General features: G+C 65.7%; 67 protein-coding genes, 3 tRNA genes, 3 rRNA genes, 1 pseudogene and 1 riboswitch (1 of these 75 cut by a window edge). Of the genes and pseudogenes, 40 read left to right on the top strand and 34 right to left on the bottom strand.

What is annotated here, in order from left to right; genetic code table 11:
• Both PO78_RS21805 and PO78_RS21800 read right to left on the bottom strand, forming a co-directional pair.
• Nucleotides 1-687 (bottom strand): RtcB family protein (locus PO78_RS21805; RefSeq protein ID WP_043746825.1); only part of this gene is annotated, 687 nt, incomplete at its 3' end.
• Nucleotides 688-735: 48 nt separating this feature from the next.
• Nucleotides 736-3216 (bottom strand): VIT and vWA domain-containing protein, encoded by a 2481-nt coding sequence (locus PO78_RS21800; protein ID WP_043743601.1) that lies wholly within the window; start codon nucleotides 3214-3216, stop codon nucleotides 736-738.
• Nucleotides 3217-3789: 573 nt separating this feature from the next.
• Between PO78_RS21800 and PO78_RS21795 the strand changes: the two genes are divergently transcribed.
• Nucleotides 3790-6201, top strand: a complete 2412-nt coding sequence (locus tag PO78_RS21795) for a VIT and VWA domain-containing protein (RefSeq protein ID WP_331454301.1) — start codon at nucleotides 3790-3792, stop codon at nucleotides 6199-6201.
• Between the two features lie 48 nt (nucleotides 6202-6249).
• Nucleotides 6250-7446: an RtcB family protein gene (locus PO78_RS21790; protein WP_043743597.1), complete on the top strand. Its 1197-nt coding sequence runs from the start codon at nucleotides 6250-6252 to the stop codon at nucleotides 7444-7446.
• A 243-nt stretch (nucleotides 7447-7689) separates the two neighbouring features.
• Here PO78_RS21790 and PO78_RS22620 read toward each other — a convergent pair whose 3' ends face one another.
• From PO78_RS22620 to PO78_RS21770, 7 genes and pseudogenes are all read right to left on the bottom strand, one after another.
• On the bottom strand, nucleotides 7690-8988 hold the full coding sequence (locus PO78_RS22620; protein WP_157748567.1) for a TniQ family protein: 1299 nt from the start codon (nucleotides 8986-8988) through the stop codon (nucleotides 7690-7692).
• On the bottom strand, nucleotides 8985-9122 hold the full coding sequence (locus PO78_RS23285) for a hypothetical protein (RefSeq protein ID WP_197068819.1): 138 nt from the start codon (nucleotides 9120-9122) through the stop codon (nucleotides 8985-8987). The genes PO78_RS22620 and PO78_RS23285 overlap by 4 nt, the downstream gene beginning before the upstream one ends.
• Nucleotides 9123-9176: 54 nt before the next feature.
• Nucleotides 9177-9278, bottom strand: a pseudogene (locus tag PO78_RS23670) (helix-turn-helix domain-containing protein); the annotation flags it as partial.
• 455 nt (nucleotides 9279-9733) lie between these two features.
• Nucleotides 9734-11485: a TnsD family Tn7-like transposition protein gene (locus PO78_RS22615; protein WP_197068818.1), complete on the bottom strand. Its 1752-nt coding sequence runs from the start codon at nucleotides 11483-11485 to the stop codon at nucleotides 9734-9736.
• On the bottom strand, nucleotides 11460-12980 hold the full coding sequence (locus PO78_RS21780) for an AAA family ATPase (RefSeq protein WP_156147871.1): 1521 nt from the start codon (nucleotides 12978-12980) through the stop codon (nucleotides 11460-11462). The genes PO78_RS22615 and PO78_RS21780 overlap by 26 nt, the downstream gene beginning before the upstream one ends.
• Nucleotides 12973-15408 (bottom strand): hypothetical protein, encoded by a 2436-nt coding sequence (locus tag PO78_RS21775; RefSeq protein ID WP_156147870.1) that lies wholly within the window; start codon nucleotides 15406-15408, stop codon nucleotides 12973-12975. The genes PO78_RS21780 and PO78_RS21775 overlap by 8 nt, the downstream gene beginning before the upstream one ends.
• The gene (locus PO78_RS21770) at nucleotides 15408-16271 is read right to left on the bottom strand and encodes a hypothetical protein (RefSeq protein WP_043746815.1); all 864 of its coding nucleotides are present in this window, start codon (nucleotides 16269-16271) and stop codon (nucleotides 15408-15410) included. The genes PO78_RS21775 and PO78_RS21770 overlap by 1 nt, the downstream gene beginning before the upstream one ends.
• Nucleotides 16272-16679: 408 nt before the next feature.
• On the opposite strand from PO78_RS21770, the gene PO78_RS22000 reads away from it, so the two are divergent.
• Nucleotides 16680-17117, top strand: a complete 438-nt coding sequence (locus PO78_RS22000; RefSeq protein ID WP_052484483.1) for a hypothetical protein — start codon at nucleotides 16680-16682, stop codon at nucleotides 17115-17117.
• Complete coding sequence (locus PO78_RS21760) at nucleotides 17114-17713, top strand: hypothetical protein (protein ID WP_043746812.1); 600 nt, start codon at nucleotides 17114-17116, stop codon at nucleotides 17711-17713. Before PO78_RS22000 ends, PO78_RS21760 begins: the two co-directional genes overlap by 4 nt.
• A gap of 465 nt (nucleotides 17714-18178) precedes the next feature.
• On the opposite strand, the gene PO78_RS21750 is transcribed toward PO78_RS21760, so the two are convergent.
• A complete protein-coding gene (locus PO78_RS21750) occupies nucleotides 18179-18763 on the bottom strand; it encodes a superoxide dismutase (RefSeq protein ID WP_004326425.1) in 585 nt (194 codons plus the stop codon).
• A gap of 136 nt (nucleotides 18764-18899) precedes the next feature.
• Nucleotides 18900-20273, bottom strand: a complete 1374-nt coding sequence (xseA, locus tag PO78_RS21745) for an exodeoxyribonuclease VII large subunit (protein WP_052484482.1) — start codon at nucleotides 20271-20273, stop codon at nucleotides 18900-18902.
• 362 nt (nucleotides 20274-20635) lie between these two features.
• Between xseA and PO78_RS21740 the strand changes: the two genes are divergently transcribed.
• The 8 genes from PO78_RS21740 (at nucleotide 20636) to PO78_RS21705 (ending at nucleotide 27218) form a co-directional block, all read left to right on the top strand.
• The gene (locus PO78_RS21740; RefSeq protein WP_004312611.1) at nucleotides 20636-21244 is read left to right on the top strand and encodes a MotA/TolQ/ExbB proton channel family protein; all 609 of its coding nucleotides are present in this window, start codon (nucleotides 20636-20638) and stop codon (nucleotides 21242-21244) included.
• A gap of 10 nt (nucleotides 21245-21254) precedes the next feature.
• Nucleotides 21255-21680, top strand: coding sequence for an ExbD/TolR family protein (locus PO78_RS21735; RefSeq protein WP_004312609.1), 426 nt, complete (start codon nucleotides 21255-21257; stop codon nucleotides 21678-21680).
• 34 nt (nucleotides 21681-21714) lie between these two features.
• Nucleotides 21715-22722, top strand: coding sequence for a tetraacyldisaccharide 4'-kinase (gene lpxK / locus PO78_RS21730; RefSeq protein ID WP_043746806.1), 1008 nt, complete (start codon nucleotides 21715-21717; stop codon nucleotides 22720-22722).
• Nucleotides 22703-22894, top strand: a complete 192-nt coding sequence (locus tag PO78_RS21725) for a Trm112 family protein (RefSeq protein WP_004312605.1) — start codon at nucleotides 22703-22705, stop codon at nucleotides 22892-22894. The genes lpxK and PO78_RS21725 overlap by 20 nt, the downstream gene beginning before the upstream one ends.
• Nucleotides 22891-23676, top strand: coding sequence for a 3-deoxy-manno-octulosonate cytidylyltransferase (gene kdsB, locus PO78_RS21720; protein ID WP_004312603.1), 786 nt, complete (start codon nucleotides 22891-22893; stop codon nucleotides 23674-23676). Before PO78_RS21725 ends, kdsB begins: the two co-directional genes overlap by 4 nt.
• Nucleotides 23677-23763: 87 nt before the next feature.
• Nucleotides 23764-24417: an adenylate kinase gene (gene adk / locus PO78_RS21715; protein WP_004312600.1), complete on the top strand. Its 654-nt coding sequence runs from the start codon at nucleotides 23764-23766 to the stop codon at nucleotides 24415-24417.
• A 138-nt stretch (nucleotides 24418-24555) separates the two neighbouring features.
• Nucleotides 24556-25809, top strand: a complete 1254-nt coding sequence (locus PO78_RS21710; RefSeq protein WP_004312599.1) for a 6-phosphofructokinase — start codon at nucleotides 24556-24558, stop codon at nucleotides 25807-25809.
• Between the two features lie 80 nt (nucleotides 25810-25889).
• The gene (locus PO78_RS21705) at nucleotides 25890-27218 is read left to right on the top strand and encodes an SLC13 family permease (protein WP_004312596.1); all 1329 of its coding nucleotides are present in this window, start codon (nucleotides 25890-25892) and stop codon (nucleotides 27216-27218) included.
• Nucleotides 27219-27333: 115 nt separating this feature from the next.
• On the opposite strand, the gene PO78_RS21700 is transcribed toward PO78_RS21705, so the two are convergent.
• Nucleotides 27334-29940, bottom strand: a complete 2607-nt coding sequence (locus PO78_RS21700) for a glycosyltransferase family 2 protein (RefSeq protein WP_004312594.1) — start codon at nucleotides 29938-29940, stop codon at nucleotides 27334-27336.
• Nucleotides 29941-30244: 304 nt separating this feature from the next.
• On the opposite strand from PO78_RS21700, the gene PO78_RS22610 reads away from it, so the two are divergent.
• Nucleotides 30245-30679 carry a hypothetical protein gene (locus PO78_RS22610; protein ID WP_138861269.1) on the top strand — a complete coding sequence of 145 codons (435 nt, stop codon included), beginning with the start codon at nucleotides 30245-30247 and terminating at the stop codon, nucleotides 30677-30679.
• On the opposite strand, the gene PO78_RS21695 is transcribed toward PO78_RS22610, so the two are convergent.
• From PO78_RS21695 to gcvT, 4 genes are all read right to left on the bottom strand, one after another.
• Nucleotides 30572-32194, bottom strand: coding sequence for a glycoside hydrolase family 17 protein (locus tag PO78_RS21695; RefSeq protein WP_004312591.1), 1623 nt, complete (start codon nucleotides 32192-32194; stop codon nucleotides 30572-30574). The genes PO78_RS22610 and PO78_RS21695 overlap by 108 nt on opposite strands.
• Nucleotides 32195-32342: 148 nt before the next feature.
• Nucleotides 32343-35237: an aminomethyl-transferring glycine dehydrogenase gene (gene gcvP, locus PO78_RS21690; protein ID WP_004312589.1), complete on the bottom strand. Its 2895-nt coding sequence runs from the start codon at nucleotides 35235-35237 to the stop codon at nucleotides 32343-32345.
• A 2-nt stretch (nucleotides 35238-35239) separates the two neighbouring features.
• Nucleotides 35240-35626, bottom strand: a complete 387-nt coding sequence (gcvH, locus tag PO78_RS21685) for a glycine cleavage system protein GcvH (protein WP_004312587.1) — start codon at nucleotides 35624-35626, stop codon at nucleotides 35240-35242.
• A gap of 121 nt (nucleotides 35627-35747) precedes the next feature.
• Nucleotides 35748-36839, bottom strand: a complete 1092-nt coding sequence (gene gcvT, locus PO78_RS21680) for a glycine cleavage system aminomethyltransferase GcvT (protein WP_004312585.1) — start codon at nucleotides 36837-36839, stop codon at nucleotides 35748-35750.
• Nucleotides 36840-37045: 206 nt separating this feature from the next.
• Nucleotides 37046-37132: riboswitch (glycine riboswitch) on the bottom strand.
• 720 nt (nucleotides 37133-37852) lie between these two features.
• Here gcvT and PO78_RS21675 point away from each other — a divergent pair.
• The 5 genes from PO78_RS21675 to rrf all read left to right on the top strand — a co-directional run bounded on the left by PO78_RS21675 (nucleotide 37853) and on the right by rrf (nucleotide 43044).
• A 16S ribosomal RNA gene (locus PO78_RS21675) occupies nucleotides 37853-39391 on the top strand.
• 71 nt (nucleotides 39392-39462) lie between these two features.
• Nucleotides 39463-39539: transfer RNA gene (locus PO78_RS21670), tRNA-Ile, on the top strand.
• 22 nt (nucleotides 39540-39561) lie between these two features.
• Nucleotides 39562-39637 (top strand) — tRNA-Ala (locus PO78_RS21665).
• Between the two features lie 289 nt (nucleotides 39638-39926).
• A 23S ribosomal RNA gene (locus PO78_RS21660) occupies nucleotides 39927-42813 on the top strand.
• A gap of 117 nt (nucleotides 42814-42930) precedes the next feature.
• A 5S ribosomal RNA gene (gene rrf, locus PO78_RS21655) occupies nucleotides 42931-43044 on the top strand.
• Together the 16S, 23S and 5S rRNA genes with 2 tRNA genes alongside form the textbook arrangement of a ribosomal RNA operon.
• 263 nt (nucleotides 43045-43307) lie before the next feature.
• Here rrf and tnpC read toward each other — a convergent pair.
• From tnpC to PO78_RS21635, 4 genes are all read right to left on the bottom strand, one after another.
• On the bottom strand, nucleotides 43308-45053 hold the full coding sequence (gene tnpC / locus PO78_RS21650; protein WP_012584783.1) for an IS66 family transposase: 1746 nt from the start codon (nucleotides 45051-45053) through the stop codon (nucleotides 43308-43310).
• A 22-nt stretch (nucleotides 45054-45075) separates the two neighbouring features.
• On the bottom strand, nucleotides 45076-45435 hold the full coding sequence (gene tnpB / locus PO78_RS21645) for an IS66 family insertion sequence element accessory protein TnpB (RefSeq protein WP_012584784.1): 360 nt from the start codon (nucleotides 45433-45435) through the stop codon (nucleotides 45076-45078).
• Nucleotides 45435-45752 (bottom strand): IS66 family insertion sequence element accessory protein TnpA, encoded by a 318-nt coding sequence (gene tnpA, locus PO78_RS21640; protein ID WP_012584785.1) that lies wholly within the window; start codon nucleotides 45750-45752, stop codon nucleotides 45435-45437. Before tnpA (PO78_RS21640) ends, tnpB (PO78_RS21645) begins: the two co-directional genes overlap by 1 nt.
• Nucleotides 45753-45836: 84 nt before the next feature.
• Nucleotides 45837-46544, bottom strand: coding sequence for a fumarylacetoacetate hydrolase family protein (locus tag PO78_RS21635; protein WP_004317838.1), 708 nt, complete (start codon nucleotides 46542-46544; stop codon nucleotides 45837-45839).
• A gap of 163 nt (nucleotides 46545-46707) precedes the next feature.
• Between PO78_RS21635 and purL the strand changes: the two genes are divergently transcribed.
• The 6 genes from purL to PO78_RS21605 all read left to right on the top strand — a co-directional run bounded on the left by purL (nucleotide 46708) and on the right by PO78_RS21605 (nucleotide 57032).
• Nucleotides 46708-50643 (top strand): phosphoribosylformylglycinamidine synthase, encoded by a 3936-nt coding sequence (gene purL, locus PO78_RS21630; RefSeq protein WP_043746801.1) that lies wholly within the window; start codon nucleotides 46708-46710, stop codon nucleotides 50641-50643.
• A 118-nt stretch (nucleotides 50644-50761) separates the two neighbouring features.
• Entirely contained in the window at nucleotides 50762-52087 is a 1326-nt protein-coding gene (locus PO78_RS21625; protein ID WP_012585864.1) for an HD-GYP domain-containing protein, read from the top strand.
• Nucleotides 52088-52089: 2 nt separating this feature from the next.
• Nucleotides 52090-53394 carry a GGDEF domain-containing phosphodiesterase gene (locus tag PO78_RS21620; protein ID WP_043746799.1) on the top strand — a complete coding sequence of 435 codons (1305 nt, stop codon included), beginning with the start codon at nucleotides 52090-52092 and terminating at the stop codon, nucleotides 53392-53394.
• Nucleotides 53395-53470: 76 nt separating this feature from the next.
• The gene (locus tag PO78_RS21615; RefSeq protein WP_043746796.1) at nucleotides 53471-53887 is read left to right on the top strand and encodes a DUF2946 domain-containing protein; all 417 of its coding nucleotides are present in this window, start codon (nucleotides 53471-53473) and stop codon (nucleotides 53885-53887) included.
• 192 nt (nucleotides 53888-54079) lie between these two features.
• Nucleotides 54080-54550, top strand: a complete 471-nt coding sequence (locus tag PO78_RS21610; RefSeq protein ID WP_012585862.1) for a copper chaperone PCu(A)C — start codon at nucleotides 54080-54082, stop codon at nucleotides 54548-54550.
• Between the two features lie 181 nt (nucleotides 54551-54731).
• On the top strand, nucleotides 54732-57032 hold the full coding sequence (locus PO78_RS21605; RefSeq protein WP_043746794.1) for a TonB-dependent receptor: 2301 nt from the start codon (nucleotides 54732-54734) through the stop codon (nucleotides 57030-57032).
• A 74-nt stretch (nucleotides 57033-57106) separates the two neighbouring features.
• Here the strand turns inward: PO78_RS21605 and lpdA are convergent, their stop codons facing one another.
• The 4 genes from lpdA to PO78_RS21585 form a co-directional block, all read right to left on the bottom strand.
• Complete coding sequence (lpdA, locus tag PO78_RS21600) at nucleotides 57107-58924, bottom strand: dihydrolipoyl dehydrogenase (RefSeq protein WP_043747010.1); 1818 nt, start codon at nucleotides 58922-58924, stop codon at nucleotides 57107-57109.
• A 93-nt stretch (nucleotides 58925-59017) separates the two neighbouring features.
• Entirely contained in the window at nucleotides 59018-60718 is a 1701-nt protein-coding gene (aceF, locus tag PO78_RS21595) for a dihydrolipoyllysine-residue acetyltransferase (protein WP_012585859.1), read from the bottom strand.
• 21 nt (nucleotides 60719-60739) lie between these two features.
• The gene (aceE, locus tag PO78_RS21590) at nucleotides 60740-63421 is read right to left on the bottom strand and encodes a pyruvate dehydrogenase (acetyl-transferring), homodimeric type (RefSeq protein ID WP_004298194.1); all 2682 of its coding nucleotides are present in this window, start codon (nucleotides 63419-63421) and stop codon (nucleotides 60740-60742) included.
• Nucleotides 63422-63604: 183 nt separating this feature from the next.
• The gene (locus PO78_RS21585) at nucleotides 63605-64852 is read right to left on the bottom strand and encodes an ABC transporter substrate-binding protein (protein WP_004298192.1); all 1248 of its coding nucleotides are present in this window, start codon (nucleotides 64850-64852) and stop codon (nucleotides 63605-63607) included.
• A 189-nt stretch (nucleotides 64853-65041) separates the two neighbouring features.
• Between PO78_RS21585 and PO78_RS21580 the strand changes: the two genes are divergently transcribed.
• From PO78_RS21580 to PO78_RS21545, 8 genes are all read left to right on the top strand, one after another.
• Nucleotides 65042-67750, top strand: coding sequence for a PAS domain S-box protein (locus tag PO78_RS21580; RefSeq protein ID WP_012585858.1), 2709 nt, complete (start codon nucleotides 65042-65044; stop codon nucleotides 67748-67750).
• Entirely contained in the window at nucleotides 67725-68363 is a 639-nt protein-coding gene (locus tag PO78_RS21575) for a response regulator transcription factor (RefSeq protein ID WP_043746789.1), read from the top strand. The genes PO78_RS21580 and PO78_RS21575 overlap by 26 nt, the downstream gene beginning before the upstream one ends.
• 146 nt (nucleotides 68364-68509) lie before the next feature.
• Entirely contained in the window at nucleotides 68510-70252 is a 1743-nt protein-coding gene (locus PO78_RS21570) for a potassium/proton antiporter (RefSeq protein ID WP_043746787.1), read from the top strand.
• Nucleotides 70253-70316: 64 nt separating this feature from the next.
• Nucleotides 70317-71183 carry a bifunctional methylenetetrahydrofolate dehydrogenase/methenyltetrahydrofolate cyclohydrolase FolD gene (folD, locus tag PO78_RS21565; RefSeq protein ID WP_043746784.1) on the top strand — a complete coding sequence of 289 codons (867 nt, stop codon included), beginning with the start codon at nucleotides 70317-70319 and terminating at the stop codon, nucleotides 71181-71183.
• 66 nt (nucleotides 71184-71249) lie between these two features.
• Entirely contained in the window at nucleotides 71250-71741 is a 492-nt protein-coding gene (gene purE / locus PO78_RS21560) for a 5-(carboxyamino)imidazole ribonucleotide mutase (RefSeq protein ID WP_043746782.1), read from the top strand.
• 10 nt (nucleotides 71742-71751) lie between these two features.
• Nucleotides 71752-72918, top strand: coding sequence for a 5-(carboxyamino)imidazole ribonucleotide synthase (locus PO78_RS21555; protein WP_043746779.1), 1167 nt, complete (start codon nucleotides 71752-71754; stop codon nucleotides 72916-72918).
• A 10-nt stretch (nucleotides 72919-72928) separates the two neighbouring features.
• Nucleotides 72929-74041 carry an L-threonylcarbamoyladenylate synthase gene (locus PO78_RS21550; RefSeq protein WP_043746776.1) on the top strand — a complete coding sequence of 371 codons (1113 nt, stop codon included), beginning with the start codon at nucleotides 72929-72931 and terminating at the stop codon, nucleotides 74039-74041.
• Between the two features lie 315 nt (nucleotides 74042-74356).
• A tRNA-Ala gene (locus PO78_RS21545) sits at nucleotides 74357-74432 on the top strand.
• Nucleotides 74433-74665: 233 nt separating this feature from the next.
• Here PO78_RS21545 and PO78_RS21540 read toward each other — a convergent pair.
• The 10 genes from PO78_RS21540 to PO78_RS21495 all read right to left on the bottom strand — a co-directional run bounded on the left by PO78_RS21540 (nucleotide 74666) and on the right by PO78_RS21495 (nucleotide 83598).
• Nucleotides 74666-75118 carry a hypothetical protein gene (locus tag PO78_RS21540; RefSeq protein ID WP_052484481.1) on the bottom strand — a complete coding sequence of 151 codons (453 nt, stop codon included), beginning with the start codon at nucleotides 75116-75118 and terminating at the stop codon, nucleotides 74666-74668.
• Complete coding sequence (locus PO78_RS21535; protein WP_197068817.1) at nucleotides 75115-76416, bottom strand: recombinase family protein; 1302 nt, start codon at nucleotides 76414-76416, stop codon at nucleotides 75115-75117. Before PO78_RS21535 ends, PO78_RS21540 begins: the two co-directional genes overlap by 4 nt.
• Before the next feature lie 35 nt (nucleotides 76417-76451).
• Entirely contained in the window at nucleotides 76452-76910 is a 459-nt protein-coding gene (locus tag PO78_RS21530) for a DUF2924 domain-containing protein (protein ID WP_043746769.1), read from the bottom strand.
• 4 nt (nucleotides 76911-76914) lie between these two features.
• Nucleotides 76915-77163, bottom strand: coding sequence for a hypothetical protein (locus PO78_RS21525; protein WP_043746766.1), 249 nt, complete (start codon nucleotides 77161-77163; stop codon nucleotides 76915-76917).
• A gap of 98 nt (nucleotides 77164-77261) precedes the next feature.
• Nucleotides 77262-78209, bottom strand: coding sequence for a hypothetical protein (locus PO78_RS21520; protein ID WP_082047940.1), 948 nt, complete (start codon nucleotides 78207-78209; stop codon nucleotides 77262-77264).
• 270 nt (nucleotides 78210-78479) lie between these two features.
• Nucleotides 78480-81482, bottom strand: a complete 3003-nt coding sequence (locus PO78_RS21515) for a hypothetical protein (RefSeq protein ID WP_052484480.1) — start codon at nucleotides 81480-81482, stop codon at nucleotides 78480-78482.
• Nucleotides 81479-81733, bottom strand: coding sequence for a hypothetical protein (locus PO78_RS23075; RefSeq protein ID WP_043746762.1), 255 nt, complete (start codon nucleotides 81731-81733; stop codon nucleotides 81479-81481). Before PO78_RS23075 ends, PO78_RS21515 begins: the two co-directional genes overlap by 4 nt.
• Entirely contained in the window at nucleotides 81730-81921 is a 192-nt protein-coding gene (locus PO78_RS21505; protein ID WP_043746759.1) for a helix-turn-helix transcriptional regulator, read from the bottom strand. Before PO78_RS21505 ends, PO78_RS23075 begins: the two co-directional genes overlap by 4 nt.
• Before the next feature lie 486 nt (nucleotides 81922-82407).
• Nucleotides 82408-83025 carry a DUF3489 domain-containing protein gene (locus PO78_RS21500; protein ID WP_082047938.1) on the bottom strand — a complete coding sequence of 206 codons (618 nt, stop codon included), beginning with the start codon at nucleotides 83023-83025 and terminating at the stop codon, nucleotides 82408-82410.
• Between the two features lie 219 nt (nucleotides 83026-83244).
• On the bottom strand, nucleotides 83245-83598 hold the full coding sequence (locus PO78_RS21495; RefSeq protein WP_043746756.1) for a hypothetical protein: 354 nt from the start codon (nucleotides 83596-83598) through the stop codon (nucleotides 83245-83247).
• 180 nt (nucleotides 83599-83778) lie between these two features.
• Between PO78_RS21495 and PO78_RS21490 the strand changes: the two genes are divergently transcribed.
• From PO78_RS21490 to tnpB (PO78_RS21455), 8 genes are all read left to right on the top strand, one after another.
• Nucleotides 83779-83991, top strand: coding sequence for an excisionase family DNA-binding protein (locus PO78_RS21490; protein ID WP_043746753.1), 213 nt, complete (start codon nucleotides 83779-83781; stop codon nucleotides 83989-83991).
• Nucleotides 83992-86169, top strand: coding sequence for a type I restriction-modification system subunit M (locus tag PO78_RS21485; RefSeq protein WP_043746751.1), 2178 nt, complete (start codon nucleotides 83992-83994; stop codon nucleotides 86167-86169). It abuts the gene before it with no gap.
• The gene (locus tag PO78_RS21995) at nucleotides 86166-87389 is read left to right on the top strand and encodes a restriction endonuclease subunit S (RefSeq protein WP_052484479.1); all 1224 of its coding nucleotides are present in this window, start codon (nucleotides 86166-86168) and stop codon (nucleotides 87387-87389) included. The genes PO78_RS21485 and PO78_RS21995 overlap by 4 nt, the downstream gene beginning before the upstream one ends.
• Nucleotides 87386-88162 carry a DUF3800 domain-containing protein gene (locus PO78_RS21475; protein ID WP_052484478.1) on the top strand — a complete coding sequence of 259 codons (777 nt, stop codon included), beginning with the start codon at nucleotides 87386-87388 and terminating at the stop codon, nucleotides 88160-88162. The genes PO78_RS21995 and PO78_RS21475 overlap by 4 nt, the downstream gene beginning before the upstream one ends.
• A gap of 171 nt (nucleotides 88163-88333) precedes the next feature.
• On the top strand, nucleotides 88334-91630 hold the full coding sequence (locus PO78_RS21470; RefSeq protein ID WP_043746748.1) for a type I restriction endonuclease subunit R: 3297 nt from the start codon (nucleotides 88334-88336) through the stop codon (nucleotides 91628-91630).
• 12 nt (nucleotides 91631-91642) lie between these two features.
• The gene (gene dsr1, locus PO78_RS21465; RefSeq protein WP_052484477.1) at nucleotides 91643-95257 is read left to right on the top strand and encodes an anti-phage defense-associated sirtuin Dsr1; all 3615 of its coding nucleotides are present in this window, start codon (nucleotides 91643-91645) and stop codon (nucleotides 95255-95257) included.
• A gap of 50 nt (nucleotides 95258-95307) precedes the next feature.
• Nucleotides 95308-95625, top strand: a complete 318-nt coding sequence (gene tnpA, locus PO78_RS21460; RefSeq protein WP_043741458.1) for an IS66 family insertion sequence element accessory protein TnpA — start codon at nucleotides 95308-95310, stop codon at nucleotides 95623-95625.
• Nucleotides 95625-95638 carry the 5' portion of an IS66 family insertion sequence element accessory protein TnpB gene (gene tnpB, locus PO78_RS21455; RefSeq protein ID WP_052484476.1) on the top strand. The gene runs 289 nt beyond the window's last position, so only the first 14 of its 303 coding nucleotides appear in the window; it begins with the start codon at nucleotides 95625-95627; its stop codon lies beyond the right edge, outside the window. Before tnpA (PO78_RS21460) ends, tnpB (PO78_RS21455) begins: the two co-directional genes overlap by 1 nt.

The following is a 95638-nucleotide window of genomic DNA, read 5'->3' as shown; positions in this document are numbered from 1 at the left end:
CTCGACGTAATCGGCGAAGTGTGCGCTGCCCTCGGCGAAGTAGGCCAGGTCACGGTCGGGCAGGTGGATCATGTGGCGCGCCATGTCCTTTCTCGCAAGCTCGATGAAGTACGTCGCGATCGCGTTGCCGATGCCCCGGCTGCCCGAGTGCAGCATCACCCAGACGCGCTCGTGCTCGTCCAGGCAGACCTCGATGAAGTGGTTGCCGCCCCCGAGCGTGCCCATCTGGTTCGCCCACTTGGAGAACTTGCCGAAGGCCTTGAGTAGTTGCGGGTGGCGCTCGGTCAGGGCCTTGAGGCCTGGCTCGAAGGGGCGCACTGCGTCGACCAGTACCCGGCCGTCCGCATGCTGGTCGCGGCCGACCGGCACATCGCGGCTGATCTGATCGAACACCTTTTTCAGCCGCCTCTCGTCGATGTCGTTGGCGGTGAGCGACAGCCGCGCGGCGACCATGCCACAGCCGATATCGACACCCACCGCCGCCGGGATGATGGCCTGGTGGGTTGCGATGACCGAGCCGATGGTCGCGCCGATGCCCAGATGCACGTCGGGCATCGCGGCGACATGGTGGTGGATGAACGGCAGGCTCGCGATGTTGGCGAGTTGCGCCTTCGAGCCTTCGTCGATGTCGTCGGTCCAGATCCTGACCGGTACGGCGCTGCCGTCGAGGACGGTCTTCACAGGCATGGGGGCGTTCCTCGCAATTCCTTTTCTACGCGTGACACCTGCAATCGGCTAACCAAGCGCCGTCACCTCGTCCCGAAGGTCAAACACGCAGTTGGGCCAGCGCTCTGCCCGGAGCGTGCATACAAACACCTGCAGGCGAGCGACGATCGGCTCGGCTGCAGGATCGTCCTGCATGACCTTCAGCGTCGCGCCCGGTGCCACGCGTTTCGCCAAGGCCTTGAGCTGACCCAGCGTACCGGTGTCCGACAGCAGCGCTTCGTGCAGATCGCGCTGCGCCATCGCCTGGATGAAGCTCGCGACCACCAAGGCCTCGCCCTCCCCTTCAGCGAGCACGAACTTGAGCCAGTCGAGCACCGCCGGACCGACACCGATTCGGCTCAGCTCAGCATAACTTTGCGGCCATTCGGCCTGCGGGTGACTGTGCAGCCACTGTGTCAGGCCCAGCGGGGTAAGACCTGTGTAATGCGGTTCGGCACGCCAGTAACGCGGATCGTCCCGGGGTGGCTGCCTAGCGTCCTGGTTCGAGCCTCGGCGCAGGAACGCCGGGATGTCATAGTTCCCTGCTTTCTTGAGCGTATCGCGGCGATCCGACCGTCGTCCCGAGCGCAGCACCACGGGCGCATCGAAGGCATCTTCGAAGTCGAAATACGCACCGCTTACCGCAGCCGGTGAGCCATAGTGCTCCGGCGCCTCATTCACGGTGAGCGGCGCCATGCAGGGGTCGACGCAGAAATCGAGGCTGCCGAGCCCGCCAAAGCCGGCAGGCAGCATCGAGGGCACCTTTACGAGATCGGGCATGTCCGCCGGCTTGTCGGCTTCGGCACGCGTCTCGACGAGCAGGAAATGCGTCAGCGGGCTGACCAGCTGATAGGCGACGGCCAGTTCCAGCGCCTGACGCGAGTGGGCGACCTCGGCGGCGAGTAGGGTTTCGATCTGCGCGGCCACGGCCATACGGCTGAGCGCCGAATCATGCTCGGCAGCAGTCAGGCTGGCCTCGCCCAGCGACTCGGGCGCCTCGGCATGCGCGCGCGTGCCGACCAAACGCACCGTCCCATCCGGCACCTGCGCAAAGCGTGCCCATACGGTCACCGCGTCGCCGTCGAACACCGAGCCCGGTAGCGCGCTCATCCAAACGGGCTTCGCACCTGCGGGCCACACCAAGTCCAGGGACGCCATGCGCTGCGAGCGCAGGCGCGCAAACATGCGCAGGACGGCCGGTTCCACGGCCTCTCCCGGTGCGACGAAGTCACAGGCCCCGCCGGTCTCGTCGGCCAGGCGGCGCAGCACACCCTCGGCAGGGGCGCTGCCAATACCGACGACGAAGACCCGGTGACCCAGCGCGCGCGCTTTCGCTACCGTGCGCTCGATCGCGTGGATCTGTCCGTCCGTGATCAGCAGCAAATCGACCGGCGCGGCACCTTCCCCAGCGCCGGGGCTTACCGATGCGTCTCCGGCCAGGGCCAGGGTGGAGTCCAGCGCCTTCTCCATCTCGGTCCCACCCAGATCCGCCTGCAACTGCGCCGCCCAGCGCTGCCCCGCCAGCCGGGTCGCGGGGCTCGTGCGCCACAGCGCGCGCGAGCGATGCTCGACGGTGCTGCCGAAGCGTGACAGCGAGAACCGCTCACCCTCGCGCAGGCCGGCGACGATGGCCTGCAGCGCACGTCGCGCGGCGGCGATGCTGTCGCCCTGCATCGAGCCCGAGCAGTCCACCAGGATCTTTACCGCGAGCGGATGAGCCGACGCCGGCACACGCGGGCAGAAGCTCGCCAGCACGCTGACCGCGCCCGGCTGCACCGTGTCCTGCGCGCACAGGGCGAGCGAATCCTGCACGACCTCATCGAGCACGAGGATGAAGTCGCGATCGAGGCGGCCACCGCGCGCAAGCGACACGACCATCGCCGTCGTCTCGCCCTCGCCTTCGAGCCGCATCGACAGCGGATGGCTCGGCGAGCCGATCCGGGCGCGTGCGAGGGCGCCTTCGACGCGCAGGCTAAGCTCGAACGGATACGACACCATCAGGTCATGCTCGACCACCTGGTGCGGCTTTAAGCCGGCATCGGCCACCGGATCGCCATAACGCGGGGCGATCACGGTGGGCACCACCAGGCGCAGGCCATGCTGCTCGAACTGGACCACCTGGGCGTAGCGTAGCCGCACCACACAGGTCTCCCCAGGTGCGAGGTTGCCCAGGTTCAGGGTGTAGCTGTCATCGAAATTCTGCTCGAGCAGGATGGCGGTGTTGCCTTCGGCAATTGCGTCCTCATAGCCCTGCTCAGCCTGCTTCTTCTCGACCACCGCACCGGACAGGCGGCGATCGCCAATCTGGACCTCGACCCCGAGCAGCACGGCCGCCCAGGGCAGCGGGAAGGTGTAGACGAGCTCGACATGGCGATCGAAGGGGTTCGCAAAGCGCTGCTCGAGGTTCGCCTCGAACAGCGTGCCGCGCAAGCTGCCTTCAAAGCGCACGCCCTTGAGCGTCAGTGCCTCACCCGCGCGCGACTCGAGTCGTGCCGATTGCTGCTGCATCATGGTTCTCTCGCCTGTCGTTCGTTCTTGTTCGTGTTCGCCGGATCCGTCGGCGAAGCACCGTCTTCTTCGCCCTGCGCCGCCTTGAAGGCGGCCATCACGCCCTGGATGAACTGCCGTACCGCCTCGGGACTCAGCCCCGCCCGCTGCGGATCGATCCACCACCTCCGACGCCCTGCGGCCACCGCCAGATGCTGCGACCATCCGAGCAGCGGCTGTCCTTATCGGCGCGTATCGCGAGCTGGCGACACGCGCGGCGGGCCACGGTGCAGCACTCGCGATCGCGCTCGAGGACAGCGTGTCGCCGTGTGCAGCTCATCTGGCGGTGGCCGAGGGCGTCGAGGTGCGTGATCGATCCGCAAGCGGGCGGGGCTGAGTCCCGAGGCGGTACGGCAGTTCATCCAGGGCGTGATGGCCGCCTTCAAGGCGGCGCAGGGCGAAGAAGACGGTGCTTCGCCGACGGATCCGGCGAACACGAACAAGAACGAACGACAGGCGAGAGAACCATGATGCAGCAGCAATCGGCACGACTCGAGTCGCGCGCGGGTGAGGCACTGACGCTCAAGGGCGTGCGCTTTGAAGGCAGCTTGCGCGGCACGCTGTTCGAGGCGAACCTCGAGCAGCGCTTTGCGAACCCCTTCGATCGCCCATGTCGAGCTCGTCTACACCTTCCCGCTGCCCTGGGCGGCCGTGCTGCTCGGGGTCGAGGTCCAGATTGGCGATCGCCGCCTGTCCGGTGCGGTGGTCGAGAAGAAGCAGGCTGAGCAGGGCTATGAGGACGCAATTGCCGAAGGCAACACCGCCATCCTGCTCGAGCAGAATTTCGATGACAGCTACACCCTGAACCTGGGCAACCTCGCACCTGGGGAGACCTGTGTGGTGCGGCTACGCTACGCCCAGGTGGTCCAGTTCGAGCAGCATGGCCTGCGCCTGGTGGTGCCCACCGTGATCGCCCCGCGTTATGGCGATCCGGTGGCCGATGCCGGCTTAAAGCCGCACCAGGTGGTCGAGCATGACCTGATGGTGTCGTATCCGTTCGAGCTTAGCCTGCGCGTCGAAGGCGCCCTCGCACGCGCCCGGATCGGCTCGCCGAGCCATCCGCTGTCGATGCGGCTCGAAGGCGAGGGCGAGACGACGGCGATGGTCGTGTCGCTTGCGCGCGGTGGCCGCCTCGATCGCGACTTCATCCTCGTGCTCGATGAGGTCGTGCAGGATTCGCTCGCCCTGTGCGCGCAGGACACGGTGCAGCCGGGCGCGGTCAGCGTGCTGGCGAGCTTCTGCCCGCGTGTGCCGGCGTCGGCTCATCCGCTCGCGGTAAAGATCCTGGTGGACTGCTCGGGCTCGATGCAGGGCGACAGCATCGCCGCCGCGCGACGTGCGCTGCAGGCCATCGTCGCCGGCCTGCGCGAGGGTGAGCGGTTCTCGCTGTCACGCTTCGGCAGCACCGTCGAGCATCGCTCGCGCGCGCTGTGGCGCACGAGCCCCGCGACCCGGCTGGCGGGGCAGCGCTGGGCGGCGCAGTTGCAGGCGGATCTGGGTGGGACCGAGATGGAGAAGGCGCTGGACTCCACCCTGGCCCTGGCCGGAGACGCATCGGTAAGCCCCGGCGCTGGGGAAGGTGCCGCGCCGGTCGATTTGCTGCTGATCACGGACGGACAGATCCACGCGATCGAGCGCACGGTAGCGAAAGCGCGCGCGCTGGGTCACCGGGTCTTCGTCGTCGGTATTGGCAGCGCCCCTGCCGAGGGTGTGCTGCGCCGCCTGGCCGACGAGACCGGCGGGGCCTGTGACTTCGTCGCACCGGGAGAGGCCGTGGAACCGGCCGTCCTGCGCATGTTTGCGCGCCTGCGCTCGCAGCGCATGGCGTCCCTGGACTTGGTGTGGCCCGCAGGTGCGAAGCCCGTTTGGATGAGCGCGCTACCGGGCTCGGTGTTCGACGGCGACGCGGTGACCGTATGGGCACGCTTTGCGCAGGTGCCGGATGGGACGGTGCGTTTGGTCGGCACGCGCGCGCATGCCGAGGCGCCCGAGTCGCTGGGCGAGGCCAGCCTGACTGCTGCCGAGCATGATTCGGCGCTCAGCCGTATGGCCGTGGCCGCGCAGATCGAAACCCTACTCGCCGCCGAGGTCGCCCACTCGCGTCAGGCGCTGGAACTGGCCGTCGCCTATCAGCTGGTCAGCCCGCTGACGCATTTCCTGCTCGTCGAGACGCGTGCCGAAGCCGACAAGCCGGCGGACATGCCCGATCTCGTAAAGGTGCCCTCGATGCTGCCTGCCGGCTTTGGCGGGCTCGGCAGCCTCGATTTCTGCGTCGACCCCTGCATGGCGCCGCTCACCGTGAATGAGGCGCCGGAGCACTATGGCTCACCGGCTGCGGTAAGCGGTGCGTATTTCGACTTCGAAGATGCCTTCGATGCGCCCGTGGTGCTGCGCTCGGGACGACGGTCGGATCGCCGCGATACGCTCAAGAAAGCAGGGAACTATGACATCCCGGCGTTCCTGCGCCGAGGCTCGAACCAGGACGCTAGGCAGCCACCCCGGGACGATCCGCGTTACTGGCGTGCCGAACCGCATTACACAGGTCTTACCCCGCTGGGCCTGACACAGTGGCTGCACAGTCACCCGCAGGCCGAATGGCCGCAAAGTTATGCTGAGCTGAGCCGAATCGGTGTCGGTCCGGCGGTGCTCGACTGGCTCAAGTTCGTGCTCGCTGAAGGGGAGGGCGAGGCCTTGGTGGTCGCGAGCTTCATCCAGGCGATGGCGCAGCGCGATCTGCACGAAGCGCTGCTGTCGGACACCGGTACGCTGGGTCAGCTCAAGGCCTTGGCGAAACGCGTGGCACCGGGCGCGACGCTGAAGGTCATGCAGGACGATCCTGCAGCCGAGCCGATCGTCGCTCGCCTGCAGGTGTTTGTATGCACGCTCCGGGCAGAGCGCTGGCCCAACTGCGTGTTTGACCTTCGGGACGAGGTGACGGCGCTTGGTTAGCCGATTGCAGGTGTCACGCGTAGAAAAGGAATTGCGAGGAACGCCCCCATGCCTGTGAAGACCGTCCTCGACGGCAGCGCCGTACCGGTCAGGATCTGGACCGACGACATCGACGAAGGCTCGAAGGCGCAACTCGCCAACATCGCGAGCCTGCCGTTCATCCACCACCATGTCGCCGCGATGCCCGACGTGCATCTGGGCATCGGCGCGACCATCGGCTCGGTCATCGCAACCCACCAGGCCATCATCCCGGCGGCGGTGGGTGTCGATATCGGCTGTGGCATGGTCGCCGCGCGGCTGTCGCTCACCGCCAACGACATCGACGAGAGGCGGCTGAAAAAGGTGTTCGATCAGATCAGCCGCGATGTGCCGGTCGGCCGCGACCAGCATGCGGACGGCCGGGTACTGGTCGACGCAGTGCGCCCCTTCGAGCCAGGCCTCAAGGCCCTGACCGAGCGCCACCCGCAACTACTCAAGGCCTTCGGCAAGTTCTCCAAGTGGGCGAACCAGATGGGCACGCTCGGGGGCGGCAACCACTTCATCGAGGTCTGCCTGGACGAGCACGAGCGCGTCTGGGTGATGCTGCACTCGGGCAGCCGGGGCATCGGCAACGCGATCGCGACGTACTTCATCGAGCTTGCGAGAAAGGACATGGCGCGCCACATGATCCACCTGCCCGACCGTGACCTGGCCTACTTCGCCGAGGGCAGCGCACACTTCGCCGATTACGTCGAGGCGGTGCATTGGGCGCAGGAATACGCGATGGCCAACCGCCAGGCGATGCTCGATCTCGTGCTCTTGGGGCTGGCGCGCCACCTGCCGCCGTTTACGGTCACTACCGAGGCGGTGAACTGCCACCACAACTACGTCGCCCGCGAGCACCACTACGGCGCCGACGTGTGGGTGACGCGCAAGGGCGCGATCCGTGCGGGGCAGGGCGAGTTCGGCATCGTCCCTGGCAGCATGGGCGCGCGCAGCTACATCGTGCGCGGGAAGGGCAACCCGGAGAGTTTCTGTTCCAGCGCGCACGGTGCCGGCCGGCGCATGAGCCGCACGGCCGCGACCAAGCGCTTCACCGAAGCCGATCTCGCACGCCAGACCAAAGGGGTGATCTGCCGCAAGGACAAGGGCGTGGTCGACGAGATTCCCGGGGCGTACAAGGACATCGATGAAGTGATGGCCAACCAGCGCGACCTGACCGAGATCCTGCATACCTTGAAGCAGGTGGTGTGCGTGAAGGGGTAGACGTGGTGACCAAGGACGGGTGGGCTCGGCGCTTTGCGAGGTGCGCAACCCTGATTGAGCAGGCAGACGGCGTGCTGAATGCTCATCAAATGCAGCGTCTGGATGGCTGCATGGGCGATGTGTGACCTGCAGGTTCGTGGGCGCCAGGGGTCGATGAGCGCCGCCTGCATGCTGTTGAACGACCTGCGGTCCGGTGTAGAACTCCACAGAAGTTCGAGTGGCAGCGATATGCGAACGGTTAGCTTAGCCCCGGCGAATCAAGGGCACGAGGAGGTCAAGGTCAAACCGGAGCAGATCTACGAGGTCTGTGACCGACGCGCCAGCCGAAGTGCAAGCCGAGTCGATGTTCGCGCCAGCTTTGAAAGACATTAAAGCCGCTCGGTTGCGTGCCTTTCCAATGAGGCTCGCCGGTGGAAGATTCAGCCGCACCAAGAGTGATCTTATCCAGGTGCACGAGCCCCCCAGTAGCTTTGCCATCGCCGCGTTACTGAAATTCGAACGGAAATAGGCCTCGGCGACTTCAGTGGCCGTGTGAGCCCCGGCCGGTTTGCTCCCACTGGGACGCGAGCGCTTTGCGCGAACTTTCAGCGACTCTGGTGCCTCCTGCGCGTTGGTCAAGTCCGAGAGCGCCTCGTCCGCGTCACTGTAAAGAGCCGCCAGTGCGACGGCGTAGGCCTCGGGTCGGCAGATGGTCGCAGGCTTCATCACGCCGTCCAGGGACGCGGCAAAGACTCCTGGCCTTGTTTTCTGGCTGAGAAAGGACGGGAGAAGGCGAGCGATCCAGTCCCTCGGCGCTGTCTCGAGTACCAAGTCAGAAAGAATCTTCCGTTTTCCTGTTAACGCCCTCCGCAGCCCTTGCTGTTTCGCACGGGCCGCAATTATGCCGCTGGCTTGTCTCACGGGCATACTCTCGCATCTCGCCATCAGGGCCGTTGAGATGGCAGCGTACCGTTCTACGACCTCGTTCTGCGGGCCAGGCCATTCCGTTGAATCTGATGGAGCAGCCGTCCAAGAGAATCTCTGGATTCGGGAGATGTGGCGTGTGTCGAAACCCGTGGAGATCAGTGGTTGCGCATGCTTCTCGCACCATTCGACCCCAGGGATGTGGTGACTTACCCGTATGATCGGAAATCCCCAATATGCCAGGTCTTCTTGCTTGCAAGCATCGCAGATCCTGAAGGATGGCACTTTGACCCGGAGTGCTTCATAACGTAGGTGGCTCTCCCGATTTTCGCCATGGGAATGGGGTGTCGCGCCGCACGTGAAGGCCTGCTGAAAGGGGGCGAGTGTGTGAAACCGTAAAAACTCCGAAACGTCCACATCGGCGACCCATGCGAGAAACTGCGCCTTGGGGACTTTGGGATCAACTACACCATCGGCGGATACGGCAGCGATCAACGACTCGAGAGAGTCGGCTTCATTCAGCACCAGGACGCGCAGTGCGTAGCTGTGTGCCAGTTCGTCGGGCAGGATGGTTGGACGCTGCAGCCATCGCGGATGTAAGGTCCTCCCGACGAGGCGGACGGCATCCTCGACAATCATTTCGGATCGCCAGTCTTGTAGAGCGTAAGCAACGGCGCCAATGATCGGATGACGGCCCCAAGCGCCCGCGCCTGTTCTTCCGAACCATCCCAGATAGATGCGATCGCGCTGACCAGCTCCTGGTTCTGTGCCACTCGGAGTGTCGAGATGGGGCTCTTCCGGCTGACCACATATGCGCATATACGCCGATAAGCTTTTGCGGTCGGAGAAACCCCTCCCGACAACACGCGGCTGACATGAGGTTGTGTCACGCCCGTCGCCAAGGCGATCTCGTCCTGATGTATGCCCATTGACCTGACGAGTCGAGAGAGTTCCTCGATGGGCAAGGTAGATTCAGTCCCGTGCATGACCACAAAATACATAAAAGTATATGCGGATGCAAGGGGAATCTATCTCTCCGTGAGCCTGCTATCGATCACCAAGGATCGATCCATTCCAAGAACCGCGTATAGAGCATGGACATGGTTATGCTTTGGTCGGGCGATCGGAGAGCGATACGGATCAACTGAGCCGTGGCGCTCTGGGCGAATTTCGGATTCGGGCATCCTTCGCAAGGAATCGGTTAGCCAACATTGCCTGGACCACTCAAGGAGTGGGGTTCCGGTTGGGCCCGCGATTGTATTTTGGCTGCCGACCTTCAGAGCCTGACGTTTGGCGAAGCGGGGGAGGGCCTTCCCGGTACCGGTGGTTTCCACAGACGCTGACTTGGGCTACGAGAACGATAATGCACGCCGACGCGCGCTATTCAGTTAGCGGCTCTGAGGTCGCGTAGGTCGTCTAGAAGGCTTTCGATGTATTTCCGGGATTCGGGGAGGCGCTCAAGGCGTGGCTTAAATGGCAGCTTGGGCAGTCGCCGGAGGATTGCAGGCGCCTTTAGAATCTCATTGGCGGACAATTCCAGGCTCTCGGCGACGATCTGCAAGGCCGCCAGGCATTGTGCGTCGCGTCCGGACCAATCGACCCGAGGGACACGCTTGTGTTCAGCCATGCCAGTGCGTACGGATTTTCGAACTCGACTGCGCAGCCATAGTCGGTCATGGCGAAGGAGCCAACTGTATCCGATTCCAGTGGTCGCCCGGACGACTGGCATCGTTGCCTCGGGGTTCAGCGCGAGAAAGTCATCGAGGCGATCTCGCTCGATCTTTCGACGACGTTCCAAAGCGCTTGCCTTCCAGGTTGCACGCAGAGTGCTGTTGTCGTTGAGAATTCGGTCGACGGTCGACTTCGACAGGGAGGTCTGGGCGCAAACGTCACGCAGTGGGTGTCCTGCCTCCAGTAAGGAGACCACCAATCTCCTAACCGCATTGGTTACCACTCGCGGCCGGCGTGAGATATCGGCCAGACCCAGGCGCCCGATCCAGCGCATCGCGGTGTTGATGTCGACACCCTCAGCGGTGCACAACGCCCGAAGGGAACCTTGTTTCGTTCGGTAGCCGTCGGCTATACGATTCAGTGCTGAAGCGAGGTCAGTTGGGGGCAATTCATCGTCGCGCGACGTAAGAAGATCGGTGCAGTTGAAGGAGAGAGACAACTGACTCTCCCACCGATAAGCTGAGACAAATCTTTCCCAGTCCCCAAATAGGAATTCAATTAGCAGCAAGTGGGTCAACGTCGGTATGCCGTTTCGTGGCTTCCTGATGAGCCTTAGCAAACTGCTTGAACAAGACGTGGAGACGACCCGATGAAAGGGTGAGAGCGACGAGATTGGCCGGAAGTGTGCAGTGACTGCGCTAACGAAGTCGTTGGCACGGATGAAACCTGCTGGAGTCAGCAATCCCAATTGCGAGAGGCCAAATCGATAGCATGCCTGCAGTGACGCCTCGTTATATCCGCCCGGCAGCGACTTGGTGAGTGTCGCGGCGCTGAGAGCAGAGAAGCGGCGAAGGATGGGTAAGGCATCAGGTGTCAGCTCCAATGCCGTTGCCCGCACATTCAGATCCTGATCACCGGGCAAGAAAAGCTGGCTCCGGCCGAGGCCATTGAGCCTCACTTCTGAGGTGAGGAGGAGTTCGTGATGAATCGGACACAGATAAGATGCAGGAAGTTGATGAATGCGATGCCAATGGGCGCGACCATCGCGATTGATATCTACGTCAGTGCAGGTCTTGCAGAAACTAAGTGGGTAATTGGCGCCAGCCGGACTTGCGGGTAAACCGAGTATGAATTTAAGGCGATTTACCGTGTTTCCTGCCATTGCAATGATCGCGCGATCAACAACGTCCTGATTGCGGAATGCCGTGAAGTAGGGAAGCACGGAGTGCTGCATCGCGAGCACCTCAGGTGTCCCGAAAACGCCGCGAGTTCGTCGCGAAAACTCGTCCAGATGGCTCGGGAAGTCATGCCGCAGTCCGGCGACTGGACTTCCAAACAAGGTGGCGCAGGTTACTTCGGCCCTGGAATCGGCGCGCAAGCGCTGCGTGGCGGTGAGCAGCGAATATAGTGTCTCTCCCTCGTACAGTGCTGGAAGCATGTCACGACGTTTTTTCAGAGCTCTCACGAAGCTCTGCGAGGCCTTCAAGCGCGTGCTGGACGAGTCCATTCTTGCGCATGTCTTCTTCCTTGAGCGTCTTTTCGAGGCGTTCGCGCTCCTTGGCAGCGTTGGCTTCGCGGGTCTCTTCAGCAGCTAACTTCGACTTGCCAGGTTTCTTGCCAGACCTCATTTTCCTCGGGGGGGGCGTCGGTTGCCGCGCCGAAGCGGTAGCGGAAGCGCTCTCGTCGGGCGGCAAGCCCCAGATCTTTCCGTAAAACGCTGATGCGACATCGGGATAAGGCGCAAACAACTCGGGTTTGCGATAATTGAAGCCGTCGGCTAACGGCCGCAGATCGTCGAAGTCCGTCGATTCGTAAACCGATTGAATATCCTCGGGGACCACATATTCGCGACCGTGCAGGAGAAGTGCCTGCAACTGGGCGCTTGTCCAGAGCGTAAGGCCGAGGCGCGCGATGCTGCCGCTGCGCTGAAGCAAGATTTGCGCGCAGTCCTCAGGCCGCTTAGGTGGCTCACATAGCAGGTAGTAAGAAATGATCCCGTCGGCAAGCGTCGACGCGTCTGCATCGGCAAGCAGCTTGGCTTGTTGGGCGATGGGCACGTCAGGATCACCGGGAATTAGCGAGCCTGGAGGCGAAAATCGTGCACTCGCAACCAACTTCAGTCGCGAAAGATCCTGGCTGTATTCGACCCAGTCGAATGCTCGTTCATTACCGATGAAGACGGTTGGGATTCCACTGTTCATCAGTTGCAGCAGGAATAGCTGTATCAGGTCGGCGTGCCCGCACTGCACGAGGTTCCTCAGTTGCCCCTCGTCTATGAAGAGGATTCCTGTGTGGTGCGCGATGAGTCGCGCGATCAAGGCAACCGTCAGCTGTTCAACGGTGCGAAACTGCTTCCTTAGCGAAACTGCATAGCCTGTCCCTAAGGCGCGATCCATCTGCAGCAGCGCTCCGGTAACGAAGCCGCCGCGGGACCCGTCCGCGCTCATGTCGACCTGCAGGTAGATCAACTGCGACAACTGCTTAAAGCCAGTAGCGTCGCACCCGCAGCGCTCGATAACCTGCGGGTAGATACCGCAGAACCGGTCTGCCGTGACAGATTTTCCGGTCCCGGTGGGGCCTTTAGCGACGTGGATGGCCATGCCCTTGCTGGGCAGTTTGGGTGGCTGGCCAACCGAACTTCCCGGCTCCATTAACGTCTGCCAATAATCGAGGCGCGCGGCGCTATTGAGCGGATTCCGCCGATCGAGCCCGGTGAGCAGCATGCCTTGCCAGGCGAGCCCGCATTGGACACTGACAGATGTCGGTTGGAGAGGAGATTTTTCCGAATTGAGAAGACCAATTCGAGTTGCTATATCAAGTGACTTGACGTCGATTCCGGCAAGTGGATCGAAGGCGAGCGCCGCCGCAATGCTGTCGAGGTCGGGGAAACGCGGGAGACCGTCGGTAAGGGGATTTCTTTGCTGAATCCAAGTGCTGCTAGCTTGGTTATTGTCAGGCATTGCGGCTCCTTTCAGCGATACGTCTCAAGATGCTCTGGACCAGAGGCGATGCGCTGGTCGTCGGGCTCGGCGGCAGCGCCTGAGTCGCGACGCTCGGAGGTTCGGCCTCAGGAGCGCGGCCTTCGGTGTCATCAGGCGAAGGAGGTTGGGCGGGCTCATCGGTTGGCTGGGAGTCAGCCTGGATAGGGTCAGTAGCTGGCAGTACGGGCATTCCAAAGACTAATGCCGCCTTCTCAGTTTCCCGGGTGGCTCTCTTGTCACGCTTCATCCCCGCCTTGGAGGGCTTCTTCGGCGCTTCGTCGAGGTCCCGCTGGTAGGCTGCCTTGGATTCTTGATTGGTATGGTCCTGGGCGTCCTCCAGGGCGCTCATGGCATCATCGCGGCCGACGCGAGCGTTGAAGCGGTCGAGGCTGCAGGTGTCTATCAGGTCCAACATGTCGGGCAGGGAACACTCAACGAGGCGCTCCGAGTCGTCGCTGTTTACTTTGGCGTCCAACTCCATCAGTTGGCCGCTGACTGGGTCCCGGTAGTAAATGTGAGAGGGGTGGTACGGGTCGTGCAGGAAATCGTCGTCCCAACTCTCGGGGGTGACGCGGCCGCGCATGACCCTCGCGCGGATGGTGCGCTGCACGAAATCCTTATCGCGGGCAATGTAACGTACGGGTTCGACGAATTCGCGCCTGTCGCCGCGGTCCGGGCGTAGCAACTTGACGCCATTCTTGGTGAATGTTCCGCGAATGGGCATAAGCAACTTCATGCGCGCCTCTTGGATGCCGATCAAGCTGGTTGCCACTTTGCCACGAGAAATATCCCATCGCGTTAGATTCAGGCGGGTGAGTGGGATACCCTGGGCGACCAGCTCGCGATGTGCAGCCAGCGTCGGAATTAAGTCCAGCGGCATCGTGTTGTGGGCGTGGATCACGCGCGCTGTTTCACGAATGGCTTCAATGATCGTATGGCAGGCGTCCTCGTCGGCTGATGCTTCTCCGCGCTCTTTTTTCTTGCCGTGCGTCGTTCCATGCATGTTGTGGTCGGACGCGCGATGAACGATGTGGTGAGCGCTCTCGACAGTGGAGTTCATGTCTGAGCGAGCAACAGGGACGAATTGGACACCACAGCTGATTGCCTGGAGGCATTTCTCTACAGCCGTGCAGCGCAGGTCCGTGTTGTCTGCAACCAGGCGGGCAAACTGTATCTTCAACCAGTCATCAGGGTTCTGTTCCTCCAGCCCAAGCCACGCGAGCCACTCAGTCTTGTCGGAGATTGCATGTAGCATTGCCAGTCGCACTGTTGTGGCGCTGGGTGCATCGAGGCCCAGATAAAAGCCCGGGATGTAGCCATATTTGGAGTCGATGATCAGGATGCGATGTGCGCCACCGATTCGCTTGATGCGATTGAGGACGCTCACAAAGTTGATGTCGACGCCCGTGGAGTCCATGGCGCCGAGCTGGCCGACCGCGGTCACGTTGTCGTTCGCGGAACCCAATAGCGCGTGATCGATCCGCGCCATGGTGAATTTTGTGAGTTGGGTTTTCCAGGCCTCGTGGCCAGGCGAGCGCTGGCGTCCCCAGGTTTCGAATTGCCTGCGTGTTGGCCGCTGGTTCGCGGGGTAGAGCGTGTGCACAGCCTGGCCGCGCTTGTTGGTCGTGATATCGGAATAGAATTCGCGCCAAGTGCGGCGCAGCGCCTTCGCGACGGTCTTCCCGCGAATGTAATAGTTGCGCCAGCCGAATCCGCATATGTCTTTGTCGTGATCGGAGAGCACGAAGCCTTCCTGCCCGCTATTTCCGGCTTTCGTCGGCGCGTTGCAGCGCCCGAGTTTTTTTCGTTGCGTACGCTCTTCTCCGCGTGCCCCGCGGGCATCATCGAACGGCGTTAGCGCACCCCTAGTGCTCCCTCCGGCCCAGTACTGATTCAGTAGGTCGTTGATCTGACGGGTCAGCCTCTTAACAGCAAGATCGTTTTTCTTTGACAACTCGGCGGCACGGGCTGCGATTGTCGCCACGCGAAACTGTCGGTCGAGTAGCCGAGTGCGGCTGTCAAAGTCACGGACCAGCGGCTCGATCAGGGCCCAGCGCTGCTCGCGCTTTTGGCGGGTTCCTGATTTTTCCTGCCCAGCCCTGCAGTACTTTCGATCAAGCTCTTCATCACTTGCAGTCGAGTCTGGACGGGGTGCCACTCCACCTTCGACGATTCGGCAACGCTTTAGAGCGAGGTCCTTTTCAACATCTGAAAGCCGCAAAGTGATCGGGCCTTGAAAATACTTCCTGCCCCGCGAGGTGATCGGTTCCACTGCAATTAGAACGACTCGGTCGCGTTCCCCTTGTTCTACCAGCAATACCCGCATGGTCTTTGCGATGAGCACCTTGGGCTGGGTGGGCGTGAGGATCTCGCCGGGAATGGGAACTCGTTGCGATGCTGCCGTCATTATGACCTCCCAAGAGCGTGTCGGGTGAGGACGTCCCGGACAGCTTTGCGCAGGCGTCGGCCGCCCCGAGGTGGTGGCTTCGCGGGATGGATATCGCGCGACAAGTCGCAGTCGATGGCCTGAGTCCAAAGGCAGTGATGGAGTAGGGTGGTCGCGTCTGCATGGCTTATGCCGCATGCCTCTGCGGCGAGCCTGATGCTGTCGGCAATGGGCTGTGCTTGTAGGTCTTGGGCATGCCCCACCAGAAGGTTGTCTCGCGCAGACGCGAGTCGACTGTTAGGGGCCAGCGTTGCCGCGCGCCGGTATAGATCGAGATTGGCGAAGAGCGGCCCGGCGTACTGAGTTCTATCGGCAACGATGTAGCCGACGCCGAGCTGTCGCGCGTAACGGCGCTCCCCTTCAAGTTTTTCCGGGCCACGGTCCAGCGGGTCAACGTGCTGGTATCTATCGGAATCTAGTGGCTTGATGCTGGCCAGCACCGTACGTTGGGCCGGCACCTCGATCCAAGGTAGGGTGAGGCAGAGGTCAATTGACCATATGTAGGGGATGTCAGTACCAACAAAAGTCCCATGGCCGATGCCCGCGTCGCGGCAAATCTTGATCATTCCAGGTGACCGTGCAAGCAACGCGTCATCCTCGAAGTTACGCCCGTGTTCAGGGTGAAAATGCGGCCAGGGCCAGGCTGGGAACTGCTCACGAATCAAGGCACCGGCCCAGCTAAACAGCAGGGCCATGTGGTATTCGGAGTAAGAAAAGAAGTGGCAGCGGCGTCGGAACGGGGGGAGCGTTTCTACCACCTGCACCGACACCGGTGAGGTGTTCCAGCGCTTGATCTGCAGGATTGGCTGGTAGAACTCGTCCAAACCGCTTCCGTGGCCGGCGGCGATCAGGGTTGCGACACGATCCCAAGTTACCTTCGGCGCGCGAGCCATTTAAGTGGCCCAGTGACGGTCATGTTGGCGCTGACGCATGTCGCAGCGCATCGGCACGCAGACTTGATTCCTCGTTGAGCAGGTCATCGATCATCTCCTCTACGCGATGGCGTTCCGGCCCGACTAGCAGGCGGTCGAAGCGGGGCGCGTGCGGCCTGCAAAGAGTCGTTAAGCACATCGCCGTGCGGCTTCTTCTTTGGCTGCCATCCTTCCCGCGGCTGCATGAGTCACACAAGAAGTATTAACAAGTTAATACTATTCTGACGCATGTAGCAGAAAGTTCAAGTTCTTTCTCAATAGTCCAGTAGAATTTTTTCGAGATGGACGGATGAGGCTCAAATGAACGAACCAATCGAACAAGCCGGCAACCTGAGCGATGGCCGCCCGACGTTTCAAGAGCGGCTTCGCCTCGAGCGTGAGCGGCTCGGTATGTCACAAGAGGCCTTTGGCATGCTAGGTGGCGTCGCAAAATCGTCCCAATGGATGTATGAACAAGGACGTCACTGGCCAACCGCTGAGTACCTGGAGTCACTGCGGCAGCACCGGGTCGACGTTGGATACTTGGCTACAGGCGTCAGGCAAGACTCGGAAACACTACGCCACGCGCTCGGCTTCGTGCTCAAGCTCGCTCGGCAGGAAGGCAGGAGTTTCTCTGATGCGCAGCTTTTCAGCGTCTTCCAGGCTGTGATCGATGCAGCGAGCGGCGTGACGCGTCCCGACCTAGCGGATCGGGATTTCACTGCAAGGACTGAGGTCACTCAAGGAGGAGAGCGATGAGCACCGAGGACGAGGATCTGCGGTGGATCCAGTCGGAACTCGCAAGGCTTTCTCGCGCTGCTAAAGGGCCGGAGGACTTGGGGGCCGCGATCATCGACCTTCTGGCCGCGGGCTACGAAGATCGGATTGCCGCTGAGCGGGTCGTCGAAACTTTCGCGCGTCGAAACTGGAAGCAGCGACTTTGGGGTGTGCTTCGCCGTGGACCAGTCCCAGACGTCCGTGTTGCGCTTTGGTCCATCTTCGTCGATGCCTTGTTCGCTCGTGGCGAGATCACCAAGCAGGAGCAGCGGGTGATCAATGTCTTCCGTGTCGTACGTTTTGCTCACGACGGAAGAACCGAGGTCGCTCTGCCCTCATGGGCAGCGTATCGTCGAGCAAAGGTAATGATGGCGGTATTGTCCGCAACGTCGTTGGTTGCCCTCTGGCTCGCGTGGGACGTTTTTTCGACGAGCGTCGTTGGGATCGCGATTAGCTCGACCCTGGGAGCCCTGCTGGGGTGGATTGCGCGCGACATCTATGACTCGGCCTGGGGTCGGGCACGGGTTGCACATGTTCTGGCGTCACGCTATCCCTGGCTGGTCCTAAGGGCTGAGTGATTGGCCACAGGGCAGCTTCTTGGGAGGAAAGTCGACGGATAAGCGCCGTGCTTGCTCTGCTCAAAGTCGTTGATTGGCGAGAGCGCACTTGCCGATTTCTGGCTGAAGGAAAAGACTCGCTCCCAGCCACGAAATGCAGACTGGTCTTGCTCCCGCCCGCCACGGACGGCAGTACTTTCAGCGTCAATCGAGATTGGTGATCACCGCAGAGCACCACCCTCTCAACGAGGACTTGTTCGCGAGTGCTGCCACCACAGCCTTGTCTGAAGCCGCTATGTCCGGGTCGAGTACGGAGCCTATCCCTATCAGCTAAGCCACATACAGCGGCGTCGAATGCAGTAGTAAAAGAAACGGGCGTCTATGACGCCCGCTTGTTTTACGAATATATTGCCAACGCTTCTGGAAAAGTTACGAATATATTGTCCGTGTTACGAATATATTGTCCAGAAACACCGGCTCCGGGAATCAGGCGAAGTTCTTCGCCGCGAAGTCCCAGTTGGCCAGCTTGTCGAGGAAGGTGGCGACGAAGTCCGGACGACGGTTGCGGTAATCGATGTAGTAGGCGTGTTCCCACACGTCGATACAGAGCAGGGCCTTGTCGCCGGTGGTCAGGGGGGTGCCGGCGGCGCCCATGTTGACGATGTCGACCGAGCCGTCGGCCTTCTTGACCAGCCAGGTCCAGGCGGAACCGAAGTTGCCGACTGCGGAGGCCTGGAAGGCCTTCTTGAAGTCGTCGAAGGAGCCCCACTTGGCCTTGATCGCGTCGGCCAGCGCGCCGCTGGGCTCGCCGCCGCCGTTGGGCTTCATGCTGTTCCAGAAGAAGGTGTGGTTCCACACCTGCGCGGAGTTGTTATACACGCCGCCGGCGGGGGCCTTCTTGACGATGGCTTCGAGGTCGAGGTTCTCGTACTCGGTGCCCTTGATCAGGTTGTTCAGGTTGGTGACGTAGGCCTGGTGGTGCTTGCCGTAGTGGAACTCCAGGGTCTCGGCCGAGATGTGCGGGGCGAGGGCGTCCTTGGCATAGGGCAGGGCGGGCAGGGTGTGTTCCATGCGTGATCTCCGTTGTTGGTCTGTCTGTGTTCGGGTCGGGGGTAGAAGACGGACTATTTTAGTCTGGATTTAGACCCCGAACAAGCTTGCTTCCCGCATGGTAAGCCCATGCGGGGGATTTGCGGAACCCGTGCGCTCAGGCCTTCCCGTGGCCGATGACCCGGGTGTCGAGGCGGCCGTCCGCGAGCTGCACGCTCACCGCGGCGCCCTCGGGGATGCCGGCGGCGCTGCGCAGGACGCGGCCTTGCTTGTCACGGGCGATGGCATAGCCGCGCGCCAGTACCGCCTGTGGCGCGAGATGCTGAAGGTGGGCGGCGAGGGCGTCGAGGCGCTGGCTGCGGGCTTCCAGCAGGCGGGTGGCTGCGCGCGCGAGGCGCCCACCGAGCATGTCGACGCGCGCGGCGAGCGCTTGCGGACGCGGCGCTGCGGCACGCAGGCGAAGCCCGGCGCGGGTGGCGCGCAGGTCGGCGGCCTCGAGCCGACGCGCGGCGGCGTGGTGCAGGCGCTCGCCCAGGCGCGCCAGCGTGTCGCGCTCGCGACGCAGGCGTTCGCGCGGATGCACCAGGCGCAGCGCGGCGCGGTCCAGGCGCTGCGCGAGCTCGCCGAAGCGGCGCTCGACGGCGCGGCGCAGGCGCGGTTCGAGCACTGCGAGTTCGGCGCGCGCAGCGTACCAGCCGGCGCTGGCGAGCTCGGCGGCGCCGCTCGGCGTGGGTGCGCGCAGGTCGGCGGCGAAGTCGGCGATGGTGAAGTCGGTCTCGTGGCCCACGCCGCACACCACCGGCAGCGGGCAGGCGCGCAGGGTACGCGCCAGGGCTTCGTCGTTGAATGCCCACAGGTCCTCGATGCTGCCGCCGCCACGCACCAGCAGCAGCACATCGACGCCATCTTCGGCGGCGCGCCGGCCGGCGCAGCGGACCGCCTCGAGCAGGCGCGCGGGAGCGTCGGCGCCCTGCACCGGCGCGGGGTAGAGCACCACCGGCAGATGCGGCGCGCGCCGGCGCAGCGTCACCAGCACGTCGCGCAGCGCGGCGGCCTGCGGCGAGGTGACGATACCGAGCGCGCGCGGGTAGCGCGGCAGCGCGCGCCGGCCGGCCTCGTCGAAGAGGCCTTCGGCGGCGAGCTTGGCCTTGAGCCGGTTGAAGGCCTCGAACAGGCTGCCGATACCGGCCGGGCGCAGCGCCTCGACGCTCAGTTGGTAGTCGCCGCGCGCCTCGTACAGGGTGACGAGCGCGCGCGCCTCGACGCGCATGCCATTCTCGGGGCGGAAGGCGAGCAGCTGCGCGCGGTTGCGCCACATCGCACAGCGCACCTGGGCGGAGGCGTCCTTGAGGGTGAAGTAGACATGGCCGGAGGCGGCGCGGACGAGGTTGGAGATCTCGCCGCCCACCCACATCAGGGGCAGCGCGGATTCGAGCAGCTCGCGCGCCATACGGTTGAGTTCGGAGACGCTGAGGACCTGCGCGGCGGGCGTCGCGGCGCCGTTTGCAGGCAAGAGGGGGTTCGCGGGCATGGCCGGATTGTAGCGGAATCCACAGGCTTTCGACCTTGTCAAGGGTGTGTTTGCAAGTCCTTGATCGATAAGGGGTGATTCTGCAAGTTATTGATTCGTAAAGGTTCGATGGCTTGCACAATTTTGCATCGGAGTGAGGGAAAGCCTGCCGTTGCGGGCTTTGCGGGCAGGATTCCGAAATCGTCCACAAACTTATCCACAGCTTCTGTGGATTGCCGCGTGCGCTCCCGATCTCCTCGTGCGCAGGCCATGCCCGTGCCCGCGGATGCCCGGTGCCCGCGTGCGCAGCGTGATGCATGCGGCTTGCCGGGCGGGGGGCGCGGCGCTAGAGTCTCGCCTTTCCAATCGAGAGGTGAGCCCGCGTGTTCGCGATCATCCAGGCCGTTGGCTGGCCGATCTGGCCCCTGATTCTGGCGTCGGTCATCGCGGTGGCGCTCATCATCGAGCGCTCGATCACCCTGCGCCGTTCGCGCATCGTGCCACCGGGGCTGCTCGACAAGGTCCTCGACGATCTGCGCCAGATCGGGCCCTCGGCCGAGATGGCCGAGCGCGTCGCGGCGCACTCGCCGCTCGGCCGCGTGCTCGCCGCCGGCCTGCGCAACGTGCACAGCCCGCGCGAGGTGATGAAGGAGTCGATCGAGGAGACCGGGCGCGCGGTGGTGCACGACCTCGAGCGCTTCCTCACCACGCTCGGCACCATCGCCTCCATCAGCCCGCTGATGGGCCTGCTCGGCACCATCATCGGCATGATCGACATCTTCGCCTCGCAGGGCGTGAGCGGCGCCAACCCGGCCCAGCTCGCCCAGGGCATCTCGATCGCGCTGTATACGACCGGGCTGGGCCTCATCATCGCCATTCCGGCGATGATTTTCTGGCGCCACTTCCGCGCGCTGATCGACAGCTTCGTGATCGACATGGAGCAGCAGGCGATCAAGCTCGTCGAGGTCTCCCACGGCGAGCGCCGGGCGTAAGGGAGGGGCGATGAACTTCCGTCGCGGCAGCCGCAACGGCGAGCCCGAGATCAACCTGATCCCGCTCATCGACGTGGTGTTGGTGATCATCATCTTCCTGATGCTGACCACCACGTTCTCCAAGGTCTCCGGGCTGGAGATCAAGCTGCCCACCGCCGAGGCCGAGGGCAGCGAGACCGAGGCGCGCGAGATCGTGGTCGCGGTAACCGCCGCCGGCGAGGTCCTGGTGAATCGCCAGGCAGTGGGTGAGCGCAGCGTCGAGGCGATCGCCGCCGCGCTCGGCAAGTCGGCCCCGGCCGACGGCGACACGCCGCCGGTGGTGGTGATCAACGCCGACGCGCGCACCCCGCACCAGAGCGTGGTGGACGTGATGCAGGCCGCGCAGCGCGCGGGGCTGCCGCACATCACCTTCGCCACCCAGTCGTCGGCGCAGTGAGGTCCTCCGGCCCGCGCCGCCCCGGAGACTGAACGTGGCTGCGCAGGCCCCAGCGTTCTGGCAGCGTCGCGGCCTGCTCGCGCAGGCCTTGCGTCCGCTCTCCCTGCTGTTCGGTTTCCTCGCCCGCCGCCGCCGCGCGCTCACGCAGCCGCAGCGCCTGCCGGTGCCGGTGATCGTGGTCGGCAACGTCGCGGTCGGCGGCAGTGGCAAGACGCCGGTGGTCGACTGGCTGGCCGGGGTGCTGCGTGTCGCTGGCCACCACCCCGGCATCGTCAGCCGCGGCCATGGCGGTACGGCGAGTGCGCAGGGCGGGCTCGCCCTTGTGCCCGCAGACGGCGACCCCGGCCGCTATGGCGACGAGCCGGTGCTGCTCGCCCGTCTTACCGCTTGCCCGCTGGTGGTGGGGCAGGACCGTCCCGCCGCTGCGCGCGCGCTGCTGCGCCTGCATCCCGAGTGCGACGTGCTCATCGCCGACGACGGCATGCAGCACTACCATCTCGCAAGAGACCTGGAGATCGCCGTGGTGGACGCGGCCACGCTGGGCAACCGCCTGCTGCTGCCCGCCGGGCCGCTGCGCGAGCCGCTCGCGCGCCTCGCCGAAGTCGATCTGGTGCTGGCCCACGGCGAGCTGGATGCCGAGCTGCGCGCGGCGATCGGCGGCGTGCCGGTGTTTCCGATGCGGCTCTTCGGCGAAGAGGTGGTCGCGCTCGCCGACCCTGCGTGTCGCCTCCCGCTCGCGGCGCTGCGTGGTCGCCGGGTGCACGCGGTGGCCGGGATCGGCAGGCCGCAGCGCTTCTTCGACCAGCTCGCCGCCGCCGGCCTGGAGGTGGTCGCCCATGCCTTCCCCGATCATCATCGCTTCGTCGCCGCCGATCTCGTCTTCGGCGACGCGTCGCCGATCCTGATGACCGCGAAGGATGCGGTAAAATGCCGGGCTTTCGCGCCTGCCGACTGCTGGGAATACCCGGTGCGGGCGCAGATCGGTTCCGGCGCCGCCGAACGCATCCTGGAGAAACTCGAAGATGGACGCACGTCTGCTTGAAATCCTCGTCTGCCCGCTGTGCAAGGGGCCGCTCGACTATCTGAAGGACAAGCAGGAACTGGTGTGCAAGGCCGACCGCCTTGCCTATCCGATCCGCGACGGCATCCCGGTGATGCTGGACGAGGAGGCGCGCGCCATGAGCGCCGAGGAAGTCGACGCCCTGCGCAAATGAGCGGCGGCATGTCCACCGACTTCCGCATCGTCGTCCCTGCGCGCTACGCCTCGACCCGGCTGCCCGCCAAGCCGCTCGCCGACATCGGCGGCAAGCCGATGATCGTGCGTGTGCTCGAGCGCGTGCGGCATGCCGGCGCCAGCGAGACTTGGGTCGCCACCGACCACGAGGGCGTGCGCGAGGTCGTGCAGGCTGCGGGCGGTGCCGTGGTGATGACGCGCCCGGACCATCCGAGCGGCACCGACCGCCTCGCCGAGGTCGCGCTCGCGCGCGGCTGGGCCGACGAGGATATCGTGGTGAATGTGCAGGGCGACGAGCCGCTGATCGACCCGGAGATCGTCGCTGCGGTGGCGCGCGCGCTCGCCGCCGACGGCGAGGCTGCCATCGCCACCGCCGCGCACGCCATCCACGATCCCGTCGAGGTCTTCAACCCCAACGTGGTCAAGGTGGTGTGCGATGCCGCCGGGCGCGCGCTGTACTTCTCGCGCGCGCCCATCCCCTGGGCCCGCGACGCCTGGGGTGACGGTGCGCGCGACCTGCCCGCAGGGCTGCCGGTGCTGCGCCATGTCGGCCTGTACGCCTACCGCGTCGGCTTCCTGCGCCGCTATGCGGCGCTCGCGCCCTCGCCGCTGGAGCACTGGGAGGCGCTCGAGCAGTTGCGCGCGCTCTGGCACGGCTATCGCATCCGCGTGCTCGAACTCGCCCAGGCACCGGCGGCCGGGGTCGACACGCAGGAGGACCTGGAGCGGGTGCGCGCGATCTTCGCCGCCGGAGGGGTTTGACCACCCGGCGCGCGTCGGTTAAGTTTCGGCTGCTTATTCGATAAGGAAACGGCCATTTTCGATGGCCGGCCATTCACGGGAGGGAGTATGCGTCTGATTCTGTTGGGACCGCCGGGAGCCGGCAAGGGTACGCAAGCCAACTTCATCAAGGAGAAGTTCGGCATTCCGCAAATCTCCACCGGCGACATGCTGCGCGCCGCGGTGAAGGCGGGCACCCCGCTGGGCCTGGAGGCGAAGAAGGTCATGGATGCCGGCGGCCTCGTGTCCGACGACATCATCATCGGCCTGGTGAAGGACCGCCTGCAGCAGGAAGACTGCAAGTCCGGCTACATGTTCGACGGCTTCCCGCGCACCATCCCGCAGGCCGACGCGATGAAGGACGCCGGCGTGCCGATCGACTTCGTGCTCGAGATCGACGTGCCGGACGCCGAAATCGTCGAACGCATGAGCGGGCGCCGCGCCCATCTGGCTTCGGGCCGCACCTACCACGTCAAGTACAACCCGCCCAAGGTCGCGGGCAAGGACGACGTCACCGGCGAAGACCTGGTGCAGCGCGACGACGACAAGGAAGAAACCGTCAAGAAGCGCCTCGACGTCTACCACTCGCAGACCAAGCCGCTGGTCGAGTACTACAGCAAGTGGGCGGCCTCGGGCGACGCCAAGGCGCCCAAGGTGCGCAAGATCTCCGGCCTCGGCGCGGTGGATGCGATCACCGCGAACGCCTTTGCAGCGCTGAAGTAGGCAGCACCCCGGCCGGGCATGCCCGGCCTCATCCGGCGCGGCCGCGCCCCCCACGGGGCGACGGCCGCGCGTGCTTTTGAACTCGCCGCAATCTCCGCCCGGCGCGGCGCGCGGCAACGCTCGAACGAGGCCCGGCCGATGCGCCAGCAGAACCTCCTGTATGCCCATTCCGGTGGCGTAACCGCCGTCATCAACGCCAGCGCCGCGGCGGTCGTCGCGGCCGCGCGCGCCTCGGGTCGGGTCGGCAAGGTGTTCGCCGCGTGGCGCGGCATCGTCGGCGTGCTCGAGGAGGCCCTGATCGATACCGCCGGCCTGGACGAGGCGGCGCTCGTCCGCCTGGCGCGCACCCCGGGCGGGGCCTTCGGCTCCTGCCGCTTCGATCTGCCGCACGACGACGGCGGCGCGGCGATGGATCGGCTGTTCGCGGTTTTCGACGCGCACGACATCGGCTGGCTGCTCTACAACGGCGGCAACGGCTCGATGGACGCGGTCGCGCGCATCCAGGCCGAGGCCGCGCGGCGCGGCCATGCGCTGGTGTGCGTGGGCGTGCCCAAGACGGTGGACAACGACATCGTCGGTACCGACTGCTGTCCCGGCTTCGGCTCGGCCGCGCGCTACCTCGCCACTTCGATGCTGGAGGCGGGGCTGGACACCGCGTCGATGGTGGGCAGCAAGGGCAGCGTCTTCGTCATGGAGGTGATGGGGCGCAACACCGGCTGGCTGGCCGCGGCCACCGCGCTCGCCGCGCAGGGCGACCCGGACCGCGCCCCGCATATCGTGCTGGTACCGGAGGCGCGCTTCGACGAAGCGGCCTTCCTCGCCCGCGTGCGCGAGATCGTCGAACGGCTGGGCTATTGTGCGGTGACGGTGGCGGAGGGCATCCGCCGACCGGATGGCAGCCTGCTGATGGAGAAGTCGCGCGATGCGCGCGGCTACGTCCAGCTCGGCGGCGCGGGTCTGGCAGTGGCGCGGCGGATCAACGAGCGCCTCGGCTACAAGTTCCACTGGGCGATCCCCGACTACCTGCAGCGCTCGGCCGGACACTGGCTGTCGGCGACCGACCGCGCGCAGGCCGAAGCGGTCGGAAGGGTGGCGGTGGAGTACGCGCTCGCCGGCCAGGGCGGGACCATGCCCGCGATCCGCCGCCTGCAGGATGCGCCCTACCGCTGGGATGTGGTCGCGGTGGACACCGCCGCGGTGGCCAACCTCGAGCGCAGCCTGCCGGACGGTTTCGTGCGCGCCGACGGGCTGCACGTGACCACGGCGGCCTGCGACTACATGCGTCCGCTGATCGAGGGCGAGATTCCGCCGCCGGTGGCGGGCGGCCTGCCCGACTACGGGCGCTGGGACTGGGCCCCGGTGGCGCGCCGGCTGGCGGCGTGGCAGGCCTGACGCGGATCGGCGTGCAACGCCGCGTACGTACGGGTGTGTGCTCGAGCCGATAGCGCCACTGCGCAGGGGTGGATCAATTGATGCGGAACCTCAATCTAGTCGTCGCGGGCGTACTCTTCCTCGGCCTGCTCTGGGGCTTGGAGGGTCTGCCGGACCGCGCCGGAGCCGGGCTTGCTCTGCTCGCCACGATCGCCTGGCTGTGGCTGACCGAAGCCCTGCACGTGAGCGTGACCGCGCTGCTGGTGCCCCTGCTCGCCGCCGCGAGCGGAGTGCTGGATTTTCCCGAGGCCTTGCTGCAGTTCGCCGACCCGGTAGTCTTCCTCTTCCTCGGCGGCTTCGCGCTCGCCGCCGGCCTGCAGCGCCAGGGGCTGGACCGCTGGATGGCGGGCCAGGTCCTGCGCCGCGCGGGGGCCAGCTTCGGGCGCGCGGTGCGCTGGCTGTTCTGGTTGACCGCCTTCCTGTCGATGTGGATCAGCAACACCGCGACCGCGGCGATGATGCTGCCGCTGGCGCTTGGCCTGCTCGCCCCGCTGCCGCTCGACGAACATCGCCGCACCTGGATGTACGTGCTGCTCGGCGTGGCCTTCTCCGCCAACATCGGCGGCATCGGCACCCTGGTCGGCAGCCCGCCCAACGCGATCGCCGCGGCAGCGGTGGGCATGGATTTCGCCGAATGGATGAGCTGGGGTCTGCCGCTGGTGCTGGTGATGATGCCGCTGATGGAGATCGGTCTGCGCCTGGTGCTGCGACCGCGGCTCGACGTGGCGGTGACGCCGCCACCGCCTCCCGGAGGATGGACTCCGGCGCAGCGCAAAATGCTCGCACTCTTCGGCTTCACCGTGCTGCTGTGGGTGTTCGGCGCGCCCCTCGGCGCCGCGCTCGGCTTTGCCCAGGGCTACGACGCCGCGGTGGCGCTGTTCGCGCTCGTGCTGCTGCACGGCTTGCGGCTGGCGGGCTGGCAGGACGTGGAGCGCAGCACCGAGTGGGGCGTGCTGTTGCTCTTCGGCGGCGGGCTCACGCTGAGCAAGGCGCTCGCGGCCAGCGGCGCGGCGGCCTGGCTCGCCACCCAGCTCGGTGGACCGCTCGCCGCACTGCCGGCCTGGGGCTGCATCGCGCTGATGGTGCTGTTCGCGTTGCTGCTCACCGAGGTCACCAGCAACACCGCGAGTGCAGCCCTGCTGATCCCGCTCTTCCTCGGTCTCGCCCCGCATGTCGAGCGCGCGCCGCTCGCCGTGCTGGTCGCGGTCGGCACCTCGTGTGCCTTCATGCTCCCCGTTGCCACTCCGCCCAACGCGATCGTCTTCGGCACCGGCCACGTGCCGCAGCGGGTGATGATCCTGGGCGGAACCGGGGTGACGGTGCTGGTCTATCCGGCGCTGGTGCTGGCGGCGTTGATTGCGGTGGCGTGAGGAGTGAGGCGTCTGGAGCGGAGAAGGCCGGACGGCGTCCGACCTTCCCGCCGCCCGGCGAGGATCGAGCGGCGGGAGGTTTCGACTTTGCACCCGACACCGGGCGCCCGACTCCTCACGCTGCCGCGGCCGTTTCCCCGGCCGCGGCCCCACGCTCCGGCATGTAGGCCGCCACCTGGCACAGGATCGCGGCCACGTAGGGGATGCACTGCAGGCACAGGATGCCGACCCACAGCTGGGTCTCGAGGTTGTTGGCGCCGCGCTGCGCGACCAGGGTGACGGCGCCCATCAGCAGCGCGACCAGCATGCCGATCTCCTCGCGGATGGGGTTGAAGAAGGCCAGCGCGCCACCGCCGCGCCAGCCCTTGGGCGTCACCACGAACACGCCTTTCTTTTTCACCAGGCCGGCGAACACGCCGCGCGCGATCGCGTGGGCGAGGCCCACCGACAGGATTGAGGCGCCGAGGATGTCCTTCCACGGGCAGTCCATCGTGCGCCGATAGAGGATGGGGCCGAGCGCTGCCTTGAAGATCATGAAGCCGAAGATCGGCAGCGCGAGCGACACCACCGGCAGGCCGAAGGCCTTGGGGAAGAGCAGGATGCCCAGGGTCCACAGCAGGCTGCCGAAGGCGAACACCAGCTGCAGCGCGTCGCCCAGCCAGGCGAACCAGCCGGTGAGGAAGTGGTAGCGCTGGGCGAGGTTGAGGGTGCTGCGCCCGATCATGTGGGGCAGGTGGGCCTTGAGGATCTGCATCGCGCCGAAGGCCCAGCGGAAGCGCTGGCTCTTGATCGCGGCGAAGCCCGAGGGGGTGAGGCCGCGGCCGAGGATATGGTCGATGTAACGCGTGTCGTAGCCCTTCTCGATCAGGCGCAGGCCGAGCTCGGTGTCCTCGCAGATGCACCACTCGGACCAGCCGCCGACCTCCTCGAGTGCGCGCCGGCGCACCATGGTCATGGTGCCGTGCTGGATCAGCGCGTTGCGCTCGTTGCGGTGGTGCATGCCGATGCGGAAGAAGCCGTCGAACTCCCAGTTGCACATGCGCTTGAAGGGCTGGCCCTCCCAGTCGCGGTGGGCCTGCGGGGCCTGCACGACGGCGACCTCGGGCTGGTCGAAGTGCGGCACCAGGCAGGCCAGCCAGTCGGGATCGACCACGTAGTCGGCGTCGACGACACCCACCACCTCGGCGCGCGGGTCGGTGACCTTGAGGCCGTAGTTGAGCGCGCCGGCCTTGAAGCCGGGCCAGTTGGCGAGGTGGAAGAAGCGGAAGCGCGGACCGAGCTCGGCGCAGCGGCGCTCGAGCGGCTTCCACAGGGCCTCGTCGCGGGTGTTGTTGTCGAGGATCAGGACCTCGAAGTTCTGGTAATTCATCTGCGCCAGGCTGTCGATGGTGGCGATCACCATCTCGGGCGGCTCGTTGTAGCAGGCCAGGTGGATGGACACGAAGGGCTGCTGCTCGGGCGGGTGCGGCGGCAGCGGGGTGAAGCGGCGCGCCCATTTCTTCTTGAAGAGCACCTCGCCGAACTCGAAGCCGTGCGACAGCAGCACCGCCGCGGTCATGCAGGTGGCACCGATCAGCAGCACCAGACCGATGAGGTCGCGCTGGGTGAGGTAGTACTCGACCGGCACGTTGATGCCGATGATCAGCGTCGAGATGCAGGCCTGGATCAGCGCGGCGAGGAAGAGGCGGCCGCCGATGCTCCAGCCGGGCAGGAAGAAGGCCGCCAGCATCATCGGGATGAAGGCGAGTGCGGCGGCGTTGCTGGCCTTGTGCGACCAGTGCGGGTCGCGTTCGACCACGCCCTCGAGCTGGTACTTGGGCTCGCGGTCGGCGTTGAACATGCCCCAGTAGGGCCCGGCCCAGCCTTCGACGTCCACCTTCCACGGCTGGTCGATCGCTTCCATCAGGAAGTAGTCGATGCGTGCGGTGCGCGGATGGGCGAGGAACTCGCGCACGAAGCGCGCCTGGTTGTCGAGCGAGGGGATGGCGGCGTCGATGGTCGGGCCGCGGCTCGGCCAGCCCACTTCGCCGACCACGATCTTCTTGCGCGGGTGTGCGCGCGCGACCTCGTCGTAGCGCTGGAAGGCGTACTCCACCGCCTTGTCCACCGGCAGGCCCTCGTGGTACGGCAGGAGGTGCACGGTGATGTAGTCGACGTGCTTGGCGAGTTCCGGATAGCGCAGCCAGACGTGCCAGGGCTCGGCGGTCGAGACCGGCTTGCGGATCGCCTTGCGCACCTCGTCGAGATAGACGATGAGCTCGTCGACCGTGACGTCGCCGCGCAGGATGGCCTCGTTGCCGACCATGACGCGCTCGATGTGGCGCATCTTGCGTGCCGCCTCGATCAGGGCTGCGACTTCGCGCGCGTTGGACTCGGGGCGGGCGTCGATCCAGGCGCCGGCCGTGACCAGCATGTCGCGCTCGCCGGCGAGATCGAGCAGCTCGGGCATGTCGTTGACGCCGTAGGTGCGCAGGCCGTCGGAGTAGCGTCCGAGCAGGTCGAGGTCGGAGGCGAGTTCGGCGCGCGTGGGGTAGGTCCCCTTGAGCGGGCTCTGGTCGCGCTGGAAGCCGTTGTAGGCGAAGCCCTTGATGCTCTGGTTGGTGCCGATGAACTCGGTGCTGCGGTTGAGCTGCTGCCAGATCCAGTATTGCGCGAAGGCGACCACCGCGGCGATGGCGATTGCGGTGAGGATGCGGATTGCGAAGGAGGCGGCGTTCTTCATCGTGGTTCCTGGGCGCCGTCCTGCAGGTACGGCGCGGATGTATTGCGAGGGCCTCGTGGGCCGCGTGTCGGGGTGACACCGGGCGGCTGCGGCGGGCAGGCCATGAAGGCGCTGCGCCGCCACGATCGCCGACCCGGCCGCACTGTGACAAAATGCGCGCGCCCGGCAGGGCGTCCGCCCTTCACACCGACGGCGCGCATTTTATTCGCCATTTCAGCCCCTTACGAGCCGCTCGGGGTGGCAATTTGCAACACTTTGCACGTCTTGTCGGCGTGTGCTGATTTTGAAGGGAAAGCGTATCCCAATGCCAACTAATTTGCTCAAATATGGCGTCGCCCGTCCGCTCCTTGCCGGACTCGCGCTCGCCGCACTCGCGCTCTGGTTGCGCCACGGCGTGCTCGAGGCCGGGGTGCTGCCGCGCGACTGCACGGCCGCCGATGCGCCCGCGCTGGCCTGCCTGTTCAAGCAGGCCTTCGTGCACAGCTTCCTCGACCAGCGCATCGGCTGGGTGAGCCTCGTCGCGGGCGTACTCGCCTTTGTGCGTGCCAGTCGCGGCCTAGCCTGGGCGGGCTGGCTGTGTGGAGTGGCCGGCCTGGTGCTGTACAGCTACGACCCGGCCGCGGTCGGCGCCCTACTCGCGCTGCTCGTGCTGGTGCGAGCGCACCAGCAGCACGGGCAGGGCCAGCGCGAGCCCGGTGAGCAGCCAGGCGACCGCCTGGGGGTTGGCCGGCTCGCTTGACCAGCGCGCGACCACGCCGATGAGGATGACCAGCGCGAGGGTGATCTCGCTGCGCGTGGTGTCGGCGCGCCACCAGCCGACGACACCGAGCACCACCGCCGGCACCAGGTAGAGCAGGGTGGGGAAGTCGCGGTAGCGCGGATCGACCCACAGCAGCAGCGCGGCCACCGCGGCTGCGAAGAGCAGCAGGCCGCGCAGCAGGCCGAGCGCGCCGGCCTTGGCGCGCAGGGGTTCGCCATGCCGCAGGATGCGCGCGGCGCGGCCGGTGGCGGGCACGGGCTCGCCATGCCAGCGCGCGAGCGTGAGCGGCAGCAGGGCGCCGAGCGCGGCGACACCGCCGAGCAGGCTCCACTCCAGCGCATCGCGGTAGGCCAGGTGGGCGTGTTCCCAGTGCAGCACCGTGATCATTCCGCCGAGTGTGCCTGCGGCGGCGATCGCGCTTGCGCGCAGGCAGCGCGTGCGTCGGCCGGTGGTCGCGAGCAGGAAGGCGAGCACGCCGCCGACCGCAGCGCCGCCGACCGGACCGGCCACGCCTTCGCGCTCGGCCACCGCACCGGCGAGCGGGAACTTGGGCTCCAGGCTGTCGGCGTCGAGCATGCCCCAGAAGCCGCCCACCGTGCCTTCGAGGCGGCGCTTCCAGGGCTGGTCGATGGCCTCGATGAGGTTGTAGTCCCAGCCTTCGGCATGCGCGCGATGGACGAACTCGCGGATGTAGCGCGCCTGGTTGACCCGGGAGGGCTTCGATTCCTCGCGCTGGCGGCCCGCGCTCGGCCAGCCGGTCTCGCCGATGAGGATCTTCTTGCCGGCGAAGTGCTCACCGACGTGGCGCCGCGTTTCGGCCACGTGCTGGAGCGCGAGCTCGATGTCGACCGGTTCGTCCTCCCAGAAGGGCAGGATGTGCACGGTGACGAAGTCGACCTCGTTGGCGAGACTGTCGTGGCGGGTCCAGAACTCCCACACGTCGGCGTAGGTGACCGGCACCTTCGCATGCGCCTTGGCGTGACGGATGAGTTCGCGCATCTCGTCCTCGGTGCGCTCGCGGCGCAGCAGGACCTCGTTGCCGACGATGAGCGCACGCACGACGTCGGCGTTGGCGTTGGCGAGCGCGATCGCGCGCTCGAGTTCGCGGGCGTTCTTCGTCTTCTCGTAGCCGATCCAGGCGCCGAGCAGCACTTTCAGACCGAGCGGACGGGCGAGCTCGGGGACGTGCTCGAGGCCCTGGTCGATCGAGTACAGGCGCACGCAGTCGGTGATCTTCGCCAGCGCGGCGAGGTCGGCCGCGATCTGCTCGCGCTCGATGCGGGTGTCTTCGAGGAGCGGGGTCTGCCCCGGGCGATGATAGGGGGCGTAGGACACGCAGCGCAGCTTCTCGCCCTCGGCGAGGTGCAGGTCGTGCATGCGCACCGGGCGCGTCTGCAGCCACAGCATGGCGGCGAGCAGCAGGAGCATGGTGGTGCTGGCGATGAGCAGGGCGAGCCAGAGCTGGCTGCGGTTGGTGCGCGGAGCGAAGATCACCGTGTCCGGTTCCTTCCAGGTTCGGGGGGGTAGGTGGTGGGGAGGGCTGGCGGCAAAAAAAGAGCCACACCCGCGGGCGTGGCTCTTGCTGCCGAGGCTGGCGGATTCTACCAGCGCTCGGGGCGTGGTTCGCCGCTGCGGGCGGCGCTCACTCGGCGTAGTCGCTCATCGGCACGCAGGCGCAGAACAGGTTGCGGTCGCCATAGACGTCGTCGATGCGATTGACGCTGGGCCAGAACTTGTTCTCGGCCACCCAGGGCAACGGGAACACCGCCTGCTCGCGCGAGTAGGGCCGCTTCCAGTCGCCGAGGAAGTCGGCCTGGGTGTGCGGCGCGTGCTTGAGCGGGTTGTCCTCGGCCGGCCAGTTGCCGGCTTCGATCTGGCGGATCTCGTCGCGGATCGCGATCATCGCGGCGACGAAGCGCTCGAGCTCGCCGAGGTCTTCCGACTCGGTCGGCTCGACCATGATCGTGCCTGCCACCGGGAACGACATGGTCGGCGCGTGGAAGCCGTAGTCCATCAGGCGCTTGGCGATGTCGACCTCGGAGATGCCGGTGGTCGCCTTGATCGGACGGATGTCGAGGATGCACTCGTGCGCGACCCGGCCCTTGCTGCCGGTGTAGAGCACCGGGTAGTGATCCTTCAGGCGTGCGGCCAGGTAGTTGGCGTTGAGGATCGCCACCTCGGTCGCCTGCTTGAGGCCTTCGCCGCCCATCATCGTGATGTACATCCACGAGATCGGCAGGATGCTCGCTGAGCCGAAGGGCGCGGCCGAGACTGCGCCCTGGCCCAGGTTGGGCCGGCCGGCGCCGCCGGTGGGCTGGATCACGTGGTCGGCCATGAAGGGCGCGAGGTGCGCCGCCAGGCCGATCGGCCCCATGCCCGGACCGCCGCCGCCGTGCGGGATGCAGAAGGTCTTGTGCAGGTTCATGTGCGACACGTCGGCGCCGATCGTCGCCGGCGAGGTCAGGCCAACCTGCGCGTTGAGGTTGGCGCCGTCCATGTACACCTGACCTCCGTACTGGTGGACGATGGTGCAGATCTCGCGGATCGACTCCTCGAACACGCCGTGGGTGGACGGGTAGGTGATCATCAGTGCGGCCAGGTCGGCGGCGTGCTTCTCCGCCTTGGCCTTGAGGTCGGCGACGTCGACGTTGCCGTTGTCGTCGCACTCGACCACCACCACCTGCATGCCGCACATCTGAGCGGTCGCCGGGTTGGTGCCGTGGGCGGACTTCGGGATCAGGCAGATCTTGCGGTTGGCCTCGCCGCGGCTGGCGTGGTAGCGCGCGATCGCCACCAGGCCGGCGTACTCGCCCTGCGCACCCGAGTTCGGCTGCATGCTGATCGCCGGGAAGCCGGTGACCGCGCGCAGGTAGTCGGCCAGGCCCTCGATCATCTCGAGGTAGCCGGCGGCCTGCTCGCGCGGCGCGAACGGGTGCAGGTTGGCGAACTCCGGCCAGGTGATCGGGATCATCTCGCTGGTGGCGTTCAGCTTCATCGTGCACGAGCCGAGCGAGATCATCGAGTGGTCGAGCGCGAGGTCGCGGTTCTGCAGCTTCTTGAGGTAGCGCAGCATCTCGTGCTCGGTGTGGTGCGTGTTGAACACCGGGTGCGCGAGCACGGCGTCGCTGCGCAGCAGTTCCGCCGGCAGGGCGCCGCCTGCGGCCGCGACGCGGGCGTCGATCGCGCTGACGTCGGTGGAGGCGCCGAAGCAGCCGAGGATCGTGGCGATGTCCTCGCGGGTGGTGGTCTCATCCACCGACAGACCGAGCGTGGTGCCGGAGACGCTGCGCAGGTTGAAGCCGGCTTCCTCGGCCGCGCGCAGGATGGTGGGCGCGCGCGCGCCGACCTCGACCTCGACGGTGTCGAAGAAGGCACGGTCGTGCAGGCCGAAGCCCGCCTCGCGCAGGCCGGCGGCGAGCACCGCGGCGAGGCGGTGGATGCGCGCGGCGATGGTGCGCAGGCCCTGCGGGCCGTGATAGACGGCGTAGAAGCCGGAGAGGTTGGCCAGCAGCACCTGCGAGGTGCAGATGTTGGAGTTCGCCTTTTCGCGGCGGATGTGCTGCTCACGGGTCTGCAGCGTCATGCGCAGCGCGGTCTTGCCACGCGCGTCCTTGGAGACGCCGATGATACGGCCGGGCATTGAGCGCACGTAGCTTTCGCGGGTCGCGAAGAAGGCGGCATGCGGGCCGCCGAAGCCCATCGGCACGCCGAAGCGCTGCGCCGAACCGAGCGCGATGTCGGCGCCCATGGCGCCGGGGCTCTTGAGCAGCACCAGGGCCATCAGATCGCTGGCGACCGCGACCACGGCGCCCTTGGCCTTGAGTTCTGCGATCGGGGCCGTGAGGTCGACGACCTCGCCGCGTGCGTTCGGGTACTGCAGCAGCGCGCCGAAGCAGTCGTGGCTGCCAGCCTCGGCAGCCTTGCCGTAGACCAGCTCGTAGCCGAAGTAGTGCGCACGGGTGCGCACCACGTCGATGGTCTGCGCGAAGCAGGCCTCGTCGATGAAGAACACGTTCGACTTCGACTTCGATACGCGCCGGGCCATCGTCATCGCCTCGGCGGCGGCGGTGGCCTCGTCGAGCAGCGAGGCGTTGGCGAGCTCCAGGCCGGTGAGGTCGATCACCATCTGCTGGTAGTTCAGCAGGGCTTCGAGGCGGCCTTGGGAGATCTCGGCCTGGTAGGGCGTGTAGGCGGTGTACCAGCCCGGGTTCTCGAGCACGTTGCGCAGCACGACCGCGGGGACGTGGGTGCCGTAGTAGCCCTGACCGATCAGGGACTTCTTCACCACGTTGCGGCCGGCGATGGCCTTCAGGCGGGCAAGCGCCTCGTGCTCGGGCATCGCGCCGGCGAGCGGCAGCGGCGACGCGAGGCGGATGCCGGCAGGCACGGTCTGCGCGATCAGGGCGTCGACGTCGGCGACGCCGATGCTCGCGCACATGCGCCCGATCTCGCCCGCATCGGGGCCGAGGTGGCGGTGGACGAAGGCGTCGCGCTGCTCGAGGCGGGCGAGCGGGGCGGAGAGCAGGGTGTCGGTCATGGTCAGGCCTGGGCGATTTCCGCTTCGTAGGCTGCGGCGTCCATCAGCGCGGCGACGTCGGCGGCGTTGGCCGGCGCGAGCTTGAACAGCCAGGCGGAGTACGCGTCGGCGTTGACGCTCTCGGGGGCGTCGATCGCGTCCTGATTGTTGGCGATCACTTCACCTGCCACGGGGGCGTAGATGTCGGAGGCAGCCTTGACCGATTCGATCACCGCGCAGGCTTCGCCGGCGGACAGCGCGCGGCCGGCTTCCGGCAGTTCGAGGAAGACGATGTCGCCGAGGGCCTCCTGGGCGTGGTCGGTGACGCCGATGGTCAGGGTGCCGTCGTCCTCGACGCGGATCCATTCGTGGGACTTGGTGTACTTGAGGGTGCTGGGGACGTTGCTCATGGTGCTCTCCGGTCGGGAAGATGGGGTGTGCGGGTGAAGAAATGCAGTGTCACGTCCGGCTCGTCGGTGATGTGCGGCTGCGACATGAAGGGCGGCTCGATGGCCGCCCTCGGACATCGGGTCAGACGAGGGCCTTGCCGTTACGTACGAAGGGCAGCTTGACGGTGCGTGCCTTCAGGCGCTTGCCGCGAATGTCCACCTCGACGGCCTCGCCCGGCTGCGTCGCGAGCGGGACGCGTGCGAAGGCGATCGACTTTTCCAGCGTGGGCGAGAAGCTTCCGCTGGTGGTCTCGCCTTCGCCGCCGGAGGTGAAGACCTTCATGTGCGAGCGCAGCACGCCCTTGTCCTCGAGGATGAGGCCAAGCAGGCGCTGGCTGGCAGGGTTGGCCTGCAGCGCGGCGCGACCGAGGAAGTCGCGCGCCTCGTCCTTCATGTCCACCGTCCACGACAGGCCGGCGTTCAGGGGGGAAACGTGGTCGTCCATGTCCTGGCCGTAGAGGTTCATGCCGGCTTCCAGGCGTAGGGTGTCGCGCGCGCCCAGGCCGCAGGGACGCACACCGGCGGCGGCGAGCGCATTCCACATCGCCTCGGCGCGGCTCGCGGGGACGGCGATCTCCAGTCCGTCCTCGCCGGTGTAGCCGGTACGTGCGATCAGCAGGTCGCCCACGCGAGCGCCAAAGAAGGGGGCGGGCACGCCGTTGGCGGTGGAGAGCTCCGGCAGGGCCAAGGTGGCGCGCTCGATCGCGCGCGGACCCTGGACGGCGATCATCGCTAGGTCGCGGCGCGCCTGCAGGGTCACGTTGGCCCCGGTCGCGGCGATGCGCTGGCGCATCCAGGCGACGTCCTTGTCGGCGGTGCCGGCGTTTACGACGATGCGGTAGTCGGCATCGCTGAAGCGGTAGACGATCAGGTCGTCGATCACGCCGCCGCGCTCGTTGAGCATGCAGGAGTAGAGCGCCTTGCCGTTATCCTTGAGCTTGGCGACGTCGTTGGCGAGCAGACCGCGCAGCCAGGTGGTTGCGTCGGGGCCGGCGAGGTCGAGGGCGAGCATGTGCGAGACGTCGAACATGCCGGCGTCGCGGCGCACGGCGTGATGCTCCTCGATCTGCGAACCGTAGTTCACCGGCATGTCCCAGCCGGCGAAGTCGACCATGCGTGCGCCGGCGGCGACGTGGGCGGCGTGGAGGGGGGTCTGTTTGGCAGCGATAGTCATCGCGAAGGCGCTCTGTCAGGGTGAACGAGAAAGGGGCGGGTACGGTTTGTCACCGAGCACGCCCCATCTGTCCTTTTACCTGAGAGATTTTCCCGTGATCGCGTGGCATCTGCAGACATATATGTATGCGATGTTACGGCTGACGACGGTGTGCCCCTTCGGTGGATACGCCGGCGCCTTGCGCCCGTACCGCTCTCCAGACTTTTGCTGCGCACGCGGTCCTTTTGCCTGAGCGGTTCCGGGGGTTGCGCCTTCGGCGACTCCATCGAGGAGTTCTCTCCCGCGTGTCGCGCGGACGATATCACTTGCCCCACGGTGCCGCAACCGCGACAGATGCGTCCGCGCGCGCCATCGTCGCGAAGCTTAGAGCGCCTGGCATCGACCTCCGGGGGCTGCAAAGCAACTCTCGCGATGCAGGTACGACGCAAGTGGCGCATCGGAGCGCAATTGCCATTGGAGCGCGGTGCCGATCCGATCGGCCGTTCGCGGTTGTCGGATGCAAGGGGGGGGCGGGGATTTCTTTGGTTGGCGTCGTGCGAGGGCGACGCAGGTCGAGTGTGCTTGGCGTGGATGGCCTGTGGTTTTGCGCGGCGTGGTGCTTGCGGCTGGTGTGCTGGTGCGGGTGTTCCTGGATTGGTCGGAGAGGTTTTTTGTTGTTTTTTTCTTGACGTCAGGATTTGGTTGTCTATAATGCGCACCTCTTCCAGCGCAGCGGTGCTTGAGTTCAGGCGCAGCGGGGCGGGAAGGGAGAGGCAGTCGGGTGTTGCGGGTCTTGTTGTTCCGTGTTTTTGGCGGGGCGGCGCAAAAAAGATTCGCGAGATGCTTGACAGGGTGATGTAGGTTCTACATAATCTCGCTTCTTCGCTGCGGCAGCGCAGCGATTCTTTAAAAACTTGGACAACCGATAAGTGTGGGTGCTTGGTTGTTGTGGTCGGCGACTTTGGTCGCACAGGTATCACAATGATTGGTGCTCATGCTGATGTAAGTCAGTATTTTGAGTGCTTTGCTGGATTGAACTTAAGAGTTTGATCCTGGCTCAGATTGAACGCTGGCGGCATGCTTTACACATGCAAGTCGAACGGCAGCGGGGGCTTCGGCCTGCCGGCGAGTGGCGAACGGGTGAGTAATGCATCGGAACGTGCCCATGTCGTGGGGGATAACGTAGCGAAAGCTACGCTAATACCGCATACGCCCTGAGGGGGAAAGCGGGGGATTCTTCGGAACCTCGCGCGATTGGAGCGGCCGATGTCGGATTAGCTAGTAGGTGAGGTAAAGGCTCACCTAGGCGACGATCCGTAGCGGGTCTGAGAGGATGATCCGCCACACTGGGACTGAGACACGGCCCAGACTCCTACGGGAGGCAGCAGTGGGGAATTTTGGACAATGGGCGCAAGCCTGATCCAGCCATGCCGCGTGAGTGAAGAAGGCCTTCGGGTTGTAAAGCTCTTTCGGCCGGGAAGAAATCGTGGTCTCTAACATAGGCCATGGATGACGGTACCGGACTAAGAAGCACCGGCTAACTACGTGCCAGCAGCCGCGGTAATACGTAGGGTGCGAGCGTTAATCGGAATTACTGGGCGTAAAGCGTGCGCAGGCGGTTTTGTAAGACAGATGTGAAATCCCCGGGCTTAACCTGGGAACTGCGTTTGTGACTGCAAGGCTAGAGTACGGCAGAGGGGGGTGGAATTCCTGGTGTAGCAGTGAAATGCGTAGAGATCAGGAGGAACACCGATGGCGAAGGCAGCCCCCTGGGCCTGTACTGACGCTCATGCACGAAAGCGTGGGGAGCAAACAGGATTAGATACCCTGGTAGTCCACGCCCTAAACGATGTCGACTAGTCGTTCGGAGCAGCAATGCACTGAGTGACGCAGCTAACGCGTGAAGTCGACCGCCTGGGGAGTACGGCCGCAAGGTTAAAACTCAAAGGAATTGACGGGGACCCGCACAAGCGGTGGATGATGTGGATTAATTCGATGCAACGCGAAAAACCTTACCTACCCTTGACATGTCTGGAACCTTGCTGAGAGGCGAGGGTGCCTTCGGGAGCCAGAACACAGGTGCTGCATGGCTGTCGTCAGCTCGTGTCGTGAGATGTTGGGTTAAGTCCCGCAACGAGCGCAACCCTTGTCACTAGTTGCCATCATTTGGTTGGGCACTCTAGTGAGACTGCCGGTGACAAACCGGAGGAAGGTGGGGATGACGTCAAGTCCTCATGGCCCTTATGGGTAGGGCTTCACACGTCATACAATGGTCGGTACAGAGGGTTGCCAAGCCGCGAGGTGGAGCCAATCCCTTAAAGCCGATCGTAGTCCGGATCGTAGTCTGCAACTCGACTACGTGAAGTCGGAATCGCTAGTAATCGCAGATCAGCATGCTGCGGTGAATACGTTCCCGGGTCTTGTACACACCGCCCGTCACACCATGGGAGTGGGTTTCACCAGAAGTAGGTAGCTTAACCTTCGGGAGGGCGCTTACCACGGTGAGATTCATGACTGGGGTGAAGTCGTAACAAGGTAGCCGTATCGGAAGGTGCGGCTGGATCACCTCCTTTCAAGAGATCAGGCCATGATGGCCAAGTATCCACAACTTATCGGTTGTTCAGGCGAGAAGAGCCTCGGATGAGGGTCTGTAGCTCAGCTGGTTAGAGCACCGTCTTGATAAGGCGGGGGTCGTTGGTTCGAACCCAACCAGACCCACCAATCAAGGGTTGCTCGAGACAGGGGGGCTGTAGCTCAGCTGGGAGAGCGGCGGCTTTGCAAGCCGTAGGTCGTCGGTTCGATCCCGACCAGCTCCACCAGGACTGTCCAAGCAACAGGTTCGAGAAGTAAGAGATGTCGATGGCGCTCGAAGATCGTGGCGTCGTCATCTCTTACTTCTTGGTCGGCAGCTTCGGCTGTCGCGCGTAGAGGTTTGCTCTTTAACAAAGTGGAAGAAGTGTAGTACGTACCGAGCCGGTGCGTACTGCAAGTTGTGTGATTGCATCGATCCAGGCTGAGCTTGTCAGCGCAGGCTGGATCGCACAAACGAGTTCGTTCCTGTACGCGGGCCTTCGGGATGGCAACATCGAAGAGGGTCCAAGGTTATAGGATCAAGCGACTAAGTGCATGTGGTGGATGCCTTGGCGATCACAGGCGATGAAGGACGTGTAAGCCTGCGAAAAGCGTGGGGGAGCTGGCAATAGAGCATTGATCCCACGATGTCCGAATGGGGAAACCCGGCCCGCAAGGGTCATCTCACACTGAATACATAGGTGTGTAGAGGCGAACCGAGCGAACTGAAACATCTAAGTAGCTCGAGGAAAAGAAATCAACCGAGATTCCGTAAGTAGTGGCGAGCGAACACGGAAGAGCCTGCACGACTAAACCATCAGCTTAGCAAAACGGTCTGGAAAGTCCGACGATACAGGGTGATAGTCCCGTATGCGAAAAGCCGGTGGCGGGTCTGAGCGTGCGACAAGTAGGGCGGGACACGAGAAATCCTGTCTGAAGATGGGGGGACCATCCTCCAAGGCTAAATACTCGTGATCGACCGATAGTGAACCAGTACCGTGAGGGAAAGGCGAAAAGAACCCCGGGAGGGGAGTGAAATAGATCCTGAAACCGCATGCATACAAACAGTGGGAGCCTCGAAAGGGGTGACTGCGTACCTTTTGTATAATGGGTCAGCGACTTACGTTCAGTTGCGAGCTTAACCGAATAGGGGAGGCGTAGCGAAAGCGAGTCTGATAAGGGCGTCAGAGTAGCTGGGCGTAGACCCGAAACCGGATGATCTATCCATGGCCAGGATGAAGGTGCCGTAACAGGTACTGGAGGTCCGAACCCACTAACGTTGAAAAGTTAGGGGATGAGCTGTGGATAGGGGTGAAAGGCTAAACAAATCCGGAAATAGCTGGTTCTCCCCGAAAACTATTTAGGTAGTGCGTCGTACGGACACTTGCGGGGGTAGAGCACTGTAATCGTTGGGGGGGTCATTGCGATCTACCCCGCGATAGCAAACTCCGAATACCGCAAAGTGATATACGGCAGACAGACATCGGGTGCTAACGTCCGGTGTCAAGAGGGAAACAACCCAGACCGCCAGCTAAGGTCCCAAATGCATGGCTAAGTGGCAAACGAGGTGGGAAGGCATAGACAGCTAGGAGGTTGGCTTAGAAGCAGCCATCCTTTAAAGAAAGCGTAATAGCTCACTAGTCGAGTCGTCCTGCGCGGAAGATGTAACGGGGCTCAAGCCATGAACCGAAGCTGCGGATGTGTCTTTGACACGTGGTAGGGGAGCGTTCCGTAAGCCTGCGAAGGTGTCTCGTAAGGGATGCTGGAGGTATCGGAAGTGCGAATGCTGACATGAGTAGCGATAAAGGGTGTGAAAAGCACCCTCGCCGTAAGCCCAAGGTTTCCTGCGCAACGTTCATCGGCGCAGGGTGAGTCGGCCCCTAAGGCGAGGCAGAAATGCGTAGTCGATGGGAAACAGGTCAATATTCCTGTACCGCTCTTAGATGCGATGGGGGGACGGAGAAGGTTAGCTCGGCCATCTGTTGGAATAGGTGGTTTAAGCGTGTAGTCGTGCCGCGTAGGCAAATCCGCGTGGCTTAGATGAGGCGTGATGACGAGGATCCTCGGATCCGAAGCGAGTGATACCCAGCTTCCAGGAAAAGCCTCTAAGCTTCAGTCTAAGAGTGACCGTACCGCAAACCGACACAGGTGGGCTGGTAGAGAATACCAAGGCGCTTGAGAGAACTCAGGAGAAGGAACTCGGCAAATTGATACCGTAACTTCGGGAGAAGGTATGCCCCTGGTACGTGAAGGCCCTCGCGGCCGGAGCGGAACGGGGTCGCAGAGAATCGGTGGCTGCGACTGTTTATTAAAAACACAGCACTCTGCAAACACGAAAGTGGACGTATAGGGTGTGACGCCTGCCCGGTGCCGGAAGGTTAAGTGATGGGGTGCAAGCTCTTGATCGAAGCCCCGGTAAACGGCGGCCGTAACTATAACGGTCCTAAGGTAGCGAAATTCCTTGTCGGGTAAGTTCCGACCTGCACGAATGGCGTAACGATGGCCACACTGTCTCCTCCTGAGACTCAGCGAAGTTGAAATGTTTGTGAAGATGCAATCTCCCCGCGGCTAGACGGAAAGACCCCATGAACCTTTACTGTAGCTTTGCATTGGACTTTGACGGGACTTGTGTAGGATAGGTGGGAGGCTTTGAAACCGGGACGCCAGTTCCGGTGGAGCCAACCTTGAAATACCACCCTGGTGTCGTCGAGGTTCTAACCCAGGCCTGTGAATCCAGGTCGGGGACCGTGCATGGTGGGCAGTTTGACTGGGGCGGTCTCCTCCCAAAAGGTAACGGAGGAGTACGAAGGTCACCTAGGTACGGTCGGACATCGTACTGATAGTGCAATGGCAAAAGGTGGCTTGACTGCGAGACCCACAAGTCGAGCAGGTGCGAAAGCAGGTCATAGTGATCCGGTGGTTCTGTATGGAAGGGCCATCGCTCAACGGATAAAAGGTACTCTGGGGATAACAGGCTGATTCCGCCCAAGAGTTCACATCGACGGCGGAGTTTGGCACCTCGATGTCGGCTCATCACATCCTGGGGCTGTAGCCGGTCCCAAGGGTATGGCTGTTCGCCATTTAAAGTGGTACGTGAGCTGGGTTTAAAACGTCGTGAGACAGTTTGGTCCCTATCTGCCGTGGGCGCTGGAAGTTTGAGAGGGCCTGCTCCTAGTACGAGAGGACCGGAGTGGACGCACCCCTGGTGTACCGGTTGTGACGCCAGTCGCATCGCCGGGTAGCTATGTGCGGAAGAGATAACCGCTGAAAGCATCTAAGCGGGAAACTCGCCTCAAGATGAGACTTCCCCGGGGCCTCGAGCCCCCTGAAGGGTCGTTGAAGACCACAACGTTGATAGGCCGGGTGTGTAAGCGTGGCAACACGTTCAGCTAACCGGTACTAATTGCCCGTGTGGCTTGATCCTATAACCTTCAAAACAAAACGAACTCAACCCCCTGGTTGCCAAAACAACGCAACCAGACAATCACACAACACTTCTTCCTAACTTTGGCCTGCAAACCACGCAGGCAACAAGTCAAAGTCTGACGACCATAGCTGTGTGGAACCACCCCTTCCCTTCCCGAACAGGACCGTGAAACGCACATGCGCCGATGATAGTGAGGTCCGCCCTCGTGAAAGTAGGTCATCGTCAGACTAACCACACCAACACAACGCCCCACGCACACATCCGTGCCTGGGGCGTCGTGCCGTCTACGCAGAACGCAACGGCAGCCCGCGACGCCAGCGCCGGGCGCCGACCCGGGCTGCGAACGAAGCCGGCCTGCAAACGTTACGGTGCAGGACCGCCGCAAGGCAAGAATGTGGCCGTGATGGCATGACGACTGCGCCGAGGTGACGGCGGACTTCCTCCGTGGCTTATTCGTAAGCGCTCCACGAACCCCATCCTTCCCGGGCTCTTTACGCCGTGATCAACTGCTCAGCCTTGAGATTCCAGGGCAGGAGGGCCTCGAAATGTTCGACGTTGGTCGCGGTGGGCAAGGCGCGCAGCACGTGGCGCAGCCACAGATACGGCTCGAAGCCGTTGGCCTTGGCGGTTTCGACCAGCGAGTAGAGGAGTGCGCTGGCACGCGCACCGGCCTGAGTGTCCGAGAAGAGCCATGCCTTTCTCCCGACCACGAAGGGACGGATGGCGTTTTCGGCGGGGTTGTTGTCGATCGGCAGATCGCCGCGCTCGAGGTAGCGCGTCAGACGCGGCCACTGCCGATGCAGGTAGCCCAGGGCACCCCCGAGCACCGAGGTGGGCGGCACGGTGGGGAGCACTTGGTCGAGCCAACGGCGCAGTTCGTCGATGACGGCGCGGCTTCTGCTCTGGCGTAGCGCCAGGCGCTGGGCGTCGTTCAGTTCGCGCGCGTCCTTCTCGATGGCGTAGAGCTTGCCGATCAGGGCCAGCGCTTCGTGGGCGCGGCCGCGCTTGCCGGCAGGCAGCACCTTGCTGGCATCGACGAAACGACGTCGCGCGTGCACCCAGCAACCGAGCCGGGTCACCCCTTCGGTGAAGGCAATTGCGCCGTAGCTCTCGAGCCCGTCGGCCATCAGATGCCCCTTCCAGCCTTCGAGCAGGCGTAAGGGCACCGCCTGCGCGCGGCTCGGATCGTACTCGAAGAGGACCACCGGCTTGCCCGGCGGTCCGCCGCGCTGCACCCACATCTGGCTCTTGCTCGTGGCTGCCCGGCCAGGCTCCTTGAGCACCTGCACCGGGGTTTCGTCCATGTGGATGACGTCGTGCCCGAGCAGCACGTCGCGCATCAGGTTGGCGAGCGGCTGCAGCGCCTGGGCGGTACCGATCACCCAGCGCGCCAGGGTCTGGCGCGGCACAAGCACGCCTGCGCGAGCGAGCACGTACTCGAAACGCGCCAGCGGCAGCCCATCGACGTACTTGATGACGATCAGCAAGGCCAGCAGGTCGTTGCTGGCGTTGCTCTTGGGCAGCACCTGCGCCGGGGCGCGGGCGGTGACCGGCGCCTGGTCGCCCTCGGGGCAGCCGTAGCGCTTGCGGATATGGCGCAGCACACGCACCTGCATCGGGACGATGTCGAGCTGTTCGCTGACGTCCTGGCCGATCTCGACCATGGGCGTGCCGCAGGCGCAGGTGCGCTCGGCCTCGGGGACGTCATGGACGACGTCGATGCGCGGCAGCTCGATGGGCAAGGGCTTGCGCTTACCACGCGCCTTCTTCTTGCCGGTGTCGGCGGACGCCTCACCCGTCGTCTCGGTGGCCGGCGGCGGCAAGGTTGCGGTGTCGAGCGCCTCGGGTGCGGACTCGGCCAGCGCCTCGGCCTCGTCGAAGAGCCAGGCCTGGCCCGCGTGCGATTCGCTGCTGGGCCCGAACATGCGCCGACGCGCCAGGCGAAGCTGCTCGTAGAGCTCGAGGATGCGTGCCTCGAAGGCCTTTTGCAGTTCAGCCTCCCGCGCATCGAAGGCTCTTTGGCGTTCAGCCTCCCGCGCATCGAAGACTTTCTGGAGTGCGGCCTCACGGGCCTCGAAGGCTGCCTGCCGTTCGGCTTCACGCGTCTCGAAGGCACGCTGCTGTGCCAGCAACAAGGCTTTGAGCGTTGCTGGATCGTCGGGCAACAGCTCGGCCAGGACGGATGCGCACACGCCAACGGAAGGGTTCGAGCGAGGGGCGGCGGTACGTTGCGGCATGCCGGAATTATACCCGATCACGCTACGTAACTGATTGGTATTGCAGCGTTTTATGCGGCCTTGCCGCCCACAGATCGAAGCCCTCAAGCAGCCATTCGAGCTCCTTCATCGTCAGTACGCAGGTGGGCTCGCCCGCCTCGGCCGCCGGCCAGGCGAAGCGCTCGGCTTCGAGCCGCTTGTACCAGAGGCAAAAGCCGTTGCGGTGCCAGTACAGCGCCTTGAGCTTGTCGCGGCGACGGTTGATGAACAGGTACAGTGCGTCGCCGAACGGGTTCAGCCCCAGCTCCTGCTCGACCAGTGCCGACAGTCCGCCGATGGATTTGCGAAAGTCGATCGCCGGCCGGTACAGATACACCGCACCGATCGAATGCCCCGGGTGCATCAGCGCCCCCGCTCGGCAAGGGCCACCGACAGCGCGGCCAGCCAGTCGACGCCGGGCAGCATCGCGCATTCGAGCCGCAACTGCGCGTCGATCACCACCGTGCAGCCCGCGCGGGGCGTCATCGAGGGTTCGATCTGGATCGGGACGAATCCGCCAAGCTTGGCGCGGCTACGACGGCCACCGGCCACCAGGCGCTTGCGCCACTGGTAGAGCGCCTGCGGCGACAGCCCCTCGCGCTCGGCGTACGCCTTCGTGGTGATGCCCTCGGCTTCGATTGCCGACAGGTGCGACAACCAGAACGTACTGCGCTCCGACATGCTCGTGCTCCCCGAAAAACGGAAGCCGAAGCATGAGGGCTCAACGGGGGCTACGTAAGGATGGGGTTCGTGGAGCGCTTACGCTTATTCGGCCTGGCCGATCTCGAACTCTATTTTGCCCGCCCCTTGCACCGAGCCTTCCAGGCGATCTCCCGGTCGGACGGGGCCGACGCCTTCCGGTGTGCCGGTGTAGATCAGATCGCCAGGCTGCAGGTGGTAGTAGGACGACAGATCGGCGATGATCTCCGGGATGCTCCAGATCATGTCGGATAGATCGGCACGCTGGCGGACTTCACCATTGACCCTTAGCACGATCTCCCCGTTGCGCAGGACCTGGCCGGCGGCGGGCTGGATTTCGCCGCACACGGCCCCACTCTCCACGTTCTTGGCGAGATCCCAGGGATTGCCCCTGGCCTTGGCCGTGGCCTGCAGGTCGCGCCGGGTCATGTCGAGGCCGCAGGCATAGCCGTAGATCATGCGCCGGGCGGAGGATTCGCTGACGCGGAAACCGGGCTCGCCGATCGCAACCACGAGTTCCATCTCGTGATGGTAGTCGCGGGTTTCGGGTGGGTAAGGCGCCGTACCGCCCGAGAGGGCGAGGTTGGCGGAGGACTTGGTGAAGTACACCGGGCGCATGCTGGCCTTGTCGACCGAGCTGCCCATCTCGATCGCGTGGGCCTGGTAGTTGCGGCCGACGAAGAACAGGCGATTGACCGGGAAGCGGGCGCCGGTACCGCGGACGGGCAGGGACACGGGCGCCGGGGGCGTCCACAGGTAGTTGATTTCGGGCATTTCGGGCCTCTTGACCATCGAGCCGCGGAGTCTACAACGACCGGGGCGGCCGAAGGGGCTCGGTTATAATGCGGGCCTGCCCGCGGACACCCCATCGGGGGTCACGGTGGCCCGTTCTGGCGCCTGTTCCGCACTGCCCGTATCCGACCCGGTTCTCGAGAACATGACTTCGATCCTCAAGCTGCGTGGCGCCCCGGCGCTGTCCTCCTCCCGTCTGGAACGTCTTTCCCGCGCCGTCGGCGAGGTGTTGCCCAAGCTGGCCGGACTGGCCGCGGAGCACTGGTACTTCGTCGAGGTCTCGGCTGCGCTGGACGAGGCGGAGCGTGCGCGTCTGTTGGATCTGCTCGACGCCGGGCCGGCAAGCACGGCAGCCCCCACCGGCACGCTGCGCCTGGTGGTGCCGCGCCTGGGCACGATCTCGCCGTGGTCGTCCAAGGCCACCGACATCGCGCACCAGTGCGGTTTCGATAAGATCGTGCGCATCGAGCGCGGCATCGCCTATTCGATCGACGCGCGCGGGGTGGACGGCAACACCGCGCTGGCGGCGTTGCTGCACGACCGCATGACCGAGTCGGTGCTCGACAGCATGCAGGCGGCCGAGGCGCTCTTCCACCACTACCAGCCGCAGCCGCTCACGACCGTGGACATCCTCGCCGGTGGTCGCGCCGCGCTCGAGCGTGCCAACGGCGAGCTCGGCCTCGCGCTGTCCGAAGACGAGATCGACTACCTGGTGGAGAACTTCAGCCGCATGGGGCGCAACCCCACCGACGTCGAGCTGATGATGTTCGCCCAGGCCAACTCCGAGCACTGCCGGCACAAGATCTTCAACGCCGACTGGGTGATCGACGCGCGGCCGATGGAGAAGTCGCTGTTCGGCATGATCAAGGACACGCACAAGGCCCACCCCGAGGGCACGGTGGTGGCCTACTCGGACAACGCCTCGGTGATCGAGGGCGCGCGCATCGCCCGCCTGTACCCGGACTCGGACGGCGCGTTCCGCTACCACGACGAGGACACCCACATCCTCGCGAAGGTCGAGACCCACAACCACCCGACCGCGATCTCGCCCTTCCCGGGCGCGGCCACCGGCGCCGGCGGCGAGATCCGCGACGAGGGTGCGACCGGCCGCGGCTCTCGTCCCAAGGCCGGCCTGGCCGGCTTCACGGTTTCCAACCTCAACATCCCCGACTTTGGCCAGCCCTGGGAGAAGCCCTACGGCAAGCCCGAGCGCATTGCCTCCGCGCTCGACATCATGATCGAGGGCCCGATCGGCGCCGCCGCCTTCAACAACGAGTTCGGCCGCCCCAACCTCGCCGGCTACTTCCGCACCTTCGAGCAGGCAGTGCAGGGTGAGGTGCGCGGCTACCACAAGCCGATCATGATCGCCGGCGGCTTGGGTAGCATCCAGGCTCGGCAGGCCGAGAAACCCACCTTCCCGCCGGGCACGCTGCTGATCCAGCTTGGCGGCCCGGGCATGCTCATCGGCCTGGGTGGCGGCGCGGCCTCGTCGATGGCGACCGGCACCAACACCGCCGACCTCGACTTCGCCTCGGTGCAGCGCGGCAACCCCGAGATCCAGCGCCGCTGCCAGGAGGTCATCGACGCGTGCTGGCAGCAGGGCGAGAACAATCCGATCATCGCCATCCACGACGTCGGTGCCGGCGGCCTGTCGAACGCGATGCCCGAGCTCGCCGATCACGCCGGCCTCGGCGCCCACTTCGAGCTGCGCGAGGTGCACATCGAAGAGCCGGGCATGAGTCCGCGCGAGATCTGGTCGAACGAATCGCAGGAGCGCTACGTGCTCGCGATCGCGCCCGAGAGCCTGCCGATGTTCCAGGCCTTCTGCGAGCGCGAGCGCTGCCCCTTCGCGGTGCTTGGCACCGCCACCGCCGATGGCCACCTCACCGTGTCCGATCGCCACTTCGGCAACAAGCCGGTGGACATGGACATGAAGGTGCTGCTCGGCAAGCCGCCGAAGATGACGCGCAACGTCTCGCGGCGCGCGGTGCATCTGCCGCCTTTCGACACCACCGGCTTCGATCTCCAGGAGGCTGGGATGCGCGTGCTGCGCGTGCCCGCGGTGGCCAGCAAGAGCTTCCTGATCACCATCGGCGATCGCTCGGTCGGCGGCCTCACCGCGCGCGACCAGTTCGTCGGGCCTTGGCAGGTGCCGGTGGCCGACGTCGCGGTCACCGCGATGAGCTTCCAGGGCTACCGCGGAGAAGCCTTCGCGATGGGCGAGCGCACGCCGCTGGCCTGCGTCGATGCGCCGGCATCGGGCCGCATGGCGATCGGTGAGGCAATCACCAACATCGCCGCCGCCGACATCGAGAAGCTCGGCGACGTCAAGCTCTCCGCCAACTGGATGGCTGCCGCCGGCCACCGCGGCGAGGACGCGCGTCTTTACGACACCGTAAAGGCCGTGTCCGAGTTCTGCGTCAGCGCCGGCCTGTCGATCCCGGTCGGCAAGGACTCGCTGTCGATGCGCACTGCCTGGCGCGATGGCGAAGAGGACAAGCAGGTCGTCGCTCCGCTGTCGCTGATCGCCACCGCCTTCGCCCCCGTGCAGGACATCCGCAGCACGCTCACCCCCCAGCTTCAGTTGGCCGATGGCGTCGAGACCGAGCTGTTGCTGATCGACCTCGGTAATGGCAAGAACCGACTCGGTGGCTCGGCCTTCGCCCAGGCTTACGAGTCAGTCGGCGAGCATGCGCCGGATGTCGATCCCGCCCAGCTCGCAGCGTTCTTCGAAACCGTGCAGCGACTGCGCCGCGACGGCCTGCTGCTGGCCTATCACGACCGTTCCGATGGCGGCCTCTTCGCCACCGTGTGCGAGATGGCCTTCGCCGCGAAGTGCGGCCTGTCGCTGATCCTCGATACCGTTTGCTACGACCCCTACATGATGGACGTCGATGGTCTGGAGAAGAAGCCGGACACGCTCAAGGGCCGTTTCGACGACCGCCTCTTCGCCGGTCTCTTCGCCGAGGAACTCGGCGCGGTGATCCAGATCCGCCGCGACGACCGCTCCCGCATCACCGAGGTGCTGCGCGCGGCCAGGCTCGCTTACCACTTCATCGGCGAGCCCAACGACAAGGATGAGATCCGCTTCCGCCGCAACGCCAAACTCGTGTTTGCCGCCAGCCGGGTCGAGCTGCTGCAGGCGTGGTCGGAGACCAGCTATCGCGTCGCCAAGCTGCGCGACGATCCCGAGTCGGTGCAGCAGGAATTCGACGCGCTCGCCGACGCCGGCAACCCCGGCCTGTCGGTGGCGCTGTCCTTCGACGTCAAGGAGGACGTGGCGGCGCCCTTCATCGCCAGCACTGCGCGTCCCAAGGTCGTCGTGCTGCGCGAGCAGGGTGTCAACTCCCAGTTCGAGATGGCGGCAGCCTTCGAGCGTGCCGGCTTCACCCCGGTCGACGTGCATATGTCGGACCTGCAGGCCGGTCGCATCGACCTGGCCGACTTCCATGGCCTCGCAGCTTGCGGCGGCTTCTCCTATGGCGACGTGCTCGGCGCCGGGCAGGGCTGGGCCAAGTCCATCCTGTTCAACCCCCGCCTGCGCGACGAGTTCGCGGCTTTCTTCGGGCGCAGCGACACCTTCGCCCTCGGGGTGTGCAACGGCTGTCAGATGATGGCCCACCTCGCGCCGATCATCCCCGGCGCCGAAGCCTGGCCCACCTTCCACCGCAACCGCAGTGAACAGTTCGAGGCCCGCTTCGTGATGGTGGAGGTCGCAGACAGCCCCTCCATCCTGCTCCAGGGCATGGCCGGCAGCCGCATGCCGATCGTGGTCAGCCATGGCGAGGGCAGGGCGGTGTTCCACAGCGAGGCCGACCGCGAGCGCGCCCTCCTGGCGCTGCGCTACGTGGACAACCACGGCAATCCGGCACAGACCTATCCGGCCAACCCCAACGGCTCGCCGGAGGGTGTGACGGGCTTCACCACTGCCGACGGGCGCTTCACGATCATGATGCCGCACCCCGAGCGCACCGCGCGGACCCTGCAGATGTCGTGGGCGCCGCAGTGGCTGGTCACGGACAGTCCCGACGCCTCGCCCTGGCTGCGCATGTTCCGCAATGCCCGCTTGTGGCTCGGCTGATTGCAGGGACCACGCGATCCGGGTAACGCGATGTGAGTTTCCGCTCAAGTCGCCGAAGCGTCAGCCGTTAAGAGGTTCCGGCTGGTCACGGTGGCGGACAGCATTGCGGGGGAATGGATTGAACCAGACGATTTCGACGCGCGAATTGAAGATCGGCATGTTCGTCGTCGCTATCGATCGTCCATGGACCGAGACACCATTCATGATGCAGGGCTTCCTGCTGGAGAATGTCGACCAGCTCCGGGCCCTGCAGCACTACTGCCGTTCGGTCACGATCGATCGCACACGCTCGATCGGCGACCAGTACAGCGCCAAGGTCTTCGACAAGGACGCGCCCCTGCGTGGCGCGGACGGGTTCGTGCGCAAGCACCCCGACGTCACCGAATCGCGTGTCGGGGCGCAGCGCTTCATCAAGGTCGCGCGCGGCTTCAAAGGCAAGATCCACACCCTCCGTCAGCCGCACGTCCCGCGCATCCGCATCGAGGACGGGCGCAGCCGGCTCGAGTCCGAGCTGCTCTACTCGGCACCGATCGTCGATGACGTGTTCCGGGCCTTGCGCGAGACCCAGCTCGCGATCGACAGCAATGTCGCCATCGACGTCCCCCAGATCAGCGGCCTGGTCGGCGAGATGGCCGCCGGCGTGCAGCGCAACCCCGACGCACTGCTCTGGCTCACCCGCCTCAAGCGCACCGACCAGTACGCCTACGACCACGCGGTGAACGTCTCCGTGCATGCGATGGTGTTCGCGCGCTTCTTGGGCCTGAGCGGCAAGCAGGTGCATCAGCTCGGCCTCGCCGGCCTGCTGCAGGATATCGGCAAGGTGCAGATCGACTACGGTCTGCTCAGCAAGCCCGGGCCGCTCGACGAGCGTGAGTTCGAGCACGTCAAGGCCCATGTCACCCACACGGTGCGCCTGCTGCAGGCGCACCGGGACTTCGACGCCGAGGTGCTGGCGACCATCGCTGCGCACCACGAGCGCTTCGACGGCACCGGCTACCCGCGCGGGCTCGAAGGCATGAGCATCCCGCTGCCGGCGGAGATGGCCGGCATCACCGACGCCTACTGCGCGATGACCCGCGACCGCGTCTATCGCGAGGCCGTCTCCAGCCAGCGCGCCATGGAGACGCTGAACCAGCTGCGCAACACGCAGTTCCGCGACACCTTGGTCGACCAGTTCCTGCAGTGCATCGGCCTCTATCCGATCGGCACCCTGGTCGAACTCAACAGCGGCGAGGTCGGCGTGGTGATCCAACAGAACCAGGTGCGCCGATTGCAGCCGCGTGTGCTCGTGCTGCTCGCCCCCGACAAGAGTGTGGAGCGCTTCCCGCGCACCCTCGACCTGCTGATGCAGCCCGACACCGCCGACGGCGAGCCCTATCGCATCTTGCAGGCGCTGCCGCCCAACGCCTTCGGCATCGATCCCAACGACTTCTTCCTCGCCTGAACATGGATTCGCTGATCCCCAACGGCTTTCTCTCCGCGCTCACCGAGGTCTCGGCGCGGATGGCCGAGATCGCGACCGAGGGCCGGGGAGTGGGGGTCATCTCGCTCTATGCCCAGCCCGATGCGGCGCTCTATCGCCTCCCGCTCGAGCACCTGCGCCGCTTCGAGCGCGCCATGGAGCGTCAGATCCGCGCCCAGCTGCGCAGTCGCGACCGCCTGTTCGCGGTCGATGGCAAGGAATGGCTGATCGTGCTGCCGAGCGTGGCCAGCAGTGCGGTCCTCACACTCGGCATGCTGCGCTTCGAGCAGGCCTTCAACGATGGCCTGCTGGTGGTCGACGGCCTCGACCTGCCGGTACGCGTGGTGTGCGGCGCGGCGATGTCGCCCGACCACGGCAAGGACGGCTTCCACCTGCTGCAGTCGGCACGCATCGCCGGTCTGGTCGCCGGGCGTGCGGACGGCGGCAGCCTGCTCTTCGAAGCCTCGATGGAGCGCAGCGCGCCCAACGTCGCCCTGCTCGAGCGCGACCTGCGTACCGCGTTTTCCGGGGGGCCGGAGCTCGAGCTCTGGCTGCAGCCCAAGGTCCACCTCGCCAGCACGGAGTGCCGCAGCGCCGAGGCCTTGCTGCGCTGGCGCAACAGCGCGGGCGAATTCGTGCCGCCCCCGGTCGTGATCGGCCTGATCGACCGCTTCGGCCTGCGTCACCGTTTCAATCGCTGGCTGTTCCAGCAGGCGGCGCAGGTCCTGCACGAGTTGCGCATGGAAGGCCTGGAGATCGACATCTCGATCAATCTCTCGGCGACGGACCTCTACGACGCCGAGGTTCCCGACCTGATCGGCCAGGCCCTGTCGACCTGGAACCTCGAGGCGGGCCGGCTGTGTCTGGAGATCACCGAGACCAGCATGATGGACGAGCGCTCGGGCAGCAGCGTCTCGGAGGTGCTCCAACGCTTGCGCCAGCTCGGTGTCGCCCTGTCGATCGACGACTTCGGCACCGGCTTCTCGGGCATGAGCCGGCTCAAGCGGCTCGCCGTGCAGGAGGTCAAGATCGATCGCAGCTTCGTCATCGACCTGCTCGCCTCGGCGCGCGACCGCGAGATCGCCGCCGCGATCATCGACCTCTCGCACCGTCTCGGCATCGAGGTCACTGCCGAGGGCGTGGAGGACGGTCGCACCGCCGAACTGCTCGCCGGCATGGGCTGCGACTACATCCAGGGTTTCCTGCATGCCCCGGCCCTGCCGCTGACGGATTTCGTCGCCTGGGTGCGCGCTCGCGAATGCATCGGCCGGCAGCCGGTGCAAACCTGACCACGATCAATTCAAGCACGGACCGATCCGGTAGAATCCGCCGTGTTGTTGTGGCTTCCACGGATCCGATCCCCCCATGCAGCGCTTTCGTCATCGTCTTCACGTCTGGATCGCGATCTTCGCGATGGCGTTGAGTGCGCTGGCGCCGGCAGCGAGCCGCGCGATGGGGCCCGACGACAACGGCCGCTACCTCGTGCAGATTTGCTCTGCCGTCGGGATGGAGTGGGTGGAACTGAGTGTCGACGAGGCCGCCTTCCATGGTGACGTCGGTGCGATGAACGCCGACTCCGATTCGCACCCGTCCTCCCTCCCGCTCGAGGAGTGTCCTTACTGTCTCGCGCAGTTCGGCAACGTGCTGGCGCCCGCGGCCGACCTCTCGCCTTCCTTCGCCGTCGCCGGCGGGACGCCACTCCCCACGCTTTTCCTCGTCGCCCCGCGACCGCTCTTCGCGTGGACGTCCGCGCATCCGCGCGCGCCGCCCGCGCGCGCCTGACCCTGCGCACGCGCGAACGCCGCGCGTGTTCGCCGTAGCGGTCCTTTCCCCCGCCCGAAGTCCCTTCCCCGCCCGCCGGCCTGCCGGTCGTGCGAGCCCTTCGCACGCAAACCCGCGTTCTTCGCTGCCTTTGCCGGAGCGCGCCGGCACGTCGCGTGCGGACCGCAATCCTCCAACGATCGGAGATCCACGATGCAGAAGTCGTTCCTGGCCGCACCGCTGCTGGCCGCCCTCGCCCTTTTCGGCAGCGCCGTCGCTCACGCCGAAGTCACCGTCGCCGAGCCTTGGGTGCGCGCCACCGTGCCCGCGCAGAAGGCCACCGGGGCCTTCATGCGCCTGAAGTCCGACACCGACGCCCGCCTCGTGTCCGCCGCCTCGCCGGTCGCTGGCGTGGTCGAGATCCACGAGATGCTCATGGACAAGGACGTCATGAAGATGAACCGCATCCCCGGGCTCGACCTCCCTGCCGGCAAGGACGTCGAACTCGAGCCTGGCGGTTACCACGTGATGCTGATGGATTTGAAGGCTCAGGTGAAGGAGGGCGACCAGGTACCGGTGACGCTGACCGTCGAGAACAAGGATGGCAGCCGCCAGACCATCGAGCTCACCGCGCCGGCACGTCCGCTCAATGCGCCGATGAAGATGCAGCACGGCAAGCACTGAGCCTCGGGGATAACAGCGATCCACCGACGTGCATTCGGGCCGCCCTGACCGCCGCGGCCCGCGAGTTTCCTTTTCGACAATCGAATCGATGTCCGATCGCCCACGGGCGAGCGGGCGGGCGTTCTCATGCCTGCGATCCGTGTGGGTCCGGCGGAAGGCCCGATCAGCGAGAACACTCATCATGAAGAAGAACTTTCGACGTCTGCCACTCGCCGTGGCGATTTCCCTTGCGTTACCGGCGCTCGCCCTTGCCCAGGAGACGACGCTCGGGCGCGTCATCGTCACAGCGCCCGAGGCCGCGGCCACTAACAGTGGAACCGTGGTCAACGCCCCTGCACTGCAGTCTCTGAAGCCCGCCACCAGTGATGCTGCGTCGCTTCTTCGCGATGTGCCGGGCGTGAGTCTCTACGGCTCGGGCGGGGTTTCCAGCCTGCCGTCGATTCGCGGTCTGGCCGACGATCGCATCCGCATCAAGGTCGACGGCATGGACCTGATCGCGGCCTGTCCCAACCACATGAACCCGGCACTGTCCTACCTCGACCCCTCCAATGTCGGCCTGCTCGAGGTCTATCCGGGCATCTCGCCGGTGAGCGTCGGCGGCGACAGCATCGCCGGCACCATCGTTGCCGAATCCAAGGCGCCGGTGTTTGCCGAGGACGGCAAGACGCTGATGACGGGTGAGGTCGGGGCGTTTTACCGCAGCAACGGCAATGCACGCGGCGGTAATCTCGGCGCCACTTTCGCAAGTGATTCGCTGAGCGTCAGCTATGCAGGTTCGACGGCCGAGAGCGACAACTACGAGGCCGCGCGGGCGTTCAAGACGCGGACGGCGACGGGCCGGGTGGGGCATACCTTGGCGCTCGACGAAGTGGGCTCCACCGCCTACAAGAGCCGCAACCACGAACTCGGCTTCGCCTTCAAGGGCGGCGACCACCTGTTCGAGGCCAAGGTCGGCCTGCAGGACATCCCCTATGAGCTGTGGCCGAACCAGCGCATGGACATGCTCGAGAACGACCAGAAGCGTGTGAACCTGCGCTATCAGGGCAAGTACGACTGGGGCAAGCTCGAGGCGCGCGCCTACCACGAGAAGGTCGAGCACTTCATGGATTTCGGTGCGGACAAACGCTACTGGTATGGGGGAAGCGTAGCGAACTACGTCATCATCGGCTCCGGAGGCCCGACAGTTCTCAACGGTACGCCGTGTTCGCCGCTCAGCCCGTCCTGCGCAGCGGGCATGCCGATGAACACCGAGAGCAAGAACACGGGCTTCGCGCTCAAGGGCGACGTGGATCTTTCGGCGACCGACCTTCTGCGCGTGGGCGCCGAGATCCAGCGTTATCGTCTCGACGACTGGTGGCCGGCATCGGGCGGCGGGATGTGGCCGAACACCTTCTGGAACATCAACGACGGCGAGCGCGATCGCAACGCGGTCTTCGCGGAGTGGGAGGCGCAGCCGAGTGCGCAATGGACCACCCTGGCGGGCGTGCGCTACGAGCGCGTGAAGACCGATACCGGTCCCGTGCAGGCATATAACAACGCTGTGGCCCCTGCCACGATGCTCGTGCCCGCTTTCAACAGCGCTGATCGCGAACGCACGGACAACAACTGGGATGTGACGCTGCTGGCCAAATACACCGTCGATCCCACGCTCGACGTGGAGGTGGGTTTCGCGCGCAAGGTGCGCTCGCCCAGCCTCTACGAGCGCTATAGCTGGTACAGCCGCGGCATGGAAATGCTGATGGTGAACTGGTTCGGCGACGGCAACGGTTACATCGGCGACATCAACCTCGAGCCCGAGAAGGCGCGCACCGTATCGGCGACCTTCGACTGGCACTCGATCGACCGCAAATGGGAGCTGAAGGCGACGCCGTTCTACTCGCGGGTCACCGACTACATCGATGCAGTACGCTGTCCGACGAGTCTCGGCGGGTCATGCTCGGCCGCCAATCTCTCCGCGACCAACAGCTTCGTCTTCCTGCAGCTCGCCAACCAGTCGGCTCGCCTGTACGGCATCGACCTCTCGGGCCGCATGCCGCTGGCGAGCACGCCCTATGGCGAATTCGGGCTGCGTGGGGTGCTCAACTACACCGACGGCAAGAACCGCGAGACCGGCGACAACCTCTACAACATCATGCCGCTCAACGTGAAGCTCACGCTGACGCACCAGCATGGTGGCTGGGACAACGCGCTCGAGTGGTTCGCCGCACAGTCCAAGGACGACATCTCGGCGGTGCGCAACGAGCAGGAGACCTCGGGCTACAACCTGGTGAACCTGCGGACGAGCTATTCTTGGAAGCAGGTGCGCGTCGACTTCGGCGTGGAGAACGTGTTCGACAAGTTCTACTACCTGCCGCTCGGCGGCGCCTATGTCGGCCAGGGAACGACGATGACCAGCAACCCGGTCGGCGCGGTTCCGCTGTGGGGCACGCCGGTCCCGGGTGCGGGCCGTTCGATCTACGCGGGCATCAACTACAAGTTCTGAGTCATTCTTCAGACGATAAAAAACCCCGGTCCCGCAACAGCGGCACCGGGGTTTTTTCTGCTGCCCGCGAATGCTTACTTCTTGCGCATCGGTGGCAGGTCGGTGCAGCTGCCGTGGGCCACTTCGGCGGCCATGCCCACCGTCTCACCCAGGGTCGGATGCGGGTGGATGGTCTTGCCGATGTCGGTGGCGTCGGCGCCCATCTCGATGGCCAGGCAGACCTCGCCGATCATGTCGCCGGCCGACGGCCCGACGATGGTGCCGCCGATCACGCGGTGAGTCTCGGCGTCGAAGATCAGCTTGGTGAAGCCGTAGTCGGCGCCGTTGGCGATGGCGCGCCCGCTGGCCGCCCACGGGAACTTGGCGGTATCGACCTTCTTGCCCTCGGCCTTGGCCTGCGCCTCGGTGTAGCCGACCCAGGCCACTTCCGGATGGGTGTAGGCCACGCCCGGGATCACGGTGGCGTCGAAGGCCGCCTTATGGCCGGCTGCCACTTCCGCGGCGACGTGCCCCTCATGCACTGCCTTGTGGGCGAGCATGGGCTGGCCGACGATGTCGCCGATCGCGAAGATGTGCGGCACATTGGTGCGCATCTGCGCATCCACCGGGATGAAGCCGCGCTCGCCGACGATCACGCCCGCCTTCTCGGCGCCGATCTTGTTGCCGTTGGGCGAACGGCCTGCCGATTGCAGGATCATGTCGTAGCGCACCGGCTCGGCGGGGGCTTTCTCGCCCTCGAACTTCACCCACAGGCCGTCGTCCCTGGCCTCGACCGCCACGGTCTTCGTCTTGAGCATGATGTTGTCGAAGCGGTGGGCGTTCTGCTTCTCCCATACCTTCACGGCGTCGGCGTCCGGACCCTGCATCAGGCGGTCGAGCATCTCGACCACGTCGATGCGTGCGCCCAGGGTCGAGTACACCGTGGCCATCTCCAGGCCGATGATGCCGCCGCCGATCACCAGCATCTTGCCCGGCACCTGACGCAGCTCGAGCGCACCGGTGGAGTCGACGATGCGCGGGTCGCGCGGCAGGAAGGGCAGGTGCACCGCGGCCGAGCCGGCGGCGATGATGCAGTTGTGGAACTTCACCACCTTCTTCGCGCCGGTCTTGTCCTGGCTCGCGCCGGTGGTCTCCTCGATCTCGAGGTGGTTGGGGTCGAGGAAGCTGCCGTAGCCGCGCAGGATGTCGACCTTGCGTGCCTTGGCCATGCCGGCGAGCCCGCCGGTGAGCTTGCCGATCACGCCGTCCTTGTGCTTGCGCAGCGCGTCGACGTCGACCGAGGGCTTGGCGAACTGGATGCCGGCGGTATGCACGTGCTCGGCCTCCTCGATCACCGCCGCGACGTGCAGCAGCGCCTTGGACGGGATGCAGCCCACGTTCAGGCACACGCCGCCGAGCGTCGAATAGCGCTCGATGATCGCGGTCTTGAGGCCGAGGTCGGCGGCGCGGAAGGCCGCCGAGTAGCCGCCCGGGCCGGCGCCGAGCACGATCATGTCGTATTCGGCGTCGGCGCCGCCGGCGTGGCTCGCCGCCGCCGGGGCGGCGCTCGGCGTGGCCGCAGGAGCGGCGGAAGCCGCGGAGGGTGCAGGTGCGGAGGCCGGCGGGGAGGCAGGCGCCGTGTTCGCGGCTTGCGCCGCTCCTGCAGCGGCACTGGCGGCTTCGAGCCGGATCAGCACCGCGCCCTCGCCGACCTTGTCGCCCAGGTTGACCAGCACTTCCCTGACCACGCCCGCGGCGGAGGAGGGCACGTCCATCGTGGCCTTGTCGGATTCCAGCGTGCAGATCGCATCGTCCACCGCGATGCTGTCGCCGACCTTCACGAACAGCTCGATCACCGGCACCGCATCGAAATCGCCGATGTCGGGCACCTTCACTTCAATCATTTGACTCATCTTCATCACCTCGTGAGGAGTTTCCGGAAGAGGAAGGCGTCGAGGGGAGGAGCTTTTCGCCCCCCGACCCCTCACGCCTCACTCCTCACCGTGTCAGAGCATCACCCGGCGGAAGTCCGCCAGCAGTTGCGCGAGGTACACGTTGAAGCGGGTGGCCAGCGCACCGTCGATGACGCGGTGGTCCGCGGTCAGCGACATCGGCAGCGTCAGGCGCGGCACGAAAGCCTTGCCGTCCCACACCGGCTTCATCACCGACTTGTTCACCCCGAGGATGGCCACTTCGGGCGCATTGACGATGGGTGCGAAGTAGGTGCCGCCGATGCCGCCGAGCGAGCTGATCGTGAAGCACGCGCCCGACATGTCGGCCGGGCCGAGCTTGCCGTCACGCGCCTTCTTGGCGAGCGCGCCGGTCTCGGCGGCGATGTCGAACACGCTCTTCTTGTCGGCATCCTTCACCACCGGCACGACCAGGCCGTTGGGGGTGTCGGCCGCGAAGGCGATGTTGAAGTACTTCTTGTAGACCAGGTTGTCGCCATCGAGCGAGGTGTTGAACTCGGGGAACTCCTGCAGCGCGCGTACCGAGGCCTTGATGATGAAGGCGAGCATGGTGAGCTTCTTGCCCGACTTCTCGTACTCCTTGTTCATCTGCACCCGGAAGGCTTCCAGGTCGGTGATGTCGGCGTCCTCGTGGTAGGTCACCGCCGGGATCATCACCCAGTTGCGGGCGAGGTTCTGGCCGGAGATCTTCTTGATGCGCGAGAGCGGCTTGACCTCGATCTCGCCGAACTTGGCGAAGTCGACCTTGGGCCACGGCAGCAGATCCAGCCCGCCACCCAGGCTCGCGCCCGCCGCGGCGGCGGCCGGGGTCTTGCCCGGGACCACGCCGCTCGTCATCGCCGCCTTTATGAAGCCGGCGACGTCTTCCTTGAGGATACGACCCTTGGGACCGGTGGCCTTGACCTGGCCGAGATCGACGCCGAGCTCGCGCGCAAACGCGCGTACCGAGGGGCTGGCATGCACCTTGCCACCGAGCGTGACCGCAGACGGGGCGGCGGGCGAGGCGACCGGCATCGAGGTCGGGGCGCTCGCGCTCGGGCCGCCGTCGGCGAGCGGGGCGGCGCCGGGTGCGCCCGCAGGAGCGGCGCTTGCCGCGAGCGGAGCGGGCGCAGGCGCTGCATTCGCGCCTGCCGCTGCTCCCGCAGCGGCCGTCTCGACCTTGATCAGCACCTTGCCCTGGCCGACCTTGTCGCCGAGGGCGACCAGCACTTCCTTGACCACGCCGGCGGCCGACGACGGCACGTCCATCGTCGCCTTGTCCGATTCGAGCGTGGCGATCGCGTCGTCCACCTTGATGGTATCGCCCACCTTCACGAACAGCTCGATGATGGGCACGGCGTCGAAGTCGCCGATGTCGGGCACCACCACCTCGACCACGCCGCCACCGGCCGCCGCGGGGGCTGCCGGAGCGGGCGCCGCTGCAGGTGCGGCAGCGGGGGCTGCAGCGGACGCGGGTGCGGCGGCCGCAGCCGGCGCCGGGGCCGCCGCTGCGGCGCCCGCCGCCTCGAGCTTGATCAGCACCGTGCCCTCGGACACCTTGTCGCCGATCGCGACCAGCACTTCCTTGACCACGCCGGCGGCCGAGGACGGCACGTCCATGGTGGCCTTGTCGGATTCGAGCGTCGCGATCGCGTCGTCGACCTTGATGGTGTCGCCCACCTTCACGAACAGCTCGATCACCGGCACCGCGTCGAAATCGCCGATGTCGGGTACTTTCACTTCAATGAGTTGGCTCATGTTCTCAGTCTCCTTGCGCGCTCAGACCGACATCGGGTTCGGTTTGGACGGGTCGAGCTGGTACTTGACCATCGCCGCGGCGACCTTGTCGCGGCCGATCGTGCCCTCGTCGGCCAGCGCCTTCAGCGCGGCCAGCGTCACCCAGTGGCGATCCACCTCGAAGAAGTGGCGCAGCTGCTCGCGGGTGTCGGAGCGGCCGAAGCCGTCGGTGCCCAGCGTGACGTAAGTGCGGTCGAGCTGCGCGCGGATCTGCTCGGGGAACATGCGGATGTAGTCGGTGGCGGCGACGACTGGGCCTGCGAAGCCGGCGAGCTTCTGCTGCACGTGGGTCTTTCGCGGCTCTTCCATCGGGTGCAGCAGGTTCCAGCGCTCGACGTCGTGGCCGTTGCGGGCCAGCTCGTTGAAGCTGGGCGCGCCCCAGATGTCCGACTCCACGCCCCAGTCGGCCTTGAGCAGCTCGGCGGCGGCGATCACCTCGCGGAAGATCGTGCCCGAACCCATCAGCTGCACGCGCGGGGTCTTGGCCTGGCCGCCCTGGCGGAACAGGTACAGGCCTTTGAGGATGTCGGCCTCGGCGCCAACCGGCATCTCGGGATGTTCGTAGTTCTCGTTCATCACCGTGATGTAGTAATACACGTCCTCCTGCTCGGCGAACATGCGGCGCAGGCCGTCCTGCACGATCACCGCGACCTCGTACTGGAAGGTCGGGTCGTAGCTGATGCAGTTGGGGATCATGTTGGCCATGATCAGGCTGTGGCCGTCCTCGTGCTGCAGGCCCTCGCCGTTCAGGGTCGTGCGCCCGGCGGTGCCCCCGATCAGGAAGCCGCGGGTGCGCTGGTCGGCGGCCGCCCAGCACAGGTCCATGGTGCGCTGCAGGCCGAACATGGAATAGAAGATGTAGAACGGGATCATCTGCACGTTGTGCACGCTGTAGGCGGTGCCCGCGGCGATCCAGTCGGCCATCGCGCCGGCCTCGTTGATGCCTTCCTGCAGCACCTGACCGGTCTTGCTCTCCTTGTAGAACATGAGCTGGTCATGGTCTTCCGGCACGTAGTTCTGGCCTTGCTGGTTCCAGATGCCGTACTGGCGGAACATGCCCTCCATGCCGAAGGTGCGGCTTTCGTCCGGGACGATCGGCACGACATGCTTGCCGATCTGCTTGTCCTTCAACAGCGTGTTCATGATGCGCACCACCGCCATGGTGGTCGACAGCTCGCGGCCTTCGCCCGAGGCCTTGAGCAGCGCGGCGAAGGTGTCCAGGCCCGGGATCTCGAGCGCGGCGGCCTTGCGCCGGCGCTGCGGCAGGAAGCCGCCCAGGTCCATGCGGTGCTTGAGCAGGTACTTGTGCTCGGGCGAGTCCTCGGCGAACTTCAGGTAGGGCAGTGCCTCGAGCTGGTCGTCGGGCACCGGCAGGCCGAAGCGGTCGCGGAAGCGGCGGATGGCCTCGACGTCCATCTTTTTCTGCTGGTGCGAGATGTTCATCGCCTCGCCGGCCTGGCCCATGCCGAAGCCCTTGATGGTCTTGGCCAGGATCAGCGTGGGCTGCCCCTTGTGCTCGTTGGCGGCCTTGTAGGCGGAGAAGATCTTGAAGAGATCGTGGCCGCCGCGGTTCAGGTTCCACACCTGCTCGTCGGTCCAGTCGGCCACCAGCGCGCGCAGCTCGGGCGTGTTGAAGAAGTGCTCGCGCACGTAGGCGCCGTCCTTGGCCTTGAAGGTCTGATACTCGCCGTCGCACAACTCCATCATGCGCTGCTTGAGGATGCCCTTCTTGTCGCGGGCGAAGAGCGCGTCCCAGTGCGTGCCCCAGATCACCTTGATGACGTTCCAGCCCGCGCCGCGGAACTCGGACTCGAGCTCCTGGATGATCTTGCCGTTGCCGCGCACCGGACCATCGAGGCGCTGCAGGTTGCAGTTGATCACGAAGACGAGGTTGTCCAGGCCCTCGCGGCCGGCCATGCCGATCGCGCCCAGCGATTCGACCTCGTCGGTCTCGCCGTCGCCCAGGAAGGCCCACACCTTGCGCTGCTGCGCGCGTGCCGGATCGATCAGGCCGCGGCTGGCCAGGTATTTCATGAAGCGCGCCGAGTAGATCGCGCACAGCGGACCCAGGCCCATCGACACGGTGGGGAACTGCCAGAAGTCGGGCATCAGCCAGGGGTGCGGGTAGGACGAGATGCCCTTGCCGCCCACTTCCTGGCGGAAGCTGTCCATCTGCTCTTCGGTCAGACGGCCCAGCATGAACGCGCGCGCATACACGCCCGGCACCGAGTGGCCCTGGAAGTAGATCAGGTCGCCGTCGTGCGCCTCGGAGGGCGCGTGCCAGAAGTGCGAGAAGCCCACGTCGTAGAGCGCCGCCGCCGAGGCGAAGGAGGCGATGTGACCGCCCACGTTGGTGTCCTTGTTCGCCCGCACCACCATCGCCATCGCGTTCCAGCGGATGTAGGAGTGGATCTTGATCTCCAGATCCGGATCGCCCGGGTAGGGCGGCTGGCGCTCGGCCGGAATCGTGTTGATGTACTCGGTCGTGGCCGAGTAGGGGATGTTCACCCCCTCCTGGCGCGCCGTGGCGATCAGGGTCTCGATCAGGTAGTGGGCGCGCTCGGGGCCTTCGTGTTCGACGACGGCGGCGAGCGCGTCCAGCCATTCCTTCGTTTCCTGCGCATCCGTGTCGGTTTGCGGGAGAACGGTGCTGATTCCGGTCATGGTTTGTCTCCTCATGACGTTCAGTTGGCGATTCCTGTCTGGCGGGACAGGCGGGTTGTTGGTTACGGGCACGACCATGCCGGCTGCCGCACGGTCAGCGTTTCAAAATATAAAACGTCTTTTCGCAATGTGCAATATGTTTTCACCTGGTGAACACGAAATCGGCTCCCTGATCGCTCGCGCTCATGGTCCCGGCCTCTCCGGCGCCGCCTCGTGGGCGAACACCACGGCGCCGTCGCGGATCTCGCCGAGGTGGATCTGGCGCGCGCTGCGCAGGGTTTCGTGGTTGTCGCGGGAGAAGGGGCGGCGATAGCGCATGATCACGCCATCGACCTCCGCATCCAGGTTTTCGAGCGCCTCGCGGATGCGCGGACCGTCGAGGCTGCCGGCCTGGCGGATCGCCGCGGCGAGCAGCTGCATCGAGTCGTAGCCCTGTGCGGCCGCCGGTGGCACCGGGATACGCACGCTGCCGGTGGCGCGCTCCCACGCCGCGAGGAAGGCCGCCTGCGCCGGGCTGCGTGCCTCGGCGATGAAGGTCTGTGGCATGCGTGCGCCCTCGGCGTTGCGGCCGGCGAGTTCGATGAAGCTCGACATGGCCAGCGTCCAGCTGCCGATGATCGGCACCTGCCATCCGAGGCGGGCCATCGAGTTGGCGATGTGGGCGAGCTCGGGGCCGATGCCATAGGTGAGCACGGCTTGCGCACCGGCGGCGCGTGCGCGTTCGAGCTGCGGTCGCATGTCGGTCTCGCGCAACTGGAAGCGCTCGACCACCACCGCGGTCCGCCCGCGCGTGCCCAGGGCTGCGATGAGATCCTGGCTTCCCAGCACCCCGTAGTTGGTGGCGTCATGCAGGATCGCGAGCCGGGTCAGGCCGCGCCGGCCGACAGCCTCCTCGACGATCACCGCGGCCTGCAAGGTGTCGCTGGCGGAGACGCGGAACACGTAGTTCTCGGTGAAATCGGGGGGCTGGAACTGCTTGGTGATCAGCGAGCCGGTGGCGACCGAGGTGATCACCGGGATGCGCGCCATCTGGTAATGGCGCTGGCTGGCGAGCGCGACACCGGTATTGACGATGCCCAGTCCGGCGGTGACACGTTCGCGATGGATGAAGTCGCGCACGATCTGCGCACCAAGCTCGTTGCTCGCCTCGTCGTCGCGCTCGACGAGCTCGATGCGCCGACCGAGCAGGCCGCCGCCGGCGTTGAGCTCCTCGGCGGCGATGCGGATGCCCTCGCGCATCGACAGCCCCATCGGCGCCGACGGACCGGAGAAGGGCCCCGACACGCCCACCCGGATCGGTGCCCGCTCGCCGCCGCTCGGGCGTGCGCCCGCGCCCACGGCCTCTGCCGGGACGGCCTGTGCCGACAACTGCGGCGCCAGGAGCAGAAGCGTCACGAAGGCGCGCCCGAGCAGCGCGAGGAAGGGTTTCATCCTTGCACTGTAGGCAGCGTGAACAAGCGCACAAATTGGCGGAAACCCCATCGCCGTCTGCTGCGCTGCCGCATCCACACCGGGTATGCGTCCCCCGATCAGGGTTACACCGGATGACGCGGGCGGTCGCGCTCGACAACAATCCTGCTCCCGATCCGCCTCCCCGCGCCGCTCGTCCGGCCATCCTCCATGCAAGCCTCCGCCGCCGCCCGGGCGACCCTGTCGCGCTGGTACTGGGCCATGCCCTATCTCGCGGTGACCGTGCTCGCGCTGTCGATGCTCGCGGTCGTCTGGCTGCTGCAGGCGCGCGAGACCGCGGTCGAGCGCGACGCGCTCGCGCGCGACCTGCAGTGGACCGAGCAGTCGATCCGGCGCGCCATGCTCACCACCGAGGAGTTTCTCGTCCAGCTCGCGCGCGACCTGTCGGCGGGCACGCTCGACCACGACGACTTCCAGCTGCGCGCCAACGAGCATCTGGCGATCAACCCCGCGCTCGCCAACCTCGCCTGGGTGGACCGCGAGCACGTGATCGCCTGGTCGGCGCCCTTCGACACCCGTGACCTGCTCGCCGGCGAGATCCTCGTGGATGACCAGGTGGAGGCCTTCCAGAACAGCGCCCTGTCCGCCCGCCTGACCTACGGCCGGCCCTACATCGACGCGCGCGGCAGCGCGGTGATCGAGGTGTACGCGCCCGTGCTGCGGCGCGGCGATTCGCTCGGTGCGATCGTCGCCGTGTATTCGATCGAGCGCATGCTGAGCCGGCTGGTGCCGGCGCGCTTTGCCGAAAAATACCGGCTTGCGGTGCTCGACCGCGATGGCGGCGTGCTGACCCTCAGCTCGGCCCTGCCGCCCGCGCAGGAGGCGCTCTCGCTTACCCTCGCGCTCGATCCGCCGGGCAACGGCCTCGCGCTGCAGGCGATGGCCTTCCGGCCCGGTGGGGCGGTGCTGCGCTACCTGCCGGCGGTGCTCATCGTGGGGCTGTCGCTGCTGGTGCTGTGGAGCCTGTGGACGCTGCGCCGCCACGTGCAGCGCCGGGTGCGGGTGGAGAAGGAGCGCGACCAGCTCTTCGACCTTTCGCTCGACCTCTTGTGCGTCATCGATCTCGATGGTCGTTTCGGGCGCTGCAACCCGGCCTTCGAGCGCGTGCTCGGGCACGACCCCCGGAGCCTGCCCGGGTGCTCGCTGATCGACTTCGTGCATCCCGAGGACGTTTCCGAGACGCTGGCGATGTTGCGCCGCCTCGCCGGCGGCGAACCGGTGCGCTTCGAGACGCGCTGCCGCTGTGCCGACGGCAGCTACAAATGGCTGATGTGGAGCATCAACCCGGTACGCGAGGAGCGTCTGGTCTACGCCGTGGCGCACGACGTCACCGGACGCAAGGCCACCGAGGACGCGCTGCGCGCCGAGTCCGCCTTCCGCAAGGCGATGGAGGACTCGGTCGTCACCGGCCTGCGCGCGATCGACCTGTCGGGACGCATCATCTATGTGAACACCGCCTTCTGCCGCATGATCGGCTTCGACGAGGACGAGCTCGTCGGCGCCGGGCCGCCCTTTCCCTATTGGCCACCCGAGCAGCTCGCCGAATGCGAGCGCAACCTGTCGATGACCCTGTCGGGGCGCGCGCCGCGCAGCGGCTTCGAGATGCGCATCCTGCGCAAGAACGGCGAGCGCTTCGATGCGCGCTTCTACCTTTCCCCGCTGATCGACCTCACCGGCCGGCAGACCGGCTGGATGGCCTCGATCACCGACATCACCGAGCCCAAGCGCGTGCGCGCCGCGCTCGAGTCGGCGCACGAGCGCTTCGAGGCGGTGCTCGACGGCCTCGACGCCGCGGTGTTCGTGGCCGACGCGCGCACCGACGAGATCCTCTTCGCCAACCTCGCCTTCAAGCGCATCCATGGTTTCGACGCGGTCGGGCGCACCGTGCGCGGGGTGGCGGTGCCGCAGCCCGAGCGCGGCGACTACCGCGTCGATCCGCGCAACCTGTCGCCCGCCGACGTGCCGCGCGAGCTCTTCGACGGCGAATTGCTGCACCCGCAGTCGGGGCGCTGGTACCACGTGCGCGAGCAGGCCACACGCTGGGTGGACGGGCGCGTGGTGCGCATGGGGATCGCCACCGACATCACCGACCGCAAGCAGACCGCCGCGGTGGCGCGCGAGCAGGAGGAGCGCCTGCAGCGCACTTCGCGCCTGATCACCATGGGCGAGATGGCCTCGACGCTGGCGCACGAGCTCAACCAGCCGCTGGCGGCGATCGCGAACTACTGCGCCGGTTCGGTGACGCGGCTGCAGTCGGGCAAGGCGAGGACCGAGGACGTGCTCGCGGCAATGCAGAAGGCGAGCTTCCAGGCCGAGCGCGCCGGCAAGATCATCCGCCGCGTGCGCGAGTTCGTGAAGAAGAGCGAGCCGCAGCGCTGCGCGGTCGACCTCGTCGAGGTGCTGGAGGACGCGATCGGCTTCGCCGACATCGACGCCCACCGCACCCGCATCCGCATCCACACGGAGCTCGAGCCCGGGCTGCCGCCGGTGTACGCCGACCGCATCATGATCGAGCAGGTGCTGCTCAACCTGATCCGCAACGGCCTCGACGCCATGGCCGACGCCTTGCCCGAGGCGCGCGTGCTGACGGTGCGGGTGCGCACCGTCGGCGCGGACGCGGTCGAGGTCGCGGTGATCGACCGCGGCCACGGCATCAGCGAGGAGGGCAGGGCGCAGCTGTTCACGCCCTTCTACACCACCAAGGCCGAGGGCATGGGCATGGGGCTCAACATCTGCCGCTCGATCGTCGAGTTCCACAACGGCAGATTGCTGGTCGACGCCAACCCCGAAGGCGGTACCATATTCACGTTTACCCTGCCGACGGAGTCCGCAATTGAGCGCAGTGCCCGCAGCGCCTGACCAGATCGTACATGTCGTCGACGACGACGAAGCCTTGCGCGACTCGCTCGCCTGGATGCTGGAGGCCAACGGCCACGCGGTCTCGGTGCACGAGTCGGGCGAGGCCTTCCTCGCCGCGTGCACGCCCGGGATGACCGGCTGCGTGCTGCTCGACGTGCGCATGCCGGGCATGAGCGGGCTGGAGGTCTTCGAGGAGCTCGGGCGGCGGCGCTGCGGCCTGCCGGTGGTGTTCATCACCGGCCACGGTGACGTGCCGATGGCGGTGTCCGCGCTCAAGCAGGGTGCCGTGGATTTCGTCGAGAAGCCCTTCGGCGAACGCGAGATGCTGCGCGTGGTCGAGCAGTGCCTGCGCCTCGAGCGCGAGACCCGCGACCGCCGCCTGCAGGAGGCCGACACGGCGCGCCGGCTCGGGCAGCTCACCCAGCGCGAGCGCGAGGTGCTCGAGCTGATCATCGTCGGCAAGCTCAACAAGCAGATCGCCGACGTGCTCGGCATCAGCATCAAGACCGTCGAGGTGCATCGCGCGCGCGTGATGGAGAAGATGGGGGCGCACTCGCTGGCCGAGCTCGTGCAGCACGTGGTCGCGCTCGAGCCCGGCGCCTCCACGCGCTGACCTCGGCGCGCTTCGCTGCGCGACATCCGCGCGGGCACGCGCAGGAACTTTCGCCCGTCCGCACCTCTCCGCAGTGGGGGGCTGCCGCGTGCGCCCCGTCTTGCCGAACGCCCTCCCAACCGGCCGAACCCCAACCTCGCCTCCGCATGACCGGAATCAACGCGCTCTTCCTGCTCACCGGCCTGCTGCTGTTCATCAGCGTGCTTGCCAGCACCATCTCGGCCCGGCTCGGCCTGCCGCTGCTGCTGCTCTTTCTTGGGGTCGGCATGCTCGCCGGCGAGGACGGGCCGGGCGGCATCGTCTTCGAGGACTTCTTCATCGCCTCCCTCATCGGGCAGGCGGCACTCTCGGTCATCCTGCTCGACGGCGGCCTGCGCACCCGGGTGAGCAGCTTCCGCGTCGCGCTCAAGCCGGCGGCGGTGCTGGCCACCTGGGGGGTGATCGGCACCGCGGGCCTGCTCGGGCTCTTCGCCACCTGGATCCTCGATGTCGACTGGCGGCTCGGCATGCTGCTCGCCGCGATCGTCGGCTCCACCGATGCGGCGGCGGTGTTCGCGCTCCTGCGCAACAGCGGCGTGCGGCTCAACGAGCGCGTGCAGGCCACGCTCGAGATCGAGTCCGGCGCCAACGACCCGATGGCGATCCTGCTCGTCACCGCACTGGTGGGCATGCTGCTGCAGCCCGAGACTGCCAGCGTAGGCGGCTTCGTGTGGATGCTGACGAGCCAGCTCGGGCTCGGTGCCGTCCTCGGGCTCGCGGGCGGGTGGGTGCTGTCGCGGCTGATGGCGCGGCTGACGCTGCCCGACGGGCTGTACGCGCTGCTGATCCTGTCCGGCGGAACGCTCATCTTCGCCGCCACCAACCTCATGAGCGGCAGCGGCTTCCTCGCGGTGTATCTCGCCGGCGTGGTGGTCGGCAACCGTCGCAGCCACGCCACCGAGCATGTGTTGCGGGTCATGGACGGCCTGGCCTGGCTCGCCCAGGCCGGCATGTTCGTGGTGCTGGGGCTGCTGGTGACGCCATCGAAGATGCTCGACTACGCCACCGAGGCCTTCGCGATGGCGGTGTTCCTCACGCTGGTGGCGCGTCCGGTCGCGGTGGCGATCGGGCTGGCGCCTTTCCGCTATCCGCGTAATGAGCTGCTCTACGTGAGCTGGGTGGGGCTGCGCGGCGCAGTGCCGGTGACGCTGGCGATCGTGCCGGTGGTGATGGGCGTGCCCGATTCGCAGCTGCTGTTCAACGTCGCCTTCGCGGTCGTGCTGCTGTCGCTGCTGGTGCAGGGGGCGACGGTCCCGCTGGCGGCGCGTCGGCTGGGCGTTGAGGTGCCGCCGCGCGACGAGCCGCGCGACAAGCGCGAGGTCTGGGTGGGCGATGCGGCTGCGGTGGACATGCTCGAGTTCTGCGTCGAGGCCGGCGCCAAGGCCGAGGGGCGCCACCCCGACGAGCTCGGTGGCGACCACCCCGGCCACGATGTGCGCTGCGTGGCCCTGGTGCGCGCCGGCAGCCTGCACCGCCTGACCCCCGACACTCGCCTGCACCCCGGCGACTCGGTGTGGATGATCGCGCCCGACGAGATCTCCGAGCAGCTCGCCCGCAGCTTCGCCGGCAGCCGTGGCGAGCTCAACGCCAACGCCAGCTTCTTCGGCGAGTTCGTGGTCGATCCCGGCAGCCGCGCGAGCGACCTCGCCGACGCCTACGGGCTGCGCATCGAGGAGGCCGAGCGCGAGCTGGCGATGGGCGAACTGCTCGCTGTTCGCCTCGGCCGCCCGCCCGTGGTCGGCGACCGCGTCGACATCGGCGCCTTCGTGCTCACCGTGCGCGAGATGGGCGACAAGGGCCGCATCACCGCCCTCGGCCTCAAGTGCCCGGCGCTCGGCGCGGGGCGTTGAGCGCTGTGCGGGCCGCCGTCGCTGCGATGCTGTAAAATCCCTGGTTTTTTCGGGGGCTTGAAGGATGACCGCTCGCATCATCGACGGCAACGCGCTGTCCGCGCGCGTGCGCGGCGAAATCGCCGAACGTGCGGCTGCGCTCACGGCGCGTGGCGTGCAACCCTGCCTCGCGGTCATGCTGGTCGGCGCCGATCCGGCCTCGGCCGTCTATGTGCGCAACAAGGTCGCCGGCTGTGAGAAGGCCGGCATCCGCTCGCTGCGCTTCGACTACCCCGAGACCGCCACCCAGGCAGAGGTCATGGCCAAGCTGGCCGAGCTCAACGCCGACCCCTCGGTACATGGCATTCTGGTGCAACTGCCGCTGCCCAAGCATCTCGACGAGACCGCGGTGCTCGAGGCCATCGACCTCAAGAAGGACGTCGACGGTTTCCATGCCGAGAACGTCGGCCGCCTGTCGCAGTGCCGCGAGGCCTTTATCCCGTGCACGCCGCACGGTGTGATGAAGATGCTGGAGACCGCCGGCGTGCCGGTGCAGGGCGCCGAGGCGGTGGTCATCGGGCGCTCGAACATCGTCGGCAAGCCGATGGCCACGCTGCTGACCAACGCGGGCGCCACGGTCACCGTGTGCCACTCGAAGACCAAGGACCTCGCGTTCCACACCCGCCGCGCCGACATCCTGGTGGCGGCAATCGGCAAGCCGCGCTTCGTTACCGGCGACATGATCAAGCCGGGCGCCACCGTGATCGACGTCGGCATCAATCGCCTCCAGGACGGTCCCGACGCCGGCAAGCTGTGTGGCGACGTGGATTTCGAGTCGGCCAGGGAAGTGGCCGGCGCGATCACCCCGGTGCCGGGCGGCGTGGGGCCGATGACGATCACCATGCTGCTGGAAAACACGGTGATTTCCGCCGAACGCACGGCCGGGAAATAGGGGGCTGTCCCCTATTCACCCGCGAAGAATCGGGGTCTGTCCCCTATTTCCTTTCAGGATTGCGAGATGAGCGAAACCCAACCCATCGTCGGCATCATCATGGGCTCCAACTCCGACTGGCCCACGATGAAGGCCGCCGCGAAGATGCTGGAAGACTTCGGCGTGCCCTTCGAGGCCAAGGTCGTCTCCGCCCACCGCACGCCCGACCTGATGTTCGAATACGCCGAGGCCGCGCGCAGCCGCGGGCTCAAGGCGATCATCGCGGGCGCGGGCGGTGCGGCCCACCTGCCGGGCATGGTCGCGGCCAAGACCACGCTGCCGGTGCTGGGCGTGCCGGTGCAGTCGAAGGCGCTCTCGGGGCAGGATTCGCTGCTCTCGATCGTGCAGATGCCCAAGGGCATCCCGGTCGCCACCTTCGCCATCGGCGAGGCGGGCGCGGCCAACGCGGGCCTGTTCGCGGTGGCGCTGCTGGCCGTCGAGGACGTCGCGCTGGCGCAGAGACTCGCCGACTTCCGTGCCCGCCAGACCCAGGCGGTGCTCGACATGAGCCTGGATTGAGAGCCGCAGCATGATCCTCCCGCCAGCCACCCTCGGCATGCTCGGCGGCGGCCAGCTCGGTCGCTTTTTCGTTTCGGCCGCGCACGAGATGGGCTACAAGGTCTGGGTGCTCGACCCCGACCCGCACAGCCCCGCCGGCCTCGTCGCCGACCGCCACCTGGTCGCCGCCTACGACGACTACGTCGCCCTCGACACCCTGGGCAACGAATGCGCGGCGGTGACCACCGAGTTCGAGAACGTCCCCGCCGACACGCTCGACTACCTCGCCAAGTTCATCCCGGTGCATCCGGCGGCGGGCGCGGTCGCGGTGTGCCAGAACCGCATCGCCGAGAAGACCTTCCTCGCCGACAACGGCCTGCCGCATGGGCCGTTCGCGGTCATCCGCAGCGAGGACGACGTGCGCGCCGCCAATGCCGGGCTGTTCCCCGCCATCCTCAAGGTCGCGCGCTTCGGCTACGACGGCAAGGGCCAGGCCCGCGTCGCCGACCGCGACGCGGCGGTGGCCGCCTTCCAGCACTTCAAGGGCGAACCCTGCGTGCTGGAGAAGATGCTGGCGCTCGACTACGAAGTGTCGGTGGTGCTGGCGCGCGACGAGGCGGGCACGGTGCGCGCCTTCCCGGCCGGCGAGAACCGCCACCGCAACGGCATCCTGGATGTGACCATCGCGCCGGCGCGCGCGTCGGCCTTCCCCAGTGAGGGTACGCAACTGAGCGCGCAGGAGATCGCCGAGCGCATCGCCGGCAAGCTCGGCTACGTCGGCACGCTGGGGGTGGAGTTCTTCGTCTGCCGCGGCGAGCTGGTGGTGAACGAGATGGCCCCGCGCCCGCACAACAGCGGCCACCACACCATCGACGCCTGCGACGCCAGCCAGTACGAGCAGCAGGTGAGGGCGCTGTGCGGCCTGCCGCTGGCCACTCCGCGCCAGCATTCGGCGGCGGTGATGGTGAATCTGCTTGGCGAGCTGTGGTACGAGGATGGCAAGGGCCATGGTGCCTACCGCGAGCCCGACTGGTCGGTGCTGCACGCGGTGCCCGGCCTGCGCCTGCATCTCTACGGCAAGCACCACGCCCGCCCGGGGCGCAAGATGGGCCATTTCGTGGTGATCGGCGACGATGCCGCCGTGGTGCTCGAGCGCGCGCTCGCCGCGCGTGCCGCGATCGGCATCCGCGACGAGTGAGCGCCGGCCGATGAGTACCCCCGGGGCCGGACGGCGCGGCCGCATCGAATCCTCCACGCCCGCCGCGATCGCCGAGGCTGCTGCCCTGCTGCGTGCGGGCGAACTCGTCGGCATGCCGACCGAGACGGTCTACGGGCTGGCCGCCGACGCGCTCGACCCCGAGGCGGTGAAGAAGATCTTTGCCGCCAAGGGCCGTCCCGCCGACCACCCGCTGATCGTGCACCTGCCCTCGGTCGAGCACCTGCCGCAGTGGGCCGCCGCCATCCCCAAGGACGCGCTCGCGCTCGCGCGCGCCTTCTGGCCCGGCCCGCTGACGCTGATCCTGAAGCGCACACCCGACGTACCCGACGAAGTCACCGGCGGGCAGGACACGGTCGGCGTGCGCGTGCCCGCGCACCCGGTCGCGCTCGCCCTGCTGCGGGCCTTCGACGGCGGGCTGGCCGCGCCCAGCGCCAACCGCTTCGGCCGTATCAGCCCCACCACCGCCGCGCATGTGCATGAAGAACTCGGCGAGCGCGTGGCGATGATCCTCGACGGCGGTGCCTGCGCGGTCGGCATCGAATCCACCATCCTCGACTTCTCGCGCGACGTGCCGGAGATCCTGCGCCCGGGCGCGATCACGCCCGAGGACATCGCGCGCGTCATCGGCCGCCGGCCGCGGGTGCCGGGCGAGTCGGTCGCGGAAACCGCTTCCGCGCGGGCAGGGCAGTGCGGCGACGCATCCGGACTCGCGGAAGCCGCCGCCCCCAACGCCGCAGCCGATGCAGCGCAGCCCGCTCCGCGCGTCTCCGGCGCACTCGCCGCCCATTACGCCCCGCGCACCCCGCTGCGCCTGGTCGAGCCCGCGCTGCTCGCCGACGAGGCCGCCGCGCTGGCGGGTGAGGGCAGCCGCGTCGCAGTGCTCGCCCACTCCACCTCCGATCCGCGTGACGCCCGCCTGAGCTGGCGCAGCCTTCCGGCCGATCCCGCCGCCTACGCCCAGGGCCTGTACGCCAGCCTGCGCGCCCTCGACGGCGTCGGCGCCGACTTCATCCTGATCGAGGCGCTCCCCGGCGGCCCCGGCTGGCGCGCCGTCGCCGACCGCCTCGGCCGCGCCGCCGTCGGCTCCGGCGCAACTGACTAGCCCTGCCGCGCCCTCGCGCTACCTGCCCCGCAGGAGCGACGCAAGTCGCGATGACGGCCTCCGAGCCTTCGCCGACGCCTCATCACCGCCCCACCGCCGGATCGCGACTCGCGTCGCTCCTGCAAAGGGCACACGTAGGAGCGACGCAAGTCGCGATGACGGCCTCCGAGCCTTCACCGACGCCTCATCACCGCTCCACCGCCGGATCGCGACTCGCGTCGCTCCTGCAAAGGGCACACGTAGCCTCGAACGGCGCAAATGTGCGCAAGGCACTTCCCTTTCGCGCGGGGTCTCACTATAATGCGCGCTCTTTCAGGGCCGATAGCTCAGCTGGGAGAGCGCTGCGTTCGCAATGCAGAGGTCGGGAGTTCGATCCTCCTTCGGTCCACCATATTCAAGGGCTCGGATTTTCTCCGGGCCCTTTCCTTTTGGTGCGTCCCCCGCGTAGCGCGGGGTTCCGGCGATCCGTGCTGCGGGTGGTCGCCTGCCGAAACGCCTGCAACGGGCCCCTTTCTCGGCCAGCGCCGTCTCTTTTCTCCGTTTGTGCTGCGGGTAGGCGCAATGCGCGGTCTCTAAGAATCAAGGGCTTACGCGCGGAATTTCGTCGTCAACCAAGGCTAGCGGTCAGGCATCGAACCCTGCCAGCACCTCCCGCTGCGCCGTCCAGTCACGCGGCAGTGGGTTGTGCTGGAACCACAGCAGGCTCATGCACCGGGGCTGCTTTCCGGCCAGGATGGTCTGGATGATGGCGGGCTCCAGCAGCGTCAGTCGGAGCAGTTCGTTGACCGTGGAGTGGTGCAGGCCCTCGCGTTTGGCGATCTCATTGCCGCTGCCGAGCACGCCGTCGTCGAGTAGCTGCTGCCAGTAGAACGCCCGGGTCAGCGCCACCATCAGGGGCGCATCGTGCTGGGTGTCTGCCGTGCCCGGTGCAGTGACGTCTCCATCTGGGCGCACCACCACCTTGCGGGTGCCACGCTTGCGGATCTTCAACGGGATGAAGGTCGACAGCTTGATTTCCCCGCCATCTCGACGCTCGCGGGCGATCGGGGCACCCGTCGCCGTGATCCTGGGTTTCACAGGGACTCCTCCAGTTCCTGCAACTCGGCACCGATGGTTCCGGGCGCCAACTCGGCCGCCAATTCCGGCCAGCCCTGATCCCGCCAGAAGACTTCCAGGCCGCCGTCGGCGATCACCACGCGCTCGATGAGCAGTTGCGCCAGCCGGCACTGCTCGGCGGGGAACAACTGCGCCCACATCGTGGCCAGCCGGCGCATGGGCAGCACCACCTCGGCTTCGGACATCTCCGGGTGGGTTTCCCGAATCCGATCCCACACCGACTGCACCACGTGCGGCGCCGACAGTGCGGCAATGATCTGTTCGACGACCAGCGCCTCGATCGGTCCAGCGGGCAAGGAGCCATGTTGGCTGGCCCAAGAGCCGAACCGACGGTGCTTGACCGGGGTGTAGTAGCGATAGGTCTTGCCCCGCTTGACCGTGAAACTGGGCACCAACCGTTCGCCATCGGGCGTGAACAACAGTCCGCGCAGCAGCACCGGCTCGCGCATCCGGTCATTGGTTTCACGCCGCCGCTCGACGCCGTCAGTGGCGATCAGCGCATGCACCGCGTCCCACTGTGCCGGGGTGATGATGGCTGGGTGCTGGCCGGTGAAGCTCTGCCCCTTGTGGACGATCTCCCCGAGGTACACCCGGTTGTTCAGCATCTTGTAGATGGTCTGCTTGGTGAAGGACTTGCCACGCTTGGTCCCCACGCCTTCCGTGACGTAGGCCTTGACCATCAGCGTGGCCGAACGCATCGCGACGAAGTCGGCGAAGATGCGGCGCACCAAGGCCGCCTCGGTCTCGTTCACCACCAGCATCCGGTCGCGGACGTCGTAACCGAGTGGCAGCGGTCCGCCCATCCACATCCCCTTGGCCTTGCTCGCCGCGATCTTGTCCCGGATCCGCTCGCTGGTGACCTCGCGCTCGAACTGTGCGAAGGAGAGCAGGACGTTGAGCATCAGGCGGCCCATCGAGGTCGCCGAGTTGATCTGCTGGGTGACGGCGCTGAAGCTGACGCGGTGGCGATCGAAGACATCGACCATCCGCGCGAAATCGGCCAGCGAGCGACTGAGGCGGTCGATCTTGTAGACGACGATGATGTCGATCTTGCCCACTTGGATATCGGCCATCAGGCGACGCAGGGCGGGCCGCTCCATGTTGCCGCCGGAGTAACCGCCGTCGTCGTAGTCGTCGGTAACGGCAATCCAGCCCTCATGGCCCTGGCTCTTGATGAAGGCGTGGCCCGCTTCCTTCTGCGCATCGATGGAGTTGAAGGATTGGTCCAGTCGTTCGTCGCTGGAAACGCGGCAGTACACCGCGCAGCGCCTTGGTGGCACCTGCAGGGGCGCATTCATTGCTCACCCCCCTTGCCGTCGCGCAGGCCGAAGAACTTCGGCCCATTCCAACGCGTGCCCGTGATGTGGCGTGCCGCCGCCGACAGGCTCTTGAAGAGGTGACCATCGAGGGCGTAGAGCCCCTCCGGGGTGACCGTCACGCGGTATTCGCGCTCCTCCCATTCGCGGATCAGCGTCGTGCCGGGCATCAGCAGCGTCTGTGTGCCGCGCCCGACGTGGGTCTTGATCTTGGAGTGTTTGGCGCCGGCCTCGACCAGCATCTTGCGCACGTTGGTCGGCAGCGCCCCGTAGGCCTGTTCCTGGATGCGGTACGCCAGGCGCGACTCGACGTAGTTGCGATTGTGGTGGCTGGGCCGCCGCGGGAAGTGCTGGTCCCACAGTGCCCAGAGCTCCGTCATCCGCATGGAGGGCAGGGCTGCCAACTGCGCCGCGATGGTGTGTTGCGGATCCGTCATGATCTCAGTCCTCCCACACGGCGGTGCCGCCCAGCGTGATCCACAGGCGCTCCTCGTTGGCGGTTGCCATCTCGCGCGTGGCCACACCGCTGGCGCAGTGCGTGCCGGATTTGCCGGTGAACCAGTACGTGCGCCCGTCGTGCACCACGCGGTAGGGGCCGATGTGATCGAAGTCGGCTTGGATGGTCATCACGCCGCGGGGACGGTGGTTGGTGTCGGTGACCTGTACGCGCAGGGTTTGGTGGGTGCTCATTGCTTTCTCCAAGAGGGGTTTGCGGACCTCCATGAACGCGCTGTGCCGAGCAGAAGCCAAGTCAAAACCAGGCTCTGCCCGGCGGGCTCGGAACGCCGTCAGTTGTTGATCGTGACCACGGTCGCCGCAGCGAAAGGGATCTCCTGCGGGCGCTTGCTCGGGGGATTCGGATCGGGTGCGTAGATCGGGCGCTCGTCACTCGCAGCGCCGGGGTGATAGACGTACAGCACTCCGGGTGAAATGCCGTATTCCTTCAGGCGCTGCGAGATCTGCCGTGCTAGCGCATCGTCCAGTCCGTGGTACTGCCGGTTCAGCTCGGCCAGATCCGAGAACGCGAGCCCCTCGATCAGGTTGGGCAGCAGATCCCCCTGGTTGGGCTTGCCGATCAGGGTCATGTCGTAACCCGTGTTGCGGTCACCCTGAATGCTGTAATGGGCCAGACGCAGGGAGCCTTTCAGCGTCGACTCGACGGTCCTCATCTCCTGCCAGGCCTGAACGAAGGCACGTGCCGCCGTCAGCATCCGTTCTGCGCTGGGCTGGAATACGCGCTTCATCTCCTCGTGGATGAAGACCTCATCGACGTCGCGGGCCATCTCGGCGGCAAGGTCGACGATGTACTCCTCCAGGGCCTTCGCGCGTGCCGGTGCCTCCAGTACGAGTTGGGCAGCGGCCCGGCGCGCGGCCTGCTCAGCAGCGATCTTCTCTGCATGCTCTTGGTCGAACTGCGCCAAGGCCTCCCGGTCCCCCATGGCTTCGAGTACTTCGCGGCGTACCGACCAGATCAGATCCGGTTCGGGCTTGGGGTCCCAGCCATTGACGACGCGACGGGCGGCAATCAGCGCGTTGATCGCGGTTTGGTACTGCTGGTTGCGCGCTTGCAGTTGCTGCAGCATGGCCGCCAGCGCATCCAGATCTCGAATGTCGTCGGCGGGACTGGCTGGCACCGCTGGCACGTCTGGCACGGTCGGCGCGGGCGGTTCGATGGCCGGCGCGGCGGGCTTGGCCGACTTCTTGGAGGCGGTTTTGAGTTGAGAAATCAGGTTCATGATGGCTCCAGGGGGGTGAGGGTTCAGGCTTGCAAGTCAGCGGGGTAGCGCGGGTCGCCGGGGCGAACGGTCGTGCTGACCCAGATCTGCGGCCCGAACTGCTTCCTGATCGTGACGGGGGCGCCGGGACGTGGATTTAGAGCCCGGATGACGTGCCAACCGTCCGCCGCCGCCGATGGGGCGACGGCGGTGGCAGCCGGTTGCGGCGTCTCGGCCGCAGGCTGGGGGTTCAGCCCGAGGGCCTTGCTCCAGACGGGATGGAGGTTGTGATTAGTCACGCGGGTCTCCGTAGCGAATGCCGCGCTCTGCGCCTCGCGGCGTGGCGTTGGGGGTCAAGTCGGAAACGGGCCGGGCAGGCGTGCCGGCGCACGCATCGCCCATGCGCCGTGCGTTCGGACGCGCAGAACCCTCGGTCGTTGGGGCTGATGAATGGAGCGGGGGGTTTGGTGGCGTAGGGGGGGGTATTCCCCCTTGCTCTCTACATTTGGCAACTGCGAAATCGCTCGCGTAAGGCGTGGCAAACCCACCTTCTGCACCAAACCCCCCTACGGTCGGCTTCACCTGCCACTTCGAGACGCCGTGTGCGCGTCCACCCCGCTCGATGCGAAGCCCCTCGCAGATCCGCCCGGCCATGCGCTCGATCCAGCGCCCCAAGCGTCGCGAGTTGATGCGCCCGTGTTCGCCGGCGATCTCCATCAGCACGTCCTGCAGCCGCCCCCGGTCGCTGTCCGCGGGGATGCGGCCGCTGACCACCGGGTCGGTCGCGAGCGTGATCGCCTCAGCCACCGACTTCGGCTTGTCGCCGAAGAGGGCGTGCCAGCAACTCAGCAGGCTGCCGAGCTTGCGCGTCTCTGGATCCTCCTCGTAGGAGGAGTCGATGGCGTCGCACGGATCAGCAACATCGAGCAGTCCCGCCTGGCCCACCCAGAGCACCGTCTGGCGGACCAGGTCCGACCAGTCCTCGAAGCTGGCAGTGCGGTCGGGCGTGATCGGTGTGCCCGTGCTGAGATAGCCGCACACGAGGACCAGCGCGTGACGCACGAGCGTCTGGCGGTGCTCGCGTACATTGCGCTCCGGGTCGAGGGCAAAGGCGCGGCGGTAGGGCTTGTCGCTGTGCGGATCGATGCGACAGGCGAGCAGGCGGCGATTGAGGTCGCCGACCAGCGCAACGTTGTTGCCGGTGGCCAGAAACAGTCCGGTTGCCGGCACCGAGATCGTCACCGAGGCCCCCAGCACGCGGTCGCCGTACTCGCGTGCGGTCAGGTAGGCGCACAGCGCGGCGCTATCGAGTTGGCCGGCGATGTTGTCGAAGATGAGTGCCGGTTTGCCTTCGCGTAGCGCGGCCAACAGCCGCTTGCGCAGTTCTTCTTCCTCCAAGGTGGGGGGCATCAGCGAGGCCGGATCCGCGCCGGCCAGAATCGACAGGCAGGTCGCCAGCAGCGACTTGCCGCTGCCCGCGCTCGGTGCAGTAAAGAGAAACCCCGGCGCGGTCGGCAGCACCGCACGCAGCGTTGCAGTGAGCAGGGCTGCGAGCATCACCCCGCGATCGATCGGCCCGACGAACGGAAAGTCCTTGAACGGAAACCAGAGCGCGTCGATGGCTGCGCGCAGTTGCTCGACGCTCGGGTGCAAGGGGATCGCGGGCTGCTCGGGCTCGTTCAGGATCAGCAGCAGCCCGGTTTGTGGGTCATGACCGTCGCGATCGAGCACGCGGGCATCGAGGGTCAGGACCGGCGCGGTCAGCACCGCCCGCAGCTTGGGGAGCCCGTAGCTGCCGCGCATCGCCAGCACGCGCTTGGCCAGATCGAGCGGGCAGTCGACGGCGTACCAGTTGCGGGCTCGCTGGCTCAGCCGCTCGAAGTTGATCAGCGCGCTCAGATGCACGGTCAGCCATTCGGCGGTCACCGGATAGACCGCGCCGCGCGGACTCACGTGCACGAGCTCACCACCACGATCGAACACAGTACCGTCGAGCCGCATCAGGTCGAGCACGCTGCGCACCAATCGGTGCAACTCGCCGCCGACCAGGCGCAGGGTGCGCGCAGGGCGATGCAGGGTGTAGCGCGTGCCGCCGTGTGCGTGACTGTAGATATAGGGGCGACCGGCATTGCGCAGGTTGATCCACGCGATGCGCGCATCGTGCTGGTAATCGGGCTCCAGCGGATCGGCGCAGCGGCGGTTGTGATAGCGCTCCGGATCGTCGAGCATCGCACCGACACTGACGCGCTCGCCGTCATCGAGCACCAGATCGAAGTCCCCCATCAGGCGCTTGTCGCGCACCGCGCGCAGCAGGAGCTTGCGACCGCTCTCGGCATCCGCTTCCGGATGGCGGCTCTGCCAGCTCGTCAGACGCTCCTCGACCCAGGCTGCATGGGCAAGGCTCACTTCATTCTGAAGATCGGGCTCCTGTTCCAGGGTGCGCTTGAGCGCAGCGAGTTGGGCTTGCTCGGCCGCGCTGAGTTCGGCCAGGGTGGCGACCGTATCGATCGGCGATGCATCATCGTTGAAGATCACCGGATCACACAGGCGCTGCACCAGGGGCGGTTCGCACTGCGCACCGCCGCAGAAGTCCAGCCGTTCGGGTTGCCACACGGCTGCATCGACGACGGTGCGTTCGAGCAAGGCGCCCGAGCGCGAGACATCGAAGCGGCCGTGACCCGCGAGCCACAGTCGATCAACCAGCACTTGGCCAGCGCGGGGGATGTCGGTCGCGTCGGCGACGACGATGTAGAGGCGTTGACCCGTGATCCCGCGCAGGACTTCGCCCGTCTCGATGTTCTCGATGCACGACGACGCCGAAGGACGCCACAGGTGGGGCGCGAGTTGCAGTTGCGGCCACACGGCGTACAGGACCTCGCGCCACGCCTGCGGGGCGAGTGCTTCGCAGCCGGGGGCAGGGTCGTAATCGAGCATCATCAGGCCCGGGCTGGCAGGCCAGTCAAAGTGTTCGCGGGTGCGAGAGACGATCGGCTGCTCGCAAGGGCGATGGAGGAGATTCGGGTGATGGGCCTCGCGCTTGGGGACGATGCGAACGGTTGCGAATCGGGTGATGCCGAAAGCGGCGGCGTTGGCAGGGGTGAGTGCACTCAGGATCGAGGCGAACTCGGCCAGGCTCGTCATCGCCACTTGCCGCGCCCGTCCGCTGACCAACACGCCACCCGACTCACGGGTCAGCGTGCCGTCGGCGGCGAGGCGAAAGGCCTTCGAGAGCCGCCGCGGTTGCTGCGCGTGAAACACGGTGAAGCGGATCGGCTGTGCGCTCGGGACGTTCATGAGCACTCCTCGTCGGAGAGCCGCGCCTTGAACCAGTCGCCGGTAATCTGGATGCAGTAGTACTCGCGCCCTGGCCCGGAAGCGTTGCGATCGGGCACGATCCACAGTTTCTCGACGGGGTCGTAGGTCCAGGCGCCGACGCCAAAGAGCGCATCGAGGAACCGCGGCATACCCCCGTTGGCCAGCGCGCGTTGTACCTCGCGCTTGAAGTACCGTACGCGACGACGAGAGGGGGAGGCGGGGCCGCTCACGAACGGGGCTCCTGATGCTTCCGCACGACGAGCCCCTGGGCTTCACACGCCTGGACTGCTTCGAGCGGATACAGTACGCGGCCGACGACGCGCAGGAAGCGCGGTCCAGTCCCCCGGCGGCGCCAGCGCTCCAAGGTCTTCTCGCTGATCTGCCAGCGGGCCGCGAGCTGTTGCGGGGTGAGATGCATTGCTGTCCTCCTGAGGGCGGTGACCACTGATCGACCGGTCCCTCGATGGGGCTCGGCGATCCGTCGTGATGCTCATGGAGTGACAGTATGGGAGATTGAAAATCGAGGAAAAGGTCGCGTATTCAATGGATTGGTGCTGATGGGCGACCTTCTCCGCTGACCTCCGCTAAAACGCGTTATTTCTCGATCGGGCCCGAGCTCGGTGCTTGCATGCGTAGCGCGAGCCCCTTTCGTGTTCGCCTTCGCAGCCCGGCTCAAGGGTGGGTTTGTAGGATTAGGGGGGTGTTCCCATCCTTACGCGAGCGATTTGGCAGATGGCATTTATATAGAGCAAGGGGAAGTAAACCCACTTATTCCACCAAACCCACCTTCTGTGCCGGATGCAGGGGCTTCAGGTGCCGGTGAGCGACGCCCGCCACCCTGCACAGGCAAAAGGGGTCCTTCCCGCCCGAATCGCCATGCGGGGGGCGCGAGCGCAGTGCTTCGCTACCGACAGCGTGCAAATTGAGGTTTGCAGGGGTTTGCGGTTGGCGGCCTGGGAGGTCGCGGCGTGCCTGAGGACGATCGGGGACGGGGAGAATGGAGCCGGAGAAAGGGGCGGAACTGAATTCCCGCCCCTTGGGATGCAGCCTGCGCCGGAGCGCAGACCCTTGGCTTCGGCCAGACGATCCGGTACGTGCGCTCGCCGTCGGCGCGCTTCTCGGAGATGATCGCGAGGCCGAGTTTCTTGCGCAGGGTGCCAGACAGGGCTCCGCGCACGGTGTGGGCGAGCCAGCCCGTCGATGCGCAGATCTGCGCGAGGGTCGCGCCTTCGGGGCGATGCAGCATCTCGATGACGAAGGCCTGCTTGGTGTGCTGGCGGGTGCGGCATGGGGCAGCGGGTGCTGCCGGCGCTTCCCGGCCGATCGCCGCGTACCCCGCGGTGGTCATCAACCAGTCGTCGCCGTCGGCACGTACCAGATCGCGGGCGAGCAGCGCTTGCAGTATCTTGTTGCGTGCGCCGCCGCGCACGCCGGTAGGAAACTCGACCACTTTGCCTCCGTGGAGGTCGGCGGCGCGGGTGAGGAGGAGCTGCTGGGCGGCGGTGAGTGCGATCGTGTCCATGTCGTTGCTCCGGGTGATGGTTGATCCAGGCACCATGAACGCGCTAACCGATGGAGAAGCCAAGCGCGAAGGGATCGCCGGGGTTCAGGGAGAGCAACCTTCTGCAAAGTTGCAGAAGGTCACCGGTAGGCAACCAGGACTACCGCTGTGCAACCTCCGGCAAATTTGCCGAACGTTCACGGTCGGTGGGTGCGCGCATGTCGTCGCCTGTGGCGCGCGTCAGCCCGCATCCGGCATGTTGATCTCGCAGTGGATGACGAAACCGACCAGATACGGCAGGCCCGCGGGGATCTCGTAGTCGCGGGCGGTGGCGCGATCGATGCGCCAGGCCATCCATTGCGTGGTCGCGGCGGCGATCGCGGCCTTGAGATCGGCGCCGTCGAGCAGCGCGTTCAGCACCGCGTCGGCGAAGTGTCGGCCGTGCCGACTGTCGAGAAAGGTGCGGGCGCCGTCGAGGCTGGTGTGGGTTGCGGTGACGATGGCGGCGATGGCGAGCGGCCACGCGGCGCGGGCGTGGCGGCCCATCGCGCCGTAGAAGCCCCAGGATTCGTTGCCTGTGCTGGGGGTGGTCATGGTGTGCTCCCGGGTGATTGATGACGACACCATGGACGCGCTGATCAAGCGGGAAGGCAAGCGGACTTTGATGCTCTGTGCATCATCACGTGGTCCTCACCGGCGAGAACTGATAGATTACGGCGTTTGTCACGCAGCTCGATTCGATGTGACCCGATCAAATCCTGCCGAAGCTTCTTCATGAGTGAGGGGTGGCTTTCCGTCGAGCAAATTGCGGAGCAACACGGTGTGACGCGCGATTCGATCTACCCGTGGATCGTCCGCGAGGGCTTGCCCGCTCACCGCGTGGGCCGGGTGCGGAAATTTCAGGCCTCCGAAGTGGACGAGCGGGTGCGCGCCGGCGGTGCTGACGAGAGTGCGCCGGCGGCCAACAAGAACGACGAGACCGATTGAATGAATGTCCAGCAACTCGAGAGCGAACTCTGGGAGGCCGCTGACCAGCTGCGCGCCAACTCCAAGCTCACTGCTGCCGAATACTCCATGCCGGTGCTGGGCCTGATCTTTCTGCGCCACGCAAACAACCGTTTCAACGCCTACCTGCCGGAGATCGAAGCCGCCATCCCGCCGCAGGTGCCGGCCGTCCAGCGCGAGGACCTGATCAGGCTGGACTTTCAGGGCAAGGCGGCCATCTACCTTCCTGAAGCGGCTCGCTTTGACCGCATCGTCAATCTGCCACAGGGTGCCAGCGTGGGTGCGGCGATCGACGCAGCCATGGACCAGATCGAGGCCGAGTACGAGGTGCTCAAGGGTGCGCTGCCGCGCGGCTACACGGCCTTCGAGCCCGATCTGCTGGCCGAACTGGTCAAGATCTTCGATCGGCCTGCCATCAAGGCGGCCACCGGTGACGTGTTCGGCCGCATCTATGAATACTTCCTCAACAAATTTGCGATGAGCGGCGCGCAGGAGGGGGGCGAGTTCTTCACGCCGCCCTCGCTGGTACGCATGATCGTGGGCGTCATCGAACCGGACCACGGCCTCGTGCTGGACCCGGCCTGCGGCTCGGCCGGCATGTTCGTGCAGACCGGGCACTTCATCGAGGACGTGCGCCATGCCGTCACCAACGACCTCGTCACCTTCCATGGCCAGGAAAAATCGGACACCAACACCAAGCTCGCGCGCATGAACCTGGTGGTGCACGGGCTTGACGCCTCCAACATCCGCCAGGGCAACACTTTCTACGACCAGATCGACCATCTTGTCGGCCAGTGCGACTTCGTGATGGCCAATCCGCCGTTCAACGTGGACGGCGTGGACACCAAGAAGGTCGAGGGCCAGGTCGATTCAACCGGCCGCCTGCCTTTCGGCCTGCCCGGCACCAACGCCAAGACCGGCGCCATCTCCAATGCCAACAGCCTGTGGATCCAGTATTTCTACAGCTATCTCAATGACACCGGCCGCGCCGGCTTCGTCATGGCCTCCAGCGCCTCGGACGCCGGCAACAAGGACCGCGACATCCGCGAAAAGCTGGTCAGGACCGGCCACGTCGACGCGATGATGGCCATCGGCAACAAGTTCTTCTACACCCGTAGCCTGCCGTGCACCCTATGGTTTTTCGACAAGGGCAAACCGGAGGACCTGCGCGACCAGGTGCTGATGATCGATGCGCGCAACGTGTATCACGTGGTCTCGGCGCGCTCGCATGTATTCACCGACGAGCAACTGGCCAACCTCAATGCCATCGTCTGGCTGTATAGGGGCGAGCAGGAGAAGTTCGTGGCCCTCGTCGGCCGCTACCAGCGCCAGGTCGATGACTGGCTCGCCGGCCTGCCCGAACGCATCGCCGCCGACACTGCCGCCGTTGCAGCCTTGGCCTCGCCGCTGAAGGCCTTTGCCAAAGGCGCTCGGCTCGCGGAATTGAATGCCGACCAGCCCGAGGAAGCACAGCTCGCGCAGACCGCGCTGGATGACTTCAAGGCCGATCTGGCCGCCGCCCAGGCGGACACGCAAGCCCCTGAGGCCATCGCCGGCCTGCTGACCGCCTGCGGCGCGGCCCGCGTGGCCATCGCCGCGGCCAACCTCGCCAGCCATGCCGGGCAAGCGAGCCTGCAAATCGCGCTGGATGCACTGGCGCCGCAGCTCAAGGCCGCCGGCAAGACGCTTGAAGCCCGCCACAAGCAGTGGCTGAAGCTGCTGGACACGGCCGAGAAAACCCTGCGTGCACGGCTTTCCAAGGCCTTCGATGGCAGGGCAGCGCGCGAGGCCAAGCGCGCGCTGCTGGCGGCGGACACCAGGAAGAACGAAGAACCGACCGTGCGCGATGCGATGCTGGAAGCACTCAAGCAGACCGTGTATTTCATCCACCAGGTGCACTGGCTGCACAGCCGCTTCCCCGATGCGCTGTTCGAGGACGTGCCCGGCCTGTGCAAGGCGGTGACCATCGACGAGATCGCCGCCAACGACTGGTCGCTGACCCCGGGCCGTTACGTCGGCGTGGCGCCGGCCGGCGCCGAGGACGAGGAGGATTTCGCCGAGAAGCTGCGGGAGATTCACGACGAGCTCGCCGAACTGAACGACAAGGCGGTGGACCTGGCGGGGCGGATTGCCGGCAACTTTGAGGAGTTGTTGGGATGACACGGCTGGGTGACGTGGCCGACATGCTGGTGGGCTTCGCCTTCAAGAGTGCGGGCTTTCTGGATGCGGATGCAGATGGTGTTCGCCTGCTGCGTGGTGACAACGTGCAGCAGGGCTACATCCGCTGGGGCGATAAGACCAAGAAGTGGCCTTCATCGGAGTGCGATGAACTGGGGCGTTACCAGCTCGCTGAGAACGATGTGATCCTTGCCATGGATCGCCCCATCGTTGGGGATGGACTGAAGATGGCCTGGATCAAGCCGGAGGACTTGCCTGCGCTACTCGTCCAGCGAGTTTGCCGACTGCGCGGTAAGCCAGGCTCGGCACTGACGAGCTTCATTCGCTACGTCTTGGCGGCTCCCGAGTTTTCCGCGCACATCCACCGGATCACCACTGGTGCCAACATCCCACATATCAGCGGCAAGGACATTGCCGCCTATGAGTTCAATCTGCCTGACTTGGCAGACCAGTCGTGCATCGTTGAATGCTTGTCTGCCTACGACGACCTGATCGCCACCAACCAGCGCCGCATCGCCTTGCTCGAAGACGCCGCCCGCCGCCTCTACCGCGAGTGGTTCGTGCACCTGCGCTTTCCTGGTCATGAGTCGGTGCTGGTGAAGGATGGTGTGCCGGAGGGGTGGGCCAAATTGTCACTTGGTGATGTCGCGGAAATCACGATGGGCCAGAGCCCCGAATCCAGGTACTACAACACCGATGGCGATGGGTTGCCTTTTCATCAAGGCGTGTCCGATTTTGGACATCGATTCATCACTCACGAAACGTTCACAAGGCAGGCCACACGCGTTGCAGCGGCGGGAGACATCCTGTGCAGTGTCCGTGCCCCTGTAGGTCGGCTCAATTTGACCCGGGACAACATAGCGATTGGGCGGGGTCTATCTGCCATGCGTAGCCGCGCTGGCCACCAATCGCTCCTTTTCTATCAGTTGAGGGGGCTCTTCGTAGAAGAAGACATGATCGGTGGCGGCGCGATTTTTGCGTCAGTCGGAAAGAAGGAACTATTCGGTCAATTGATCCTGCAACCCGAGGCAGAGATCGCCGCCGTGTTTGACCGGATAGCCAGCGACATTGACCGCCAGATCGACACCCTGGATGCTCAGAATCGTAGTTTGGCGGATGCCCGCGACCTGCTTCTACCCAAACTGATGTCCGGTCAGCTCGATGTCTCGGGCGTTCGCCTGCCCGAGGAGGTCGCCGCATGACCGAACCGGTGGCGAGCTACGTCATTCCTCAGGCCGGCGGCAGCCATAGCGACTACATCGTCTACGTGGACGAGAGCGGCGACCACAGCCTCACGTCCATCGACCCGGACTACCCGGTGTTCGTGCTGTCGTTCTGCATCTTTCGCAAGGATGAGTACGCGCAGACGGTGACGCCGGTTATCCGGCAACTGAAGTTCGCCACCTTCGGCCACGACATGGTCGTGCTTCACGAGGCGGAAATCCGGCGCAAGAAGGGGGCGTTTTCGCGGCTGTCGAAGGAGCCGCGCGAGGCGTTCCTGAACGCGCTGACCGACATCATCGGCGCCGCAGACTTCCAACTGGTGGCCGTGGTGATCGACAAGCGCAAGCTCAAGGACCGCTACAACAACCCCGCGCACCCCTACCACCTGGCGCTGGAGTTCGGGCTGGAGCGCATCTATCGGCTGCTCAAGGGCGCGGGCCAGGACGATGCGTTGACCTACATCGTGTGCGAGGCGCGCGGGGCCAAGGAAGACACCGAGCTGGAACTGGAATTCCGCCGCATCCGTGACGGTGCGAACTACTTCCACCGTCCCTTGCCGTTCGACCTGATCGTTGCCGACAAGAAGACCAACTCGGAAGGCCTGCAATTGGCCGACCTGACAGCGCGGCCGATCGGTTTGACGGTGCTACGGCCGGATCAGGCCAACCGGGCGGCGGAGGTTCTGGAGGGGAAGTTCTACCGGGACAAGGCCGGCAACAAGCTGGGCATGGGGCTGAAGGTGTTTCCGTGACCAGCGAAAACCTAACCCCAGAAAGCAGAAGGGCCCCTGTAGTACCAGGAGCCCAACGCCGGCCGCGTAGTCGCAACCCATTTGGCCGGGATGATAGCGGATCGACCATGACTTGACAAGACGGCCGGGCGCTGCTCGTGGTGGGCCCGGGGACCAAAGGGAAACAAGAAGATGGCCAAGAAGGACTATTCCGAAGACCTGTTGATCCAGGCGCCGACGGCCAAACTGCTGGAAAAGCAGCTCGGCTGGCAAACCGTGTTCGCCCAGGACGACGAGGACTTTGGGCCCGACAGCCTTCTGGGCCGTAGCAACGACACCGAGGTGGTGCTTTGCCGCGAGGTGCTGGGCGCGCTGAAGCGCCTGAACCCGGGCTTGGCCGCAGAGGCCTACAGCCAGGCACTGGCGCAGGTTCTGCAGGACGACATCACCAAGACGCTGATTGCGCTGAACGAAGAGAAGTACAAGCTGCTGCGCGACGGCGTGCCGGTGAAGTATCGGGACGCAGCAGGCCGCTTGGTGGACAAGCGTCTGCGCCTGATCGACTTCGACCGTCCTGACAATAACCGCTACCAGGCCGTGCGCGAGCTGTGGGTGCGGGGGCGCCTGTGGCTGCGCCGCCCGGATGTGATCGGCTACGTCAATGGACTGCCGCTGGTGTTCATCGAGCTCAAACGCTTCGAGGTCCACATCGACAGCGCCTACAAGAAAAACTACAGCGACTACCTCGACACCATTCCGCACCTGTTCCACTGGAATGCGCTGGTGGTGATCTCCAACGGCCACGATGCGCAGTACGGCTCGCTGACCAGCACCCGCGAGCACTTCTACCGCTGGAAGCGGCTGGACGAGGACGACCCCGAGCCGGGCAAGGATCAGCCCCTGCTGCCCATCCTGCTCAAGGGCATGCTGGACAAGGCCCGGTTGCTCGACATCATCGAAAACTTCGTGCTGTTTGATGCCAGCGAAGGTGGCACGCACAAGATCGTGGCGCGCAACCACCAGTACCTGGGCGTCAACCGGGTGATCGAGCGCCTCACGTCTGACGATCCGACGATCAAGGCCGAGGTGAAGGTTGGGCAACTGGGCGTGTTCTGGCATACCCAAGGTTCGGGCAAGTCGTATTCGATGGTGTTTCTGACCGAGAAGATCCACCGCAGGATATCGGGCAGCTACACCTTCGTGGTCATCACCGACCGCACGGAGCTGGACGACCAGATCGCCTCTACCTACACCAATGCCGGTCGCGCCAACAGCAAGACCGACCAGGCCTCCAGTGGCGAGGCCCTGCGCAAGATGCTGCGCGACCAGAACCGCCGTTACGTGTTCGGCCTGATCCAGAAGTACCGTGAACTGGTGAAGGAGGCCTATTCGGAGCGCGAGGACATCATCGTCATCAGCGACGAGGCGCACCGTACCCAATATGGCCGCCTGGCGCTGAACATGCGCAAGGGTCTGCCGCGTGCCAAGTTCCTGGGCTTCACGGGCACGCCGTTGATCGACGCCGGCGAGAAGCAGCTAACGCGAGAGGTGTTTGGCGACTACGTGTCGATCTACGACTTCCAGCGCGCGGTGGCCGATGGCGCGACTCTGCCTTTGTTCTATGAGAACCGGGGCGAAAAACTGAAGATCGTCGACCCCAAGGTCAGTGAACGGATTGCGGACCACATCGAAGCTGCGCGGCAGGCCGCCACGCTTGACGATCCGTGGACCGACGAGAAGGAGGAAAAGCTCTACCGGGAGCTGGCGCGCGACTACCCCATCTTGACCTCGCCCACGCGGCTGGAGAAGGTGGCGCAGGATTTCGTCGATCACTTCCACCAGCGCTGGAAGGTGGTCGACACCGGAGGCGGCAAGGCCATGATGGTCTGCCTGGACAAGATCACCTGCGTGAAGATGCACGATCTCGTCAAGGCCAAGTGGCAAGAGAAGGCCGCCCAGTTGGAGGCGAGCGTGGCCGTCGAGGAGTCGCTGTTCGCCGCCAAGGGCAAGGCACTGCCGAAGCTGCTGCAACAGCGGCGCGCACAGGTCGAATGGATGAAGGCCAGCGAATGCTGCGTGGTGGTCTCGCAGGAGCAGGGCGAGGTGGCCGAGTTCGCCAAGTGGCGCAACTTTCGCGACGAGCCGCTGGACATCACGCCGCACCGCGGGAAGATGGTCAAGCGCAACCTGGAAAAGGAGTTCAAGCAGGCCGAGAACCCTTTCCGCATCGCCATCGTTTGCGCCATGTGGCTCACGGGCTTTGACGTGAAATGTCTGGCCACGCTGTACCTCGACAAGCCAATGCAGGGCCACACGCTGATGCAGGCCATCGCTCGCGTCAACCGTGTGGGCGGGGGCAAGAAGCACGGCCTGATCATTGACTACAACGGCATGCTCAAAAGTCTGCGCAAGGCGCTGGCCACCTTTGCGCAGGGCGACCGTGCGGGCACCGGTAAGGGTGAAGGCGAGCAGAACACCGTGCGCGACGACTCTGAAGCGCTGGCCGAGTACGCCCAGAGCCTGAAGGCGGCCAGGGACTTTCTGATGGACCTCGGCTTCGATCTGGATGGGCTGATAGCCGCCAAGGGCTTCGACAAGCAGCAGCAGATCCTGGTCGCGGTGAATCTACTGTGCGAAAGCGACGAGCGCCGCAAGACCTATCAGGTGATCGTGGAGGATGTGCAGGCCCGCCACCGGGGCCTGTTCCCGCACCCGGGACTGTTCGACTTCGATGCGGAAGAAAGCGCCGTCAATGCGATCTACAACAAGCTGCAGGATGCACGCGAAACGCCCGACGTCAGCGCGCTGCTGCAGGACTTGTACGAGGTGGTCGACACAGCACTGACGACGGACGGCAAACCAGTGCCTGCCGTGGCCAACCAGGGCCATGCGCGGTACGACCTCTCCAATATCGACTTTTCACGACTGCGGGCCGAGTTTGAAAAATCGCCGTTCAAGAACGTGGTCACCCTGAACCTAAAGGAAAAAATCGAAGAGCGGCTGGCGATGATGGTGGCGCGCAACCCGACCCGGGTCGACCTGTACGAGCGCTATCAGGAGATCGTTCAGGAATACAACAAGGACAAGGATGCCGCCGAAATTCAGAAGGTGATGGATGAGCTGTTCACCTTCAACGACAACCTCAACGAAGAAGAAAAGCGTTACCTGCGCGAGGGGCTAGAGAGTGAAGACCAATTGGCCGTTTTCGACCTGCTCCAAAAAGACAGCCTGACCAAGGGTGACCGTGATGCCATCAAGAAGGTGGCCAAAGAGCTGTTGGACAAGCTGAGCAGTGGCAAGCTGCAGATCGATCACTGGCGGGAGAAGGCCACGGCGCAGGCCCAGGTCAAGGCCGAGATCATCAAGCACCTGTTCGCGCACTTGCCGTCAGGCGCCTACGACGCTGATGAGATCAACCTCAAGGCGGACGCCGTGTTCGCGCACATCTACACGGCTGGGTTTGGTGAGGGCGCGAGGATGTATCACTGACAGGTAGCCGCGATGCAATTTGTCAAGAACGGCCCCGACATTCCAGAGCGGCTATTACAGGCGCACGAGGACGGTCGCGTCGTGTTCTTCTGCGGCGCGGGCATCTCCTATCCGGCGCGCCTACCGGGCTTCGCCGGGCTGGTGGCAAAACTCTACTCAAGCTTGGCCGCGATACCCAATGCGGTGCAGCAGGCGGCCATCAACGCCGGGCAGTTCGACACCGCCATAGGGTTGCTGGAAGCGGAGATCGTCGGAGGCCGCGAGACCGTTCGCCGGGCACTGGCGAGTGTTCTTACGCCTGACCTCAGCGCCTCAAACGCGATCGCGACCCACGAGGCCTTGCTGACGCTGGGCAAGAGCCGTGAAGGCCGCTTGCGACTCATCACCACCAACTTCGATCGCTTGTTCGAGGAGGTGATTGCTGCGAAGTCGCTGTCCATCGAGCGCTTCAAGGCCCCGCTGTTGCCTGTGCCGAAGAACCGTTGGGATGGCCTGGTGTATCTGCACGGCCTGCTTGGCATCGCACCGCACGCGAGCGAGCTCGATCAACTGGTCGTCTCAAGCGGCGATTTCGGCCTGGCTTATCTCACCGAGCGCTGGGCGGCGCGCTTCGTCAGCGAGCTGTTCCGTAGTTACACCGTCTGCTTTGTTGGTTACAGCATTAACGACCCGGTACTGCGCTACATGATGGATGCTCTGGCCGCCGACCGTCTGCTTGGCGAGTCACCACCCGAGATGTTCGCTTTCGGCAGTTTCTCGAAAGGCAAAGACGAGGAGCGCGGCAACGAGTGGCGAGCCAAGAACGTCACGCCCATCCTCTATCGCGAGCACAACCGGCACGCCTACCTGCACAAGACCCTACGCGCTTGGGCCGAAACTTACCGCGATGGCGTGCGCGGTAAGGAACGGATTGTGGTCGACTGCGCCATGGCCCGCCCCTTGGCAAGCACCCGGCAAGACGACTTTGTCGGCCGCCTGTTGTGGGCGTTGAGTGATCCTGGTGGCCTGCCGGCTAGACGCTTCGCCGAGCATGACCCGGTGCCATCGCTGGATTGGCTGGAGCCCTTCAGTGAAGATCGGTACCGGCACGCCGACCTGGGCCGCTTCGGCACCCCGTCCAAGACGACCGTGGATGACAAACTCGCCTTCAGCCTGACCCGCCGGCCGTCGCCTTATCACCTGGCGCCATTGATGTGTCTTGTAGATGCGGGCGCGCGTGGTAGCCGCTGGGATGAGGTGATGCGGCAACTGGCCCGCTGGCTGGTCCGTCATCTCGACGACCCGACCCTGTTGCTATGGCTGGCAAAGCGTGGCGGTCAGTTGCATGACGATCTGGTCTGGTGGATCGAACATCGCTTGGACGAGTTGGCCAAGCTCGAACGAGAGAGCAACACGACGGAGTTGACGCGGATTCGCGCGAACGCACCCAAGGCCATCCCCGGCCCGCTGATGCACACTTTGTGGCGACTGCTGCTTACCGGGCGCGTGAAATCGTGGCTGCGCGACTTCGACCTGTACCGATGGCGCGACCGATTCAAGCGCGATGGCCTCACCGCCACCCTGCGCCTGGAACTGCGCGAGATGCTAACGCCGCGTGTCTCGTTGCGCGAGTCGTTCCGCTTGTCCGCCGAGGACGGCGAAAGCCGCGAGCCAGAGCGCATCAAGGATCTGATCGAATGGGAGATCGTGCTGTCGACGGATCACGTGCATTCCAGCCTGCGCGATATGCCCGAGGATGAGCGCTGGACCGCCGCATTGCCGGAACTGCTGTCCGATTTCAGCGCTTTGTTGCGCGACGCGCTCGATCTGATGCGCGAGCTCGGCAGCGCCGGGGACAGGAGCGATCTGTCCTATATGCATCAGCCCTCGATCAGCGAGCACCCACAGAACCGGGACTTCCACGACTGGACCGCATTGATCGATCTGACGCGCGACGCCTGGCTTGCCACGATGGCGCAGTCACCGGCGCGGGCAGCGCTCGTGGCCGAGAACTGGTGGCACGCGCCTTATCCGCTGTTCCGCCGTCTCGCCTTCTTTGCGGCCGCACAGGACGGTGTAATAGCCCATCGTCGCGCACTTGACTGGCTGCTGGCGGATGCGCACTGGTGGCTGTGGTCGGTTGAAACCGAACGGGAAGCCATGCGCTTGCTGGTGGCCATGGCGCCACAACTCGATCAGGCGATGCTCCGGGAACTGGAAGAGGCCGTCTTCGCCGGGCCTCCCCGCGAAATGTTCAAGGACGACATCGCGCCCGAGCGCTGGACCAGGATCGTGGACCGGGAAATCTGGTTGCGGTTGGCAAAGATCGATGAGACCGGCACGGTCTTGGGTGCGGCAGGCAAGGAACGGCTCGAGGCGCTTTCGGGCCAGTATCCGGAATGGACGCTGGCGACGGATCAGCGCGATGAGTTTCCTTATTGGATGGGTGACGGCGACGAGTGGCGCAAGTTCGTTACTACGCCGCGTCGTCGCCGTGATCTGATCGAGTGGCTCAGGCAGCAACCCAGTAGAGACCACTGGCAGGAAGACGACTGGCGGCAGCGTTGCCGCGATAACTTTGCTACTACCGCTTGTGCCTTGTTCGCATTGGCCAAGGATGGGGTTTGGCCGACGGATCGCTGGCGCGAGGCCCTGCAGGCATGGTCAGAGGAAAAGCTAATCAAGCGCGCCTGGCGCTACATGGCGCCGATCCTGACCACGGCCGCGCCTGACGATGTGCTGCAAGCCCTCGCCCACGGTGTCAGTTGGTGGCTGCAAGCCATTGCCAAGACCTTCGAAGGCCACCAAGCATACTTTTTTACCCTCTCGCGCCGTGTCCTGGCGCTGGACCATCAGGACGGCGTCGATACCGACGAACCCGTCATGCGCGCGATCAATCACCCGGTGGGCCACGTGACGGAAGCACTGCTGCGCTGGTGGTATCGACGCTCGCTGGAGGATGGACAAGGCTTGCCTGAGGAGATCAAGCCCACGTTCACCGAACTTTGCGATGTTCGAATGGATAAGTTTCGGCATGGCCGCGTGTTGCTGGCAGCCAATGTAATCGCGTTGTTCCGCGTGGACCGGGAATGGGCGACGCAACACCTGCTGCCGCTCTTCGACTGGCACTGTTCCGAAGCGGAAGCGCGCGCGGCTTGGGAGGGCTTCCTGTGGTCGCCACGCCTGTATCGCCCCTTGATGGAAGTGCTCAAGCTAGCCTTCCTCGACACTGCGCGCCACTACGCGGTATTGGGCAAGCACGACGGGCAATACGCATCGCTGCTGACATTCGCCGCCCTCGACCCGGGTGACACATTCACCATCGCCGAACTGGCCGGCGCGACTCGTGCACTGCCACCGGACGGGCTGCACGACGCAGCACAGTCGTTGGTGAGAGCGCTGGAGGGGGCAGGCGATCAGCGTGCCGACTACTGGTCTAACCGGGTTACGCCGTATCTGCACGCCATCTGGCCGAAGACACGAGGCAACATTTCACCGGCCATCGCTGAAAGTCTCGGCCGCCTGTGTGTCGCGGCGCAGGATGCGTTTCCGGATGCACTGGCGCTGCTCCGCGTCTGGCTGCAACCGCCATCCTATCCGGACTACCTTGTGAATCGTAAGCGCTCCACGAACCCCATCCTTACGTAGCCCCGGGTGAGTCCGCATGCTTGGGCTTCCGTTTCTCTGGGAGCACGAGCATGTCGGAGCGCAGCACGTTCTGGTTGTCGCACCTTTCGGCGATCGAGGCCGAAGGCATCACCACGAAGGCCTACGCCGAGCGCGAGGGCCTGTCGCCGCAAGCGCTTTACCAATGGCGTAAGCGCCTGGTGGCCGGCGGTCGCCGCAGCCGCGCCAAGCTTGGCGGATTCGTTCCGATCCAGATCGAGCCTTCGATGACGGCCCGCACGGGCTGCACGGTAATGATCGGCGCACAGCTGCGGCTCGAGTGCGCGACGCTGCCCGGCGTCGACTGGCTGGCCGCGCTGTCGGCGGCGCTCTCGGAGCGGGGGCGCTGATGCATCCGGGGCA

The organism is Thauera sp. SWB20 (genome assembly GCF_000831325.1).
GTDB classification, from domain to species: Bacteria; Pseudomonadota; Gammaproteobacteria; order Burkholderiales; family Rhodocyclaceae; genus Thauera; species Thauera aminoaromatica.
This window is presented reverse-complemented; position numbering and strand designations above follow the sequence as displayed.

Coding starts and splice junctions, on each gene's coding strand:
- PO78_RS21800 (WP_043743601.1), bottom strand. CDS start 3,216: ATGATGCAGCAGCAATCGGCACGACTCGAGTCGCGCGCGGGTGAGGCA.
- PO78_RS21790 (WP_043743597.1), top strand. CDS start 6,250: ATGCCTGTGAAGACCGTCCTCGACGGCAGCGCCGTACCGGTCAGGATC.
- PO78_RS22620 (WP_157748567.1), bottom strand. CDS start 8,988: ATGATTGTCGAGGATGCCGTCCGCCTCGTCGGGAGGACCTTACATCCG.
- PO78_RS21780 (WP_156147871.1), bottom strand. CDS start 12,980: ATGCCTGACAATAACCAAGCTAGCAGCACTTGGATTCAGCAAAGAAAT.
- PO78_RS21775 (WP_156147870.1), bottom strand. CDS start 15,408: ATGACGGCAGCATCGCAACGAGTTCCCATTCCCGGCGAGATCCTCACG.
- PO78_RS22000 (WP_052484483.1), top strand. CDS start 16,680: ATGAACGAACCAATCGAACAAGCCGGCAACCTGAGCGATGGCCGCCCG.
- PO78_RS21760 (WP_043746812.1), top strand. CDS start 17,114: ATGAGCACCGAGGACGAGGATCTGCGGTGGATCCAGTCGGAACTCGCA.
- PO78_RS21750 (WP_004326425.1), bottom strand. CDS start 18,763: ATGGAACACACCCTGCCCGCCCTGCCCTATGCCAAGGACGCCCTCGCC.
- xseA (WP_052484482.1), bottom strand. CDS start 20,273: ATGCCCGCGAACCCCCTCTTGCCTGCAAACGGCGCCGCGACGCCCGCC.
- PO78_RS21735 (WP_004312609.1), top strand. CDS start 21,255: ATGAACTTCCGTCGCGGCAGCCGCAACGGCGAGCCCGAGATCAACCTG.
- PO78_RS21725 (WP_004312605.1), top strand. CDS start 22,703: ATGGACGCACGTCTGCTTGAAATCCTCGTCTGCCCGCTGTGCAAGGGG.
- kdsB (WP_004312603.1), top strand. CDS start 22,891: ATGAGCGGCGGCATGTCCACCGACTTCCGCATCGTCGTCCCTGCGCGC.
- adk (WP_004312600.1), top strand. CDS start 23,764: ATGCGTCTGATTCTGTTGGGACCGCCGGGAGCCGGCAAGGGTACGCAA.
- PO78_RS21710 (WP_004312599.1), top strand. CDS start 24,556: ATGCGCCAGCAGAACCTCCTGTATGCCCATTCCGGTGGCGTAACCGCC.
- PO78_RS21705 (WP_004312596.1), top strand. CDS start 25,890: ATGCGGAACCTCAATCTAGTCGTCGCGGGCGTACTCTTCCTCGGCCTG.
- PO78_RS21700 (WP_004312594.1), bottom strand. CDS start 29,940: ATGAAGAACGCCGCCTCCTTCGCAATCCGCATCCTCACCGCAATCGCC.
- PO78_RS22610 (WP_138861269.1), top strand. CDS start 30,245: ATGCCAACTAATTTGCTCAAATATGGCGTCGCCCGTCCGCTCCTTGCC.
- gcvP (WP_004312589.1), bottom strand. CDS start 35,237: ATGACCGACACCCTGCTCTCCGCCCCGCTCGCCCGCCTCGAGCAGCGC.
- gcvH (WP_004312587.1), bottom strand. CDS start 35,626: ATGAGCAACGTCCCCAGCACCCTCAAGTACACCAAGTCCCACGAATGG.
- gcvT (WP_004312585.1), bottom strand. CDS start 36,839: ATGACTATCGCTGCCAAACAGACCCCCCTCCACGCCGCCCACGTCGCC.
- tnpC (WP_012584783.1), bottom strand. CDS start 45,053: ATGCCGCAACGTACCGCCGCCCCTCGCTCGAACCCTTCCGTTGGCGTG.
- tnpB (WP_012584784.1), bottom strand. CDS start 45,435: ATGCACCCGGGGCATTCGATCGGTGCGGTGTATCTGTACCGGCCGGCG.
- tnpA (WP_012584785.1), bottom strand. CDS start 45,752: ATGTCGGAGCGCAGTACGTTCTGGTTGTCGCACCTGTCGGCAATCGAA.
- PO78_RS21635 (WP_004317838.1), bottom strand. CDS start 46,544: ATGCCCGAAATCAACTACCTGTGGACGCCCCCGGCGCCCGTGTCCCTG.
- purL (WP_043746801.1), top strand. CDS start 46,708: ATGACTTCGATCCTCAAGCTGCGTGGCGCCCCGGCGCTGTCCTCCTCC.
- PO78_RS21620 (WP_043746799.1), top strand. CDS start 52,090: ATGGATTCGCTGATCCCCAACGGCTTTCTCTCCGCGCTCACCGAGGTC.
- PO78_RS21615 (WP_043746796.1), top strand. CDS start 53,471: ATGCAGCGCTTTCGTCATCGTCTTCACGTCTGGATCGCGATCTTCGCG.
- PO78_RS21610 (WP_012585862.1), top strand. CDS start 54,080: ATGCAGAAGTCGTTCCTGGCCGCACCGCTGCTGGCCGCCCTCGCCCTT.
- PO78_RS21605 (WP_043746794.1), top strand. CDS start 54,732: ATGAAGAAGAACTTTCGACGTCTGCCACTCGCCGTGGCGATTTCCCTT.
- lpdA (WP_043747010.1), bottom strand. CDS start 58,924: ATGAGTCAAATGATTGAAGTGAAGGTGCCCGACATCGGCGATTTCGAT.
- aceF (WP_012585859.1), bottom strand. CDS start 60,718: ATGAGCCAACTCATTGAAGTGAAAGTACCCGACATCGGCGATTTCGAC.
- aceE (WP_004298194.1), bottom strand. CDS start 63,421: ATGACCGGAATCAGCACCGTTCTCCCGCAAACCGACACGGATGCGCAG.
- PO78_RS21585 (WP_004298192.1), bottom strand. CDS start 64,852: ATGAAACCCTTCCTCGCGCTGCTCGGGCGCGCCTTCGTGACGCTTCTG.
- PO78_RS21580 (WP_012585858.1), top strand. CDS start 65,042: ATGCAAGCCTCCGCCGCCGCCCGGGCGACCCTGTCGCGCTGGTACTGG.
- PO78_RS21570 (WP_043746787.1), top strand. CDS start 68,510: ATGACCGGAATCAACGCGCTCTTCCTGCTCACCGGCCTGCTGCTGTTC.
- folD (WP_043746784.1), top strand. CDS start 70,317: ATGACCGCTCGCATCATCGACGGCAACGCGCTGTCCGCGCGCGTGCGC.
- purE (WP_043746782.1), top strand. CDS start 71,250: ATGAGCGAAACCCAACCCATCGTCGGCATCATCATGGGCTCCAACTCC.
- PO78_RS21555 (WP_043746779.1), top strand. CDS start 71,752: ATGATCCTCCCGCCAGCCACCCTCGGCATGCTCGGCGGCGGCCAGCTC.
- PO78_RS21550 (WP_043746776.1), top strand. CDS start 72,929: ATGAGTACCCCCGGGGCCGGACGGCGCGGCCGCATCGAATCCTCCACG.
- PO78_RS21530 (WP_043746769.1), bottom strand. CDS start 76,910: ATGACGGATCCGCAACACACCATCGCGGCGCAGTTGGCAGCCCTGCCC.
- PO78_RS21525 (WP_043746766.1), bottom strand. CDS start 77,163: ATGAGCACCCACCAAACCCTGCGCGTACAGGTCACCGACACCAACCAC.
- PO78_RS21520 (WP_082047940.1), bottom strand. CDS start 78,209: ATGAACCTGATTTCTCAACTCAAAACCGCCTCCAAGAAGTCGGCCAAG.
- PO78_RS21515 (WP_052484480.1), bottom strand. CDS start 81,482: ATGAACGTCCCGAGCGCACAGCCGATCCGCTTCACCGTGTTTCACGCG.
- PO78_RS21505 (WP_043746759.1), bottom strand. CDS start 81,921: ATGCATCTCACCCCGCAACAGCTCGCGGCCCGCTGGCAGATCAGCGAG.
- PO78_RS21500 (WP_082047938.1), bottom strand. CDS start 83,025: ATGGACACGATCGCACTCACCGCCGCCCAGCAGCTCCTCCTCACCCGC.
- PO78_RS21495 (WP_043746756.1), bottom strand. CDS start 83,598: ATGACCACCCCCAGCACAGGCAACGAATCCTGGGGCTTCTACGGCGCG.
- PO78_RS21490 (WP_043746753.1), top strand. CDS start 83,779: ATGAGTGAGGGGTGGCTTTCCGTCGAGCAAATTGCGGAGCAACACGGT.
- PO78_RS21485 (WP_043746751.1), top strand. CDS start 83,992: ATGAATGTCCAGCAACTCGAGAGCGAACTCTGGGAGGCCGCTGACCAG.
- PO78_RS21995 (WP_052484479.1), top strand. CDS start 86,166: ATGACACGGCTGGGTGACGTGGCCGACATGCTGGTGGGCTTCGCCTTC.
- PO78_RS21475 (WP_052484478.1), top strand. CDS start 87,386: ATGACCGAACCGGTGGCGAGCTACGTCATTCCTCAGGCCGGCGGCAGC.
- PO78_RS21470 (WP_043746748.1), top strand. CDS start 88,334: ATGGCCAAGAAGGACTATTCCGAAGACCTGTTGATCCAGGCGCCGACG.
- dsr1 (WP_052484477.1), top strand. CDS start 91,643: ATGCAATTTGTCAAGAACGGCCCCGACATTCCAGAGCGGCTATTACAG.
- tnpA (WP_043741458.1), top strand. CDS start 95,308: ATGTCGGAGCGCAGCACGTTCTGGTTGTCGCACCTTTCGGCGATCGAG.